Origin of the sequence: Bacillus cereus group sp. BfR-BA-01522 (assembly GCF_022662635.1) — a bacterium.
In the GTDB taxonomy this organism is placed as follows: domain Bacteria; phylum Bacillota; class Bacilli; order Bacillales; family Bacillaceae_G; genus Bacillus_A; species Bacillus_A cytotoxicus.
In genome coordinates this window covers 230,686-346,028 of the sequence record NZ_JAKUDY010000003.1, presented here as the reverse complement: position 1 = coordinate 346,028, position 115,343 = coordinate 230,686, and the positions used below count along the sequence as shown (strand labels likewise).

The following is a 115,343-nucleotide window of genomic DNA, read 5'->3' as shown; positions in this document are numbered from 1 at the left end:
ATCGCTGGCTGTAGCGTAGGGACAAAAGATAATGCCAGAGAAAAGCCAGAGAAAAGAAATGTATCTATGCGTAATGTGACCTATACTGATAATAATAAACCAAATGAAAAAGTGGCGGATCATCTTGCTTCTTTAGCGGCAAGTATACCAGGCGTGCGAGATGCAACGGCTGTTGTTATCGGTAAATATGCTGTTGTTGGTATTGATGTTAAGGCAAAGTTGGATCGTTCTCGCGTTGAATCCATTAAATATTCTGTCGCGGAAAGCTTAAAGCATGACCCAAAAGGTGCAAATGCGGTTGTTGTCGCAGATGTTGATACGTATGAACGACTGAAACAAATGGGAAATCAAATTAGACATGGTAAAGCGGGAGAAGGAATTCTTGATGAACTTGCCGCCATTGTCGGCCGTGTCATGCCGCAAGTGCCAAATGATATGATTGAAAATAAAGAAACAGATCCAATAAAAGATAATGATAAGCAGTTGCCGAAAAACGAAGAAAATGAGTTAAAAAAGGAACAGAAAGATCAATCGAATCATCACTTGCAAAGATAAGAAAAATCCCGCGTGTGGAAAGCGCGGGATTTTTCTTATCAAATAAATAGTGAAAATTCAGTTTGTTACTAAAGGGATATATGGTTTAATAAAAATAAGGAGAGAAAAAGGAGAGGTTTATAAAATAGAAAGAATGGGGAAATGAAAATGAGCATACATACAGAAAACATTAAACTTGTTCCTTACAAAGAGGAATATAAAGAAAAAATCGCAACATTCACTTTACCTAGCGAACAAGTTCAGTTTACAGCGAATCCAAGTGACTTACTTGAAAAAGCAAAAGAAGACATTACAAAACATGTCGTTGTGATTGTAGATCAAGATGTTCCAGTCGGTATTTTTGCACTTCAAACGGGAGAAAGAGTTACGGAATATACAAATAACCCCAATGCGTTATTATTAGTTTCTTTTTCAGTTGATTATGAAAAGCAAGGAAAAGGCTATGCGAAAAGAGGATTGCGTTTACTACAAGAATATGTCACAGCGTACTTTCCAGAAATAAATGAAGTTGTTTTAGCTGTAAACGAACGAAATATTCCAGCACAAAAAGTATATTTAAAAGTTGGTTTTGAAGATAGAGGACAAAGAAAAATGGGACCAATTGGAAGGCAACTTATTTTATACTTATCAATAAAAAAACAGGAATGAATTGCGTAAAAAATGATCTTTTTAGGAAATCCATTTAAAACTGTTAGTTAAGATATTTCATGAAAGGGTGTGCCAAATATGTCTATGAGTATTATTGCCTTAGTATCCATACTATTATGGGGGGCAGTGACACATGAACTAAGTAAACCTTCAAAAAAGCAAAATAACAGAAAGATTATAACTTTAACATCTTTAGGGTGTTTATCAACACTCGTTATCATTATTTCACTGATTCAAAATCTTTCATTTTAAAAAAGAAAAATATATCGAAGGTTTTTATCTCATATATTTGTTGGTATGCAATTAGGTGTAGTATTGGAAAAAATATGTTAATTTAAGCGATTTTATTGTTATGTATTTCGGGGAAAATGAAATCACTATTTAAAATACCGTTCTAATGATTTAGCAAAGCATAAACCAGATGATTACCATCATCATTTTGCAAGTGAAGCTATCATCTTATTTGAAGTATTATCAATTTAGTGTTGCCAGGAATCATTGCCTTCCATTTATTTGGCGATCAATTAAAAAATGCTGATATGGCTTATCCGATGTTAGTAATTAAGATTTTGCCTATCGCATTATCAGGCTTTTTTGCCGCTGTATTGTTCGGTGCTATTTTAAGTTCATTTAACGGTGCATTAAATAGTTCGATCACTTTATTCACACTGGATTTTTATAAACCCATTTTCAAGAAAGAAGCAAGCGAAAAAGAGTTGGTGAAAGTAGGACGTATTTTTGCGATTACACTCGGTCTCATTGCGGTTATCGTATCACCATTTATTTTATATGCCCCTTCTGGATTATATAACTACTTACAAGAAATGTTTGGTTTTTACAATGTACCAATTATCGCCGCTGTTGTCGTAGGATTTTTTAGTAAAAAAGTACCTGCAAGTGCTCCGAAAATTGCTTTAGTCTTTCATATTATTTTGTATGCGCTCTCAAAAGTGTTTTTAGGATCTATTAATTTCTTATATATTCTTAGTGTACTATTCCCAGCATGTGTAATTGTGATGCTAGTGATTGGAAAATTAAAACCAAGAGAAACAGACTTTGAACTTTTCGATGCTAATAAAGTTGATTTAAAGCCATGGAAATATGCAAAGGTATTTTCAATCTTCCTTATTATATTCATGCTAGGTGCCTATGTATTATTCTCGTCTGTTGGGTTAGCCGCACAGTAATAATGTTTTTTATATCAATATACTATATAAGTTTGGATAATTGACAATTCTCTAAATTATGTTATGATAACTATCAAAACTATATAGTTCTCATCTATCCACTAGGGGTGCCGATATTGGCTGAGATTAAAGTTTATCTTTGAGACCCTTAGTACCTGATCTGGTTCGTACCAGCGTAGGGAAGTGGAAATGACAAAATATGATATTTATATATCTAGGCCACTTTCTTTACCTACTAAGGAAGTGGCTTTTATTTTGTACATTTCTATTTTTTCGTTAGATGTTAGCTGAGTGTAGCATATATGAGGAGGGATATAAATGTCATTTTCACAGTTATTACGTCAAGAAGTTGCTCCGATTTGGCAAGCGAGTTTTGAGCATCCATTTATTAAAGAACTAGGTGAGGGAACACTAGATTTAGCTAGCTTTCGTTACTACGTTTTACAAGATTCCTACTATTTGAGTCACTTCGCTAGAGTACAAACATTAGGGGCAGCGAAGGCGATCGAATTGAAAACGACAGCTCGCATGGCACATCATGCACAAAATACATATAAAGCAGAATTGTCATTGCATGAAAATTTTGCGGAAAAATTAGGAATCACTGAAGAAGAAAAGGCATCCTTTATTCCAGCACCGACAGCTTATGCATATACATCCCATATGTATCGCGCTGCTTATGAAGGGCATTTAGGTGATATTATTGCAGCCATTTTACCGTGTTATTGGCTATATTATGAAATTGGCGAGCGTCTTAAAGAGTGTAAGCCAGAAGAACCGATTTACCAAGCATGGATTTCAGCATATGGTTCGGATTGGTTCCGCACATTAGTAGAAGAACAAATTATGCGATTAGATCAAATTGCGGAAACAGTAACAGAGTCGGATCGTAAACGTATGAAACAGCATTTTATCATTAGTAGTCAATATGAATATTCGTTCTGGGAGATGGCTTATACGTTAGAGAAATGGCCTGTTGAAGAAAAAATAGCAACCCGGTAGATATTCATTTTATTTCTTCATTTTTCATAATATATTATGAAAAAATTATATAATTAAAAGAGAAATAGGAAAGATAAAGAGGAGGTAGAACCCTCCTCCTTTTTTTACTGTTTTTTAACAAAAAATGGATTTTAATGATGGTATAATAAAAGTAAAAAGGGGGGGGAATCTGGATTTTGTTTCAAAGTTTAACAGTCTATTGATTTTGGATTTTATGTAAAATAACGAAAAAAGAGAGGAAGTATTCACTTTATGGAAACGATACAGTTGTTAGCCTTTAAAGATGTAATAGATCCACTTTTTGAGCAAACAGTATTTTATGTGCAGTGGCCAAAACATTGGTCAAGTTTGTTATTAGAGCACAATAGACCATACGAATTAATAAAAAAATTAAAACTTTTAAATAAAAGATTGTATATTATGTTTTCGGATATTTTATTCATTGAGCACGACCCATATAAGTTAGCAGAAGATAGCCTATGGATTATATGTTTAAAACCTCTTAGCTCTGAACAGTTAGAATATATTTGTCGTCAATGGTATGCGTATATTCATAACTGGAAACCGACCGAAATGCCTGGAGAAGTTTTATTAGAATGGCAACCTAGTGCGATTTCAAAGTTGTCGTTACTACATGATAAAAAAACATTTTATATATGGGTACCAGCATTAATTTCACATTTGTTTTGTGAACGCGCGCTGCATCTATCTATAGGAAATAAGCAATATGAAGAAGTTCCTTTTTACCCGCTTCGAGAGCAAAATAGATGTGAAGCGATGTCTGAGCCTATTCAGGATAAAAAGACAAAGGAATATTTTTCTTATATATATCGGTTTGAGCTTATCACCCGTGGAATTGAAAATATGTTTCTACTTAAAGTTTCTATTGGTAAAAGGCGTTTTTATCAAACAGCAAATCAATATGCCAATTATATGATTATGAAAAAAAGAAAAGGAACTGTACTAGTCTCTAACTGCCATAATGAAAAGGATAAGTTTGTTACACTCAAAATAGAAGACGCGCGATTTGGAGTGAATTGGTCCAAAGCTTATCGGGAATTACAGAATGTTTTTATGCTTAAGAAACAGTTAGATTTAGTTAAGATTATGCAAAGTCCAAAAAAATATATAAAAGGGAAAAGGATACGAGCACTTGTTATATATGATGAAAATATCTTTAAGGTTCCCGGTACGAAAATAAAACGTGGGATCAGTAGAAGAGAGAAGGAAGTACTCTTACAAGCATTTCATCAGCGATTTCCTCATTGTACATATATTCCACTATGTAAAAATGTAACTATAAATCAAAATGATGAGTTATTTCCGCTTTATATAAGAGAAGAAATGAAAGAGATCACACTAGAACTATGGTCTTTTCAAAGACTTACAGAAATAGAAAGAATATTATTTGAAGAAGGACTAATTTTAGAGAAGAGGGCAAACCATTCTTATATATTAAATTCTAAACCGCAAATTATACTAAACATCGTAACGTATAATCCCAAAATTATTAAACAGCACCCATATCGAATGGATTATTGTCATAAGTATAAAGAAGATCGTATCCAAAGTGTGATCCGAGCAATATCTTCTATACCAATTCAATCATTTCAAACATCGTTGTCTTTAATAGAAGTCGAAAAGTGTGATGGTCGTGAAAAAATCGATCCGAAACAAGTGATTCGAGAAGCATTTGCAAGGACAAATCGCATTTCACAATTTATCGAACGATTAGACGGAGAGGAGATAAAGAAGGAACATATAGTAAGAGCCATTTTTAGTTTATTAGAAAAGATAGGATTTCGTAAACGAAGCTGGGAGAGTATACATCCATCACATACATATGTTAGTTTATCAATAGAAGAAATCTATAACAATCAATTTGTACCTATTCTATCCAAAATAAACGAGGGAGAAATTGTATATAAATTATATGGGAGTCATGAGTGGCGAGACTTTACATCTATCCTCTTAAACGTAAGTGCACACGAAACGTTCTTACCGCAACCGTCAAAGCGAAATGATATAGGAGTTCAATTTAAAAAATATATAACGGAAGAATTAACAGCAATCGCAGAAGAAGCTAAAAAGGAAAATAAGCAAGTGTATTTTCTTATAGACGCAAGTATGAGAGAGTACTGGATTGAAAGTTTGCAAAATGAACACATGGACTTACATGATCTACCTTATATCAGTGAGGAATTCCAATTGCTTTCTAATGTAACAGCCATTCGTATTAACAATCAGTATGATGTTCCGAACTATATAGTGCCGTTAGAAAAGGAGTGCGATGAAACAGAGTTATATGTGGACCAAAGCGGACTGTATTATAGTGTAAATATCTATCCTCTAAACGATACGGGATGGAAGGAACAGCGCATATTAGAAATTGTAGTAATCGGAGCGAAGCAAGAGGAACGAGATCAGATTGCTAAAATAATCACTTATATGTGCAAAATGAGCATCATACCTGAGGAGCGTCCGTTTATACCATTTCCGATGCAAATGGTAAAACTAATAAAAAAGTATATAACAGATATTGACTTATGGCAATCAAGTGATGAATTGGATACAGATTGGCTGATAGAGAATGAATAAGGATAGGTGGTGAGAAATTATGAAGAAATGAAAGACGATTGTAATCTGTACATGGATCATAGCGATTCTTTTACTGAGTTTTACATGGCTTGAATTGGTGTTATTACAAATAGTAGGGCTACAATATGAATCGAATCAGGCTCTCATTATGTTCTTTATCGTGTATATATTCACTGATCTTCCACTTTCACTCATTGTGGACAATATACCAAAAGCTTTGAAATCTCTTGATTTGATTCAAACAAGCAAAGGATGGATTCCGTTTCTATTCGATGCAGGAAAAACATATATTCTCATTATGACAATTGATTATTTTATGGAGTCTATTACGATTTCGTGGCAAGGTGTTTTTCTATTTGCTATCATAAGGGGATCTATTGGATTAAAAATAAAGAAGGATGATCCAGAACCCCCTTCGTATTCAGAAGTAACAAAATCATTAAAAAATAGCGAATAATACTTCTAAACATATGACAAATCCCATTTGTCTCAAAAACAAGGATTTGTCATTTCTTCATAAAAGTGTAGGGAGCGATTGTCAATTCTAATTTTGTTTTTTGTATTTACTTTTCATGCAAGCAGGATTAAGATGTCTTTTAGGAATAATAGTTATGAAAACATGAAACATGCTTTTATATGGCATGGTCTGATAAAATAAGAACATTTCCTTTGCAAAATAGAAAGGAAAGAAGTTTTGAAAGGGGTGGAACATTGTGAAGAAGCTTGATGTATTGTTAATGCTGCTTAGCGGTTTGTTCCCGGTTGCGGGGATTATGAAACAAATCCCGCTACCATTATCACTCATTCTAGGTGGATTATTGTTTTTTACGAGTTTTGGTAGTTATTATACAAAACAAACGAGTTCTCGTGTTTGTAGTTGGCTAGCTTATACTATATTTATCACATTCTTAATGGGAATTTGGGATCAATACGTAACAATGAGCTCGTTACTAGCAAACGCGAAAATTGCTGCATGTATCGCTTTACTTCCAGCCATTCTTTGCTTCCGTACATATGGAATTACGTTTGGATTACTTGCGCTATGGGGAGCATTATTATGGGATGTAAAAGAAGTACAATCACTAGCTGTTTTAGGACGCATGATGAATTTACTCACAACAGAAAAAATGTATTTACTATTACTCATAGCGGGCTTTTTAGTAGGTGGTTTATTCGCAAATGGATTTCGTCGTAAAAATGATAAGTTTAAACAAGAAACACCAAATGTATTAAAACAAAAAAAGAAACGAATGAGACCTACATTTCACATTCGCATTCCACGTTTACCGAAACTGAGAATGAAAATGTTAACATTCGGAAGAACACCTACTCAATCAAAAGACAAGCGTCCATATGAATCAATGCGTGAAGAAAATATCCACGCAATACAACAAGAACCGCAACATGAACAACAAGAACCGACAACACTAGGTCAAACAAGAATGGAACGAAGACGGAATCGGTATCATGTTTGATTGAACTCACAATTCCCTCTCAATTATAAGAGAGTGGATTGTGTTTTTTTATTTGAATAAATACTATTATTACTTTAGTCAGGACTAAAAAATCTGTTATACTTTTCATAAAAAAAGAAGTGATACTCTATATTTTGAGTGGAACGGTTTCATGAAAGGAATTAACATGCAATTAATCCAATGTACAAAAAAACTAGCAGATATGATGGAATTAAAAACAGAGAAAGTAGATCAAAGGGAAAGTAACAACTTACATAGTTGGCACGCGAATTTATTTACAATCAATCGTAAGAAATGTGTAATCGTGATGAATAATGTGACGCGGTACCATTTCATCATTTATGGAGTAACGAAAAAGGATTTACGAAATTTTGAGGCGTTATTTCAAAAGAACTTAGTAACAAACTTGTTATCAGATGGAGTCGAACCAGAAGTAATTGAACATTATGTAAAGAGTAGCTCACCGATGCAATATGCAGCAACAAATAATCGCAGTATTCTTTCGCAAATGAATGATGCGGTCTTTATGGTGAACCATTACTTCTACGCTGAATTAGTAGAGAAACAGAAGCCTTTTATTAATATTGAAAAGCTCAATCAAAATTTAAATAAAACTGTAATGTTGAAAATACCGAAGTATCCTGCTGATATGATGAGAGATGCCCTTAATCAACATTTGATTATGTCAAAGAACGAATAGAGGAGAAAAGGCATGAGAGATCAGTTACGGAAAAATATTGATAACATGTCAGAAGAAGAAGTGAAATCACTGTTACGCCTTGTTTTACTGCAACTTGAGCTTGTAGCGGAACATCGGGATGAAGAAATGATTCATATGGTAGCAGAAATATCAAAACAATTAATAGAATCACAAAAGCCTACATTACACATAAAAGACAGCGAACATGTACATATTGCATTTGGTGATTCGTCGGCAGGTTGCTTAAAGCACACGTTAAAAAAGGAAGGGTTTCATCAAGATTATGTCATTTCATTATCGGATATTTTTTCAGTCGGGCCAATTTTTCACTTAGATGATCGAAAAGGACAAGTTGCTAGGCAAGAATGGTTATCTAGCAATTTAAGCACAGGTGATTTCTATTTTGAGGAAGAGTATTTACCGCGCTTTCTTTCTTCATTAGAAGAGATGCGCTCTATTTCAAAAGATACATCAGTTACAATTTGGAAAGCAGATAATGCTCATGAACATGTAGGGCTTTGCTTTGCACTTGCTATGTTAAAAGATAAGAAAAATATTAGAATAATTAACGCTTCAGAAGCGCAGAAAGAGTTATTGAATAAAGAGTATGATATATGTGGAACTGGTGAACTAGCCCCAGAAGATATAGCGGTCATTCTTGAACAATATAAAGAAAAGGAATGTTTAAAAGAAGAAGCTCGAGCAGATTTAACAAAGGAATGGAACGCTTTATCTACTAATACAGCACTCTTACGCATTTGGAAAGATGGTATAGTTCATTCTGTAGTAGAAGATTATTTTGATGAATATATAGTTCGGTGTGCAAAAGAAATAGGAGCAGACAAAGGTTTTTCTAAAGCAGCTCACGTAATTGGAGAAGTGCTTGGCCGTGTAAAACAGTTAGTCGGGGATGTTTTTCTTGAATATCGCTTACAAACATTAATAAAACAAAATATTTTTCAAGCCAAAGGTTCCTTAAAAGCAATGCGCTATTATAGTGTGAAATTAAATAGATAAAAGGATGAGAGCTTTATTTTTGAAGGATATGTTTTCAAAAGTAAGGCTTTTTTTAGTTTTAAAAAATGAATTTGGGCGGTATATAAGCTACCTTTAGGTAACCTATGGCATATGAATGTTGAAAGAAACATAGATAAAGGAGGTAACATTTCATATGTATAACTACCCGAATTATCCAGGTATAGGTTATGATCAAACTATGTATTCGCAGTACCAAGGCTATGGTGAAGAGGCTATGGAACCGAGAGAGAGTGATTATGAAGAGTACCGACCTGATGATGCGGAAGATGCGCCGACGTCACCACCTCCGTCACAAGCACCTTCCGTACCTTCGACATTCGCATCACCTGTACAAAGCAGTAATATTAGATCATGGGTGTGTAATTGTTTAGGAAGGTGGGGATACTTACGATTGCATCGTCCTGGCCCTTTTGGAAGAGATTTATGGTTTTTCCCAACTGAAGTAAGAAGAGGTGGGGTATCCGGTTATACGTGGCAAGCTGGACGTCGCCGGAAAGTAAGCTATCGATACCAACAAATTAGTAATTTTATGTGTTTTGCTTAGAAAAAATCAAAGAGGAGAATATTCTTCTCTTTGATTTTTATTTTTCAAGTTTCAAAGTAATATATTGACAAAAAAACATAATTTTCATTCTTTTGATGGGTTATAATTCATATGTTGGAGTGATTTTTATAAAACATGAGAGTGAGGGAGTGCGATGTCTGTAAAAAACAAAGTTGGCCGAAATATTAAGGATGGAATTAAGTTAGCTTCTCCTGAATTTAAAGAATATGCGTATGAAATCTATAAGGAATCACGTAAATTACAACCGATTTTGTTCGTATATAAAGGGGAGTTAGGCACAGAGTGGCTTATTACAAGATATGAAGATGCATTGTCTTTATTAAAAGATTCGCGGTTAAAGAAAAATCCAGAAAATATTTTTTCTCAAGAAAAATTAAAATCATTATTTTCGATTGAAAATAGTGATTATTTAACAAAACATATGTTAAATGCAGATCCGCCTGATCATAACCGTTTGCGAGCACTTGTTCAAAAAGCGTTTACTCCTAAAATGATTTCGCAATTACATAATCGCATTCAACATATTGCGGACACTTTATTAGATCATGTTGAACAGAAGCGTTCCTTTCATTTTATTCGTGATTTTTCATTCCCATTACCAATCATAGTCATTAGTGAAATACTCGGCATTCCAAAAGAAGATCAAGCAAAATTCCGCATATGGTCTCATGCGGTTATCGATTCACCTGAAATACCAGAAGAAAAAATAGAGAATGAAGAAAAACTTTCTGAGTTTATTACGTATTTACAATACTTAGTTGATTTAAAACGAAAAGAGCCAAAAGAAGACTTAATTAGCAGATTAATACAAGCTGAAAGTGAAGGCGGTCAATTGAGTGCGGCAGAGCTTTATTCCATGATTATGCTGCTTATTGTAGCTGGGCATGAAACAACGGTAAATTTAATGACGAATACAGTGTTAGCATTATTAGAGAATCCAGAGCAACTGCAGTTATTAAAGGAAAGACCAGAACTTATTGATTCAGCAATTGAAGAAGGCTTACGTTACTATTCTCCAGTTGAGGTTACAACAGCACGCTGGGCAGCTGAACCTTTTCACATACATGACAAAGTGATTCAAAAGGGGGATATGGTGACGATTTCTTTAGCCTCTGCAAATCGGGATGAAACCGTTTTTGTAAATCCAGATGTATTTAATATTACAAGGGAAAATAATCGCCATATTGCTTTTGGGCATGGAGGGCATTTTTGTTTAGGAGCACCATTGGCTAGATTAGAAGCAAAAATCGCAATTGCTACATTGTTAAAACGGATGCCTCGATTACGAATAAAAGGAAAGAGAGAAGACATAAAATGGGAAGGTAATTATTTAATGCGTTCTTTAAAGGAATTACCATTAACTTTCTAGAATATAGGTATGTGAGACACGCATACATCATATTTCACTTACATAGAGTATGTATGTGTAAATCAAAATTAAAACGGAAGGGTGAAGACATCCCAATGATCAACTAATTCTATTTGTTAGGAAATCTTCGTTAAAAAACGAAATCTTCTTCTGAATAGGATTAGTATGTACATTTTTGTATAAAAGGGATGTGATTCGCACTGCGAATGTACGGTCTTTTTCATATGATTTGTACTGCCTCTTATTCAGAACGAAAATAGGGGGCTTTTTTATGTCAGTAAGTGCAGAAACAAATCTAAAAGTTGGCATGTCGCAAGTATTAAAAAATCGATTTGTGCAAGGAATTCTTATCTCGGCACTATGTTTACAAATCGGGATATGGGTTCGGAATTTTGCGGTATTACTATATGTCATGGAAATGACAAAAGGAAATGCGTTTGCAATTTCTATGATTTCAGTTGCGGAGTTTGCACCTATTTTTATTTTTTCATTTATTGGAGGAACATTTGCAGATCGGTGGAAACCACGAAAAACGATGATTTGGTGCGAAGCTTTAAGCTCTTTATCTGTATTTGCAGTCCTTCTCACACTCATGTTTGGCACATGGAAAGTCGTTTTCTTCGTTACTTTAATCTCAGCGATTCTTTCGCAATTTTCTCAGCCTTCTGGTATGAAATTATTCAAGCAACATTTATCAGCAGAAGAGATACAATTAGCCATGTCGTTATATCAAACGACTTTTGCGATATTTATGATACTCGGACCTATACTTGGCACTTTTGTTTTTCAAAGCTTTGGTATTTATATTTCAATTGTCGTAACAGGAGTTGCTTTTTTACTTGCGGCTATTGTTTTATTGTTTTTGCCAAAAGATGTGGAGATGCATGCGGAAAAGAAGCAAGTGAGTTTACTGCAAGAAATGGCAGATGGTATTAAGTATGTGTTAGGTAAGAAAGCATTAACGTTACTGGGTATTTGTTTTATGGCTGCAGGATTAGGGATTGGTCTTATTCAACCATTAGGAATCTTTATCGTGACAGAGCAACTTGGTTTATCTAAGGAAAGTTTACAATGGTTATTGACGGTAAACGGAGCCGGTATGATCATTGGAGGTGCCTTAGCAATGATATTTGCCAAAAACGTTGCGCCGCAAAAGATGTTAATGATCGGGTTGCTTGCACAAGCAATCGGCATCGGGGTAATTGGATTCTCTACAAACTTATGGATTACACTTACGGCACAGTTGTTTAGTGGTCTCGCTCTTCCTTGTATTCAAATTGGCATTAATACACTTATCATTCAAAACTCTGATACAGACTTTATTGGACGTGTAAATGGAATCTTAAGTCCACTATTTACAGGATCAATGGTATTAACGATGAGTATAGCGGGTTCGTTAAAAGAAATGTTTTCACTTAGTATGCTTTATGAAGGAACAGCGGTATTATTTATCGTTGGGTTATTTGTGATTTTACCAATTTATCATTTAAAACCTGCCGTAAGGGCTGAAAATCAACCAGCGAAAGAAGGAAGTGCTATCCAACAAGAATCATAATTCTAACAAAAAGTAGAAGTATCAGACCTCATAAATTTGTTAATGATAAAAGCATAAGGAGGTGTGATACTGATGGCACAAGATGTTTTATGCGAAGTAAACAACTGTAAATATTGGGGCAACGGTAACAAATGTAATGCCGATGCAATTTATGTAGTAAGTCATAAAGGAAAGCAAGCCTCGAAAACAGAAGAAACGGATTGTAAAACTTTCACACCAGAAGCTTAATTTTTTTTCGGGTAACCATATGGCGGTTACCCTTTTCTTAATTATATTATTGATAATAAATTTCATTTTCATTCATTGTTTCTTATTTTTCTTTTCGTTCATACTACTTTTTTATTCATGAAATCATCTTCCATGAGTGCTAAAATAAAAATCCCAAAAACAAGGTCAGGAGAAACTCTCTTTGTTTTTTATGTTTCTCAATTGTAAATAAATGGTTTCTCTCGTACGATGAAAGTATAGCTAAATCAAATCGTGTAAAGGAGGATATTAATGTTAACGTGTCGAAAAAGCGAGCTCTTTCAACAGTTTATTCATAATGTAACAGCCAGCATTGAAAATAGTAAAAATGAAGAAACGATAGTTTGTACAATTGAGAAACTTTTAGAAAAACTTTTAGAGACAAAAGCATGGCTCCCGTTAGAAAAACAGAAAGCAAATAGGAATCAATATGCGCGTCATTTATTATATAAAGATCCATTAGATCGTTTTGAAGTGCTTGCGCTTGTATGGAGAGACGGACAAGCAACACCATTACATGATCATGATGGTACTTGGGGAGTAGAAGGAGTTTTTTCTGGACGAATTAAGGTGAAAAATTTTTTAAAAATTAAGCAATTAGAAGAATCAATTTTTCAATTGAAATATTTAGGTCATTTATATTTAGGGGAAGGGAAAACGGATAAAATCATTCCTCCAGCTGATTGTCATATCCTTGAAATCGAGCCGAATGAACAAGTTATTACCATCCATATTTATGGAAAGAAACTGGAGAAATTTAAAGTATTTATACCAACTGAAAGAAAAGATATATATAGGTGTAAGATGAAGTATATTCAATATAGCTCATAACAGTTGTAAGGAATTTAACCCAAAAATGAAAGCGCTATCTTTTTTTTAGGAGGGGAGATGGCGTTTTTATTTTGAATTGATATTGAAATATTTCTTGACCTGAAACGCTTTTCATAAATTATAACTGAGAGGTAGTTACTGCGTTAGATATGGAAACGATATCTCCCTATCTTTTCGCTGATTCCTAGAAAGTGGTGAAGAAATAATGAAACTTATTGCGATTGATTTAGATGGAACGCTTCTTTCGAAAAATAAAATGATTAGTAAAGAAAATGCAGAAGCGATTCGAAAATGTCAAGAAGAAGGGCATGTTGTAGCTATTTGTACCGGACGTTCTAGCGTTGACATTGAACGACTGTTACAAGAAGTAAACTTACAATGCCCAATTATCGCAGAAAATGGTGCAGTTATTTATAAAGATAAAACAATGTTGAAAAGATACGCTATACAAAATGAACACGCACTTGACATTGTAGAATATTTGGAGGAGAAAGGTATGTATTATCAATTATATACGGATAAAGGTGTATACGTACCAAAGTATGGTGAAGAAAATATACGTAAAGAAATGGAAGTGATTCGGAATCTAGATATAAACATTAGTGAAGAAGAGGTGGAAAACATTGCAGCACTTTACCTTGAACATACAGCGTTTCATAGTATAGAGAGTTGTAAGTCGATTATAAATAAAGAATTATATGTGCATAAATTTTTACCTTTCTCTTATGATCAACAGAAATTAAAAAGGTTAAAAGAAAAGTTCCAGCATAACAGCGAGTTAATTATTTCTGCTTCTTATTGGCATAATTTAGAGATTAATCACTGTGATGCTCAAAAGGGAAATGGATTATATACTTTAGCGGAATATTTTAATATTCCATTTGAAAACACAGTAGCCATTGGTGATGGACTAAATGATGTTTCCATGATGCAAAAAGCCAACGTATCCATTGCAATGGGGAATGCTGTTAATGAGTTAAAAGCAATGTGTCACTATGAAACATTAACAAATGAAGAGCACGGTGTTGCACATGCTTTATACCATTATGTAATAGCATAAAAGGATCATAATTGGAACAAAAAAGAATCCGAATTCGGATTCTTTTTTGTTTTTTATTAGGGGTAAGGTATTCTATGAGACTTATAGAATCCTTATGACAAATATTATATAGAATATTTTGGAATTGATGTATATATTTTGGGGATTATTTGTGGAAATTTTGTGAATTTTGCATTCACTTCATTAGTAGTTTGGATATTCTTATTAAAAAATAAAAATTTATTTGAATAATTACACTTCTGCTCTATACCTAAACGGCTATTATCCGTATAATGAAGAAGCATGCGTTAAAAATTGGTATTAAATTTACATATAGAGGTGAAAAAGGAATGAGTGCTCGGCTAATGGAACTCATTGATGTGAACACAATAAAAATAATGGCGGAACAGTTTTATAAATTAACAAATATGGCACACCAACTTCTTGATGCTGAAAGAGAATGTATTTTTTCATTCGGTATAGATCAAGAAATAGATTATAGATTGACTACGATTGAAATTCCCATTTTTTTAGACGAGCAATATTTAGGGGCTTTTATTGCTTGTCCTATAAAAAAGGATATGGTTTATTGTCAAAAATATTTCGAAACACTTTCCAGTCTTATTGTAAATCATGCGAGAACTCAACTTCAAAACCAAAATCAAAATTTACAATTGCTTGCAAAGGAGAAAGAGCAATTATATACCGTTTTACAAAATATGCCTGTTATGGTTGATGCTCTTGACCTTGATGGTGAATTTATTTTATGGAATCGTGAATGCGAGAGTGTAACGGGTTACACAGCAGAAGAAATGATCGGGAATCCAAAAGCTCTTGAATTATTATATCCAGATGCAAACTATCGTCGACAAATCCAAGAAAAGTTTGCCGTTTACGGAAGAGATTTTCGAGATTGGGAAATGAACTTAACTTGTAAAAATGGCGAGCAGAAAACCATTATGTGGTCTAATATATCCAATCGCTTTCCGGTTTCTGGATTTAGTTACTGGGCTGTTGGGGTCGATATTACCCATTTAAAAAAGATCGAAGCCCAGTTAAAAGAACAGACATCCGAATTGGAGCTCATTTTTCAAGCGCTACCAGATTTATGCTTTTTAACAGAAGCTGATGGAACGATTATAGATTATAAAGCCGGTTCACCTACGAAATTTTATGTACCAGCAGAAGATTTTATGGGGAAAAAGTTTTATGAAGTTTTGCCATCTCCTGTGGCACAACAGTTCCAAGAAGCTATCGATCAGGTGCAGAAAACAGAATCGATGGTTATTGTAGAGTATTCCCTTTCTTTGAAAGGAAGCATAAGCTTTTTTGAAGCTAGATGTTTTCTACTATTGAAAGATAGAATTATGATTATTGTTCGTGATATTACTGAAAGAAAAAAAACAGAAGAGTTATTAAATAAATCAGATACGCTTGCAGCAATTGGACAATTAGCTGCAGGAGTAGCACATGAGGTGCGAAATCCATTAACGGTAATTAAGGGATTTATTCAGCTCTTTCAAATAAATAAAGAAGATCAAGGGAAATACTTTGACCTTATGCTTTCAGAGATTGAACGAATTGAGTCTATTCTTCACGAATTTTTATCAATCGCTAAAACAGATATAATTCCTACAGAAAAGAAAAATCTTTATTCTATCATGAAAAATGTTGTTTCACTAATTAATACAAAAGCAATTATGACAAATATTCAAATTGAAATTATATCGGAATCAAAAGAATTAGTAATTGAGTGCTGTGAAAATCAATTAAAACAAGTATTTATTAACATTTTACAGAATTCAATCGAGGCGATGCCAGATGGTGGTAAAATCTTTATTCATATGAAAACGAATAGAATAAATGAAGTGATAATTGATTTAGTAGACGAGGGAATTGGTATACCGGAAGAACGTATTAAAAGGTTAGGAGAACCATTCTATAGTACAAAAGAAAAAGGCACTGGAATTGGTTTAATGTTAAGCTATAAAATTATTGAACAACATCAAGGAAGAATTAGTATTATGAGTAAAGTTGGCGTTGGAACATCTGTTACGATTTATTTACCAATGTTCCAACAAGAGAAATCTCTTTCTGACAATGAACGTCCCGTTACTATAGCGAATTCATAATTAACAAATGCAACAATATCAAGTTATTTTTAAAAATATATAATCACTCTAACCGTTTATGATTTTTAAGAATGGATTAGGGTGATTTTTTATTTGCTTGTCATAAAGTTCCCGAAAGCACATTGTCATGCATATGAGAGGACGATGTGATTTTTTATCATCAATGTTCCGAATTTTAGAACATGTTTTTATACAAGAAATGATATTAATTATTATTCTCTTTCTTGCTAGAATACATAATAAAGTTAGGGGGTGTTTTACATAAAAGTTATTTTTTTCTATTTATTAAAAATGATAAACAAAATAGGAGGTTTATATATTTGGAGAATCATATTTTTTTCTTTGACTAGGAAACATATCAGCACAAAATAAATAGTTGGTATATTATATCTATTTATTTTTATGTAAAGTACTAAAGTTATTTTTATAAAGGAGATGTCTATAATGAAAATACCTTGTTTTGTAATGCGTGGAGGAACATCAAAAGGATTATTTTTTTTAGATAAACACTTACCTTCAAATAAGCGATTGAGGAATGAGGTAATTTTAAAAGTGTTAGGAGCTGGAAATGCTCGCGGCGTTGATGGAATGGGGTCACTAGATCCTTTATCCAATAAAATTGCTATTATTCGTAAATCAACTGATCCAGGAATCGATATTGACTATTTATTCTTGCAGGCAGATTTAAAGAAAATGGTATTAGATGATAGTGTAAACTGCGGTAATATTATTTCAGCTGTGGCACCCTATGCAATTGAAAGTGGTGTAATAAAGGCCGAATCTGGTGAAATGACAGTTACCATTAGAAATGTAAATACAAATGCTATCGTGGAGTCGAAGATTCTTACTGAAAATGGAAATGTACTGTATAGTGGAGATGTGAAAATTGATGGTGTTCCAGGAACTGGCGCCCCAATTCGACTGAACTTTATGAATTCAGTTGGATCTGTTACAGGAAAGCTTTTTCCTACAGGATCCAAGATGGATGTGATTGAAGGCATCAATGTGTCTTGTATAGATGTTTCAGTCCCTTTAATTATTATTCAAGCGACTGAACTTGGTATTGAGGGAGATGAAAGCCCTGAATTACTGAATTCTAATACAATGTTTTTAAATAAAATTGATATGATTCGAAAAAAAGTAGCTGCACTTGCGAATTTAGGGAATGTGTCTAATAAAGTAATTCCTAAAATAGCAATTGTCTCAAGACCTAGAAAGTCCGGTACGATAACATCACGATATTTTATTCCACATCAATGTCATAGTACACATGCTGTAACAGGATCGCTGGCGCTTTCTGCGGCAATAAAGATTAATGGAACAACTGCTAATCATATTGTAAAGAAGAGTGGTTCATATAAAGTGGAAGAATCGAATCCAATAATTATTGAACATCCAGCAGGTCAAATTCAAACAGAGTCAATTGTAGTGGAATCAAATGGAAAGTATTCTATTAAACAATCTAGTATTACTCGTACTGCGCGGTTAATTTTTAAAGGAGAATTGGTATTATCATAAATGATAATCATTCCAAAACAAAAGTTTCACATAAAAATGTAGCGTTGGAAAGAAACAAACAAGCGGAAGGCTGATTTGTGAAAAGAAGAAAGAGTATGAAAGTTCATTTTATGCATCTACTCTCATGCTTTAGACACTGTCTTTGGGGTATGCCTACAAGACCGAGAAATCAAAAAGAATATTTCTCGGTCTATCTATTTACTAGATTGGAGGTTCTTTATTAGTGGACAATATGAAGAAAGCATCATTTTATATGATTCTTTCAGGTTTCAGTTTTTCGCTGTCTGGTTTTTTCGCAGAACATGCTATTTTTTCTGGAGATTTCTTTTTAACTTTAACAGCAAGATTTTTTATTCCGTTTCTTTTCTTAATTCCTTTTATTGTGAATCGGATACAAAGAAAAGCGTTTTGGTTGAATAGTTATAAGCAATTACCGCGAGCGTTTTCCATTACTCTTTCTCAAGCGTTATTTTTTCTATGTGCAGCTAATAGTTCCCTGTTTATAGCTATGGTTTTATATAATACAGGACCTATTTTTATTTGTCTCTTTACACTCTTCTCCAAAACAAAACGTGCGACAAGAATGGAAATGATAGCCTCAATTTTCGGGTTTTTAGGAGTGTTTCTTATATTGAAAACAGGTGGGATTGATTTTAAATCTCTATTTTATTTAGGAATAGGTGTACTTTCTGGAATTTCGCTAGCTTTTTCGCAAATATTCTTACATAGAAGTGCACAAACTGATGATAACCTTTCTATCATGACTTACACTTATTTATATGGTAGTATTTTATCTGCATTTTTATCAATCTGTTTTACGAAGACGAATTATGAAGAAGTATTGATATCGAGCCCAATTGTACTATTATTTTTGATTTTAATGGCAGCAGGTAGTATCGGAAATCAATGGTTCAGAGGAATAGCATATAAATTAACACCACGAATATCAAAGTTATCTACACTTTTATATTTAAATATTTTGTTTTCTTTATTTTTAGACGTATTATTTAATGATAGCATTCCATCTTTTATTCAGTTTACAGGTGCACTATTTGTTATAGCAAGTGCTGTCGTACCTATTTTGATACGTTCTGATAAGAAACAAATGGAACAAAAACAAGTAGCAAATGGGTAAATCTTTAAGTACATGAAGAATAATATTTTTATTCTTCATGTACTTATTTTAAAAACAAAAATAATTCTTCCATATGAAATGAGATGAGAAGATAGTATATTGTGAATCATTGACATGTTCCATATACGCATGAAAGATGTTACCCCGCAAATTGCACAGCAGTTTCTGCATGTAGATAAGCTGTATCAAACACGGGAATAGGGAGATCTTTTTGCGAGAGCAGTAAAGGAATTTCTGTACATCCTAATAAAATACCTTCAGCTCCGTTTCCAATTAGTGTCGTTGCAATTTGTAACAATATTTCTTTTGATTGCGGTGAAAGGATCCCTTTACTTAACTCATTTAAAATAATATGATGGATCAAGTTTCGTTCATCTTTATGAGGAATCATTGTTTCAATCCCATAATTAGCTAACCTTGCTTTATAAAAATCTTTTTCCATTGTTTGCTTTGTTCCGAGAAGACCGATGCGCTTAATCTGCTGTTTCACAATTTTTTCTGCACTTACATCACCTATATGGAGGAGAGGGATAGATACAGCTTTTTCTACTTCATCTGCAAATTGATGAACAGTATTGGAACACATGAGTATACAGTCAGCGCCGGAGCTTTCCACTTTCTTCGCTACATCAATTAATTCATGTTTCACTTCCTCATATTGATGATTTTGCAATAATGTTGTGATTTCCCCAAAATCCATGCTGTATAAAACGAGTTTTGCATTTTGATTATATTGGGTAAGTGCAAGCGTATTGATATGTTTATAATATAAAGATGTTGACTCCCAACTTAACCCACCGATTAACCCAATTGTTTTCATAATCTATTCCCCCGTTACAGTAGTTTTAATTCATTATTCCATAATTCCGATAAGAATACAATGGTTTAAAAATTCTTTTCTAAATTATAATTGGTGAGCTAGGCCAGTGGCTTTAGTAGTATGAAATTTTTGATAAGACTTGTGCAAAAAACTTACAAAATTTAGTGTTAAAACGGAACCTACGGTTGTGATAGTCGGTCTAGTTTTTTTCTGCCTATTTAAAGGAAAAGAGGGGGGGTGCCATTAGCCTAATTTAGAAGAAAGTTTTCGTTTATTTCAATGAGACACGCTCAAAACATGGATAAAAACATACTGTATAATACGAACCCGTTAAAATAATCAACTACCTATTAGTTTTGAAACCAAAAGGAGGAAAAAATATGAGTTACGGTGGTTCTTGTGGTTTTGGTGGAGGATTCGCTTTATTAGTTGTATTATTCATTTTATTGATTATTGTTGGATGCAGCTGCTGGGGCGGAGGATATTAATTTTTAATGCAATTTCACAAATATGTGTAAAAGAAAAAACTATGTAACGTATTCGTATGAGTACAAACAAAAAAGGAGCCTAGTAGCTCCTTTTTGTTATATTTTATGAAAGATTGTAACGAAATAGGGAGGTTACCATACAGAGCACCATGCTTCATAAAACGCTTTTACCGATGTATAGCGTTTATTCCTATCGCTTTCTACGGCGCGATAGGCTACATCATATAAAGGTTTTCCAGCCTCCCATTTTGCAAACGATCGATTCAAGCCACCACCTAAAAGAAAGAAGGCCATTGCCCCCATGTTAAATACATTTGTTTTCACATCAATTTGTGCGCCTAATTCAAATTCTTCAGGTGACATAAATCGTGAAGAGCCCCACATTCTTCCCATGAAATTTACATAAGGTTGTTGCGCATAAAGATCAATATCACAAATTTTAGTTGTATTGGCTGTAAAATCATATAAAATGCTTCCATCATAGAAATCAATAGCGACATAGTTTCTTTGTTCAACATGTACATGAAAATTAAAAATACAATCTATAGAAGTAAGACGCTTTTCAATCGGTAACTGCTTATAACGTTCAAAAGAAGAAGCGAGGTTAAGTTGATTTTGTAATTTGGGTCTTAGTGATTCTCCGTGAAACCATTCAAAAATAGCGACATATCCATTGTTTACTTCAAAATGATCTTTTAATGGAATGAGATGGCGATGTTTGAGCTCTTGATAAAGGGAAACAGCTTGTTTTAAACATAGAACCGCATCGTTAGGATTTCCTTCGTAATTCATCGGTTTCGCACCAGCGAATTTAACAAACGATTTCAAGCCATCTTGTTCTATACCAAAAGATAGATTTCCGGAGTCTTGCTTATCAAATACAGCAAACACTTTTCCTAGTTTTGTCAGCCACTCAAAATCTTGATGCTCTTTTAATTGAAACGTAACATGATCTAAATGAATTGTAACTGGTAGTTCTTTCATTGCTCACCTCTTATTTTATATAATCAAATTAAAATATTCGATAAGTATAATAGATTTCCTGTTTATATTTTTGGTGGATCAACAAACAATAAAATAAGAGATTCGTTCAAAATATTAAATGGATAGGTATATGATAGTACGCCACATACAATAAAACACGTCTGCAAATGGTGACGGTATAGAGTTTCAGCCTCATGGCGCCAAAAACCTTGTTTCGGAATCAATTAAATATAAATCTGTTGAATTAGAGAATTTTCATGCGAAAGCAAAAATAATAACATGACATAAATTTTTCATATGAAGAATACATCTTCTTTTTAAAGCGCTACACTTCATTAAAAATATGAAAGGACTGATCATTTTGAAAAGTACAAAGCTACTAAAAATAGGGATGTGTGTTGGAATGGTAAGTTTAAGTCTTGCAAATGAAAAACTCCTTATAGATGAACCATTGCAAGTAAAAGCAAAGGTTACAATGAATGTTTTTAAGTAATAATTAGAATTCTATATATGAAAGATGACTTATAAGACAGTTTTTAACAGTATTTTTAGAGTCTTTATTCAGTTTGATCGTTATAAGTACTGTATGAATGGCATATGATGGTGCTTTTAAGTGCATGGAGGTGTCAAATGCAAGAAACATAGGTCTGTGGTAAAATAAATAGTACTGAAGTGGGGATTGACGAAAGGATATATTTATGTGAAAAACGAAAAAAAAGTGAACTTGAAATTTACAATTTTTAAAAAAGATATTGTATTTACGATATCATTCTTATTAGCAATCGGAAGCTGTTTATTCCATGCACCAAAACTAGAATATATTAATTTTAAAGTATTAGTCAGTCTATTTAATCTTATGCTCGTAGTTAAGGCTCTGGACGATCTGAAACTATTAGATAAGTTCGCCATTGCTATATTGAGTAAATGTCATAATAGTAAAAGTGTTTCAACAATCCTAATTTTATTATGCTTTTTTAGTTCCATGCTTGTAACGAATGATGTGGCATTAATAACATTTGTACCATTAACACTTATAATCAGTAAGATGATACAAACTTCTATGTTGGATACTATTATACTAGAGACAATTGCGGCTAACATCGGGAGTAGCTTAACTCCTATGGGAAATCCTCAAAATCTTTTTATATTTACTAACTACGGAATCAGGCCTATAGAATTTTTTACAACAATCCTTCTATTAGTGGTTCTTGGAATTGTTCTGTTATTATTTCTTAATCAAAGATTGAAAAGCCAACCATTGGAAATAGAACTTCCGTCTATTTCGATAAAAAATAAAAAAGAGGCAACAGTATGGGGAATCCTATTTTGTATCATATCTGCATCCATATTAGGATTTTTAAGCTACAAACTTGCGTTTATTATCGCATTGGGAACCGCATGTATACTTGATATAAAATTATTGAAGAAAATTGATTATTTACTGCTTTTTACTTTTATATGTTTTTTTATATTTATAGGAAACGTATCGGAATTAAGAGTGGTTCAAACATTTGCAAGTGAGACTCTCAAAAGTCCCACATCTATCTTTTTCAGTTCGATTATTTTAAGCCAACTGGTAAGCAATGTACCAGCTGCAATCTTTTTATCGAAATTCTCCGTAAATTGGCAGCCTTTATTAGTAGGGGTCAATTTAGGAGGACTCGGTACAATTGTTGCGTCCCTCGCAAGTGTGATTTCATTTAAACTTTTTATTAAGAGAAATCCACAAAAAAGTAAAAAGTACCTTATAAGGTTTAGTATTTATAACTTTTCAATTTTAGCTCTTTTAACCCTTGTTTATTATATTATGATGAAAAATCATATTTTCTTTTAAAAGGTCTTTATAAACGAGAATAATAGCATTCTCGTAACAAGTGATTTCCTTCTATTAGATGATACGAAAAGAAAAGTATTTGTAACGAAATAAAGAATGAGGGCTATCAGCATCACTTCAAGATTGAGAGAGAAGAATTATATGAATACAAGCAAGAATACGAAGAAAAATTAGCAATTAAATTCTACGAAGAGAATTAACATAATACAGCAAGCCAATATTTTTATTTTAACAGTTACAGATAAGGCAAACGATTTCGAAATGCCTCTCACTTGTTAAGTGAGAGGCATTTCTTCTTTTTATTAAGTAAAGAAATTAGAAGGAAAATAGCGCATTCATAATTAGAAAAGAATGTACATTGAACAATCCTCATATACGCGTATTGTTCAGAAAAAACAGTTAATTTCACTTACCGTATTAATAGCTATAAACAAATACTCTACCGATAATAAGCATCAAGGTGACAATATATTAATTCCAAGTATCCTTCCAGTAGAATCTAAACGAATGTATACTGGATCTTTTAAAAGGTGAGCATTATATATATAATTTTTATAAGTGGATATTTCGATATACTCTTCGCCAGCTAAACATTCTAAAATGATGACCTCTCCGTATTCTCTCCAATTGATCAGTTTTGCATAAGTAATCATTGTGAAGGCCTCCTTTATAAAGTAGTTTATGAGATTTATGTATGAATGGAATGAGTAAGATGCACAGGAAAAAGAAAATGAACACTTTAAATAAAAATACATAATATATCTGTATATAGAAAAACAATAGAAAGGAGACTATCAATTGGCTTGTATAAATAAAAATTGTTTTGATATCTGTTTAGAAACAAGAACAAATCCAAATGGTGGAGTGGAGCTTGTTGTGAAATGTAATGATGATTGTTCATCTGATTTTAACGTTCTACCTTTTCAAGCTTGTTTTGATACAACTTTAAATAATGATTTCACGTATTCAACGGAATTGGTTGCTTTAATTAAGAGATAGATTCAGTCTCTATTAATTTGTTAAAAATGATTATTGTGCCGTTCCCCTAATTTTTCTAAGGCATATTGTGTTCATAGATGTTATTAGAAAGGAGGAGAGACTATGGCATGTACGACAAACAATATTTGTTTTAATGTCTGTCTTGTTATTACCATTACACCTGGTAATGGTGTAGAATCCGTTGTAAATTGTGGAAACTTATGTGGGACAAGTCCAACAATTATAGTAACACCTTGTGGATCTGTTGTGATTACATTACCACTTGTTGCATGTTTCGCAATCACATTAAATGATGACTTAGGTGTGGCTTCCCAACTTACAAGTCTTTCATTCTAAGTATGATCGTTCATACAAATAGAAGACGCTCATATGGTTGTCTTCTATTTGTATACGAAATGGAAAAACATTATTTTGGAAAAACAGCGGTTTCAATTTGGATGGGCATATAGTGAAACAGAAATCTTTCATACAAATAACGATGGATCTTATAGATGTAGGGTTTTTACCCACTTATCAAAAAAGGCATAAGAAAAAATATAACTAATTTCAAAGGACCCTACGTTAAATGCAGAGGAACCCGCCAACTAAATGACCTAAAAATCCACGCTAAGACAAACTCAATAGGAGTCCCATCCATATTTCATAGTTTTTACACGTATTTCGACTGATCTGTAGCATAAAAAGGCCATAAAAAAAGAGCGGTTGTGAACTGCCCCCCAATTGTTAGACACATAATCTAATAATTGGGGGGCAGTTTTTTTATGGACTTATATTTTTGTTTGGGGGAGAAATAAAGAGAAGCTTCTATCAGTGGCGTTTTTAATCTCCTACTTATTTTCTTCGTTTCTTACCTTTCATTTTGAATATAAAGGTGTTATATCAATCCGATAAAAAGATAAACGGCAGTTCCCCAAATAAACAAGGCAGAGCATTTATTGAATATATTGATTAAACTACCTGTACTATCTAGATTTTTTATAACCGTACCAGCGAGCGTTAATCCAAAGAACCAAATCCAAGATACTGTAATACATGCAATTGCGAAAAAAATTTGTTCTGTTCCGGCATATTTTAATGCACTTGTTCCAATAACAGCGACGGTATCTAAAATGGCATGAGGATTTAATAGAGAAACTGATAAAGCAAAAATCACTTGTTGACGAATCGATAATGCTTTGTTTGATTCATTCGTTGTTGGTTTAGACTTCCAAATAACATATCCCATGTAGAGTAAAAATAAGATTCCTACAATCATTAGACTAAGACGTAGCCATTGAAATTGCAAAACGATAACGGATAGTCCAAAGACAGCTAAAAGAATTAAAAATGTGTCACATAGTGCAGCCGTAATAGTAGCCGGAAGTGCTCGAATGAATCTTGGCTGTGTGGCTCCTTGTGAAAATACAAATATATTTTGTACTCCTAAAGGTAGAATAAGTCCGAATGCTAAAATAATTCCATGAATCATAGCTTCCATATCATCAACTCCCTTTCCATTCCTATCGTACTATGATACAACTAAAAGAAAACAACCAATTGGATGGTTTCTTATCCACCCAATTTAAGGGGGAATTATATGAAGTGGAAACCAAACCGTTATTCTCACTTGACTGTTCAAGAACAAATCGTAGATTGGATAAAATCTCATATTGAACGAGGAGATTGGACTGTTGGTACAAAGATTCCAACACAACGCCAACTAGCAATGCAATTTCATGTGAATAGAAGTACTGTGCAACTTGCACTTGATGAATTAAAGGCGGATGGTTTGCTTGAATCAAAAATGGGATCAGGGGTATTTGTGGCTAATAATTCGTGGAATGTACTTTTAAATAAATCTCAACCGAATTGGCAGCAACACATTGAATCAAGTATTCATAAGCCAAACTATCATACGATTCAACTCATCAATGAATACGAGCAAATGGATCATATTATTCGTCTTGGAACAGGCGAATTATCACCAGAATTACTCCCAACAAAACAAATTGAACAGTCATTAAAAGAAATTTCAATTGATTCAAAAGCAATTGGTTATTCATCACCACAAGGAAATAAAAAGCTGCGAGATGTTTTATGTAACCATTTAAAAAAACGTGGTATTCAAACAACGCCAGAGAACATTTTAATTGTTTCAGGTGCACTTCAAGCACTGCAATTCATTGCATTTGGATTATTAGAAGAGGGTTCCATTGTTTTTCAAGAACAATCTTCTTATTTAAATTCTGTGCATCCTTTTCAATCCGCTGGAATGCGTATGATTTCAATTTCGAGGGATGCTAGTTTAACGAACAAATTACGGACACTCAAAAGAAAAAGACAATCTTTATTTTACTGTGTACCAACATTACACAATCCAACAGGATATAATTGGTCAATGGAAGAAAAGAAACAACTATATAATGTGTGTAAAGAGCTACAAATCCCGATTATTGAGGATGATGTATATCACGAACTGTTATTTGAATCCTCTTCTCCTGCCATAAAATCGATTGATACATCAGGCCAAGTGCTTTATATCGGTAGTGTATCTAAAACACTGAGTCCTGGATTACGAATTGGTTGGGTGGTTGCACCTTCACCTGTAATTGAGCGATTGGCTGATATAAAAATGCAAACAGATTATGGTTCTAGTGCTTTTTCTCAAGAAATCGTCTCATATTGGATATCGTCAGGGTTATATGAAAAGCACCTAATTCAACTTCGTGAACAATTAAAAAGAAGGGCTACATTTGTAGAAGAAATATTAGAACAGCAATTTCAAAAAGTCGCTACGTGGAAAAATCCTGAAGGTGGTTTTTATATATGGCTCAGGTTTCATGAGCCTATTGTAAATAAGGCGTTATTTCTAAAGTTACTGAATCAAAATGTTTTAATCAATCCAGGGTATATTTATCAATCAAGTGATTTACATCATATTCGTCTTTCCTATGCCTATGCACCATTGGAAGAATTAAAAAAAGGATTGAGTATTTTGTTAGAACTCATCCAACATCATATGGATTAATGATGAATGATATTTTAAATGAAAATGTTTATTATATTTCTTTATATGTAGCAAAAGCGAAAAAGAGACGGTGAAATACCATCCCTTTTTCGCTTTTGTACATTTACATATCGTTTTACAATTAAGAAGTTTGAAATGAAAGGCTTGTCAGCTGAGAGTCAACGCTTAAATCATCATTTAAAGTAATAGAGAAACATGCGATTAACGGTAGTGTAATGATAATGGATCCAGTTGGACTAATTTCAATTGATGGGCTATTTCCGCATATCCCGTCACAATTTACTAAACTGGATATACCATTTCCAGGGGTAATTGTGATAACAAGACAGACATCAAAACAAATGTTATTTGTCGTACATGCCATAATTTTTCCTCCTTTCTAATAGCATCTATGAGTACGATATGCATGAAAATATTTGATGGAACGGCAAAAAATAAAAATAAAAGATTAGCCCAATATCTCTCTTACTTTTGTATACATAATAAATATTTCTTATAAAAAATAGACGTTTATTTTATACGCTATCGATTCCATTTGTATATAGTAATTTAGTAGCGTGTATTTTTTATAAAACAAATGCGAAGAGAGGATGGTGGAAGGGAATGAAAAAGTCATTAACGGCAATTATTGTATGCAGTAAGCACGTTTATACATTGGAGGAAGTAATTAAAAATGTGAAGCAACTAAATCCTGTTGAAATAATCATATTATGTTCTCGTTCACAGCGTGAAGTGATTGAAATTTCTAAGAAATATCATTGTTTAACTGTCTTTGAAAATACATCTGAGACGAAATATAATGATTATTCCTCTGCTTTAGAGATTGCAAAGGGGGATGTTTGTTTCGTTTTACATGGCAGCTTTCTTTTATCATCCGAACAAATGAATGATTTTTTAGTACCTATTCTTTATGATGATACGGACGCGGTTTTAAATAAACTAGATGGGATTCTTCATATAGGAAAATATCAAAACTTACACATTGTATGGCGCAAAGTATTAAATGAATTTTTAGGTCGCCCAGACTTGAAGAGTAATTCATTACTTTCTCTTCCATTTGCTCTTACAAAAGAAGTGGTGACAAGCATTGGCTATGACACTTTTAAAAACCTACTTCTATCACATATACAATTATTAGAACAAGGCTGGCGTATTCGTCATCATTGTGCTCTTCATACATTATGTGCTGAAGAACTACTAGAAGAAAGCGGTTTATATAAGGATTGTTTATCAAAAGAGGAAAGTCTTGAAGTGAAGCGGTATCTACTAGCAATTTCAAACTGGGTAAGAGGGCGTAATGTTCGAGGGGGATTTACAGATGGAGGAAAGCGAAGAGATATCATTGAACAATTGCAGCGTGATCAGTCGTTTCCTTTTTATCAAAAAGGATCTGGAATGCGATCTACCCTTTATAATAAGAACCAACTTTCTGTTATCATTCCAGCACAAAATGAAGAAAAGACAATAGAACGCGTGATTCATGAGATAAGAAAACTAGAACCATTCGAAGTGATTGTTGTTGTAAATGGTTCTAGTGATCAAACGGCAACCATTGCTTCAAGACTGGGGGCGACAGTGATTGAATATACAGAATCACTCGGGCACAATGTTGGGCGAGCAGTCGGTGCATTTGCATCCACAGGAGACATTCTTTTATTTGTAGATGCGGATTTCAGCATTCCTGCCAATGATCTATCCCCATATGTGCTAGCAGTGGCCAAAGGGACAGATGTCGCTTTAAATCATTTAACATCTAGTTTAAAGCCCCCATTTCATATTGTTGATATTTTAAAGTATATGTTAAATCTGTCTTATAATCGTCCTGATTTAAGTAATGGTTCATTAGTAGCGATTCCACATGCAATAAGCAGAAAATGTATAGAAGGGATTGGATGGGAAAGCCTAGTATGCCCGAGCTTTGCGCAAGTAAAAGCGATTTTAAAAGGTTACAAAGTGGAATGTGTTCATTATGTAGACGTTATTAAACCAAACCGCTTTCGTTTGAAAGAGCACTTTAGTAAAGGCGGGCATCCTCCTGCAGTATTAAGAATAATGGGAGACCATATCGAGGCACTTTCCTATTTAATAAAAAAACAAAACCTTTCACATGAATGATTTTTCAGTGTGTTATCAATCCTTTTTAGCATTTATAACACACTGAATCACATTATGGATCAATGTGAAGTCTTTATTCTTTTCTGAGTAATAAGATAAGAAATCCCTTCTACATGATCCCCAATAATTTGTTGCATCGCTAAAGAAATCCCCTTATTTTTAGAAAAATGCTTTTCTGGGCGAACACGATTCATTGTATCAATAGAAACAGAATGAACATTTTTTATACAGAAACCTTCTAGTATTGCTTTCACTTGACTATAGACTGGACAAACAAGTGAAAGATAACCGATTTTTTCAATACAATTACGGCTAAAAGCATGCGGAACTGCAATCGTAGATCCCATCCCTAAATCTTTGCGGGCACACGCTACATTCACAGCATATTTACAAGCTGTAACAATGGAATAAGGAAAACGATACATGTAGTAGGAATCTAAGTTGTTTAAGGCTAAATCGACGCCATTTTGTACAGCTTGCACAAATGGTAATAAATCGTACTTCGGAATGACGAAATCTCCGTCGACAAATAATAATATATCTCCTTTTGAAAAATAGGCACCAATCGCACGCCCTGTATCATTTCCGAGTGCTTCTTCATAACTGATCACAGTGGCACCGCATTTTTTCGCAATTTCTTCCGTACGATCTGTTGTTCCATTAATTACAACAATGATTTCTAACGGTTCTAATTTCTTTAATTCTTGAATAACAGCCTTTATTGTCTTTTCTTCATTTTGAACAGGAATGATAATAGAAAGCTGCTTTCCGCCATAAAGCTTAGAGAATGTTTGCTTACCTATCGTGATTTTTGGGGGATATTTTAACTGTCGAGAGATGAAATCAGCAGCAAGATCTCGCCGACGCTTTCCATCAGTATATTTAGCTCTAGAGCATTGCGAGCTATGAAGATGATTGGCGATTGCTTCTATATAATGATGGATCATTCTTTTTTCATCGAGAGAGAATTCGTTATCATGAAATTTCGTATGGAAAGGAGAATGAGAATCAACTTCCACATGATGAACGATACGAAAGTTATGATGGATTACTTTTTGTTCTGCTAGAATGGGATTTAATAATGAGTCAAGGCCGATTGTCTCAATCACAGCTCTCGTTATTCCATAAGGCAATGATAAAAAAGAATCGATATTTAAATCAGGACGATGAAAAATATGATTTACTACTTGTTGCCATATACTGATTGTATTAGGGCGCTCTTTCTTATAAAAAATCTTATTTACATTATTCAATACTACATCTGCCTCATCTTTCAATAATGGTTCAAGAAATATATAGAATACAGAAGAGGAAATGATAGATTGCGGGTCTAAAAATAATAAGACATCTCCATTTGCTTCTTCTGCACCTATTACTTGACGGTTGTTGCAATGGAGAGTTTCATCCACCTCTATGATCTTAACAAGTTTATTTTCCGTAATATGACGTGGGAGAGTAGCATTTTTATTTACGACACAAATGATTTCTAGCGGATGTAGCTGGTGACAAGATAGGAATATGTTTATTAATGAATTCGAATGATCATAGCCAGGGATTATAATAGAAATAGATTTTTCTGACATAGGAATTCTCCTTTTATAACGAGGACATAGAGGTTATTCTTTAGATTCTTCCTTATGATTGCTTGTTACGTTTAAATCTTTAGATAAACTAGCGCTGAGAAGGCTATTTAAAACATTCATATCTAGCTTAACAGGTGTCCCATTTCCCGATGCGTTGTTCGTAGTATTTTGTTTTTCATTTAACATTGTTTTTATATTTTGGATTTCTTTTTGCTGTTGTAACAAGAGAATAAATCCTCCAAGAATAAATAAAAAGGAAAGGGCAGAAAAAACAAGAAGAGCCTGTAACATCGAATCATCTCCTTTTTAGAAAAGTAATCTTTTTAACTATATGCAGCCTTTTTAGAAAAGTTACAATTGGATATTAAGCATTTTTGTAGAAATCCATTATTTTGTCATATCATCTTTCAATTCTTTCTATATTCTTTAAATATGAAAAGCTTCTGATTAGTAAATGTTAAATTCGGTGATACTAATATACATTGAACCATTACAACAAAGGATGATGCAGATGATTTTTATTTATACAGATTTTGGTGGGACACATACAACTTCGCTTGCTGCAGCGTATCACTTAAATCAGCTACCAACGGACCGAAAACTAACAAAAGAAGAAATTTTAAATGTAGAGTATTTCAACAAACTAAAAACTTCAGATATGGGGAAGATTATTTTTCGCGGGAGAGACGAGCTGGGAAATCCTGTTTACACAGTTGGTCATGGAGCATCCAAAGTAGTTGTACCTGCAATGAAGCATTTGGCGGAGATTCTTCAACAACAATACCAAAATAACGAAAAAATTATCTTTTCGAATACATCACCAACTGTACCGTTACCAATGACATTCGGGGGCTTATTTTCAAGAAGGTTACATATTGATTTTATAGGTGTCCCATTACTTGTATGGGGAGCAAAACTTTGTTGTGATAACATACAAAGGCTTGTTGCGTATACAAAAGAAGCTGGAAACATGACAAATGATTCTGTTGTTATTTTAGAAAATGAAAATTTTGGATAAATCTCTTATTTAAGGGAATTGAGTACGTAAATCGATTGATCGGCAAAGTAATACAAAACAGGCAGGGGAAACATATCGTAAATTTGAAGAATGGATTTCTAACCTTGTATCAGATCTTGCAAAATATGATAAAAGAATTCAAGATAGAATGATTGCTTTTGCTGAAGAATAGGGACGATACATAAGAGAGAGTAGCAAATGCCATAAAAGATGGATCCAGTCAAAAGCTACTTGGAAATAGAGAGGAGATAGCAAGCAACTCAAACTGTAATAGAAAAAGGACATGAGCGAATCCGTATTAATATATTTGAAAAAGCACAGGATGAATAGAAATCCTGTGCTTTTGTTATAGAAGTTCAACTTTCTTTCGAATCACAATCTTATCCATTTCATCTTCTTCATCACCGATAAACAAGCCACGTTCTTTTAAGTATGTTTCAAAATATAAATCCGCCTCTGCTCGTTCATCATAAGGTTTGATAGATAAAACAAACCCTACTTTATTTTGAGTCTCTAAATGAGATGTCGAAATATAAGCCGGAATGTTATGGCGCAAGAAGAGTTCCTTAACAGGAATAATCATGTCTTTCATAAGTTTAAATAACATGTTCATTTCAAATTCAAAATTAAAGCGATCAATACTGGATAAATCTGCAAATACAACACCAATAAAACCTGTATTAAATACTTCTTGGTATTCCACTTCTTGATCCGTTTTACCATAAAAATTCTTTTCGATTAAATAATTTTTAAAATAAGCAATACCATCGGTTTGTTCAAACGGCTTTGTAGAAAGAACGAAACCGATTTTCTTTTGTTTATGTAAATATACGCAAGATATATATGCTGCAACTTCATGCTCATGAAATAGAGAACTTGTTGCTTCAGCAAGACCATCTAATACATGATGGACAATTTGCAACTTTTTTCGGGAGAAATAATAAGATTTTTTTTGTAATTCCAATGTATCAATAAAGACAGAGCCAATAAAACCTGTATTTGAGATAGTCGGTGTATGCTTTTTTCTTCCTCTGCGCTTCTTTTGAGCCATTGTAAAAATCATCCCTTCAAGTACAAATAAAATAACAAGAACACTTGTTCGTATGTTTATATTCTACTATTTTATTGCGCTAAAGTAAAGGATTTTTCGACGAAAAACAACAAAAAAGACACCTATAAAAAGGTGTCTACATGCAATAGGGAAGGAGAATCTTCCCTATTTATGTTCAATTTATACTATGAAACAGAGACAAGTTCTTCTGCATCGTCTACATCTAAATGACAATCCATTGTACGTACATCTTGATCTTCATGACTTCCAAAATAAATAGTAATTTTCATATGTATCGCTCCTTTATTCTAGGAATACCTAAAATAATTACTAGTAATGTTACTGCTTATTATATACCACTTTTTTCATTTCGACAATCTTATCGTATTTATAAATTCATTTCATCATCTTTGAAGAAATGGAACAGTATTCGAATAGAAGTATACGGGGAACAGAAAACATTTTTTAGAAACAAGGAAATCGTATATGTGGATTTTGTATCTTTCATTTCTTTTTAAATTACAGAAAGCGTTGCTATTATGAACGGTATTTGCTAAAATTTCACAAAAGGTATTTTGTAAAATTTTAGCAAACGAAATACTTTTTCTATATATACTTATGAAAAGAGGGAACAATATGAATATATTAACTGCTATACCCCGTATTTATATTTCTAACTTGCAACCGCATCTTGATTTCTACAAATCTTTATTAAAACAAGAACAGCCTCATGAATTTCAAGTAAATGAAACAAAAGTAGTTAGATTCTCTAATGTATTATTGATTGTAGATGAAAATCACATAGCGACACGTCATATTGCAGCAACGCTCGTGACAGATACCATTCAATTTGCTAAACAATTTATTGTAAAGCATGGAGGTGATATTCTTACAGAACCTATTTCAGTTCCAACGGGAATAAAAATGATTGCGCGCCATCCTGATGGAAATATATTTGAGTATATTGAGCCGAAATAGAGATATTGAAGAAGTTTTATGAAAAAAGAGAGAAGGAAGCCAATAATGATGCTTGAAAAAAGAAAAATAGAAGTTGTCCCATATAATCCAAAATGGAAAGATGAGTTTCAAAAACAGTAGAAGGCTTAGCAGCTAAACCAATTCTTGATATTGATGTTGTTATTGAAAGCAACGATCTGTTACCAAATATTATCAATCGATTAGAAAAAGAAGGGTATAAACATCAAGGTAATTTAGGGGGAGAAGGGCGTGAAGCTTTTCAAAGAAAAGATGAAGAGAGTGGAATGAAGTACCACCTTTACGTTTGCCCACAGGACGGGAAAGGATATTTAGAACACATGGCACTGCGAGATTATTTATCTGCTAATGAACGAGCGCGAAAAGAATATGAAAAACTAAAATATCAGTTAGCTACCATCTATTGTTATAACATAGATGGTTATTGTGAAGGGAAAACGGATTTTATCAAACAAATCTTAAACGATACGATATATATAAACAAACGATAAGCTGCTTTAGCTGAGATGCAAAAGTGGATAAAAGAAACATAAAGAAATTCGATTAACTGTACATAAGGAAAATATACAGGCTGGTCAAGTTTATAACGAAGAACAAGTCTATTACTTCCATGTCTAAAATTTTGTTGCAAGAAAGTGTGAAAAAATACTTTGAGTAAATATTATATACACAAAGTAACTCCATTTATTTTTAAATTAGTTGTCAAAATAACTATGAAAAATAGGCATCTAAACAAGGTACATCACCCACTGATAGGTCATATTTTGTTGGTGTACGTATTAGTTTATAGATCAGTCCTATTGAGTCGAGAAAAAATAGAAAGCGACATAGCTAAATTTTTAATGAATAAATGGAGGGCATCAATATGAACGAGTTTCAACAAGAACTGCAATCGTTAAGTCTTAACGATTATCAACCTGGTAATGTAGTGTATTGGGATCAACAAAATCAAAATCAATATCCATATTATTATATGCAAGAGGACGCTCGTCGCTGCGGCGGGTGTGGGCGTTGTGGAGGTTGCGGTCGCTGCGGCGGACGTTGTTTCGGCTGCTTTGGTTGTTTCGGTTGTTTTAATTGCTGGAACTGGTGGTTTTTCATTTAATTTCTAATCTTCATGGAGTCATTATAGGAAAGAAAAGTGAAACATATGTAAAATACTTTTCTTTCCTTATTTTACCCATATATTATGAAATTTATCATTAGTAAGCTTAACAAAATTAGGGTATAGCTACTTATAAGGAAATATAAAGGAGTTGAATTTCATGAAGAAACAGCCAAATAAAAAGAAAAAAGAACTTGTTACAAAAGAAATAAGTACGGAACAAAACGCAGTTTATAGTGATCCAAAAGATGCAGCAAATATGCAGACAATTCCTCATCCGAAAGATTATGAGGAGATTGAATACTAAATATCCGACTTTTTCAGGAATGAAATATACATCTTAAGCCCTATAACAATTACAAAATGGTTTGATATGATATATACATAAGCATTTGAAGATGTCTTATCTTAACAAACTTTTTTCAACAACCGTATATAATCTACAAAAAGACGTTTCCTACAATGAGGCGTCTTTTTGTCTGTTTTTACACAACATTATTTCCATTTTCCTGTTCGTATCTCCCAACTAAACATGGATATACTAAATCGTGAAAAACATATCACTAAAAGAAGGGACAGTTAGCATGAAACAAACAACGATTAACCCATGGCTTATTGTCTTAGGTACAATCGTGGTACAAATTGGTCTTGGTACAATTTATACATGGAGCTTATTTAATCAACCTTTAGTAGATAAATTCGGTTGGCCACTTCATGCTGTAGCAGTTACTTTTTCTATTACCAGCTTTTCATTATCATTTTCAACCCTATTTGCAGGTAAATTACAACAAAAAATAGGACTTCGCAAATTAATTGCAGCTTCAGGAATTATTCTTGGATTAGGATTGATACTTAGTTCCCAAATCTCTTCTTTATTTTTACTCTATATATTAGCTGGTGTAGTGGTCGGTTATGCAGACGGAACAGCATACATTACATCATTATCAAATTTAATAAAATGGTTTCCCAATCGCAAAGGTCTCATCTCAGGGATCTCTGTTTCGGCTTACGGAATGGGAAGTTTAATTTTTAAATATATAAACATTAAGTTAATCGATACAGTTGGTGTATCACAAGCTTTTTTATACTGGGGCATGATCGTTTTACTTTTCATTTTAGTAGGATCTTTCTTTTTACATGAAGCACCTACGAATGAGACGATTACTCAAACTGCGAATAATAACTACACACCTAAGGAAATGTTACGTACAAATCAAGGATATCTTTTATTTTTTATGTTATTTACTTCCTGTATGAGTGGGTTATATTTAATCGGGATGGTAAAGGATATCGGTGTTCAACTTGTAGGACTTAGCGCTGCAAATGCCGCAAATGCCGTTGCTATGATTGCTATTTTTAATACAATGGGAAGAATTATTCTCGGAACGCTATCTGATAAAATCGGCAGATTAAAAATCGTTTCAGCTACGTTTGTAATCATTGGATTATCTGTTTTTGTTCTAAGTTTTATGCATTTAAATTATCCGATTTATTTTACATGTGTAGCAAGTGTAGCTTTTTGTTTCGGAGGAAATATTACTATTTTCCCAGCTATCGTAGGAGATTTTTTTGGCTTGAAACACCATAGTACAAATTATGGAATTGTTTATCAAGGGTTTGGGTTCGGGGCACTTGCTGGTTCATTTATTGGCGCTTTACTAGGCGGATTTCAGCCAACTTTTATTACAATTGGGGTTCTTTCTATTCTTTCTTTTATTATTGCTATTTTCATTCGCCCTCCAACTCAAAAGAAGAAAAAAGAGGTGCAAAAGCTTTATCGAAAACCCGCATAATCTTCTTATCAAAATAGCCCTTTTGAGCGAGGGCTATTTTAAATGGATTTTTTCATTTGAATTTCATACACTCTAAAAGCAAATGATACATTACAAACTTGTAATGTTTATGTCATCTTCTTCGATCGTATAAATAAATCATACTTTATATAATGAAATTATAATTTATAAAAAGGGGAGATACATATGAATGAAGTAATCGGTGAAGTAGTCATTGGTTTATGCGAATTTGTTGCTGAAGTTTTCGCTTATGGGAATACAGAACAAGAGAAGAAAGAAAAAGAACAACTATGATATTACATATAATTGAAATGTGGAGTGGTTATTTAAAGTTGAGGGAGGAGGGGATAATCTAAAAAATGATCCTTCAGAAAACTTGCAGTCTATCATTTTTTATTCTAAAGATACAAAGAGAAGAAAAATTTCTTCTCTTTGTATAAAACAGTAGTTATTTTGGATTAAACAACATAAGATTTTAACCACCATGATTCCCATGTGCATATTGAACAGCATCAATAGCTTTTTGCGTTTCTGCAGGGGATTGAGCCCCAAACATTAAAGTCAAAACAGTAATTATACCGACTAAACCAAAATTACCAGAAAATGAAATCGAACTTGCAATAAAAAAATCATTCGAAGATTTAGATTTTCGTTTAGAAGGAGGAGAAACTGTTAGAGAAGTGCAATATAGATCACTACCGATTATATTTAAAATTATTGAAAAGCCAACTTTTACAAATGTAGCTATAGGTACCCATGGGAATATTATGGCTTGTATAATAAATTATTTTAATAATTCGTTTGGATACGATTTTTGGAAATTTTTTTGGAAATCTACAGAAAAAACCCGATATCTATAGGTTAACATTTAATTTCTGTGACAAAAATAATATTTTAGATTCAAAGAAAGGTTTTGAGAAGAAGTCATCACAGTAGAAGTTTCTAATATTTATTTGGTGTAAATCAGTGCAAAAATCTTAAATAATATAAAGAAGAGGAAAATGAAATGTTTAAACATACAACTTGTTTGATAAAGAATAATGATAGATTTTTACTTTTAAATAGAAACAAACAACCTTCAATGGGTGTATGGAATGGTGTTGGTGGAAAAATAGAAGAAAATGAAACTCCTGAAGAATGTGTAATTAGGGAAACTTACGAAGAAACTGGGATTCATTTAGAAAATGTGACATATGTAGGAAATGTGGTATTGGAAAGCGAATATGGTTCATCGGGTATCTATGTTTTTATATCTGAAATATCTGATGGTATCCAATTAAAAACCCCTGTTAATGTTGAAGAAGGAATATTAGATTGGAAATCAATCGAATGGATTTTAGACGAAAATAACCAAGGAATAATCAGCCACTTGAAGAGATATTTACCGTTGATTTTAGAAGGGAAATATGGTTTAGAACATATCTTTTATTATAATGGCCACTCTATCTTAGATTATAAATCAATTGTAATTTCTAAAAATGAAATTCATAAGAAATATAAAATTTGAACAAAAGATTCCAAACACCATAATACGTATAACAAATTTATGTCGAAAAAGGAAGTAACGATAAAGGAGACAAATTCAATCCAACTATGGGATTTACATGAACCAATCCACGGACTAGGTCCCGTTGATAAAGAGATAGATAAAAGAAGAGACTGGTATTACCCTAAATACGGTCAAATATAAAGGTATTATTACAATAATTATAGCAATTTGGTTGGGACTTTTGTGTCATAAACCTGCGACATAAAAGTCCCAACTTGATGAACATGCGACACAAAGTTGCCAACTTAGTAGAAAATTCATGTAAGTAATGATACTGTTTGTCTAAGATATTTAAGACTTAAAAACATGCTGAACAGCACATGGAATTAACAATAGCCGCTTTTATTCTACTTTTTATGTATTTTAAGCTGAATTTCATTTCCTTATTAAAATTAAATGATTAGTCGAAATTACACGTAAGTATATTAGAATGCAATATATGTTAAGTAAATAGGGGGAGAAAAAGATGAAAACTCGATTTCACCACATTAAAGACGGAAAACTTTTAATAGCACATTTTAAAGGGCATCATTCTTTTTGCCAGGGGGACATATCGAATTAGGAGAATCGGCTGAAAAAGCACTTTTGAGAGAGTAGGAAGAAGAAATGGGAATTGTTTGTTCAATCGAAAAAATCCTTGGTGCAATTGAAAATCAATGGACAGATGGAGATACATTACATTACGAAATTAATCATATTTTTAAAGTTGAAAGTAATAAATTGAAAATTGAAACTCCTCCTAAATCTAGGGAGTCTCATCTGGATTTTTATTGGATTACACCAAGTGAAGATAATCTAAAAAGATATAACGTCATGCCAAATACCGCTGTGCAAAGCTTGATGAAAAAAATTCAAGAACACGATATTGAATCATATTGGGTTAGTACACTTTAACTTCCTAGGCATTCATAATAGAAAATAATATGCTTGATGGAAAAATGAAATTTTATCATCAAAAAGAAAACGCGATATAGTGACTATAAAAATCCAATGCAACAAGCGATTGAGAAATTAAATATACGACACCGTATGATATAAACATACAAATAGTTCGTCAGTCATGTAAAAAACCTTAGAATCAATCAAACAGATAAAGGCTAAAAATAAAAATTCATTAATGTTGGTCTTTATCTGTTCGTAAAAGTAGGGAGATTTGTGTCGTTGGACAAAAAGCAGGAGTGACTTATTTTCTTATCATTTTTCTAGTTAACATAATATATATTATAGGTAGTTATGGAAATGAAGTGTTCACTTGTCTCTAAATACAAGTAAACTATACAAAATGAGATGAAAAAGAAATATTCCGATGAGATTGTCTTTTTATGATGACTTATATATGCTTAAAGATTTTCTGTATAAATTCCGAATGGCCGAGTCTATAAACATAAGCTGGCACAAAATCAATCGCAAGAAAACATTGCAGAAATGACACGTATAATATCATTTTTATGTATAAGTTATGTGTACGATCTCAAAATTTGTATGTATTTTAGTCCGTTTATGTGTTAATCATTCAGTATGCTTGATTCATTCTTCTATATGTTAATTGTTGTAAATGTCATCCTAGTTAACATAATGTTCATTTGGTTCGTAAAAAAACTTCCGCTTTATCAGGAAGTTTTTAATATACAACTTGGATTTGATTGCAAGTAATTTTCTTTATAAAATCTTGATTAGACAGTTTGCTCTTTTGCCTTATTAAATGCATAATATCTTCATTCCGATTAAAATACATGATTTTTCGATCTTCATTGCGATATATATCAGTAAGTTTTTGTAATTTAGTTATATTTTGATGTTGGCCGTAATCTATTTGTAGTAATGTCTCATTACTCATGATGTATACATTGTAATCTTTATTTCTACCTAACAAACAAGCTTGCTCTACATATGAGAACAAATCATGATCGATACCGATAAATGTAATCGAAAATGTACCAGGTAAACGATTTAGTACGCATGCGGTCCATAGTAAAGAGATTTCTCCGCGATTTTTATCATTCTTGTTTACAAAAAAACTAATGTAGTCATCTAAAATAATATTTTCAGCGTGTTGGAATGATCTTCTAGCCTTTCGTACCGTGTCTCGTAACGGCTGTATACAAGTAAATGCTTGTTCACTTGCCCCTAAAAACTCTCGCTTTGCACCTGTAACATCAAAATCAACTTTAAGCAAATCATATAATTGCTGTTCTTCGACATATAAAATCGTTTTGAAATGCTGTAAATATTTCATATATCGCTGCTCTACATCCTCAATTAGCCGCATTTCTTTCGCGATTACATCTGTGATTAAAACAGGTGTATCTTGAACTTTCTTTAAAAATAACCTTTCATCATATCGGAAGTATGCCTTTTCATGAATCGAAATGGCAGATGTATCGTAAAGATAAACGTGCTGCTTTTCAATAATCGTATCAATAATTGTTTCTAAATCTGTTATAAAATGTGTATGTTGCTGTATGAAGCTTTTTAATGTTGGAGATGTCAATCAACTGCATCTCCTTTCATAGTATGAAAATAGCGCGTTATTTCTTCAAGAACTTGTTTATTTGCCTGTTGTGCAGCCTCTGGTAATGTATACTTTTGCATCATCATTTCGATTTTTCCGAAATGAATGACATTACTTCGTTCAATCATATATGAATCAATCCCAAGCGCTTCAAATTCTTTATGATAATCAAATTTTTGATCAAAATATTCTTTGATTGTGGCATAATCGATTAACTGTAACTCATATAAGCGAATCAATATCGCCTTAAATGGCGCTTTAAAACGGCTCATGCATAAAAAAATTTTTTGCAATGTTGTTTCTTCGTTTTTCTCAAAGCTATTATAAAAGTTTATTAATTCATGTTCATCCATTAATAGTAACGAAGCGAAATAATCAGCTTTTCTTTCAGTATGATTTGTATCTAGCCCTGCATGAACAATGTGGATTTTCTTTTCTAATTCTTGAAGTGAAATTAAATGATATAATTCATGAAGTAAACTAAAGTTTTGATAAATTCTGGGTTGATATGTATTCACATAGCAAATATATTTCTCTGTATCTGTAGAGCGAATAAAACCACCTAAAGACTGGTCTTGGATCGGTGCTTCAATCAAGAAATGTTGCATAGCAATATATTTTTTCGCACCTTCAATTATTGTCCAGCCTTTTGGATGGTAATGTTGCAAATACTTTCTCAGTAAGTTTTCTACTTCGGATTTAATGATGTTATTTTCTTCAATAATTTTAGGGAGATCCGCGAAATGAAGCTCAGGCATGTGATTCACCTCTGCTGTAAATTTCGATAAGATCACAAAGCTTTGTTAATTGATGTAACCCCTCTTCCCCGCTTTCTGATAGCATTTCCCCTGCTGAAAATAAAAAGGCATGTTCTTCTTGTTTTTCAGAAACATAATGAAAAGCATCTTCCATAAAAAATGTATGTTCATGTCCTAAGGCTTCAGCTAAGTGTGCAGCAAAATCATAAATTCCATTCATTCTTTTTCCATTTAGATAATCTGAAAAATTGGATTCAGACATTCCCAAACGTTTGGCCAAACGTTTTCTTTTTAATCCTTCACTTTCGATATACTGATTCATATTTTGAATAATGTACTGTAAATTCATGTTTCTCACTTCCTTTCTTTATGTCTATAAGTTTATTATACACTCTTCCTCTGTTTCAAATCCATTTGTAACGAATTATTTTCCTTCAAAATACATTTCTTTTAATTGAATTCGTATTTTGAAGGAAAATAATTCTCTTAAAACGAATAACAAATAATTAATGTTAACTATGTATTTCTTGTATTTATAGACAAATTCCTATATAAACAAGTTAATAATCCTGTATATTTTATGAACAAAAGCCACGCAAACGAGTTATCTGTGTGGCTTTTGTTTTACTTGGTAATGTTGTTATCAAATAATCGATGCGTAGCAATTCTATCATCATTTCTCTATCCAGTTTAATAACTGCTTATAATGCCTTTTGGCGTCTTCATATCCAAGATTATATAAATGAATCAACTTATCCTTATTTCTTTCAATTCCGCTCACAGGAAGATGAAGGCTTGGTTGAATGATAAAAAAGTTACTGTTCTGTTTAGGAGAATTCATATAAGAAATGGTATCATTATACAATTGATAATGTTCTGCTAGAAGATTTGCGACTTTCGGATAGCGTCTATATAAACATTTCACCATTTTCGAAAATGGATTGGGATGCTTTCGATATCCTGCTGGCTTTGTCATAATGACAACATTTTTTTGAAATCCATCATCTTGTGCCTTACGAACAGGAATAGGATCAATAATTCCCCCATCTAACAATTTTCTTCCTCCATACTCTACAGCAGGCGCAATAAATGGTACAGAACTTGAAGCACGAATGATTTTTAATATATCATTCCCATGCTCATGTTTATTGTAATACAGCGCTTGTCCGGATTCACAGTCTGTCGTTCCAATTACAAACTGCTCCTTTGCATTCATAAAGGCTTGAAAATCAAATGGTACAAGTTTATTTGGCACTTCATCAAAAAGAAAATCCATACCAAATAATTCCCGCTTTTTAATAAAGTTTCGATATGATATATAACGATGGTCGCATACTAATTCTATATTTACTTTTTTATTTCTCCCTTTTTGTCTTGATAAATATGTTGCTCCCATGCATGCTCCTGCAGAAACGCCTACTACATAAGGAAAAAATAAAACATTCTCCATAAAATATTCAAGCACACCTGCAGTATATAAGCCTTTCATTCCTCCGCCCTCTAATACTAAACCGATATTTTTCATTTTCCCTACCTCTATTTTCATTTCTTGTTTTTATTTTGACACAAATTTTTGGTATGAAGTGTCAACTTTTCTTTGCAAACTTGATTCGAATCTCGTTTTTCTTTGTAAGCTTCTCCTATTCTATAACATGGTACAATATACATATGGATTATAAAGAAGGAGGAATCTTACATGGGTTTATTTAGCGGTATTTTAGGAAATGCATCTGATACAAATATAGAAAAGGTAGAGCGTGATTTACAAAACATTATGCTACGTGATGAGCGCGTTGAATATGCTTATAAATTAATTCGTGATTTAATCGTCTTTACAAATCGACGAATGATTTTAATTGATAAGCAAGGTATAACGGGTAAAAAAATAGAATATCATTCTATCCTGTATAAAAGTATTACACAATTCAGTGTTGAAACTTCCGGTCATTTTGATTTAGATGCTGAACTAAAAATTTGGGTATCTAGCATGGAGGCGCCTATTATAAAAGAATTTAAAAATGATGATAGTGTTTTAAGTATTCAAAAGGCCTTAGCAGAATATACAACCCGATAAGTTGTATGTTTATGCAAAACGAAAAGTTTAACCCCGTATTTTTTGGAACAACATACATTAAAAAGTTATAAAAATACAAAAAGGATGGTTGGAACGTATTTTTAACTCTCCTTTTTGTATGAAATAAGTGATGCTTGACCATTCGTATCAATAACAAATTCAACTTCTATCACTTCCTTACCACCCTAATCGATTTTTGCAGGTAAATGTTCGATTTCTTGAATCCATTGTTTCACTTGTTCCTTAGTAATCGTTTCTCCGCAATGAAATTCCCCAATTGGATAGCGTGAATTTTTCACTATGCATTTCCCCTTTATCATGTTAAATATGCTTACCAAACATAATGAAAGAAATTTCGTTTTATACTCTATTTCTCGACTGGAATATGTACAAAATTATTCCTTTCTAAATACTCAAATATAATAAATTCTTTTTTTAATAATAGATTCCTGTTTCATTTCCTATTCCATTTCTTTTTTCCACTTGTTAACACTAATTTTTATTTTCGTTTTAGCAACTCCTATTCTCCCAAAGTCTTTCCCACTTAAAATATATTTACGGATTATGAAATTGAAATATAGATGCCTAGAACCCATACATAATACGCAAATAATTTAAGAGAATGCTTTTTTAATATTGAATCATCTAGGTGAAAATTCCGTTAATCCGTGAATAATTCCTAATATAAAAGCTTCTAACCAGTTCATGATTGCCCCCTTTCTCGTTTGCTTGTACCAGTATATATTCAGATTTACTTGTTATTAATCATTTCGATATAAAAAAACATGACCTTAATAGTGCTAGGTCATGTTTTGGTTTGCTATTTTATTTATAAAATACTTTATCAATATTATATTTCGCTTGAAGTGTGTTAATGATATACGTTTCGTAAATCTCTCTTTCCATTGGATCTTCAACAAGACATACATCAATACGGTATACTTCATCACGATGTGCTTTCATTGGAGAAACGTTGTCCTCGAAATGTTTTTTAATGCGTTGTCTAATTTTTCTTGCTTTCCCAACAAACAACAGTTCATCATGAATGTTATAAAACATAAAAATGCCACCTTTGTCTCTTGGGAATAGATGAAAATCAATAAATCCATGAATTGGAGTAATTCTTGGTTCATCGCCTTTTATAATCTGTTTTCTTTCTGTAATAGAAATATCAACTGCAGGTATATCAATTTTAATCAAATTGGTTCACGTCCTCTTTTATGATAAAAGAAAATAATAGCATAAATATATAAGAAAAGCTATTTTGTTTTAATAGTTCCTATATAAAAGCAAAAAAAGATTAGGTGTATACGCCTAATCTTTTTTGCTTTATAATGATTCAATCGCTCCCGCTACATCATAATCCCTTAAATCTAATTCTATTTCTTTCCCTAAAGCGAGTTTTGCCAGTTCGGAACCGAGATATGGTCCAGCGGTTAATCCTGAAGCACCTAAACCATTTGCAACAAGAATTCCTTCAAAATTAGGTAACGGTCCAATAACAGGTAAGAAGCCTGGTGTAAACGGTCTAAATCCAACGCGCGTTTCAATCATTGTACTATTTTCTAACCCCGGAGCAACAGATAAAGCTTTAGCAAATACTTCGTGTAAACCACCTGCAGTTACTCGGCAGTCAAACCCTGTATCGTTTTCATGTGTTGCACCGATAACAATATGGCCGTCCTCAAACGTTAGGATATATTGATCATTTGGCGGCATAACAACAGGCCAATTTTCAGTATCTGTATTTGGCATATGCAAATGAACAATTTGCCCCTTTTGGAATGTAACTAAGAAATTCACGCCTAGGGGTTTTAAAATCTCATTTGCCCATGCACCTGCAGTAATAATGACTTGATCTGCTAGCATTGTTTCCCCATTTACTGTAACACCTTTTATTTTACTCTCTTCATGAATTAACGCGGCATCTCCTTGGATAAAAGTGACACCATGTTTCTTTCCAGCGTTTATAAGAGCCTGTCGCAATGCTCTTCCGTTCACTCTTGCCGCCCCGCTTATATGTACAGCACTATATTCTTCTGATAATGGTGGAAATAATCGTTTTGTCTCTTCTTTCGATAAACGAGTAATTTCTCCAATTTCAGGAGCATCTTCACGACGTTTATATGCTCGTTCTTCCATTTGATCTAACTTTTTATCATCTGTATGAAGACTAATTGCTCCTACTCGGTTATAGCCTGTATCTGTTTCACCGTCCTCCTCTAATTGCTGAATTAAAGAAGCGTAGTATTTTGCACCGCCTTTAGCGATTTTATACCAAGCTTTATTGCGGCGCTGTGAAAGCCATGGACATACAATCCCTGCTCCCGCATCTGTAGCTCGTCCTAGATCTTGACGATCAATTAATGTAACCCGTGCTCCTGCCTTAGCAAGATGATAAGCTGCAGATGATCCTAGAATCCCAGCTCCAACTACAATATATGATTTCATTTCAAACACCTTTTCCGTTCTATTGTTTATACACAAATTCTAAATATATTTCTGCGTTGTTTAGAACTGTATTTAGTATACTATTGATAATTCTTGAATGGTATTCATTATTTACGTCTCGTTCATCATTTCGAAAAAAACATACTGAACTGTACTTTAACTTATCGTGAATCTAATAAAAAAATCATGCAATTTATGAACATTACTTACATACTAATACATTAAAACTCGTTTGATTTGTTTTGTGAAAGTGGTTTATGTATCAAAATACAAAGGAGTGAGTCATATGCCTTCCGTGATTGAAGGAGTCATTATCGAAAATTGTAACGGAACATTTAATTTAGGTGATAAGTACAATATACAACCAATAGCAATGGATAAAGGTTATCATGGTTCTGGTTCCTCAAGCGTAGGAAATACATGTACAATCTTTAATGGTGTTAGCGTAACCAATGTAAGTGACTCGGATAAAAATGATGAAAGCGTCGGCTTTACACTGTAACTTTCTATGTTTTGTTCCTCAAAAGCAACAACTTATAAACAATTAATTAAACGTTAATAACTAGATGATGACTGGAGAAGAGCATGCAACTACGAAAAATAAATACAACTACAAGTTATCTGGTGAAGGGAAAGAAACAACTTGTTTCTCCTTTATGGTAACAGAAGTTAAAATAATTCACCAGTCATCACAGTCATAAACTCCTTAAAAAACTGTTCGTAATTCATTTGCATCGCAATCCTATGTTTTGGACGATTACCGTATGTTTCTGGTTCAAATGTATTTCTAAAATCTCCTATACTTTGTCCTCGTACATTATCAAGTACATTAACTGTCACTGCCGATCGCAAGTACGTAAAAATATCATCTCGATTAATCGCAATCAAAGTGAGCGCATCATGAACCGGGCTCCCTTGTATTCCAGGGACTTTTTTTTGATAAAATTGAAAATAGTAATAATCTAAAAGAGGTTTCAAAAACTTAGTTTTCCCTTTAGAATGAATATAATTGACCATTTCTGGTGTCACGATAGCTGATTGTGTAACATTCAAAGGATAAATAGATAGATTCTTTGCATATCTCATTACTATATTAGCTGCACCAGGATCGCCATAAAAGTTTGCTTCTGCAATAGGAGTGACATTACCCGGATAAAGAAACGCTCCTCCCATAATATAATAAGAATGCACGTTTTCCATCACGTCTCCATATAGAAGGAATAAAGTTGCAAGTGAAGTTAACCTTCCAGTATTCACAATAATAAGTTCATTTTTATATTGCTTTATAAGTGTGAGAACTTCGAAAAAATTCTCAAATGATTCAAGCGCTAGCCCTGGTTGAATGGGTCCAATTCCAAACTGACCGTGAACTTCCGGATAAAAAGTTTCAGCTTCTGAAGACATGGAATGCTCTGCCCCACCAAAAACTTTTATATGTTCTTTTCCTACACTTTTAAGTAAAAACCGAACATTTCTAATAACTTCATCTTTAGGTACATTTCCATAATCTGCAACAATGCCAATAACATCAATTTTATCTGTTAAATGCGCATATATGATAGCTATTGTATCATCAATTCCAAAATCCCCAAAAAACAGTACCTTTTTCCCCATATATTGTTTCTCCTTATGTTTTTTGTTAACATACACTTTCGTTAATAGTATTAAAATTCCTGTTATATGAAAAAAATAGTATGACCTTCACTGTTCTTAATATGTTTTCTGGTGCACTACACTTATCAATTCCGTAAACATATACAAAAGTTCCCTATTATTAAGGAATCATACTCGCACTGAAAATCATACTTCTCCCATTATGCGAAATAAAATCAATAATGTCGTCATCACCGACAACAAATCCTCCTAAACTGTCAAAAGATTTACTGAATGTACCTGCGATAAGATTCAACACCAAAATGCTCACATGTACCACGACCGTTTTCCCCGAATACTCCGATACTATGGGCATCATCAACTAATAAATGTGCACCATATTTCTTTTTCAATTTTGCGAAGCTCAGTTAATAAAGGATTAATTTCTCCTTCTAACACAACAGTTTCGCCTAAATTTAATGCATTCTCTCTTAAATCAATATTCTCAAAAGAAAAAAATACAATTACTTCATCATATATACAAGCTAAATAACTTGTTCGCAGGAAAGAGTTGAAATGTTAGCAAAAACGGTACAAATCTTATATGCTAGCAATGAAAGAAAATCCCCTTTAAAACCTAATTATACAGAGGATTTAAAGGGGATGATTCTTATATACGAACATCTTATTTTTTCTTTCTGCGATATAAATCCATTGTTTTATATCCTTGCGAAAGAACTTCTGTCATCTGTTGTCGACGTTTATCACGTGTTTTTTGCTGCTTGGCAGAAAAGATATAACGCGCCCAATCTTTTTGGTAGCCAGGTGTTAAACTTTGATAAAACTGAAGCTCCTCTGGATACGCAGCTAGTAACGCTTCAACATCCTTTACATGAGTTATATAATCATCTACACATTGGCTAGAAGCAGCTGCTTTCTTTTCCTTTCTTTTTTCACGTTTTAAACCGACCACTGTAAAAACATCATCCATGCTTACCATACGTGAAAATTTCATATCACTATTGTCGACATAACCATCTTCTCCAACTTTTAATGCAGGAAATATGTCATCACGATGAATAAATGTCGGATAACGAGTATTTCCTTTTTTCGGATAAGCAAAAAATAAATACCCCTTCTCAAGTAAAAGGTCTTCATTATGGATAATAAACTTGGTTCGTTCCACCATTTCATCAAGTGTTTCTACAAAAATAAAAATCGCATCATGCGCTTTATTTACAGGTGTTGATTGATTTGGAAAAACATCGTAATCAGTTGGTTGGTTCAGAACCGCCATATTATTGTATTTATTAAGCTTTAATTTATCGATAATTGACATAGTAAACTCCTTTTTTTATTCGCAGTGATATTTATCATGCTTATATTAACATAAAAAAGACACCTTATCGTATGGAACGATTCGTTGGAAAGTTAAAATCATGTAAAGTTTCATTCTTTCACTGTAAATATATGTACATTTTTTTATTTATTAGGTATATTATGAATATCGGATGACTACGAAATAAAATGTTTCGCATATAAAACCTTGTATTTGTATATCCAGGAAAATTATAAAATTTGTCAATTGAATATGAAACGGAAGGAGGTTTGTGGGTTTATTTACCGGGATATCATAATCAGTTTGATAAAGCTGATAACAATACAGGAGGCGACATAATGTTTCGTACAATTTCAAATTTCATGAGAGTAGCTGAGATAAGGCGAAAAATCTTTTTTACACTTGCGATGCTAATTGTTTTTCGGATTGGCACGTTTATTCCAGTTCCTCATACAAACGCAGAAGTTTTAAAAATACAAGATCAAGCTAATGTACTAGGTATGCTGAATGTATTTGGCGGAGGAGCTTTGCAGCACTTTTCAATCTTTGCTGTTGGTATTACACCATATATTACAGCTTCCATCATCATTCAGTTATTGCAGATGGACATTATACCTAAATTTACAGAATGGGCAAAGCAAGGAGAAATGGGCCGTAAAAAACTAGCTCAATTCACTCGATACTTTACAATCATTCTCGCATTTATTCAAGCCATTGTCATGTCAATTGGCTTTAACAATATAGCAGGTGGACAATTAATTACAAATACAAGTTGGACGACTTATCTATTTATCGCAATCGTGCTAACTGCTGGTACTGCCTTTTTACTTTGGTTAGGGGAGCAAATTACTGCAAAAGGCGTCGGAAATGGGATTTCGATACTGATTTTTGCAGGGCTTGTTGCGGCGATTCCAAACGTTGTAAACCAGATTTATTTACAACAATTTCAAAATGCTGGCGATCAACTCTTTATGCATATTGTCAAAATAGCATTAATTGCTTTCGTTATATTAGTAATCGTTGTCGGTGTTATTTACATCCAGCAAGCAATTCGGAAAATCCCTATTCAATATGCAAAAGCAGTTTCAAACACCAATCAATATCAAGGAGCAAAAAACACGCATTTGCCTCTTAAAGTAAATAGCGCTGGCGTTATCCCAGTCATCTTTGCTTCTGCCTTTTTAATGATGCCCCAAACAATCGCGCAGCTGTTCCCAAATTTGAGTGTTTCAAAATGGATAGGTGAAAATTTTAACTCTGCCCATCCAATTGGAATGTCTCTTTACGTAGGGCTCATTATTGCATTTACATATTTCTATGCATTCGTTCAAGTTAACCCAGAACAAATGGCAGAGAACTTAAAAAAACAAAATGGATATGTCCCTGGCATTCGCCCTGGTAAAGCAACCGAACAATATGTCACAAGCATTTTATACCGCTTAACTTTCATTGGTGCAATCTTTTTAGGCGCCATCTCGATTCTACCAGTCATTTTCTCAAAAATTGCGACACTACCACCTTCCGCACAAATCGGTGGGACAAGCTTACTCATTATTGTAGGTGTTGCATTAGAAACAATGAAAACATTAGAAAGCCAGCTGGTAAAGCGTCATTATAGAGGGTTCATAAAGAAAGTGAATTAAAAAACATACTAGCATTCTTTTATTACATAAAGAAAAGGATAGATAGCAGAGAATCGTTCTGTAATATCTATCCTTTTCTTTATGTAAATAGCTGTATTTACTACTACAGCATATGATTGACAATTTGTCGAAGTACATTTTTGAATCCCTAACTTCCACTGTTTTTTCACTTATCTATTTATCGAATTCCTTAATTGGAAGAAGTATTCAAGTTTATGAGTCTTATTTAGGTTATACCATGCATGTAACGTATCGGGTGCAAATACATCTAATTTTTTCAGTACTTCGATCGTAAATTCCAGAGGTGCTAATCCTGATGCAGTAACTAAATTCTCATCAGATACCGCAGGTTGCTTCTCATAAAATGGTTCTCCTTTATAATTAGGACAAACCATTTTAAGATACTCTAAGTCATTACTTGTGTGCTTTCTAAAATCTAAATATCCCATATTCGCAAGAGCCTCAGTTGCACCACAAATCGCAGCAACAATAGTACCAAGCTTTAAAGCTTCGCCAACTTTTTTTAAGATAGGTTGATGAATTTCTTCTCTCCAAGTATTCCCCCCAGGTAAAATTAAAAGATCTTTACTCTCAAGAGTACATTCATCAAGAGGAATATCTGGTTTTATGCTCAATCCTCCCATTGTAGTGATTATTTCTTTATTAACTCCTACTGTGATTACTTTTAAAGGTGCTAAATCTTTTTTAAAACACCTTCCTGAATTTAGTTCAGCAATTAAATATCCATATTCCCAGTCTGACATTGTATGAAATACATAAAGATACACTTTCCCTGTTCGCAACTATTAACACTCCCATCACCATGTATAATCATATAATTAATAAAAATTTTATCTCCCTCCTATATTATAAAAGATTTCTGTTTTATTATCGAATACTAATAGCCTGCATCGATTTTCAACCTCTTTCTATATATGTAATAAACCATTTGTCCCATTCCTTCTTTTAACAATTTCATATGTGATCATTGATTCATTTAAAAACAAACGAAGTAGATGCTTCTTTTTATTAGGTATAACTTATCTGTTACATCACTTTACGAATGAGTTATTCGGTGTTAAACGAAAATGCTATGTTGACTGTCTCATTTTTAATGAAATTTAGAAAAGAGCACTTATTTCCGTAAGTGCTCTTTTTCAGGGATTGTGAGATGCCCTATTAACGAAAGCTGAGGTTACTAAAGTTAATGGGTATCAACAGTATATGCTTGTCCTTTTTCGAATGTTACATCGAAAAGATACCCCTGCTAGTTATAGCAATAAGACTTGTCTACTTAAGTATTTCTAACAATTATGTCGCGAGAAATTTCTTCCTAACATACTATCACAATTAGAATCATTCTCGGTGCATTTGACTCAAAAAGTTTGGATAAAAAAGGGATTAACATAAAAAAGAAGAATATCTTTATGAATAAATAAAAGCGAGGGATATAAATGCCACAATCTCATACGATGGACATAAGTAATATAAAAAAATTAGAACAGGAGCTGTCTACTTTATTAGATACTCCCATTTCTTCAGAGAAAGATCTTAGGAATTGGTTAAAAAAGCAGTCAAAATTAATATGGGAAATTGAAGAACAATTAAGAGTTCATTATATCGATTTTCAGTGTAATACTGACAATCATGAAATTAAAAATGTGTTTGAACATGACCAGCAACATGTACGCCCTCTTTTAAAACGTTATCAAAGCTTGTTTGATCAGAAATATTTAGCATCACCTTTTCGGATGCAACTTAATCCCGATACTTATGATCTACTAGATAAAAAGATTCAAAATGCACAATCCTTATTTAGCGAAAAAAACATTGAGCTAGAAGTAAAAGAAGATCAATTAGTGACGCAATACTATGAAATTACAGGAAGCCTAACTGAGATATGGGACGGGAAAGAAAAAACAATTACGGAATTGCAGTCTTATTTACAAGACCCTAATCGAACTATACGTAAAAGAGCAAAAATTCTTATTTCAGAAAAGTTTTTATCTGTCGAAAAGGAATTACAAATTATTTTTAATGGACTAATTACAATTCGGCATCAAAAAGCAAAGAATGTTCAATTAGATAATTATCGTGATTATATGTTTAAAAAATATGAACGCTTTGATTATACACCAGAGGATTGCTATAAACTTGCGGAATCTATCCGTAAATATGTTGTACCGCTTCTAGATAAAATACTTCATAAACAAAAAGCTGCCCTTGAAGTAAATGCCCTTCGCCCATGGGATATAGCAGCGGTAGCACCAAATAAAAAACCTTTAAAACCTATTAAAAATAAAGAGCAATTGATTGAAAAAAGTTCTTCTATTTTGCATGATTTAGACCCTTCTTTTTCGAATTTGTTAAAGCGAATGCATAAAAATAATTTATTAGATTTAGAAAGTCGAAAAGGAAAAGCTGCTGGTGGCTTTTGTGAGTATTTACCCGTTTCTCAATTATCTTTTATTTTTATGAATTTGAATTACACGCAATATGATGCGCTTACTTTTCTACATGAAATGGGTCATAGTATTCATAATGAATGCATGAAACATTTAGAGTTACATCAATATCAAACGATTTCAATGGAAGCTGCTGAATTAGCTAGTATGACAATGGAATTATTTTCATTGGACCATTGGGATACATTTTATACAAATAAAGATAATTTAAAGCAAGCAAAAATAGATTTCTTTGAAAATATTATTAAGTATTTACCCGCAATGGTTATCGTTGATCAATTTCAACACTGGATGTATGAAAATCCCAACCACACTATTCAAGAGAGAAATGACACGTATTTGAAATTATATAAAACTTATCAGTCAAGTGTAGTAAATATAAATGGATATGAACATTGGATCTCCACTGGATGGCTGCCTATACTACATATTTTTGAAGCGCCATTCTATTATGTCGAATATGCGATTGCACAAATTGGTGCATTAAACATGTATAAACAATATAAAGAAAATCCAAAAGAAGCCCTACAAAACTATAAAAAGGCTTTATCTTTGGGGAGTTCAAAGTCTTTGAAAGAAGTGTATGAAGCAGCTGGAATCCGCTTTGATTTTTCTGAGGACACAATAAAAAATTTGATGTTATTTGTAGAAAAAGAACTTGAATTGTTGGAAGGGCTATAAAAGTAAAAGCTATAGCCTCTACTTTTTCCATATATTTATAGGTATTACCTTTACTTATCAATCTGTAGTGCTACAATATCACTTCCTTTTAAGTGTCTTTTGGAAAAATAACAAGGGGGATCTATTTTATATTTAAGAATTACTTGTATAATTTTTCCACGCTAAATAATAGTAAATACATTGAATCATTAAAATAATAGTTGTAATGCCTGTTAATAATAGAAAGTGAGTAAATCCAAAATCTAATGAGTATATTGTTATTAAAGCAATCACTACAAGAGGTATAGAGGTTAACACATTATAAAAACGCTTTTTAAAAAAATTTTTATTTCCGTTGTTTTGCGTATCAGCCATAAATAGTCCTCCTTATCTTTCTGTTTTTCTGAATTATTCGATTATCTATACTATAACATAAAAAATGAATCCTACTTACAAGATTCTGCTTTTTATATAACTAGGCACACAAAACGCCTACGATTGAAATGAACCATTCGTAGGCATTTTGTTATGTATCATCACTTTTATATAGGTAAAATCAGTATGAATTTTTTACTTAGCAAACACATGATTTCCAATTTGCGCAACGATTTGACGTGTTGTTATCCATTTATCAGTCGCTGTTTGTGGATTATAAAAATATAACCAATCGGCATTTTCGCCTTTTGAAGTAAGTGCTTCTTCTACTGCCATTTTTGCTTCATGTGAAGCGGGTTGGTTAATTCTTCCGTCCGTAACTGGTGTAAAAGCATAACCATTTTTAATAGGTTGATAAATGACACCTGTAATTGTGTTTGGAAAATCCTTTGCATGAACACGATTTAAAACAACTTTGGCTACCGCAACTTTCCCTTTATGCGGCTCTCCCCCAGCTTCAGCATTTACTAAGCGGGCCATTAAATCGACTTCTTGTAGCGAAAGACCTGTATCAATTTTTAAGTGCTGACCTATATAAATTTTATCACTGTTTATATGATTATTTTGTTTAAGAAGTTGGATGGAAACATTGTATTGTTGCGCGATAGATGCCAATGTATCGCCTCTTTTTACTTGATAAATGACTTGGTATGTTGAATGAGACTCAGCTGCATGATATTGTGGTGTATGTTGTTTTGGCTTCGATACATTTGGAATCGTTAAACGTTCCCCAGCATAAATTTGAGAAGTTGTTTTATTGTTAGCTTGTTTCAGAGATTGAACGGATACTCCATATTGGTTACTTATATCACTTAGAGTATCATTTTTTTTGACAGTATAGGTTGAAGCATCTGCTTCTACTGGATTTGAGATTAGTGTAATCATTGCTGCAGATATTGGTAGCAGACTTTGCACCTTACGTAACTTCATTCGAAAAAAACCTCCTAAAATTGTGAAACCATGTTTTATTAGCGCATAAAACAGTAAACTAATTTAGTTACAGCATACTAAAATGTAAAATGATAATCATGAAATCTATCTATACTTTTGGTGCCTTTAATACTAATTATTATGTAGAGATAATAAAATAATCTCACTTTATTTCTAAAAATACAATACTTATTTATGAAGCAATGGAAATCAAAGCATTATTTTACTAAATAGTTCTCTAACTCTTGAATTAAATATTTTGCCCCTTCAGGACTTAAAATAATTTTACCATTTGCAAGTGAAATATTATCATTCGATACTTCCCCTGTTATTTGACAAGTGTTGTAAGGTACATATTTCTTTAAAACGATCCTTTCATTTTCTACAAATATTTCCAAAGGTGATTTAATGCCAATATCTAACATGTCTCTTAATTCTTTTGAGATAACAATTCTTCCAAGTTCATCCACTTTTCGGATAATTCCAGTTGATTTCATACATGCCTTCCCCCTAATAAATTAATTCAAACTAATTCATAGTTTTTCAAATTGTAAACTATGAATTAGTTCTTTTTCCCTATCATTATAATATTTGGTAATCAGCTCAAAGTGATTTTTAATTAAACTTTCAACATTTTGTCTTTTAATATTATTAATTACACCTTTTTATTTAAAAATGTAACACTATTTTTATGATTGTAATATTTAAGTATAGGTTTTATTAATTAATAGATAAATCTAAGACAAGCACGTAAACTATCAAGCAATTGTTGAAAAGTTGAACAAACTGGATATACTGCTTCTTTTCTACATCATCTTCTTCATGATTCCAAAATACGATTGTCAGTGACTCAGGAGCGTTCCGATAATCGAAGCATAGAAGATTGCCGAATGGAATGATATACTTTATAGGAAGTAATTATAAATTTGAGTCAGATGATTCTTTCGTTTCTCTAACTACTTTGCAAATAAACCTTCCTAATGCATGATGCATTGAAGGGAAGATTGTAAATATGACATCCATTGTTTTGCGTAGTGGCATAGGGCAGATTATAAGTTTATTTTTATGGACTCCATTGATGGCGATTTTTGCAAGTTTTTATGGGCAAAGTATGCTTACTTTAATACCAAACTCTTCCGCTTCATAATGAAGAGAGGTTGTTAAACCTACAATAGCATGTTTAGTTGTAGAGTAAGCTGAAGCTATAGGAGATGGACCAAGCCCTGCGGCAGATGCGGTGTTAATTATATGTCCAAATCCTTGCTCCTTCATAATCTTATATCCTATTTGAGTACCATAAATAACTCCCCATAAATTGATATCAATGATTTCTTTCCAGTTTTCTATCGACATATCATACAATTCACCATACATAGAGATTCCAGCATTATTAAATAGATAGTCTAACCTGCCAAATTCTTCATATATTTCTTTTATTACACGTTCCACACAATTGTAATCAGTAACATCTAAATACATAAATCTAGAAGTTAAAACATCTTGGTTAAGCTTTTCTTCAAACGCTTTTCCTTCCCTCTTATTAATATCAGTGATAACTATAAATACATTTTGAGAAGATAATTCATTACAAATAGCTCTGCCAATTCCTGATGCGCCACCTGTTACAATAGCACCCTTTTTATTTTCTTCCATTTCAATCCCCCATAAATTCATTTATTTTTGTGACTGAATGGTACTACTTTTAGCGAATAAAAGTTGATCTATCATCAATGCATATTTCTCTGCCACACATAAAGCACCCTCACTATTTAAATGAATACCATCTAAAGTCAAATGAAGTCCTCGTTTACGGGATAATCGATCGATTCGAACTGGATTTCTATAAAAAAGTACATCCTTCATCACTGTCATAACACTTGTGCTAATGTAGTCTGAACTGTGCACATTAGCCAGTCGTTCCTCAAAGACTGACTGAATATCCAGAAAACTAACATTTGAATATTGTTTCGAGATATTTTCAATAACAGAAGACAAATCCCTTAACTCGCAATTTGGTTGATTGTTTAAATTTTCTCCTACTATTGCCGGTGAGACCACAACAACATACTTAGAAAAAGGAATGACCATATTTAGCATTTTGCTGAAATAATCATTAAATTCTCGGTGATCTTCTACAATTGGTTGGGCTTGCACCTTCAATAATTTTGAATAAACATCATTAGTACCAATCCAAAGGAAAATTAAGACAAAATTTGATTCTAATTTTGTCTTCGATAATCGTGTATGCAAACTTTTAACTGTTTCCCCTGGTTTACCAAAGTTTAAAAATTTGATATTTGGATATTTTCGCTTTACTATATTAACAAAAGACACTCCTGGACGACCTTCAGTTAAACTGTCACCGATTAACCCAATCTTCATTTTCATTTCCCCCTTTCTTTATAGATTTTAAAAAGATTGTAATCGCTTGGCTAAACAGAGGTTCTAGCGCTTTCAACTCTTCTGTATTCGTAAGCTGGCATAACCCCCCAAGCCATGTTCCTAGCAATATAGTCCATTCATCTAGATTTCCATCTTCAAACTCATTTTTTTCGATTCCCTCTTGTAAAATTGCTCGATAAGTACTCATTGGTACAATTGCTAAATCGAATAATTTCTTGACCGATTCAGAACTAGATTTTGGGTTTGAAGAAAACTCTTGGCCTGATTTTAATAAAGGCGTTTGGTAATTATAAAGGACATGAATTGCCATACCGTATAGTTTTTCAGTTGCTGTTGAGTAAGTAGACTCTTTTGCTGCCCATTTTTCATACCAATTTTGCATAGTTTCTTGTGCTAAGAGAACAAATAATTGTTCTTTGTTTTTAAAATGATAATATATATGTCCTTTGCTGTAACCAGAGGCTTTTGCAATATCCCCGACTGATGTTTGATTATATCCTTTTTGAGAAAACAAAAGAGAGGCATGCTCCATAATATCCTTTTTTGTAACTTCGCTATCATAACGCCTTTTATTCAAATAAATCCCCTCCTTATCATTAGTACAATCGTTCTAATTTAAATATACGTATAAGATTTAATTCTTGTGCAGATGGTAAAAAAATTTTTTTATACTTGTAGGGGAAAATCCTAGGTGAAGCCTGAGTCATATTAGTTTATCTTGAAGGGTATGTGGTACAAGTAGGTTTATAGTAAAAAAATAACTACAAAAATAAAGGTGGATTTGAGTCAATATTTTGGACACAACAAAGTTAAATCTAAGCTACTTTTTTAGCTAGATTTTCTATTGCTTGGGGAGTTTTATAGCCAATGGCTACTATGAATTCTCTTGCGGTTATACCATCCCTCGATATAAGGTCTGATTTTATAACTCGCGAGTAAGGTTTGAAATTCCTGACTTGTATATTGCGTTCCTAAGTCAGTATGTAGAATGAGACCTTTTGGTGGTTTCCATGTATAGTAAGCGTTTTCTAACGCTTTTACCATAAGATTTGTTGTCATATTTCGTGAAAATGAATATTCAACAATTTTTTAGAATACAAATCCATCACAGATGTAAGGCAACACCAGCCTTCTTTTTGCGTATGAATATAGGTGATATCCGCCACCCACTTTTCATTAATTGTTGTTGTAGAGAAGTCCTGTTTTAATAGATTTGTCCGTTCTTCTACAGTTGATCTTGATAAATGTGGTTTGTATTTTTTAAGATAATGGAACGAATGTTTTCTTTTTTCATTCTTTTTAGATCTTTTAGTGTTATTTCGTCTTCATCAACTGATGTGATAGGAGAATATACTTTAATCCATTTATAAACGGTTACCTCTGATACGCCATACTCGCTGCTTAATTGTTTGACAGGTTGTCCCGAATGATATATCAACAATCATTTTTTAAACTCTTTATTAAATTTCTTGTTTGTCATACGGACACTTCCTCCTTGAAACCCATTGTAAGGACTGAACTCAGTTGTGTCCATATGACTGTACTAACTCTAAGAGATTTAGCAATAAAATTAGAAGGAATAACTTGCTTCCCTATATAATCTAAATTTATCACGTTTATAAATTGTTGCAAAACGCTCATCAAATCTCTATAACCCTTATAAATTCCTTAGCGTACAATTTTCTCGAAATAGTATGGTAACTCTAATATAAATTCATCTCTAAAAATGATAAATTTATCAAGAGGTTCTAAAATACAACAAGTACAGATATAATCCTTGATTTCAATCTTTTTAAATAAAAAACAAGTATCTATACTTATCTCAAAATTAGAATTAATAAGATTTTTCGTATGCTGATTTACTATATTTCTTATATCAGTACTTAAGGGATATCTTATTCCTTTACCCGTTGCTTTTACGTAAGATTCTAATACTGTCCAAAGTCTCAAAAGTATTTTTTGTTTTTCTTCACTCGTGTTCATTCTTAAATCCTTCTGTAAATAAGTAGTGAATAAACTCTCCATATACTCTTCTAAATTTCTACCACAATACATATATTCAATATCAATCCCAACACTTCTATTAGCGATCGCAATAGCAAGCATTTCATTTGAGTGAGTAATATTAAATTCCAAAGAATCTATAGTATTAGTTAGTATGTATGGTTTTCCATAATGATTATAATAAAAAACTATATCTTTCGGAAGGATATCTAAATAGTAACTTAATACTATACGTAGTATAGCTCTACCCACAATAAATCTTTCTTGGTCGCTTCGATAATAAAAAGCCTCTGATTTAGATAATTCATCTGAATTTAAAATTGCCTTCAAATTATTTATTTCCTTTTTGTATATTTCCAAATTTATTAACCAAATATGAATGTTATTATTTTCGATAACTTGTTTACATTTAAAAAAATTCAACTCTTTCATTCGGATACCTTAAATTTAATTCGCAACGCTGTACATCCATACACTAAACAACTCTGAATTGGATTAAGTTTACTATTACTAAACTTAATATCTCTTACCATTTTTAATAACGTTTGAATCGCTATCTCTGCCTCCAGTCTTGCTAAAGGCGCTCCTAAACAGAAGTGAATACTTTGACCAAAAGTAAGATGCTTAATTGATACTCGGTTGATATCAAAGGTATCTGGGTTTTTAAATTGCTTCTCATCACGATTCGCTGATGCAATCCACAATATAACCTGATCCCCTTTTTTTATTTGATGACCACGCAGATTAAAATCATTAGCAGCGAATCTACTAGTATTTAATACTGGGGGATAAAACCTTAATGTTTCTTCTATGGCGTTTTTAATAAGATGTGGATTTAACCTTAATTGATTCTCTAAATTATCATCTTCTGCTATTCTTCTAATCAAATTTGCAATTAAATTAGTAGTGGTTTCATTTCCAGCAACTAATAGTAAATGGCAAAATTCTAATATTTCTATTTGGGTTAATCCCTCACCCTCAATTCTTGCTTCTACTAATTTTGTTATTAAATCATTTTTCGGATTTTCTTTTCTACGACTTACAATCTTTGAAAAATATACATTTAATTCTTCTCTTACCTCGTTTTTTTCACGTATAACTTCTCTTAAAGCGTTAGGACTATCATCGTTGGCCCCCTTGGCAATAATATCCGACCATTTTTTAAAAAGATAATGATCTTCTGATGGTACACCCAATAAATCTGCAATAACAATAATAGCTAAAGCATAAGAAAAATCCTGAATAACTTCCATTTCTTCATTAGGTAGTGTTTCATTAATTAATATTTTAGCTATATCCTGTATCCTAGGTTCAAGGTCTTTAATTAGCCTTGGCGTAAAAGCATTTGAAATAATCCCTCTCATTTGTGTATGCCTAGGGGGATCCATACGAATAATACTGCTTACTAGAACCGGCTCTGGCCGATCTGACGAAAAATTATTATAATCTTTTAATATATTAAGAACATCATTATAGTTAAAAACATCCCAGCAACCTCTTTCTTCATCATATCTTATTGGAGTATTGTTTCTCATTTCTTTAAACCATGTAAAAGGGTCTAACTTAGCTTGTTCTAAAATTAATTCTTTTACAGGCTTCACGAGACCCAGTCCCTTATTTTTCATTTTAAAGTTTTCCATGTAAACACCTCAATTTATTTACTTAGAACTGGTTTTGATGTTATTTGTACCTCTTTCTTAATTTTTTCTTCATAAGAATTAGGTAACGAAGCATTATAGATTGGCATCGCAGCAGCTGTTGAAATGATTGCCATTAAAACTAATATGGAAAATAACTCTTGAGAAATTAAATTGTAACTAATTCCTAGATTAATAAATATTAAAAGCATTAGCCCTCTGGCATTCATAAGTCCACCAATAGCCGAAGCTTCTCTCCAACTAAATCCTATTTTTTTCATGGCTAAAGTAGCTCCTCCATATTTACCAGCAAATGAAGCTAATAAAATAATAAGACATGGTATGAAAGAGTCAATGTTCATAAGATTACTAAAATTAGTTTTCAATCCTGAATTAGTAAAGAAGATAGGTACCAAGAATACAACTGTAATATTTATTAAATTATTTGATATATATTTTTTAAAAAGTGGTGTACGTGGCATTGCTAAACCTAATATAAAGCCACCAAACACTGAATATATTCCTACATAGTCCGTATACCATGTTCCTCCCAGTATTAACATAATTACTAAAGCCAGTGTCCCTTCCCCTATCTCACCTCTCCTCTCTAACCTCATAATATACTTATTTAAAAAAGGTCTAATTATCCATAAGCAAATAAGCGTAAAAACTGCACCATATATAGCTGTTTTAATTCCACCAATAAAACTGTTAGACAGTGCTAGAGCATTAATCAATGCTAAAAGAATCCACGCACTCACATCATCAATACTTGCAGCAATAATCGTAAGAGAGCCCATCCTAGTATTTGTCAAATTTCTTTCTTGAAGTATCCTAGCTAACATTGGAAAGGCCGTTAACGAAAGAGCTCCACCCATAAATAAGGCAAAAGTTAATATAGGAACACTTTTTAGACTGAGCTGTTCATATAGCATTATTGCTGTAAGTACAGCTAAAACTAAAGGAGTAACAATCCCTGAAATAGCTAAAAATCCAGCCTTTTTTACATTATCTTTAGAAAATAATTTATAGTCTAACTCCATTCCAACTGTAAACATATAAAACGCTAGACCTAAATTACTCAGAAAAGATAATAATGTGCTAACCTGGGGAGTAAAGATAGATTGTTGCCAATCACCAAATAATAGTCCAAATAATGATGGGCCAAGTACAATTCCTGCCACCATTTCTCCTACTACACGTGGTTGTTTTATTTTTAATGCTAAAGCTCCACAAACCCTTGAAGTGAATAAGATTAAAAGTAAAGCTACTGTTCCCCGAAGAAGAAAATCCATGTTTCCCATACGTTACATTCTCCTTAGATTTATTTATTAGTAATTTATATATCCAAATAATGAGAAAGTAGTGTCTCTGATTTTTTACCTGTTCTTGGATTCTCCAATTCTGTATATTTACTATAGAATCTAGGAGTTTTATACACTAACCTCAAAGCCTCCATATGTTGCATCTCCTGATATCTCTCGGGCCACCTTTCTTTTAATACATTCCTAATTTTTTCTGCTTGTGAAGGATTTATATCAGGAAATAAATGATGCTCGATATGAAAATTATTTTGTAAATGCATTTTTTCAACAAATTTATTAGAACGTACAGTTAATGTATTAATTAAAGGATCTACTACATTATCCGTTGAAGGACTTATAAAATGATTCGTAGCTACATAACTCATCATAACGAAATTACTTATTGTTAATGGAATTAACAGTAAAAAAATCCACCCTTGATTGGTTAATAAGCTTGATACACATAACCAAACAATAAAGACACCGATAAAATACATCAATCCATATTTGCGGTTTTTTTCCAGTTTAAATGCCTTAGGATTTTTCATAATATTATAAACTGTGTGCAAAGAAAACCAGTAGAATAAAAACCCATAGCTTCGCTTCGTACCAGATCCTGGAGTTAACTTTTCCATAAACTGAACCCAACGACTTTTTTTATACATCCCTACCGGTCCAAAACAATCTGGATCATCGAACCATTTATTAGTGTGATGATGGTGCTGTTTATTATGCCATGCAATCCAAACTTGTGGAGGTAATCCCCAATGAAGCATACAAACTCCGCCCCAAAATAGCATAGCCTTCTTTCCCCTAATTACAGTTCCATGAAGTATCTCGTGCCCTAAAAAACCTAATGTACCTAAACTATTTCCAATTAATATTGAACATAATAACCGAATTAATATATTCTGTGTATAGATAATGATAGAACTCCAAAGAATGATTAATAATAAATGAAAAAATAACCATAGTAATCTTTGAGGATTATTCTTAAAAATCTCTTTAGGTAATTTTTTTCTAATCTCTCTTTGATAATAAGAAGAGGGCTTTTGTTTTAGGTTTATGTCAATTTCTTTAAACATTTTTCACCATCCTATAAAATGATTTCTTGAACTACATCAATCTTTTCATTATTTAACAATTCTCTGCACAAAAAATGTCTTTTTTTCCCACTTGTAGTTTTAGGTATTTTTGTCTTATGACTTAGTATAAGTCTATTAATTGGTAAATCTATAACTTCATTATTTTGTAAAATTTCACAAATTGATTCAATATCATGTGTAGGCTTTATTTCTATTAGAGCTATAATATTACTCTCTGCATTAAATAAATCCTCTTCAAAAACAGCTATATTAGCTTCCGGTAATCCAAGAATCGTAGATAAATAATTTTCTAGATCACTCGATAAATAGTTCTCACCATTTCTAATAATTAAATTCTTTATTCGCTCTAACACATATAGATTACCTTGATAAATAAACCCTAAATCACCAGTATTAATTTTTTTCTCAAAGCTTTCTATATCTTTCTTTTCTGCTGTAATGTACCCAATTGCTATTGAGTTTCCAAGAATTGATATTTCACCACACATTAATTCTTCATTATTAATGTTTTGTAATTCATCAATTATTTGTACTTTTAGTCCTTGTATTGCAGTACCCACTGAGAAAGATAATATTTCACTTTTCGGGTTAATGTTAGGTGGATTTAGAGGATCAAATACCCCTGAAGATTTAATAACAATATTAGTTCCTAATTTAACAGACCCTTTCTCTACGATTACATACATAGGCTTTTCTCCAACTTTTGAAAATGTTACCGCTAGTGTAGCTTCTGCTAATCCGTATACTGGTAAAATAGCATTAGGTTCAAAACCATATCTTTTGAATTTCACATAAAATTCAGATAACGTTTTAGACCGAATGGGTTCTGCTCCATTAAGCCCTGCTTTCCAACTTGATAAATCTAAATCCTCTACTCTATTTAAGTTGATATATCTAGAAGCATATTCAAAACCAAAATTAGGTGACGGAGATAATGTACATTTATTATTACTTATTGTTTCTAACCATCTTATAGGTTTACGCAAAAACTCATAAGGTGACATCAAAAATAAATCGAAACCATGATAAAAACTAAATAATTCAGCACCCACTAATCCCATATCATGATAAAGTGGTAACCAACTACATACCTTCTCAGATTGTTTACACTTTACTGCATTGTGTATACCATTTATGTTATCAATGATATTACCGTGAGATATTGCTACAGCTTTTCCATCACCAGTAGATGCACTAGTCATTTGAAAGTAAGCAATATCATTAGCGGATGGTGTATGATTAATAGGTCTTTCTTTTCTTAAATTTGAATACTCCATCTCTTCACATTTAATAACCTTTAATGGGCTGTACTGAGAAGCAATAATTTCAAAAACATTAGCTTCTTCAACTAAAATGAATGTTCTGCTTGAAAACTTATTATTGGCCCAATATCTAATTTTTTTAAGTAAAGAATCATTTCCACTTAATACCTTAGGACTTGGAATTATTAGAGGAATTGCATTAATAGATAAACAAGCATAAAAGTATAAAACCTGGTATTTTGGGTTTGAACATACAATCATACATAAATTCCTTTGCTCAACACCCCTATCTATTAGCTTAGCACCTATACTGAAAGCTTGAGAGGATAAGTCCGTATAGCTAATATAATCAAATGTTTTATCTTTACTATTAAAAAAACTCTGTCCGGTTTGAATTAAATTTCTCTCTATATATGATTCCATTACTTCAATGATGCTTTTAAATTTTGTATCAATCATTTATTATTCACCCTCAAAAAATTATATATTTCTCCCAATACTTTTTTAGGATCCTCCCAGGGAACAGCATGTCCTACATCTTTCACCTCTATTAATCTTGCATTTTTTATTGAATTTTTTAATTCTTCCGAACAAAATTTCGGGTACAAATTATCATATTCTCCACAAATTATAAGACTAGGAACACGAATTTTTTCCAATTCCATATTAGTCTTATAGTTAGTAATTAGTTCTAGTTGATTTTCATAAACTCTTTTATCCGAGCATCCTCTTATACTAGAAATAGTAAACATTCGCATGGTATGTGGATTTATTTCAAAAGTCTTAGTGTGAAAACTCCACAATGCTAGCTGTTTTAAAAAAGTTTCTAGCCCCATATGATTTAATATTTTTATCCATTCACTGGTTAAAGATTCACCTTGATTAAATACTTTTTTTGAAGAGCCAATTAGTGTTAAAGTTTTAACATTTAAATTGCTATTCATAACTAAATTTTGAGCCACATACCCCCCAAAAGAATACCCAATTAAATGTAAGGGTTTTTCATCAAGTTCATTGATTGTATTTGTGACCAATTGGGTTAATTCCTGAATACTTGATACATAATGGTATTCGGTATTTTGAAATCCTGGATAATCTATTAATATTATTTCAAAATCGTTGATCAGGGATTTCTTATATAAATCCCATACCTGAGATGTAGCCCCCAGTGGATTTAAAAAAACAACCCGTTCTGTATGTTTTTCATTTACACATTCATACTGTAGCTTATTTATCATTTATACTCTCCATTCCACTAAATCAATTACCCTGGAAACGGGTAACTGATTTTTTGAATATTACATATATGCTGGACGATAAGCTAGAGATAATCCACCATCTACTACTAGAGTTTGCCCCGTGATATGTGCTGAATCCCCTCCCAGTAGGAAATAAATAGTTTTAGCTACTTGATCAGGTTTAGCTATTTTTCCTAAAGCTGAAAATCTAGCCATTGTATTCCTTTCCGTAGAAGTTGAAAGTTTTTTCAAAAGAGGAGTGTCAACTGCCCCTGGAATGACGCAATTCACTCTTATTCCCCTCCCCCCCAATTCATGAGCCAAACTTTTTGTTAATCCAATTACTCCAGCCTTCGCTGCTGCATAAGCGACGCTGGATCCAGCAAAACCATATACGCTTGTCGATCCGACAGTTACTATGGAAGCTGTTGAAATCAAAAATGGAATGACTGAATAACAAACATTAAATACAATTTGTAAATTATCATTTACTTGAGATTTAAATTCTACTGGACTTAAATCAAAAAAAGGTGTAACATAACCGATACCTGCGATAATTGCTAATCCTTCTATTTCATAATCTTCAGTAACTAATTTTTGTACTACACCTTTTATTCTTTCTGGATCATTCAAATCAACAATAAATTCTACATAACGTTCTACTTGACCAATACTGGATTTATTCTTATCGAGATTAATAACATGAAATCCATTTTTCAATAAATTTTGCATTAATTCAAACCCTATACCAGATGCTCCACCAGCAACTACAATCGCTTTTTTTTTCATCTCATTTTCTCCTCTAAAACTACTCACACTAAAGTAGATTGAATTTTTTGTGAATTAAAATCGATTTGTGCCACCTTATTCACCACAGGAAACTTACTTGTTGTGGCTACGTAGTCTTTAAAAACATTAAAAGTCCATGTTGTAAATTTATTATGACTAACATAGTCAAATAACACCGCTACGATTAAGTCCATTTCCTCAGGCTTTTCAGCTAAACGCTTTACTAAAAAGTCTACATATTCCGTGTCATTATAATATGTATTATATGCACGTATACTATTAAAAGGATTGTTAAGATAATTACGATAGAACACTTCATACTCGTTTAATATTTTGTAACTAAAATCTTTTGATTGAATTGCTTTTTCACAGACCTCAGCTGCTTTTTTTGAAGTTAACAAGGCTACTGTAACCCCAGTTGCCCATGCCGGGTCGGCAAAGAAACCCGCGTCTCCCACACACATAAATCCATTACCCGCCATCTTAGTGTTCATATGGCCAAGCCTAGATGTAACAGCAACATCATTTAACATTTCTGCGTCCTTTACAACTTCATTTAATACTGGATGTTTTTCTATTAACTCTCTATAAGCTTTAAGTTTATCATTATACCCGTCTAATATATTTTTTGTTTTACTTCTAGCCACAAATCCAATACTAAATAAATTTTCTTCCAATGGAATAACCCAATACCAACAATCCGCATCTGGTAATATGTTTACTGTGGCAAGATCATAATCCTGTACGTCTCTTTTTAATGGTTCTAAATTTACATTTTTAAAATAACATCTAATAGCATAGTTAGCCCATTGTCCATCAAAAATATTTTCTAATGGGGCTCTCAATTTAAACTGTTTTGCTAATTGCGATGTTCTTCCTGAACAATCGATTACCAAATTGGTTTTAATCTCCACATCATTTCCATCGATATTAGTTATAACCACTCCATTAATATTTCCATTCTCATCAGTCAAAATTTTCTTCAACGACGTTCCCTCTAGGATTTCTGCTCCTAGTTCTTTAGCTTTATTAAATAGAACCATGTCAAAATCTTTACGTCTGACGTTAAATCCCCACGGTGACGAATGAACTCTATCGTTATAAATATCCTTATTAAAATCTACAGCAGCATAAGACTTATGCCCTGAAGGAGATACTAATTGCAATGAACTTTTTTTCAAAAATCCCCCTTGATTAATTTCTTCCAAAACATCCAACTCTTTTAAATATTCACAAATAACAGGAGACAAACCTTCTCCTACTACTTCCCTAGGAAAAATGGCCTTGTCTATCATTAATGGTCTAATACCCTGTTTTAATAATCTTATCGCTGTGGAACTTCCAGATACTCCAGCACCAACGATGACAACTTCTCTTTGTTTTATATCCATTATTTCACCTCAGAACCATTAGTTTTAATAAAATGAACTAAATCGCCAATAGTTTCAATATTAGCTGCATCTGTTTCAGAAAATTCAACTCCGAACTTCCTCTCAACTTGTATCACAATACGAATTTTATCCATAGATTCAATCCCTAAATTAGTAAAAGTCATATCTTCTTTTAAACTAGAAATTTCTTTTTTACTCTCTGTTTCAATAATATTTCTCAATACCTCAATAACGTCCAAACTCATATTATCAGCTCCTAATATTTATTGTAATATTTCGTAATTGAAAAAATCCAACCTAACTATTAGATTATTTTTTCATATTTTCAATAACAAAACGGATTATATAAACAATTCATACTTTTGTCAATATTTATAATATAAAGAAAATTTATTTTGTATTAATTTTCGCACTATATTTCATTAATGTATTGACATTTTTTACACAATTGTTATTATATCTATTAATAGTACCTGGTATTAATTTTTGGAATTATTCATTTTTAATCCAATTTCACTTATTTATTAAGAAATTCCAAACAGAAAGAGTGTGATAAATATGCACATGCTAGAAGACATTTTGTCAAAAGCTCGTATTACTGCATTAGGATCTTATGTACCTGAAAAGATCTTAAACAATGATGATTTAGAAAAAATGGTTGATACTAATAACGAATGGATTGTTCGACGTACAGGTATCAAAGAAAGAAGAATCGCATCCCCTACCCAATTTACTACTAACCTAGGGATAAAAGCAGTAGAAAATTTAATGAATAGATACAACAAATCAATTGAAGATGTTGATTTGATTCTAGTGGCTACATCTACTCCTGACTATGCTTTCCCCAGCGTAGCTAGCCAAATACAAGCACAATTACGTATCCCTAATTGTGGAGCTCTAGATTTAAATGCAGCCTGTGCTGGTTTTGTTTACGGTTTACAGCTAGCCAATAGTCTAATTACATCTAAAATGAACAAAAAAATATTAGTTATAGGAGCAGAAACGTTATCTAAAATAACTGATTATACAGATAGATCTAACTGTATCCTATTTGGGGATGGGGCAGGCGTCGCTTTAGTTGAATATGATGAAAATAACCCTAGTTTTTTGTCTTCTCATATGGGGTCTTATGGCGATGGAGGCATTCACTTGTATAAAGTTGGTTTATCTAAAAAGATGAGTGACATTGACTTAACTGACACTCCATATCTTGTACAAAACGGAAGAGAAATTTATAAGTGGGCTGTTAAAAATGTACCAATTGGTGTAAAGACATTAATTAATAAAGTAGGAATGGATTTACATGAAATTAATTGGTTTGTCCCACATAGCGCTAACCTTCGAATGATAGAATCTATGTGTGATAAAATGGAATATCCACTAGAAAAAACATTAACTAGCGCAGAGTATTTTGGTAACACTTCAGCCGCTTCAATACCATTAGCATTAGATTTAGCTATAAAAGAAGAGAAGCTAATTAATAATCAAAAATTAGTTTTATACGGATTTGGTGGTGGCTTAGTTCATGCAGGACTAATTATTAACTGGTATATTTAAGTTCCAGAATGTCCACAATATAATTATTACATATAATCTTATTGTTAGGGAAAAGATAAGTATATAAAAATTTTCCCTAACAATAAATCTTAATAGAACAACATACACTTGCAAGAGGTTTATTACACTTTATCCCGCATTAACGAGCAACCCGATTGGTTCAATTAATAATCAGTGGGGGATGAAGAAAATCCCCCACTGATTAAAGTGTCACTTTATGAAAAACTAGCAGGAACCCACTTGACTAAATATTTTTTTAACTCATCTACTAAATAGTTAGCTCCCTTGTCGCTTAGAGTAATCATACCATCTGCTAGAGTAACATTCTTTTTTAGAAACCTCTCCTGTAATTTGACATTCATTATAAATACAAACAATAATTTTCCTCTTTTATTTACTCTCATATATATTATTCTGCAAAATTAAAATATAAGTTGTCGTTCGATTACAAATATACCTTTTATAACAATTTAAGTTGAACAAAATCATCATCCTTATATTCAAAAAAATGTGTTTTAATCTCCTTGTTCTTGCTTTTTAATTCCTTCTTTAATTGATTATACTCTTTAACAATTGTTGCTATTGACTCAAATCCATATTAAGCAAAATAAAAACTTATTACTTAAAATAGTTTTTAAAGTAATCCCATGATAAATAGTCGACATATACCCTTCCCTTCTGAATTCGTTTACAAATCGCTATATGCTAGCAATGCCATCTTTTAATTGAGACAATACAGTTAGAAAAACTTGAAAACTAATTGGTATTAACAAGATTAATTTTCAAAAAACTTTGTTAAAGTTTTAGTTTGAATTGCTAACTTCTCTTGGTTTCTCAAAAGAAACAACATTTCCTAAATCTGCATTTTTAAAGTTATAATTGCAATACTTTTTCATTAGGAGGGCATTTTCTTGTGAAGTATATTATTATAAATTGAAGTATGAAAAGACCACAAAGTTTTCTTGAAAAAATGCTTTGAAGCCTTCTAATCTCTTGTTTTGCTTAGACAAGTGAGTGTAAAGGTAATTCCATAACAACTTGTAAACCTTTTTGATTTTCGTTGTTTGTTAGAATAAGCTGTCCTTGCTGAGCCTGCATAATTCTTGCTACCATTGGAATGTCTAGGCTGTGCCCTTCTTGAACCGTTTGTTTTCTTTTTGAAGAATAAGGTAATTCGGTAATTTCAGCTATTTTTTCATTTGGAATTCCTCGTTATCTTGTACAATAAAATGATATGTAGAGCAATCTTTTGATAAAGCGGTTCCGATAATATAGAATAAGATAGCTAAAGCTACTGTAACGATGACATTCCAAAGATTGATCGACTGGACTATGTAAGCACTTAAGGAGTCCTTGTATAAATAAGCAACCCGGCTAAGTTCCAAGTAATAAGTCCAAATAAATATACGTCTAATCGCAGTTGGAAACAACCCGGCAGTCATTCCAATAAATCCACCTAGCATGCCTAAACATAGTGCGAAAATTTGATTTTTAATAGTAAAAGAAAGCCACTGCGGAAGCGCTGTAACCGCAAGAGTCGTTAAAAAAGTTCCGAAAACAAATTGAACAAACAATGCAGAAGAAAAATTACTAGAAAATTTGTGTACGAATCCAAACATAATCATAAGTGCAACCTGTGCAAAAATACTTAAAGGGAAAAACTGTCATTATTGATGGTTATTTATACTCTCTATATAAGTTCGATTTCCTATTCGCAGCGTTCTTGTTAACTTATAGGGTATCACAAACAAACCCATGAATATAATGAAACAATTGTAACGATTATTCATTTTTTCACTGGATAACAAATTTCTGTAATCCACTTCGTAGGATCAGATTCCATCGCTGGACTCACGTGATAAATATTAAACATCGGCCCTGTAATTTTATATTTTTCAGATTCAATCCATTTTGCCGCAGCTTCGTTAACTGCTGTCATTTGTTCATAACTTCCGCTAACTGTAATAGAGGCAACAAAAGATGAATCGACTTTTTTAAATATGACTTCTTTCGTATTTTCATATTCCCCTGTCACATTTATCTGTATTTCTACATCTACATCTTTTTCTTTCTATTCATTATCATGAAATATAGCTAAGCTATGCCTTGGATTCGCTATATTTATATTTTGTCGTTTTATTTCTTGCATCAATATATTCCATAACTCTCCTTCACAATGATAAGATGGAATCACTTTTCGAACACTTGCTACTTTCCTTCTAGGTATCTCTTTCAAAGAAACATGATAGTTCATTTCAATAACATCCTCTCTCATTATTTTCATTGAGTCTTCGAGAAGTCGCAATTGTTTTTGAAGGGCTTTCATTTCTTCTCTTATTTGAGACGTACGATGAACAAAATGTTCTGTCATAATTTCTATATTATTATTTTCTAATATTTCTTTAATAGTAGTGAGACGAAATCCCATATCCTTCAAATTTTGAATTTGATTTACTTTCTATAATTGTGCTGCTGAATAATAACGATAACCAGTTTGCGCATCTATTTTTTCAGGCTGCAATAACTCCATATTATCGTAATGTCTCAACATTCGAATGCTAATTGAAGAAAGTTTTGAAAAATCCCCTATTTTAAACATTTGTTCCTCCTGTAATTTCCATTTATTTCGAAGCTCAACTCTAGCTTAAACAATGACATAGTGTGAGAGTCAACAAAGAAGATATAAGATATAAAAATCCATCCTTTTATTTTGTTTAAAATCATCTTTTATATGATAATAATTATATAATAAATAATTTATTTTCGGCTATTAATTCAACTGGTTGTATAAAAGGAGCTTGCTAAAACATATTTCTCAAATTCCATCATTAACAAATAAAAACATAAAGGATTATACCTTTATGCTTTTATAATAAAACATATATCTTATATTTTTCTTAATTTGAAATGAATGGACACTTTTGTACATATATACGATCTTTAATTTGCTTGATAACAAAAGGGGCGATATCTCCATTTTGAATTTTAATTCCTGGTACATCTACTACATTCTCTTTGATCGCTCAATACCTGTTCCTTCTACAACAAAAGGTAATCTAACAACTGTCCAATCTATATCGCTATGTTGTAGAAGGCGTAATTCTTTATATTTATTACTCATCATCTTTTGAAAAAACAACTGAAATAATACGGCTCCTATTTTGTTTAGGATACTTTTTTGATCTCCTTTTATCTAATGATCCTTCAGAAATTAAAATATACCGTTTTATTTTATATTCATTACTTTTAAAATATGACTTGTCACGGCACTGAATATGTAAGACTCTTTTTTTTAGGCTGACCTACAGCATTAATAACAGCTTGACAACCTTGAAGCAGTTCTTGTATGGCATAGCAATTACGCGCATCTCCCTTTATAATTTCCACATTTTCTCTGGATGTCGCGTTAAAATTCGTATTTGATATCCTTCCTGTAACGCTTGGTCTACAAGAAATTTTCCAGCTTTTCCATTTGCACTAATCACCGCTATTGTATCCTTTGTTCCCATATCTCGTATGAGGCTCCTTTATATGTTATTTATAGTTCTCTTGTGCATTCGTAAAAAAGAAATTAAATGTTCGCAAGATTTCTCACACGCTAATCGTTTAAAGATGTTTTTTTCTTCTTCTGCTTTATCATTTGCTTGATCAGAAGCTACTTTTAAACATAAGAATGGCTTTTTATTTGCACGGCATACATAGGCAAAAGCAGCTATTTCTTGATCAACTGCTAATGCCCCATATACAGTATGTAACAGATAGCGCATTTCTGGACTGCGAATAGGTTGGTCGCCGGATAAAATTGTTCCAAAATGAACTGGCTCATGAAAACGCATTTTCTTTATTTGTCTGACAAGCACTTTCGTTGTTTCAATTGGCGCTGTTCTCCCAGTATATAAATTAAACTGATCTTCTCCCGTTCCAGCAGCTGGCACATCATGCTGTAAAGTATGAAGAGCTACAACGATATGACCATTCTTCACTTTGTTCGATAAACTACCACAAATGCCCGTCATAAAAAGCTCTTCAGGCTGGAATTCACTAATTAATAGTTGTACACAACTTGCGCAACTAACTTTTCCTACACCAGTAACAACTGATATAATTTCTAATTCATGAATAGAATGAAAATGAAATTCCCAAGCTGCTCGTCTTTCAACATGTTCGCTTGGATAATATTGATGCAAATACGTAAGTTCTGATTCCCTTGCAGATACAATGGCAATACGTTTCATTACATGCTTCACTTCCTCCTATTTTCATTTAAACAATGTTGCTATATGATCGCACTCATAATCTGGTATCCACTTTTCATATTAGTTATATAAATGTCTTATACTTTCTTTATTCTTCGCAATCACTTCACATCCTCTATCATCATAGATAAACATGATAATGTCCTTCGTTGTATTGATAAGAAAAACGTCAGGATACGAAATATCTGCTCTTCCACCTAAACGCGGATAGAAATTAGGAAAGTCTTCATGATTCATAGCTTTTATGAGTGGTATATACTTAATATCTTCTGCCAAACACTGTAATGAAAATTGATATGTACAATATAACTCTGCGTCCTCATTATCAAAGAAATAGGGAAACGTTTCTTGCCTCAGTCGAAATTGTAATTCTTTCTTTTTCAGAAATCGGCTATATAGCCTTAGTTTCTTCTGTTTTCTTAATCTATCCTTTTTAAAGCGATAAACATTTATTACTACAAATATCATATCTTTTGTAGAAAATACATCTTGGAATAACAATATATTATATTTATATATTTGAGAAAAATACTTGTTGTTGCATGTAGCAGTGCCACACTCACATAAAAAATGTCTTTTCCAAAATCAAAATGAAGGTGGTCTCCCATTGAAAGTAAATGCTCGATTTTAAAATGACACTTGGAAATGCGCTATTCATATATCCTTTTATATTTATATGCAAGTCTCTTCTAATCCAATACCTCAATTAAATCCCAGTACGCTTCTTCTAACCAAGGATGTAATACTTTAAGCGTATCTTTCCTTTCCCATAAATAGGAGATGTATGCAAAAGCAGCTTGCTCCAATGAGATTTCTAAACTTTTCTTCACGCGGTCTATATATGGAGGAACTCCCTTTTGATCCCATTCTATTTTATCCGCTACAAATAAGACAAGATCCATCGCTGTTGCATGTTTTCGCAAAGTCGTATGGCAACCAATTGCATCTAATATTTGTTCATTTGTCACTTTGAATATTTCTTTTGCGATTTCTTTTGATAACTTTTGGTGAATAATCATTGGAAACTCTCGCTCTTCTTGCAGTATGTCTATTCCAAATGATTCAGCAGCTGCAATACGTTGTTCATTTGGAAAGACGGCGCTAATATCATGTAAATATCCTGCAATAGCTGCCTCTTCTTCGTTCACATGAAACTTTCTTGCCAGTTTACGTGCCTCATTTGCAACACGCATAGAATGCTTATATGTAAACTCTTTTTCATATTTTAATAAAAAATCTTTCATATCCTCTTCTATGTTTCCCGCTACTTGAAATGTATAGATATCATTATACTGCATAAAAAATCTCACCTCATGATTATCTTTTCCTACAACGAAAATATAAATATTCTCATTTTATTATTGTATTCGTTATGTATATGTTAAATCCTTTTTAATACGTTACATGAAATTTTATGAGGAAACGTTACTACAAAACCTCTAAATGTTTGCTATTATAGTAATGTTGAATCATTGTAGAGAAAGGAATTATATATAATGAATAAAAATATATTAATTATTGATGATGATAAAGAAATTGTAGAATTACTTGCAGTTTATTTACGCAATGAAGGCTATGATATTTATAAAGCGTATGATGGTGATGAAGCTTTACAAATGCTATCCATGTATGAAATTGATCTTATGATTTTAGATATTATGATGCCAAAACGCAATGGATTAGAAGTTTGCCAACAAGTTAGAGAGCATAATAACACAGTTCCGATTCTTATGCTAAGTGCCAAAGCAGAAGATATGGATAAAATATTAGGACTCATGACAGGTGCAGATGATTACATGATTAAACCGTTTAATCCATTAGAATTAATGGCTAGAGTCAAAGCGCTACTACGTAGATCGTCCTTTCAACAAACGATTTCTCAAGTAAATGAAGACGGTATGATTCGCATTCGTTCTATAGAAATACATAAACATAATCATACTGTGAAAGTAAACGGAGAAAATATTAAACTCACTTCCATCGAATTTGATATTCTTTATTTACTCGCTAGCAATACAGGGAGGGTATTTAGTTCAGAAGAAATATTTGAGCGTGTTTGGAATGAAGATGGGTATGGTTCTAACAAGACTGTGATGGTCCATATTAGTAACTTACGGGACAAATTGGAAACGGGGATAAATACCGAGAAAATTATTCATACTGTTTGGGGAGTAGGTTATAAAATTGAAAAATGAAACCTTCGATATTTTAAGAGTCATTCCGAAATGGAAAATTGTTCTTTGGCTTGTGTTAGCCATTCTATTGACACCCATTACTGAAATTATTATATATCGTCTCGTGACAAGTGTAATTGATAGTTCCCTCACGCTAACAGAATTAGGAAAAGAGATTGTTCGAATTGTTGGTTATGAAAAATATAGAGGATTGAAAGAATCCATTTGGTTTATGATGCTATCCTATTTATATTGGTTTTCAATCTTTTCATTCTATATTTATATATTTTATCGCCACGAAAAAAAGTTATATTATAGAGTTTGCATAAAGAGAATGATTGAAGAAATTCGCTATATTGCGAACGGGAATTTTAATCATAAAGTTTCCATTGTTCAACAGGATCATTTAGAAGAATTAGCGATTGGCGTCAACCAAATTGTTGAACAACTCAAAGTATCGATTGAAGAAGAACGACAAACAGAACAAGCGAAAAGTGAACTCATTACAAATGTATCACATGATTTACGAACTCCTCTCACATCTATAGTTGGATATGTAAATTTGATTCAGCATGATAACTATCGAGATGAAGTAGAACTACGCCATTACATACAAGTCATTTATGACAAAGTCCACCGTTTAAATACATTGATGAATGATTTATTTGAATATACACGCGTACAAAATAAAGAATTGAGTTTACGCTCTGTACCTATTGATATGATTGAATTACTAGGACAATTAACTGTCCAGTTTCGTATCCAACTTCAAGAAGCAAATATTAAATGCAGACCTTCATATCCATCTCAAAAACTAATGGTATTAGCTGATGGTGATAAACTTGTACGTGTATTTGAAAATTTAATTATCAACGCCATTACGTATGGAAGTGATGGTAAATATATTGATATTACAGCTTACGAAGAAGGAAATCTAGTCGCAATTGACGTTACAAATTATGGACAGCCCATCCCAAGTACTGACTTACCTCATATATTTGAACGCTTCTATCGCGTTGAGAAATCTCGGTCGGCATATACAGGAGGATCTGGGCTTGGATTAGCAATCGCCAAAAGTATTGTAGAACTTCACAACGGAACAATTGAAGTATACAGTGATGAAGAAAAAACAACTTTTACTGTGAAACTACTTCGATATAAATAAAATTTATCTATCTTCAAGATTCGATTTCTTAAGCGTTAAGAAATCGAATCTCCCCTATTTTTACCCACACTTTAGTAATTCTTAAAAATTCTTTAGAAATTCTTTACCTTTTCTTACCCCCTAATTAAGTATTCATTTTTACAATAGGAAATACGGAAGGATCTCGAGGGGGAATACTTATGCAATTCTTAAAAAAAGCAATGCTTATATTTCTATCTTTACTCATTACAATAGCTATCGTTTTATATTTTTACATTTATGTAAATGGTCCCGCTATTCAATCGCAGTCAGCGATTTTAATAGATGCTGATTCTGGTGAAATTGTGTATAAAAAGAATGAAACTTCGCCTTTTCCCTCAGGTGATTTATCTAAACTCATGACAGAATATATTCTTTTAGAACGAATACATAACGGTACCCTAAAATGGGAAGATGAAGTGATTATAAAGGATAATTCTTTTCACATAGGAGCGAATGATATTGGTACTACAGTTAAAAGTGATATCACAATTCGCGATTTATTCCATGCTGTTGCGTTAACGGGGAATAATCGTGCAGCACTAGCTTTAGCAGAGCACATATCAACAAATGAAGAAAATTTTATAAAACTAATGAATGAAAAAGCAAGACAGCTAGGATTATCTAAAGATACATACTTTATAAATGTAACAGGGGTTTCAAATAAACAAGAGCAATTCTCTAAAATCACCGCTTTAGATGCCTCTAAATTAGCTCGTCAATTACTTTATGATTACCCAATGATATTAAAAAGTAGCAGTATGACCTCTTATCAATTCATCTTCAAAGATATCCATGTATTTAATACAAATAGAATGCTCTATTCGCTTGATAAAAATGTAAAGCTGAAAAGCGTTGATGGTTTGCAAACAAGTTTTTCACCTACTACTGGCTACAGCTTTGTTGGAACGGCAAAAGAAAAAGATAGAAGACTGATTTCAGTTGTATTAGGTGCAAAGGGAGAAAACAGCTCCTTTATCGAATCAAAAAAATTATTTAACTATGGTTTCCATCCTACTTATTTCCCATCTTTTCAATCTTTTAAAGACTATATCTCATCATGGCTATCATCACTATCATTCAAGAACTTTTTTGTACAAAGCATTACCGTTTTATTTATTATCATGATTTCAATAATTATTCATGTGCGAAAACAAGACTCAGAGAATTTGTAAATCCAAAACCGACTTATCCTTTTTCTGTAAGTCGGTTTTTCAAAGAAATCATTTTCTACATGAATCTGGATGTAAGCAATCTTTCTTTTGAAATCTTCCTCTCCCATATTTTATGTGCATCTTTTATCAGTTTTTCTTTTTCAAATGCGATAGGCAGTACCCTCTTTATCACCTTGTCACCAACAGATTTGCCTTTCATTTGTTTATCTCTGACTAAAACCTTACCTATCCGTGCTGTTCTTTCTATTCGATTTACTCTGCCAAGGAAAATACGCCTATTACTTTACCTTTTTCTTCTGTTACCTTATAAACTAAAGGATTCGCATTTCTATGATTGGTATCCTTTACATACCTTTATAACTGTTCTTCATTCAGCGGATACATAAATGCTGACTCTTAACTTTTCTGATTCAATTTATAAGCTATTTAAAATCATTTCTTGCAAAATAAGTAGAATGTTCGCTTTCAAGTTCGATAATTCCTACCAAGCTCTTCTCCAATTGAGAAATAATATCTAAAATTATAAAATAATGGATTCCATTTTTACGGATCAATAGGATTTCCATCTTTTATGATATTTGTATGGGCATGTACATGAATAACTTCTGTTTCCACAATTGCAAAAAATGGATCATAATGAGGAAGACATCGGACTTATATTTGTTGTATCATCTTCGTTCAGCGTTGATAAGAAATACACTGGCATTCCATAGTATAAGATTTTCGGGTGTATCTCTTTGTATACATTTTTACCTATTTCTAAGTTCATATTATCACTTCTTACATTCATTCTTTCCTTATTGTAAAACATAAAAATTTCTATTATCATCGAAATATGAATATAAAAAAGGAGTGAGTAAGTGTGAATGAAAATATCGCAAAAGTCGCCTCTCTTATTAGTGATCCATCACGAGCGGCTATCTTAACACATCTTATGGATGGTCACCCTCATCCAGCCACTGAACTAGCACGGGTCGCAAAAATCAAACCTCAAACAGTAAGTTTTCACCTTCATAAACTATATACCATGCAAATTCTCGAAGTTGAAAAGCATGGTAGATATCACTATTACAAATTAGCAAATCAAGAAATGGCAGAAATATTAGGAAAACTACTCTACATCGTTCCATTTAAACCTATTCAATCCTTTAAAGAAATAAAGAAACATGAAGAAATTCAATATGCCAGAACGTGCTATGATCATCTAGCTGGAAAATTGGGTGTCGGTCTTACTAATTCTCTACTATATAAACAAGTATTACAAAAGAATGGGTCAGAATTTGAGGTCACTGAAATTGGCGCACATTTTTTTGAAGATTTTGGTATAAATTTAGACATATTACGTAACAAAAGACGTGCATTTTCAAAATGTTGCTTAGATTGGACTGAAAGACAATATCATATTGCTGGAGCCCTCGGCAATGCTATTTTAGAACGAATGCTAGAACAAAATTGGATTACTAGAACAGATGGATCACGAGCTGTTTATATTACATCACTAGGGAAGCAAAACATATTTGAAATCTTTTCTCTAGAAATGTAATGCTCATTGTTTGTGTTTTTAATGTATATATTGGAAGGAATTACGACAAAAGATTAACCACCTTTTCAAAATATACATACATTATTTATATGAGTTTAATTTATTCATATAAAAGGAGAATTTTCATGCAGAAAAAATCTATTTCAATTATACTTCCTGTTTTTAATGAAGAAAAAACTTTAGATCGTGTGTTGCAAGCGGCTCTGCAAATCCATCCTTTAGAAATTATTGTAGTTGCTAATGGTTGTACCGATCGTTCTGTAGAAATTGCTCACAAATATAAATGCCATGTGTTAAATTTCGAAGCAGCCCTTGGACATAATATTGGACGTGCTATTGGCGCACAGCAAGCAAAAGGAGATATTTTGTTGTTTATGGATGCTGATTTTCCGCTTGATAGCAATATATTACGCGAATTTCTTCAACCGTTAATGAATCATACAGCTGACGTTGTATTAAATAATTTAGACTATATTTTTTATAAAAAACAGCGTCCCCATTCCACAACGATTTGGAGACAAGTTACAAATCAATTTTTTCATCGTCCGGATTTAAAAATCGATTCCCCTATTTCTGTTCCGCACGCGATGACAAAAGAAGTCGTTCATACCATTGGAGCAGAATCGCTAGGAAACCCAACGCTCGCTCATCTCAAAATAATCCAACATAACTTCCGCATTTCTCGTCATAAACAAATTGATGTCATTTCAATCAATCGCGTAAATCCTCAGCAACATTTTGCAAAGCATAATGAACTTTCTACTTCTGAAAAGCGAATTATCGGAAATCATATCGCAGCTATGGCAGAGTGGATCGATGAGCTAAAAAATCCCCGTGCACATTATTCTGATGGTGGAAGAAGGCGAGATATTGTCGAAGGATTGAAATTAAAGCAGAGTAAGTCTTTTCCTAAAGTTCATTATACAGGCTGGGGCGTAAACACATCCAACTATGGTGGGAAGCAATTATCTATTATTATTCCTGTTCAAAATGAAGAGAAAATGATACAAGCGATTATCCAGGAATCTAGAAAATTAAATCCTTTAGAAATTATAGTTGTTGTTAATGGTACGACTGACAAAACAGCAGAAATTGCGAAAAAGCACGGAGCAACGATTGTTATGTATGAAGAAGAATTGGGAAATGATACTGGCAGAGCAATTGGTGCGTATTTTGCACGAGGCGATATACTATTATTTATTGATGGAGATTTTGTAATCCCTTCAAATGATCTACTGCCATTTGTACATGCGGTTGAAAATGGTGTTGATTTAGCACTGAATGATTTAGATCATTATCTTTCTTATCGTTTCCCGCTCTATATTGTAACAGCATGTAAATACGCTGTTAATTTAGCTTGTGATCGTAAAGATTTAGGAGTTGGTTCTATTGTCGCTGTACCGCATGCCTTTAGTAAAAAATGTATTGAAACGATCGGGTTTGATGCTCTTACTTCGCCAGTATACGGACAAGTAAAAGCAATATTAAGCGGATTACAAGTAAAAAACGTTCATCGTGTCGACGTTGATAAAATGAATCGCATTCGCCCTGATAAACATTTCTCTAAAACTGGTGGTTTAGCTCCTTCAACGACAAGAATTGTCGGTGATCATATAGAAGCTATTTCTTATTTAATTCAGCAAAAAGGCGAACGTGGATTGTTTTAAAAATGGCTATTATGTAACCGCAATATCCTATCAAAAAGAAAGCCCTATTAGCGAGGTCACTGACAAAGTCCAAAGAAGTCTAATATCTACTTGTATATAAATGCCTAATTCCTTTCCATTCTCAACATTCTGATAGAAAACAATCCCTTTTTCAGTGCCTTCGTAACAGTAAGGTTTTCTTTTTATGTAGATTCGAACTTTGTATAGAAATATTCATATAAATTAAAAAAGCTGTTCTCAATAGAACAGCTTTTAAACGAGCTAACTGTTAAACAACACGTGAAAATGACTCAATTTCACAAACAGAAACTGTTACTCGCACTCCTGCTGCCGTAATATCAGCAGTATGACAATCAACTGATTCAACAGTTCCTTCAATGACTTGACCACTGCTAGTAGTAATTTCTACAGCTACAGATGTACCTCTTAATGCTCTTAATTTACGAACAATTCCAGTTGTGCAGCAACAATCACATTTTAGATTGCTTTCTTTTTTACACTCTTCGAATTTTTTCCAACAATCATCACAATCATGTCTATCATAACCACCGTTTCTGCCTGAACACTTAGATCTTTTCTTTTCATACCAACAATCATCTCGGTAACCCATAATTTCACCCCTTTATTCTTTTACTATAAAATATGCTAACAAGAATAGAGATGATAGAGACAAAGACATAGGGATGAAGAAAACCAACACTTGTCCTATACTCTATTATATAAACAAAAAAATGAGCCTCTTATGAAAGAAGCCCATTTTTTTGTTTATATTCGACTCGATTGCAAACCTTGAATGTAAGGAACCACTTCAGGATTGACAAGTGAAGATAAATCTCCTAGTTCTTTACCTAAGTATGCTGCTTTAATAATTCGTCGCATGACTTTAGCGTTTCGCGTTTTTGGTAAATCTTCTACCATGTGAATATCTTTAGGACATAGTGCTTTTCCAATATGAGAATTCACTAAATCCATTAGTTCTTTCTTTAGTTGATCAGTAAAAGATATTCCTTCTTGTAAAACAACAAAACAATGACAAACCTCGCCCTTTACATCATCTGGCACACCAATTGCTGCCGCTTCTACAATATCAGTATGTTTCATAAGAATCGATTCATATTCCGCCGGTCCAATGCGTTTCCCTGCAATATTTAATGTATCGTCAGAGCGCCCTGTAATTATATATTGCTCTCCATCATAAATAACCCAATCGCCATGTACCCATTTATTTTTAAAGCGTGACCAGTATGTATTCACATACCGTTCATCATCTTCCCAAAAACTCTTCGTCATTCCTACCCAAGGTTTTTCTAAGCATAGTTCCCCTACTTCATCCTGAATCGGATTTCCTTGTTCATCTAATACAACAGCTGCCATTCCTGGTAACGCAGCATTAAAACTAACCGGAGCAATGGGCTTTACAAGAACATTTCCAAAAATCCCACCAGAAATTTCTGTTCCACCTGAATAATTACAAATTGGAACTTTTCCTTTCCCAACTGTTTCAAAGAGCCACATCCAAGGGTCTGGATTCCATGGTTCTCCTGTAGATGCAAAAACTTTTAAACTTTTTAATGAGTGTTGTTTTACATATTCATCACCTTTCGCCATCAATGCTCGAATTAAAGTTGGCGAAATGCCGAGATGTGTAATTTGATATTGATCTACTGTTTCCCATAATCGATCTGCTTTTGGATAATCAGGAACTCCTTCATACATAACCATTGTAGCGCCATTTATAAGAGAACCGAATAATAAAAACGGTCCCATCATCCATCCCATATCAGTTACCCATAGAACACGATTTCCTTGCTTAATATCCATCCCAAATCCGGCATCAAACGCTGCCTTTAAAGGAAATCCGGCATGCGTATGAACCGTTCCTTTCGGTTTTCCCGTTGTACCAGACGTATAAATCAGCATGAGTGGATCATCGCTCTTCATTTCTTCTGCATGCGTAAATGGCTTTTCCTTTTCAAGGATGCTCCACGAAAGGTCATAATTATGAGGTGTAAAATCATTTCCAGCATGGCGAACTATGACAACCTTTTCAACAGTTGGGCATTGTTCACACGCTTTATCCACTTCATCTTTTAAAGAAACAATTTTGCCACGACGTGAGAAGCCATCAGCTGTAATAATCATTTTCGATCCAGCTGCTTGAACTCGTGTCATCACTGCATCTGCTGCAAAACCTGAAAAAATAGGAGAAATAATGGCCCCAATTTTCATAACAGCTAGCATTGCAACGACTGTTTCAGGAATCATTGGCATATAAATCGTTACACGGTCCCCTTTCTCAATTCCTGAATGTTTCAATCCATTTGCTACTTTACTTACCCAATGATCAAGTTCTTCATATGTAAATGACTTTGACGTGCCATTCTCTCCTTCGTACATCAGTGCAGGCTGCATTCTTGTTTCTTCTTCCGCTAGCCAACGGGATAAAGCGGATTCTACAACATTGCAAGTCCCTTCTGTGTACCAATGGGCAAATGGTGTGCCATTTTCTAAATCTAGTACTTCCATATAAGGCTTCATCCATTGATAACCAACTGCTTTTTCTGCTTCGCCCCAAAACCATGCCGTTTCTTCGATTGATTTTTTATAAAACACATCATAATCTTCATAACCAAGTTTTTTCATCCATCCATATAAACGCGTTTTTTCTTTATATTCTTCTGTTGGAAACCAAACAGCTTGTTTCAATGTTTTCCCCTCCTTATGTTTTCGAACAAGAAAGCCCTAAATAGGGCTTTCTATACTGGATAAACTGGATGTTTACGATCTGTAAATATTTGATACTTACTCATGTACATATCAAAACGTTTCTTCAGTTCTTCTCGCAAATCATTCGGATGAACGATTCCATCAATCACCATTTCCGATGCCAATCGATAAATGTCAATATCTTGTTTATACTCTTCACGCTTTTCTTCAATAAATGCTGCGCGTTCCTCTTCTGGTAACGCTGCAATTTTTTTGGCATAAACTGCATTCACAGCCGCTTCTGGTCCCATTACCGCAATAGAAGCAGTTGGTAATGCTAAGCAACAATCTGGTTCAAATGCAGGTCCCGCCATCGCATATAGCCCAGCACCGTATGCTTTTCGCACAACAATTGAAATTTTTGGTACCGTAGCTTCGCTCATGGCCGAAATCATTTTCGCACCATGGCGAATAATACCAGCTCTTTCCACTTTCGTACCAATCATAAATCCAGGCACATCAGCGAGGAATAATAACGGAATATGGTAGGCATCACATAAATTAATAAATTTCGCCGCTTTATCGGCAGAGTCATGGAATAACACGCCACCTTTCATGCGCGGTTGATTTGCGATAATTCCTACAGGCTTTCCATCAATACGTGCTAAACCTGTAATTAATTCTTGTGCAAACAGTTTTTTCACTTCAAAGAAGGAACCTTCATCAACAATTCGATTAATTAAATCTTTCATATTAAATGGGGTATTTTGATTCTCTGGAATGATTTGTTCTAACGTTTTTTCGAATTCTTTTGGCTCTTGAGGTGTCGTCATAGGAGTTTTTTCTAAGTAGTTATTTGGGAAGTATGAAATATATTGTCTTGCTTGAGAAATAGCGTCTTCTTCTGTTTTACATAAAACATCGCCACATCCTGATACAGAGCAATGCATACGAGCACCGCCCATTTCTTCTAATGTTACTTTTTCACCAATTACCATTTCGGCCATGCGCGGAGACCCTAAGTACATTGACGCATTTCCTTCCACCATCATCACAACATCACAAAATGCAGGAATGTACGCACCACCAGCTGCTGATGGTCCAAATAGTAAGCAAATTTGCGGTACTTTACCTGACAACTTTACTTGATTATAAAAAATTCTTCCTGCTCCGCGGCGCCCTGGGAACATCTCAACTTGATCAGTAATGCGCGCACCAGCAGAGTCAACGAGATAAAATAAAGGAACTCGTAATTTTTCAGCTGTTTCTTGAATACGTAAAATCTTTTCGACTGTACGAGACCCCCAAGATCCAGCCTTTACTGTTGAATCATTTGCCATTACACATACCGTACGACCATGTATTTTTCCTGTTGCAGTTACAACACCATCTGCTGGTAAGTCTTTCTTTTCACAATTAGCAAATAAAGCATCTTCTACATATTCTCCATTATCAAATAATCGTGCTAGACGCTCCCTGACAAAAAGTTTTCCTTTCGCTTTATTTTGCTCGTGATATTTTGGTGCGCCACCTTGTGTAATTGTTTCAATACGGTCTTCTAATGAATGCAACTGTTGTTTTTGATCTAGCACATTTATTCCCCCTTATAGATTGGTTTACGTTTTTCTTTAAATGCTTGTAACCCTTCTAATCTATCTTTCGTTTGAATAACACCTTCATATGCTTGCTTTTCCATTTGCAATCCGGTATGTAAATCTACTTGAATCCCATTTGAAATCGCTTGTTTTGCTAATCGGACCGCAATCGGGCCGTTGCTAGCAATTCGCTCAGCCATTTCAATCGCTTTCTCTTCAAGAGAATGTTTCGGTACAACAAATTCTACTAAACCATATTCCTTTGCTTCCTGAGCTGAAATACGTCTTCCGGTATATATTAATTCTTTTGCTCTACCGATTCCAATTAATCTTGGTAAACGCTGCGTCCCGCCGGCTCCTGGAATAATTGCAAGGGATGTTTCCGTAAGACCAAGACTTGCTGAATCCGCTGCAATTCTGAAATCACATGCTAAACTTAATTCCGTTCCGCCGCCAAGTGCTATGCCATTTATCGCAGCAATTACAGGTTGCGTTAACTGCTCAACCATATTCATTGTCGAGCGAATCATTCCAACAGCATGACGTACTTGCTCTTCATTCATATTGGCGCGCTCTTTTAAATCTGCACCAGCACAAAATGCTTTTTCTCCAGCACCTGTTATCATAACAACCCGAACGTTTGCTTCTTCATGAATATGAGTTAATATCGACTGCAATTCTTCTAATAACGCTAAAGATAGAGCATTTGCTTGCTTTTCACGATTTAATGTCAACTTTACGATGTGTGGGGTTACATAATCAACAGAAATGTTTTGTAATTGTAGCATATTCTCACCTACTTATCGTTTTATGTTGAAGCGCTTTATACACATGACTAGGTAATTGAATATTTAGTTTATTTTGAATGAATTGACTAGCTTTCCATAACTTTTCTTCATTTATATTTGTTTGTACACCTAACTTATGAAGCATATGCACGAGGTCATCTGTTGCAACATTTCCTGAAGCTCCTGGTGCATAAGGGCAGCCACCTAAACCACCGCACGAACTATCAAAGGTTGTAATTCCGTATTCTAAAGATTTCACAACATTTGCAAGTGCCATTCCATACGTATTATGAAAATGCATAGCAAACTGAGAAGCATCATACTTTTTTAATAAATGCTCTAATACTTGTTCTACTTGAAGGGGATTCGCTACACCGATTGTATCTCCTAGTGAGATTTCATAAATACCATATGAAAAGAGTTGGTTGCATAATTCATCTATTTCTTCTATACTTACATTTCCTTCATATGGACAACCAAATACAGTAGACACATACCCTCTCACTTTTTTACCAGCAAACTCAGCTTTTTTCGTAATATCTTTTATGACTGCTACTGCTTCTTTCATAGATTTATTAATATTACTTTTATTATGAGATTCACTTGCTGATAAAAAGACATTCACCTCATCAACATCTTGCAAAAGAGCTCGTTCCAAACCATTTTGATTTGGAACAAGCGCAGCATATGTCACATTTGATTCCCTCTTTAGCTCTCTAAATACATCACTTGCATCAGCTAAAGCAGGAACCCACTTTGGGTGAACAAAAGAGGAAACTTCAATGTATGATAATCCTGCTTCTGTTAGTAATTGAATCCATGTTACTTTATCTTTTGTGCCAATGATCTTTTTTTCATTTTGTAGGCCATCTCTTGGCCCAACTTCCTTAATGACAGCAAAATTAGGTAATTTCAATCCATTTCACCCCCCATTTTCACTATTCAATTTCTACTAACACATCTCCCTCATTAACAAAATCACCTTCTTGAACATGTATTTTCATAACTGTTCCAGCTTCTTCTGAAACGATTGGAATTTCCATTTTCATAGATTCTAAAATGACGACATCTTGTTCTTCCTCTACCGGATCTCCTACTCCCACTACAATTTTCCAAACATTACCTGCCATCGATGCATATACTTTTGTCATCATTTTTCCCCCTTTAATAGTGATACATCTTATTTTTTCACAAGTTGTTTTGCTACAAATCCAGTTGTATATACTCCGCTTTGAAATACTTCATCTTCTAACACTTGGAGTAACATCGGTGTATTCGTTTTAATCCCTTCTACTTTCAATTCTTGCAGCGCATTTTGTAATTTTACAATTGCTTCATCACGCGTCTCACCATGTGCAATGATTTTCGCAATCATCGGATCATAAAAAGGTGTAATTGTTACATTATTTTCTAAAAAGTGATCGATGCGCACATGAGTTGGTAACGTTACATTCGTAATTGTTCCTGGTGATGGGAAGAACGTCTTTGGATCTTCTGCATAAATACGCGCTTCAATAGCATGACCATTGCGATTTATTTCTTCCTGCGTAAAGGATAGTTTCTCGCCATAGGCAATGCGAATCTGTTCTTCAACGAGATCTAATCCTGTAATCTCCTCCGTTACTGGGTGTTCTACTTGCAATCTCGTATTCATTTCCAAGAAATAAAAGTTCTTTTGATCATCGACAAGAAATTCAACTGTACCAGCGTTTGTATAACCGAGCGCTTTCGCTGCTTGTACAGCAACTTCTCCCATTTTTTTGCGCGTTTTTTCATCTAAAAACGGAGAAGGTGCCTCCTCTATTACTTTTTGATTTCGGCGCTGGACAGAACATTCACGCTCCCATAAATACACTGTATTCCCATGTGTATCGGCAAGAATTTGAATCTCAATATGATGTGCATCTGCAATATAGCGCTCTAAATACATTTCACCGTTTCCAAAGAAATTTTGAGCCCTTGTTTTATTACTTTCAAACGCCTTGGTGAGCGTTTGCTCAGTTTCCATCAACTGCATTCCAATGCCTCCGCCTCCAGCGGATGCCTTCAGCATTAACGGATAACCGATTTGTTTTGCAATCTCAAGTGCTTCTTCAGCCGTTTCGATATTTGTTGTAATCCCAGGTACAACTGGAACATTTGCTTCTTGCATTGCCAAACGAGATTCGATTTTACTTCCCATCTTGGCAATGATTTCGTCAGAAGGTCCGATAAATGCAATTCCTTCTTCTTTACACCGAATAGCTAAGGATGGGTTTTCTGATAATAATCCATACCCTGGATGAATGGCTTCAGTATTTGTTTTCTTGGCGATCTCTATAATCTTTTCTAAGTTTAAGTAGCTTTCTTGAACACGTGGCCCACCTACTACGTACGCTTCATCTGCTAATTTGACATGAAGTGCATTTTCATCTGCTTCTGAATAAATCGCAACGGTTTGAATACCAAGTTTTTGACATGTTTTTATAATACGGACTGCAATTTCTCCACGATTTGCAATTAATATTTTTTGAAACATAGTGAGTCCTCCTTTTATCTGCATCCTAAATGTCTAGCAATTACAAGACGTTGAACTTCAGAAGTCCCTTCACCAATTTCCAATAGCTTTGCATCACGTATATGTCGTTCTACCTCATATTCACGCATATATCCATATCCACCATGAATTTGTACTGCTTGATTTGAAATACGACTTGCCGCTTCAGATGCGAACAATTTGGCCATAGCCGCTTCTTTGCCGAAAGGTTTATCATGATCTTTTAACCAAGCTGCTTTATGTACTAAATTTCGCGCTAACTCTATTTCAGTCGCCATATCAGCTAGCTTAAATTGAATCGCTTGAAAATTCGAAATTGTTTTCCCGAATTGCTTACGCTCTTTTGCATATTGAAGTGCACGTTCAAATGCAGACTGTGCAATCCCTACAGCTAATGCTGCTATCGAGATACGACCTCCATCAAGTGTATATAAGAATTGTTTAAAGCCTTTATTCACATCACCGAGTATATTTTCCCTCGGTACACGTACGTCCTCTAATACAATTTCACAAGTGTTAGATGCGCGAACCCCCATCTTATCGTAAGGGCTTGAAATAGTTAGTCCTTCACTAATCGTTGGCACAATGAATGCAGAAATACGTTTTCTACCGTTCTCATCAACACCGTTGACAGCGGTTACAATAATTGTGTTTGCGTATTCCGCGTTTGTAATCCAACATTTCTCACCGTTAATCACATATTCATCGCCATCTAAAATCGCTTTTGTTTGTGTTCCACCTGCATCTGATCCCGCATTCGGTTCCGTTAATCCAAAAGCACCCAATGTTTTCCCTGATGCCATCGGAACTAAATATTTTTGCTTTTGTTCTTCCGTACCGAAGTAATAAATCGGCGAAGCACCTAACGAAATTGTTGCAGCATAACTTAAACCTGTACCACCACAAGCTCGGCCAATTTCTTCAACGGCTAATACGTATGATAATGTATCACCACCAGAACCACCATACTCCTCTGGGAATGGGATGCCTAGCAAACCTAGTTCGCCCATTTTTTGAAATGTTTCATATGGAAATTCTGCTGTCTTATCATGGTAAACAGCCTTCGGAGCAATTTCCTTTTCAGCAAAATCACGTACCATTTCTTTAATCATTTGTTTTTCGCGAGTTAGAGTAAATTCCATTCCGCTACACACCCCTTATCGAATATTGAGTTTCGACAGCGTGCGAGTTTGTACTACAACCATTGCCTTTCAAAAGATACAGAATAGTAGTTAGATAATTGTTATAATTCTGTCATAATTTAATTTTAAAACAGAATCTGTACTTATGCACAAAAAAATTCCTACATTGTTCTACAACAACACAGGAATTTTTTTGTCGAATTATGTGGTTTTCGATACTCTCTTTCTCACAGTCCTTCTGCCAGTACTTCAAAAGAAAGCGTTCCATCATACATGAGCCTTGTCAAGGTTAGATTGTCCATGATGTTAAAATCATCGCAAATTACTCAATGAAATTTCATTCTATATATTCATACAACAATCTCATTTTTTCTTTCCCTTATACTTTAAAATACTTAAAAATGCACTCCCATACGTTTGTATTCAATGTATAGCGCGTAATACGAATAGGCAAAAAAATCATTTTCTTCTAATCGATCCTCATCTGTTTCCGTTCTTTCTCTTTTTATTGACTATATAATTATAAATAATGATACATAATCTGACTAAAATGGCATACAATCTTTCAATTTGCTTCTTCCGTAAAGTTTTCTATTCAAGTGTAATAAAATTCGACAAGCAATCTCCGGCTCAGTTATAATATGCGAAAAATTTTTTGAGTACAACCTTATTAAACAAGTTAGCCCTGTCCTTTTCTTCTGTATAATGGTGTACATCTCTAATTTTATAGCTCGGAACATGAATATTTTAGTACATTTGCAGACAGTTAGACAAACTTGTTTACAACAAAATCATTCTAAACTGTGCTCACCTAACAATATTCATCTCATACTATTTCATATTCATTCGTAAATTATAAACTACGTTTCTAAATTTAAATACCTTCTAATTCTAGCAAGATCACAGGAATACTCAATTACTAAATGTTGAATGGATAAAATGATTTTTTCAGGGTATAAGTGTGCATGTTTTAACGTTTCGGTATATTTTTCAAGCCTTTTTTCTAAATACCTTATAATTTGTTCAGGATGATTTACCAACAAACATTGACAATAATAATGAATTTGCTCTTCAATCTCTGTATATTCTTCAATTTCAAATTCTTTATGCATAAGTACACTCCTCTAAACCATTTTTAATATCAACTAAGCCATATCCCCTTAAATAAAACTGATTTTTTTAAATTATTTATACTATATCAAAAAAAACCCTCAAAATTTGTTAGTTTATGTAGCGTATCATAAATTTAACAAAATTGTAATGGATACTTGTACTACAAAAGCGTACAGATTTTCGTCAAAATTTTTGGATTGCAATATAATTATATTAAGTTTGATCTTGTATGTTTTTTACACTTTATCCTTTAGCCTTCAGCCTTTATTATTCCATTTTATTCCAATTTACACTCTGCTGTTTCTAAACAATTATCGTTCCAGAGGGATATAATATCTTGCATGTACCTTTTATCATCAATTACATGCATGAATTGTTTGCATAGTATAGTCATTTTTCCCCTCCATGAATGAAAATGTCATCATAACGTATGGCATTACGAAATAGCAAACGAACTCCAAATTTTGAACATTCAAAAAGTGGCTCCGGCATTGTACCGGAACCATCTTATCATTTATTTTTTATCCCGCTATTTTAGAGTAACTCGATTGGTGATGTCTCATAATGAATCGGGGATGAAACCCCACTGATGCAAGTTTCACTTTATTTCACTAGCTCTTTTGTTTCTCTTAGCACGTCAATAAAGTAACCCCAGTTATTTATAACAGATGAAATGCTAATATGTTCGTCTGGTGTATGAACATTAAAAATATCAGGGCCAAATGAAATCGCATCTAGTTCCGGCATTTTTTGCACAAATACACTGCACTCAATACCAGCATGCACTGCATAAATTTCAACATCTTCGTTATATTTTTCTTTATGCACTTTTTCAAACAGATTGCGAATTGGAGAGTTTGGATTGTATGGCCATTCTGGATATTCAGATTCTTTCTCGAATTGTGCACCAACTAACTCTGCAATGTGCTTAATCTCATTTGTAATATGCTGTTTTAAAGTCCCTACAGAACTTCTCACTTCATTTTTTAATTTAATTTCATTCTGTAATGTTTCAATCACTCCTAGGTTTGTCGAGCTTTCAACAAGTCCTTTAATATCCATACTCATGCTTTGAATACCATTTGGGATTAAGAATAAAGAAGAAATAAGTTGTTTTTGCGTTTCCTTTGCAAATACTTGATTTGCTTTTTCTTCCACTTTTGTTAGGGAAACATGTACATCTGGGTCTACAGCGCGTAGCTCTTCTTGTAGAATACGCGTCCACTCTTCTACTTTCCCTTCTACTGTTTCTATATCGCTTTTAGCGAATAAAATTGTTGCCGCACTTTCACGCGGAATGGCATTTGTTTTTAATCCACCGCGAATATCACTTATATAAAATGACACTTCATTCGATAAATCATAAAGAACTCGTCCTAATACTTTATTCGCATTCCCACGTTGCTTATCAATTTCCATACCAGAATGGCCACCTTTTAGCCCTCCTACATATAGACGGTATGTCTCTAATTCTGCTGGTGCTTCATCCCAAATAATAGAGATTGTTTCAACCGCTTTTGCTCCGCCAGCACTGCTTACTAATAGTTTGTGATCCTCTTCAGAATCAATATTAATAAATATCTTTCCATCAAAATGTTTTGGATCAACAGCAAAAGCACCGCCCATTGTTGTTTCTTCCTCTGTTGTAATAACAACTTCAAGGGCAGGATGAGCAATATCTGTTGAATCTAATAATGCTAATGCATATGCAACGGCAATGCCATTATCTGCACCTAAAGTCGTTTCCTTTGCATATAGCATATCACCAACAATTCTAAGCTCAATCGGATCTTTTTCAAAATCATGAACAGTTGCTTCATTCTTTTCACATACCATGTCCATATGCCCTTGTATGATAATAGTCGGCACATTTTTATATCCAGGAGTTGCTGGTTTTTTTATAATGACATTTAACGCTTCATCTTGCACAACCTCTAAATTACGATCTTGTGCAAATTTCACTAAGTAATCACTAATTTCTTTTTCATTTCCAGACCCTCTTGGAATCTTTGAAATTTCTGCAAAATGATAAAATACAGGATGCTTCGTTAATTGTTCTAAAGTAGAATACATGTATAAGCTCCTCTCCTAAATCTATAAATAGAAGTATTTTCCTTACCATTATATCACGTTTCGTTCTTCCGCTTCCTTTTTCATTCTTTTTGACACTATTTAGTTATCAATATTTTATAATATGACGACTTATTTTACAAAATATTGCTATAATTTAAAAATAGAAAGTCTTTCTTTTAGAACAGTAAAAATGAGGTGGAGTGTAATGAGAAGTGAAAAGGAAATGTTCGATTTAATTATAGGATTCGCTCAGCGAGATGAACGAATTCGAGCAGTTTATATGAATGGTTCTAGAACAAACTCCAATATTCCAAAAGATATTTTTCAAGATTATGATATCGTTTATGTCGTGACAGATACAGCCTCTTTTATAGAGGATCAAAGATGGATTACAATGTTTGGCGAGTTACTTATGATGCAAGAGCCAGATAAAAATGATCAATTAAAGAACCCAACAATCGACTTCAAAAATTCCTATGGATATTTAATGCTCTTTACAGATGGAAATCGTATAGATCTTCACATTGAAACAAAATCTGCCATGCTTAAAGACTATGGAAAAGATAAGCTGACAGTCCCATTACTAGATAAAGACAACATTCTACCAACTATCCCTACTCCGACAGATGTTGATTATCACGTCAAAAAAGCAACAGAACTTATGTATATAAGTTGTTGCAATGATTTTTGGTGGTGTTTACAAAACGTTGCAAAGGGCATTTGGCGCGATGAATTACCATACGCGAAACAAATGTTCGAATGTGTTATAAGGGCTAGACTAGACGAAATGGTTTCATGGTGGATTGGTATGAAATATGATTTTCAAATTTCTACAGGGAAAATGGGGAAATACTTTAAAGAATACCTTCCAAAGTCTTATTGGAAAATGTATGAGGAAACATATTCAGATTATCGTTATGAAAACTTTTGGCATTCTATCTTTGTTGCTTGCGAATTATTTAGAATATTAGCAACAAATGTTGCAGATGTCCTATCCTTTACATATCCTACTCGTGACGATCAAAACATGACTACATACTTGAAACAAGTACAAAATTTATCTTCTCATGCCAATACAATCTTTTAAATCTATTTTTACTAACATACCACATGATAAGGAGGACAAAATGAAAATCAATGTACGCGAATTTCACGTAAAAGGACAAACATATAGGATTCGCTCTGCCATACATGCAGATGCTGAAGAATTATCAAAAGTAAGATTACAAATTGACGGTGAAACAGAAAATCTTGACAGAGAACAAGGCGAAGCATTTATAGATACACAAGGATTTGAAAAGTTAATTAAAACAGATACGGAAAGTTCCAAAAATCTATTCTTAGTTGCTATCGTCCAAAATAAAATTGTGGGATTTTCAAGGTGCGAAGGAAGTAACTTAAAACGACTTTCTCATAAAGTCGAATTTGGCGTCTGTGTTTTAAAAGACTATTGGGGCTATCGTATTGGGAAAAACTTATTAAAAGAATCCATCGATTGGGCGGATGCAAATAACATCAAAAAGATCATATTAACTGTTCTTGAAACAAATAAAAAAGCAATCCATCTTTATAAAACATTCGGCTTTCAAACAGAGGGAATTCTTCGAAATGACAAACTCCTTTCTGACGGTCAGTTTTATCATACTGTTATCATGGGAAGATGGAATGGATAAAATATTTTTATCCCGCTATTTTAGGGCAGTAACAGCTTGATTGGTGAGGGCTCATAATCAGCGGGGATGAAGCCCCCCACTGATTAAAGTTTCACTTTATTTTCTAGTAACTTTTTCTAAATGAGCGCATTAAAATAAAAAACTGAAAGAAATTGTCCTTATACGTTTTCTTTCAGTTTTTTTCCATGGATATATTTTGATGGTTCACGATACATCAGTTTTTCTAACCGATTGATATTTTCTGTTAATGCACCTTTCACAAGAGAGAAATCAATGTTTGTTGCTTCTTTCTGTTCCTTAAAAAATGAAAGATTGTTTTGTTTTGTGTCTTTCATTTCTCCTGCCCCCTTTAATAAAAGACATCATCTCTATCTACCTTTATTATATCTTAAATAGAATTGGAATGCACCGTTATCCTCTTCTTTTCAATTCTTCTTCTAATTCTTCCACTTGCTGCATTGTATCTCCTTTTATTAAAGAAAAATCTGTTGTATCCTCAGCTTCGTCTTTAAAGAAATCATTGCTATATTCTTTTAACACTATAATCACCTCTATGTGATAGTGTAGGAATGTTTCGTTCATTTTATTCAATGTTTGTCCAATTTTATCGAATGTTCGTTAAAAATATGTATAGGAGAAAAGGGCAGAAAATCATCTCTGCCCTTACTTACAAAAGTAACTATGATGTATTGTTAAATTATATACATTTTCAAAGTCACGATCTTGCAAATTATTTTTTTGTCCATCCATAATAATATAAACGTCTTTTATTATTTTCGCTGGTATAATTCCAACATTTTCAATTTGAACTGCTTTTTGCTCATTCAGTTGTTCAATAGATTCGGGTGATACTGTAATACTAAATTGAGATCGAACACCTCGGAAGTTTGTATTTAATTCCTCTTCTGTGACAAATACTACAATTTTCGCACCTATTTTTTCAGCATACGTATCAAGAAAAGCATTTAAACTGCGTGCATACTCAGCATCTGTTTCCCATTCCATCGTACCAAATGCAGCTGGATTTACATTTTGAATAAGTGTTGTATATATTTCTCCTCTTGCTTTTGAAGCAATAAGCGATCGTTTAATCGATTGAACTGTCTTACCAATATCACTAAACTTTGCGCCCCAGATTTCCGAAATATTTGGCGTTAAAATAAATGCAATATCAACAAATACAACCATCGCAACAACCATTAAAATATGTTTCCAGAGGGTTAAATCAATTCCTTTCATCATGAAATACATTGTGACTGATGTAATAAATAAACCATACCACGTCTTTCGAATAAGTTGTTTTCTTTCCTCGTATCGTTCTTCATTTCTCCAATAAAAGAAAATAAGAAATAAAAAAAAGATTACAAGAAAAAACAAGCCAATTCGAACGCTAGTGACAGTCAATCACATCCCCCTCCATTCAAAAACTTCACACGATATCATTACATGCTTCTTTTGTCTTGATTATGACAAAAGACATGGACAACCTTCTAAAACAATTGCTCGCGCATATACTAAGAAGGAAGCCACGTCTTTTAGAGAATGAATCTACATTTTATATGTAGACAAGCCTGTATTTCAACTTTTTCAAAATATTTTTAAAAAGAAATGTGTTTTGGAATAACACCTTCTTGTACTTCACCATCCATATTTAAATAGTAGTGACGGATTGGATGTAAATGCTCATCTAATTCATAAACAAGCGGAATACCAGTAGGAATATTTAATGAAACCACTCCATCATCGGAAAGATGGTCTAAATACTTCACGAGAGAGCGAATCGTATTACCGTGCGATGATATAATGACTTTTTGATTTGAGCGTAGCATAGGTGCAATTTCTTTATGCCAAAATTCTAGTACTCTTTTTTCCGTATCCTCTAAGCACTCTGTCAGTGGAAACTCACCTTTTTTTAATCGCTTATATCTTGGATCAGTGACTTCATATCTTGGGTCATCTTCGGCAAGAGCTGGCGGTCTTACATTTGTACTTCGTCTCCAAATATGAACCTGCTCCTCTCCATATTTTTTAGCTGTTTCATCCTTATTTAATCCTTGTAATGCTCCGTAATGTCTTTCATTTAATTTCCATGATTTATGTACAGGAACCCAAGCAAGGTCCATCTCATGAAGAATGATCCATAATGTCCGAATAGCCCTTTTTAATACCGATGTGTATGCAACATCAAATGTATAGCCATTCTTTTTTAATATCGCACCAGCTGTTCGCGCTTCATGTAATCCATTTTCGGATAAATCTACATCTGTCCATCCTGTAAACCGATTTTCTAAATTCCATAAACTTTGTCCGTGTCGAATAAGTACAAGTTTTATCATATTCATTCCCCTTTCGGAAATTGCGATTTAAATTTTGTAAATACGTACACGTCTAAAGGATTTGGTAATGTTTATTTGTATTCATGTACTCTATGATTCACACATAGTTGCCAAAATACACAGATCAATGATCTCATTTATTTTTCATTTACTGGCTCTTTACGTTTGGATGACCATGTATGAAAACCAAGGCGATTCTTGGCTAGTTCATTCATAACTTGGTGCCAATTTTCTTCACATTTCTCACCAAACGTTGTGAAAATATGTCCCATTTGTTCTCTTTGCACATCGCTTAGTTTTTTCTCTAACTCTGCTCCTGCTTGCGTTAGAACAAGTTGTTTTACACGGCGATCATGTTCAGCTTCATTGCTTTCAATCAGTCCCTTCTCAAGAAGTTGACGAAGCGGTCCATGAAGAGCTTGTTTACTAATTTCAAGCAAAGACAACAATTCATTTATACTAAGCTCAGGAAAACGAGCAATAAAAAATAAAATTCGATGATGCACACGCTGAATGCCATACTCTTTTATAATTTCATCTGGTTTTTCAGTAAATGTTTTATATGCAAAATAAAACAATGCCAGTGCCTGATTCATCAGTTCTTCTTTATGGTCTGTCATCTAATTTCCCCCTATATGTAAATTATACCACAATTTTCTTTTTCATAACCGAATCAACTTTTTTGATTTAATATCCACATCTTATGACGATACATGGAGAGGTTGTCCCAAAAGAGTACTTTCTATCAAACGAAATACCATATATAGGTTCATTACATTATCGCACAAGTATATACAGTACAAAAAAGGCGTCCCATAATTTTAGGGACACCCTCATATTTAACGACTGCGTCTTTTTTGTCCTTGCTTTGTTCCTCTCTTCTTTTGCTTTACTTTATAAGAAGAACTTTGATTTGTTTTTTTCATCCCGTCTCGTTTACCTTTTGAACGATATTGTCCTGCTTTCTGTGGCTTTTTGATCTGTTTCTTTTTGTCATTTGTATTATTTGTTTGCTTAGCAGGTTGTTCAATTTCTTGTCTTTGTAAAGTACTACCGATATACTTTTCGATTTCTTTTAAATACATCTTATCTTTCGGAGCGACAAATGTAATCGCAAGACCGGTTCCTCCAGCACGACCTGTTCGACCAATTCGGTGTATATAGCTCTCTACATCTTCTGGAATATCATAGTTAAATACGTGCGTTACGCCTTCTACATCTAATCCACGAGCCGCAACATCTGTTGCAATTAAATATTGAATTTTTGCTTCGCGGAAGTTTTTCATTACTCTTTCACGTTTCGCCTGCGATAAATCTCCATGCAATTCATCACAATTGTAACCGTACCCTTTTAAAGCAGTAAATAATTTCGTTACGCGGCGCTTTGTCCGGCAAAAAATAACAGCTAGAAATGGCTGGTCACGCTCCATGACATAACGAAGTGCGTCTTGTTTTGCGCGATCTGTCGTTTCAATTACACGCTGCTTTATATTTTCTACAGTGACTTCTGCACTTTGGATTTGAATCACCTGTGGCTCTTTCATATATCGCTTCGCAAGTTTTTTAATATCTTTTGGCATCGTTGCTGAGAATAACATCGTTTGTTTATTCTCAGGTGTTTCTTCTAAAATATGTTCAATATCATATAAGAAACCAAAATGCAGCATTTGATCCGCTTCATCTAATACCACCATAGAAACGTTTGATAACACAATTGTCTCGCGGCGTAAATGATCTAACAAACGCCCCGGTGTTGCTACAACAATATGCGTATTTCCTTTTAATTTTTTCATTTGCTGTTCCACATCTTGTCCACCATATATCGCCAAAACATGAATATCCTGTTTATGGACCAGCATTTTTTTAATTTCAGTTGTAATTTGTAATGCTAGTTCTCTCGTTGGCGCTACGATTAAAGCTTGTATATCACTTGCATTTGGATCAATATTCTCTAAAATCGGTAAAACGAATGCAAGCGTTTTTCCTGTCCCTGTTTTTGCTTGTCCAATTACATCTTTCCCATCCATAATAACAGGAATTGCCTTTTCCTGAATGGGTGTTGCTTCAGCAATTCCATTTTCTCGTAATGTATGTTGAAATGTTTCACTCATTCCAAGTTCTAAAAATTTTTTCAAATCGATCACTTCTTTTCCTTATTTTTCACATTAAGTTTCCATTGTACCATTTGTTTCTCTAAATATGAAAAAAACTTTATCTTCTTTCTGCTTCGCCTTTACGAAATCGAAATAAAAAAATAATCCTAATGGTTATTTTTCTCGTTGTTTAGCCATCCTTTAAAAAAACATATTTTTTATATACATATATAAGGAGCGTTTACATGAAGCAACAAAAGCGATGGAGAAAGTTAAAAACAGGTTCTACAAAGTTAGAGAAATCTGCTGTGTATGAAAGTATTATTTTATATTGCACTTTAAAGAAACAAAATCTACTACTGAAGGAAAAAATAGTTATATTCATGGGATGATCCTATTACATATGGTCACTCCATTTCATTCCTGATTTAGCTGCTATTATCAGCATCAGTCTTTTAGATGATGCAATCGTAATTGCTTTGGCATACAAATATATTATGGTTCATAGAGATGCAGAAATTCGGCAAAAAGGAAAATTGCAAATGGAATCTTTTTTAGACATGCACATTCATAAGGGGATTATCATAACGGTCTTCCCTACCATATATCTTCTTTTTCGGCCATTAACATATACACCCCTTTTGCAGAGGAAACATCATTTTGAATGAAATGTATTTTCTCTTGTATGTTCTTTTCACAATTTGTTTTAAACTGAGCATATATTTCTGGTACGGAATTTAAAATTCCGCCTTTGACTGCAATCGAAATTGGCTCTTCAAACAGCATTCTCTTATACATATAATTCGTAATGTTAGCTAATTCTTCGCCTGCTCTTATTATAATCTGAAACGCATCCGTATTTCCTTGCTTAGCTGCCTCTACCACGATTGGAGCGATAGAAGCTACGTGATCTTTCGGTTTTGAATATATAAGCTGTTTTATATCTTCTGGTGTAACAATATGACATTTTTCTTGAATCACTTTACCCAGTTTACAATAGGAGATTCCTTTATCATATGCACGTGTCATTCTTTTTAAAGCTTGTAAAGCAATCCAATACCCGCTTCCTTCATCTCCTAAAATATGTCCCCATCCACCGCTATACTCATATCTTTCCCCTTTCTTCCCTAGGCAAACAGCACCTGTGCCTGCTATCGTTAAAATACCATCGTTCCCTTCTAATAAAGCAGCATGCGCAATGATCGCATCATTATAGATTTCAATTTCCGTTTGATATTTTGTTATAAAACGTTCCTTTAATGTATGAATATCGATACTGTTTACACCTGCTAATCCTATCCCTATACAAGCACATTCTGTTTTACATAACCTTTGAAAACATTGATCGATTGCTTCACAAATATGCGATATAGCTCGCTCATAATCCAATAAAACATTGCCAAAGCGACTCATTCCTCTGGCAATTTCTTTCCCATTTTTATCAAATGCTATTGCTTCTGTCTTCGTTCCACCACCGTCTACACCAATTATATATTTCACATTCTCACCTATCCTTCCATATGAGATAAAACAACATCTATCCCCTCTAAAGTTGCACCTTGCATGCAGTCAACAATATACATGACATCTCCTCTGTACTTTACTAAAAATTGTGATATACGTAAGCAACGTACAACCTATCAAAAACATAGTAAATCTGTGCAATCGCTACCATTTTGATGAATATGTCCCAACAACTGTCCGGATAATACGCGCTGACATACTTGTCACAATCCAAAAGCTATGCATTTGTGATACATATAGCATTTTTAAAACAATAGATTTGAACAAACGACAACGAATAGAAATCCCTTATAGCTAAATTTCATATTCATCCGTTCCACCTTCTCCTTTGTTTATGCTTAAAAAAGTGAGATCATCGAAATGACCCCACTTCTTCGTTACACCTTTACCGCATTTTCATTATCATTATTTTCTACTTCAAGCATATTTTTATCATACATTTTAAAGAATGGTAGATAAATAAAGAACGAAATTGCAATATTAATAAAGACGAGCACGATTGCCCTCCAATCTCCACCTGTTGCTAAATAGGCACCAATTGGAGCTGGCAATGTCCACGGAGGCATAATATAAGTTGGTGTAACAAGTCCGATTGCCGTTGCAGTATAAGCAACCGTCGCTGTTATTAATGGCGTAATAATAAAAGGAATAATTAATACGGGGTTTAATACAATTGGAAGTCCAAATATAACCGGTTCATTAATATTAAAAATACCTGGTACAATACAAGATCTTGATAATGCCTTGGAATATTTTGATTTACCAAATATAATCATCGCTAATACAAGCCCGAGCGTCGCTCCCGAACCACCAATCCAAATAAACCATTGATATAACGGCTCTGGTGCGATAAAAGGTATGCTGCTTGCACCATCAGCAACTGCTGCCGAGTTTTTCCCGAGATATACTTCCCATAAAGGACGAGCCACTGTTCCGACAACAGACACACCGTGTATACCAAACGACCAGAAAAATGTAATTAAAAATACAGGCAAAATAACACCGAAATAACTATCACCAGCTTTTACGAGTGGTGCAGCTAACTGGTCCACTACATGGTGTAAGTCGATACGAAAAACAACGGTAATAATACTTATAATAATAATGACAAAAGCAGCGGGTATAAGTGCTTCAAACGAACGAGAGACAGATGGTGGGACTTGCTCTGGCATCTTAATCATTACATTTTTTGACTTACAAAATCTTAAAATCTCAACTGATAAAATGGAAACGATCATTGTTACAAATAATCCGTGCCCTCCAAGGTTTGTCATCGGGAGCATAAAACCTTTCTGATCGATTAACTCCGGTGTTAAAGTTAGAAGTAATGAACAAACTGCAAGCTGCGCTCCGGATAAAGAATCTAACTTATAACTTTTCGCTAAATTATAGCCAATACCAAAAGCAATATAAAGCGACATAATAAACATCGTTAAACGATACGGTATTAAAATACTCGTCTGATGTTTAGCTGCCCATACCGAAATAAAACTATCCTTTGGAAGCGGTGGAAAGGCCACGATGAGAAAAAAACTTCCTACAATGATAAATGGTAATGCTGAAATGACGCCATCTCGAATGGCTTGTAAATGCCTTTGCTCAGAAAGCCTTGCCATCGGACTTGACAAGTTATTCTCAAGAAATGAGATGAATTTATTCATCATACTCCCCCTAACCAATCAATTCATTTACAGCCTTTAATAACGTCGGTCCACCAAGTGGTGTATAAGCTTGCGGCGGAATAATGCCGCACGGAATAGATGCTGCATGTGCCACTTTTTTAATCGAATCATATCTATGCCTTACTTGCGGAGCAACCATGACAACATCCCAACCATTCTTTACTTCTTCTTCTATTTCACTCGTACCAATTGCGTGTACCACCACACTACTTCCCTGTTTCTCAGCTTCTTTTTTTAAAGCGTTTACAACAATAGAGCTAGACATCCCTCCGGAACATACAAATAGAACTTTCATTTCATAATCCTCCTATACACTTTAAGTAATCTTGATCCTTTTATAAGGACTGCAAAACCACCAACGAAAAGAAGTTTTACGTTATTACAAATCATATGAAGTATGAAGACAAATTAGTGCTTATGAAATGAAGTTTCAGTAAAAATATTTTTTACGAAAAAATAAGATTAAATATTCTGTTTTCTCAATTGTGAATCTTACATTCACATGATACAGTAGTTTCAATAATAGAATATATAAGGAGGCATACAATGATTTCTAAAAAAAGATTCATAAGTTGTTGTAGCGCTTTTTTATTGATTCCTTTCCTATTCTTCAATACCACACGCACTGAAGCATCCACCTACTCTCCAAAACATGAATTACGCGCTGCATGGGTCGCATCTGTCCTTAACATTGATTGGCCCTCTCAAACTGGCTTGTCTATCGAAAAACAAAAACAAGAGTTTATGAAACTACTAGATGATGTGAAAGGTGCTGGCATGAATGCAGTTGTTGTGCAAATCAAACCAACCGCAGACGCTTTTTATCCTTCAAAATATGGACCTTGGTCTGAATATCTTACTGGGACACAAGGGAAAGACCCTGGCTATGACCCACTTGCATTTATGATTGAAGAATCCCACAAACGAAACCTTGAATTTCACGCTTGGATTAATCCTTATCGCATAACAATGAATCATACTGACTTAAATCGCTTAGCGGAAAATCACCCTGCAAGACAACATCCTGATTGGGTTGTATCTTATGGCGGCAAACTATACTATAATCCTGGCATTCCTGACGTACAAAACTTTATTACAGAAGGCGCGTTAGAAATTGTTCAAAATTACGATATTGATAGCCTCCATATGGATGATTATTTTTATCCTTACAAAGTAGCTGGTGAGGAATTTCCTGATCAAAACACATATGAAACTTATAATAACGGGAAATTTTCGAATATTGAAGACTGGCGCCGCCATAATGTAAATGAATTGGTTAAAAAATTAAATATAGCGATTAAATCTGAAAAGGCATATGTTAAATTCGGAATTAGTCCATTTGGTGTATGGAGAAATATTGCTGATGATCCAACAGGTTCTCATACAACTGCTGGTCAAAGAAACTATGATGATTTATACGCGGATACAAGAGAATGGATTCAAAAAGGATATATTGATTATATTACACCGCAAATTTATTGGAATATCGGTTTTGCTCCTGCTGCTTATGATATCCTTCTTGATTGGTGGGTAAAAGAAATTAAAAATAGACCGATTCACCTATATATTGGACAAGCTGCCTATAAAATAAATAATAATTCCGTTCCAGCTTGGTCTGACCCAGAAGAATATCCAAAACAAATTGCACTAAACCGTCAATATACAGATATAAAAGGCAGTATGCACTTTAGTTTAAAAGATATTAATAACAATCCATTAGGGATGAAAGATCGACTACAACATGATATATATAAACATCCAGCCTTAATTCCACCTATGCCTTGGCTTGATAACGATCCACCAAAACAACCTACTTTAAAAGGAGCAATCGCTAGAGATGAAGGAATTGCTTTAGGGATCATCGATGACAGAGACAATGACTCTGCCTACTATGCGATTTACCGCGTAAACGGGAAAAATGACGTTGATATTCAAAACCCGAAAAACTTAATTACAACTGTACGAAAAACAAGACTTGGAGAAATTTATGTTGATAAAACAGCTATACAAGGAGAAACGTATACGTATGCTGTAACTGCATTGGATCGCTTGCATAATGAAAGTGTTCCTTCTAGTAAAACGACTGTGAAAGCGAAATAATCAAAATAAAATCCCCCGCTTCATTGGCGGAGGATTTTATTTTACACCTTGTTTTTTACTTATTTTTAAATTTCTCCGTCGCCGCTCTCATCTTCACATTTAAATCATAGTCGATGGAATCGCGAATATCACGCTCTACTGCTTCCATTTCTTTTTGGAAGTTTTGCAAATACATTTTCAGCTCTTCTTCTTTTTCTAGACGTTGTGATGGTGGCAGCTGAGCCACTAGCGACAGCATATCAATTAAGTCTTTCATTAAGAAAGTTTCCAGTTTATGTTGTTGCTCAAACATGCGTTGTTCTTGATAGTAAGGAAGTGCCTGTAAAACTGAAATTGTTATTTCATCAACCGTTCTTTGTAATGAAGGGGTAATAGATCGTTTATAGGCTTGAATTGTCTTTAACGCATCTGGATAACAATCATAAAAATACAATTGATAAAACGACAAATCTGTTGGTTTTATGGATTGCTGCGCTTCTTGTCTGAGGAACTCTTTTACCTTCATGACAGCTATGCCCATGTCCTCGTTCGTAATCTTTTTCGTTGATTTTGCCATACTATGCACTTTTTTTTGTCTATCTTTTGGTAGCATCGAGAAAACTTGTTCTCTTGTCCGTTGATTTGCTACACAAAAAAGCGTATTAAAAGCTTTCTGTTCCTTTTTCCCTTCCGTACGAATCCAGCGATAAAAGAGTGGATGCTGCGTAAATTCTTGCAAAAACGGTGTCGATTTATTGGAAAGCTTCTCAATGGATTCATGCGCTCGCTTATACGGCTTTGCCCATGATAAATATAGTTTCCGTCCAAAATACACAAGAAGAACAACGATTGTAAAACCAATGAGTAGTAACGTTCCAATGAGTAGTAAAACCATTTTTATGAAACCCATCTTTTCACCTCCTCTAATACATCTTTATTTTTTAGGACGCTGCATGAGCTTTTGTTTCATTTCCTCATTAAATGTATCCAGCTCTATCACAAACTTTTTGCTTGATTCAATAATGCGTTCTGAAGATTTCTCAGATGCTTCAATTGCCGCAAATACATTTTGGAATGATTCGCGCAATTTCTCCATACTGATTGCTGGATTTTCAAGCAACTGCGTCGTTTCTTCTGTATTTTGTTTTAAAGCTTGTGAGTTACTTAATACCATCGATTCTATCGCTTCATTTGTCGCGTTCACTGCATCAATCGTCTTACGCTGATTTGTTAAAGCGAGTTGAATCGCTGCTGAAACCGTTACTACGTTTTGCGTCATTGTAATGGCGTTCCGAATTGCTTCTGTTAATTTTTCATTATTTTTCTTAATAATATCTACAGAGGCAATCGATTGTAATAACACACTTTTCGCTTGCTGCATGTTTCTTGTTCGCACAAGAATTTTTTCTAATGCATCATTGATTAATGGAATATCTTTTTGACGCTCTGGATTTTGTTTTTCCGCTTCCAGCATGCTCGCCAATTTTTTTCCTAAATACACTTGTTTATCAAGTGCATGAATCTTATCATAAGACTGCTCCTTTAACATTTCTAAGCCAACTGTATCTTCTTGTAGATTATCTCGGCCAATTAATAATGAGCGAATAATTTCCTCAATTTGTTTATCTATGGATTGATATTTATAAACGTATGTTTCAAGCGGATTTTTCTTAAATACTTTAAACATCAATTTCTTCATGCCCGATGCTTTTAATGAATTCGGATCAAGTTCTGAGACTACTTTACGTAATTCTAAAAGTGTATTTGGAATTTCCTCGTTTTTTCCATTCATCATCGCAGTCACAGGACGTTTTAGCGCGGATAATGTCTGTCCTGCTGCTTGTTGTTCTTTATCACCTAGATCTCCAAGTTGCGATAAAACTTTTGAAAGATCCGTATTGTGTTCACTATTTAATTTCTGTACATAAAGATCAGCTTCTTTATTCAGTTCAACAAGTTCTTCTTCTTTAATAACTGTATCCACAACTTCTATATGATCTTTTACCATCGATACAGATTCTTTTTTCTCTAATTCTGTCAACAAAATCGCTCCTTTTATTTATATGTGCAAAATGATTTGCACTATATTTATACACGAATTTTCCATTTATTTTTACAAGACCCTGCTTATGCAGTCATTTCTATTTCTTACTGTAAGTATACCTTTTTTCTACTTTATTTTCCTCAGACTTAAGACCTAGAAAGTTACGTGCTGAAGGCGTATTCTTCTTTATATTTCACTGCTCATCATAATGTAAAAAATGCCCTTTATTTTATCCCACCATTTTAGGGCAGTAACAGCCCGATTGGTAAGGGCTCATAATCAGTGAGGGATGAAGAGTCCTCCACTGATTTGATTAAAGTTTCACTTTATTTGTGCTTTCGGTAACTGAAACAACACAGCATCTATATATCTCCATCTTTGACACTATTCCTTTTCAATATCCCGAAATTGAATCACTTTATATCTTTAACGAAACATGGTCTCATATCACACTGCATCATTTGACACATAAGCTTTTTTCATGTCATAATCCAATTGGAAATAATTTACATTTTTAGTTTCCAACTTTATCTTATTCAATTCTATGACTTCATTTTTTTCTTGCTACAAACGCTCCTTTTTGAAAAGTTAGCAACGCCGTTTCAAATGCATCATCCTCTTCTATCATGTGCATAAATGTAGTTAGTTCATTTGCATGTGAAGTGGCATTATCAATAACGAGAAACCCTTTTGGCTGTAATATGCGCTTTATATGTTCCCACCACCACATATATTGAGTACGCTCTGAATCTAGAAATATAAAATCAAATGAATCGTCAACTTGCGCATCTAAAAATGCTCCTGCCTCTTGATTATGAATATCGATTCTGTGCATGAGAATTGCTTTTTCAAAGTTTACAAGCGCCTCCGCAACTCGTTCTGAAGAAAGTTCAACTGTCGTAACTTTTCCGTCTGTTTCCTCACATGCACTTGCTAACCATAATGTTGAATATCCATTTGAAGTACCAATTTCTAAAACTTTTTTTGCTTGACATCCTTTGATGAAAAGTGATAAAAATTGTCCCATTTCGCGCGAAATATTTCTTAATTTTTCCTCCCGCTTATCTGTTTTACTGTCATGTTCTTCTCCATATCGCTCAAGTTCAAACAATAACGATTCTAAAGAGCGCACATTATTCATCGCCTTTCCAACAAATTTAATAATAAAAAAATTGATGAGAAAGTTGATTCTGTTTGTCTATCTTTCATTATATGCGAAATGCTTTCCTTTTTCCTGTTATAAGACAAAAAAATGAATTTTTTATGGCAAATTGTTTCATTTTTTGATACAGTTAATTTCTACGTGCATTTATACCATTCATAATATTTTCTATTTAAAATCCAATTCACTTTAATCGGTATTTCAAGTGTAAAAAGCGCCGTTTTGGACGTATTTTCTTCTAGTAACTATTCATAAGAAAGGATGCTTTAAATATGAACGTGATTAATTTAGATATGGCTAGAAAACGAAAGCAACATAAAAAGCAAATGATAACTATACCGATTATTAAACGAATTTATGAAGAGGACGGAGAGATTAAATTTGAAGTATTAGGCGAAAAAGACGTTCCTCTTGAGCTCTTGGAAAAATAAATCAAACATCTAGTAGAACTCCTCCTCTATGTAATTCTGAGATGAGGAGTTCTTATTTTGATTCTTATTAATAAAAATAAAACGCTATCTAAATTACGGATATAGCGTGGAACTTTAATCAATAACTCTTTTTCACTTCGCATCGAATTCGTACTCATTGGGTAAAAATATAAACTAGAGAATTACATTCTATCTATTTTATACATATCCCTTCACTCTAAATCATTCATTCCATGAAAAAAAGGGTTTTTCATGGAATGAATGATTAAAAATATAAGGGATGGATATATATGAATAAAATATTATTAGAAAAAGCCTCTTATTTATCTTCCGAGGAACAACATCACTTGAGAAGAGCTATATTATTTTCTAAGCAAGCGCATGATGGTCAATATCGCCAAACTGGAGAACCATATATTAATCATCCTTTTGCGGTAACAGAAATATTATTAAATTATAAGGCAGATATAGTAACGTTAATTGCTGCATTGCTACATGACGTCGTCGAAGATACTCCCTATTCACTTAAGCAAGTTCAATCTCTTTTCGGTCATACTGTCAGTTATATTATAGATGGATTAACGAAAGAAGAAAAACAGCACGGGCAAGAAAAAGAACTATATGACGCTATGAACTTAAAAAAATTTTTACTCGCTTCACAAAAAGATATTCGCGTCGTAATGATTAAAGTAATAGATCGCCTTCATAATATGCACACATTAAGTGTTAAAAAGCCTGCTAAACAAGTTGCTTATGCTAATGAAACATTAAAGCTGTTTGCGCCCTTGGCAAAAAAGTTAGGCTTATCTCATATTCAACATGAATTAGAAAATATATCTTTTCAATACCTTCATAGAGAAAAACATTGGATTTTTGTTTTACACAGCTGTCCATATTCTTACATATCGCTCTCTCTTTCTTATGTCACTTTTAATAGACTTCAAACATATAATATTTATATATTAAATTGGAGGTGATGAAATCATGAACTATCGTAACAGTTCCTCTAACAATAAAACGAATCGTCCTTCATCCTCTCAACCTTCCAATTCTTCTGAGCGGCAAAGCAAATTACAACAGCAAGGATATAAAAAGAAAAAAGGCTGTAATTGCAATAAAAAATAGCTAAACAACTCATGTAACAAAAGGAGCATTCTTAAAGATTGCTCCTTTTGTTCGTAATGAAACCTTTCCTTACCTTTCGCTTGTCAATTGAAAAAACGATTTCTCATTTGAAGAGAAATCGCTTTTTATCAACATTTTGATTTAAATTTTAAATTGACTTGTATACATACCATAATAAACCCCTTCCTTTTCCATTAGTAATGTATGGTCACCTCTTTCAATAATTTTCCCATCTTGAATAACAAGAATTTGATCAGCTTCTTCAATTGTCTTTAAGCGATGAGCAATGACAAAACTTGTTTTCCCCTTCATTAAACGATGTAATCCAGCTTGAATTTGCAATTCCGTTCTTGTATCAATATTTGATGTCGCTTCATCTAAAATTAAAATATCTGCATCAGCTAAAATCGCTCTTGCAATTGCAAGTAATTGTTTTTGTCCTTGACTTAAATTGGCTCCTTCTGATGCTATTTTTGTTTCATATCGATTTGGTAAATGCTTAATAAAAGAATGCGCCGAAGCAGCTTTAGCTGCAGCAATGACTTCTTCATCACTTGCATCCAATCGTCCATAGCGAATATTGTCCATAATTGTTCCAGCAAATAAATACGTATCTTGTAAAACTACACCGATTTTGCTTCGCAATGAAGAAATATCATACTCTTTTATATTCGTTCCATCGATTTTAATTTGCCCTTTATGAATATCATAAAACCGTGTTAACAAGTTAATAATCGTTGTTTTTCCAGATCCAGTCGTCCCTACAAGCGCGATCGTTTCACCTGGGCTTGCTTGCAAGCTAACGTCTTTTAAAATCTCTTTTTCTTTCTCATATCCAAATGAAACATGATCAAATATCACATTACCTTCTAATTTCTGAACAACAATTGGATTTTTTTTATTTTGAATTTCTGGCACTTCATCCATGATTTCAAAAACACGCTCTCCTCCAGCAACTGCTGCTTGAATGGTATTCATAAGTGTAGCAAATTGACTCAGCGGCCTTGAAAATTGACGAGAATAGTTAATAAATGAAGCAATAATTCCTACTGTTGTCATTCCAGTTAAAACCATAATTGATCCTGTTCCAATAACAAGCCCCATCCCTAAATTGTTAATGAAATTCATACTCGGAAAAATGAATGCCGAAAAGGTATCTGCCTTTGTCGCAGAGACTCTCAGTTTTTCATTAATCGTATTAAATTTATGAACGGTTTCTTTTTCTTTTCCGTATAATGTGATTACATCTGCTCCTGTAATCGCTTCTTCAATAAAGCCATTTAATTCTCCTAAATCTTGTTGACGCTTCGCAAAATTTTTCCCGCTATAGGCAACTAATCTTTTTGTCACAAAAAACATAATCGGGACCGTAATAAGAGTTACAATTGCTAAAATCCAATCTAGTGCAAACATAGCAATCGTTACACCAACAAATGTTAAAGCAGATGAGATAATTTGGACGACGCTCTGCGTTAAAGCTTGATTTAAATTGTCAATATCATTTGTTACGCGACTCATTAAATCCCCTTGAGAACGCGTATCAAAAAATCGAAGAGACAATGTCTGGATTTTTTCAAAAAGATCTTGGCGTATTTTTTGAATTGTTTTTAATGCAACATTCACCATCATAAAGGTTTGCAGCCAAGTTAAAAATACGGTTACACTATAAATGGCCGTAAGGAGTATACACATTTTAACTGTCCCATGTAAGTCTCTTGGTATAATATATTCATCAATAATAACTCCTATATAATACGGTCCTAGTAAACCTAATAACGTGGTCGCAATTACAAGCATAACAACGAAAATAAGAGCCACTTTTTGATACCCCATATAGGTCCAAATTCTCATTATTGTGCCTTTTGTATTTTTTGGCTTTCCACCTTTTACGTTGTTACGCCCATTTTTATTTGCAAACTGCCCTTGGAAATTACGCATTTTCTTTCCCTCCTTCTTCATATAAACTACCACCTTGGGAAAGATAAATTTCTTGATATACTTTACATGACCTTATTAAATTTTCATGTGTTCCATTTCCAACTAACTTGCCATTATCCAAGACAAGTATTTGATCCGCATCGATAATCGATGAAATTTTTGATGCAATGAAAAATGTTGTTGTTCCTGTATATGTATCCTTTAATGCTTCTTGTATGATTTTTTCTGATTTTGCATCTACTGCCGAAGTAGAATCATCGAGCACAAGTATAGCAGGTTGCCGTACAAGCGCTCTTGCAATAGATAAACGTTGCTTTTGACCACCAGATAAGTTTGTTGCTCCTTGTGTTAACTGATAGCGGTATGTATCTTCTAACTTATAAATAAACTCCGTCGCACAAGCTGCTGCCGCTGCTACTTCTAATTCTTCTGCCGTTGCATTTTCCTTTCCATACTTTAAATTCTCCTCAATCGTTCCTGAAAATAACAATGCCTTTTGAGGTACAACTCCGATAGAAGCACGCAATGTTTGTAAATCATATAATTTCACATTCACACCATCAATGTAAATGTCACCTTGGTCAACATCATACAAACGCGGAAGTAATTTCATTAAAGTAGACTTACCACTTCCCGTAGATCCGATCACTCCTACCTTCTCACCTTTTTGGACTTTAAACGAAATATTTTTCAAAACGTACTCATCGTTTTTACTGTAACTGTAACTTACATTTTTAAACTCAATATTCCCACTTATTTTCTTAGGCTTATACACGTCTGCTTCATTCGTAATATCCACTTTCGTGTCAAGCACTTGTTGTACACGATCAGCAGATGGAAATGCACGTGAAATTTGAATAAATACCATACTAATAGACATAAGCGACATCAAAATAATATTTAAATAGTTAATAAATGCTAAGATCGCTCCGACTTGGAGAGTGCCATGAAATACTTTTTCCCCACCCATCCATAATGTAGCTACAATACCTCCATTTACAACAAGCATAATAATTGGCATCATAAGTGAAATCATTTGCACTGCATACGTACTAACTCCTGTTAAATGCTTATTCACTTTCTTAAATTGAGAAATTTCATATTTTTGTCTTACATATGCTTTGACGACACGAACACCGGATAAATTTTCTTGCAGTTTTGTATTTACTTTATCTAAAGCTTCTTGTACGCGCTTAAACGAACCGCTAGCTCGCCCAGCTATAAAAACAATCGCAACAAATAAAATTGGTACAACGACAAGTAAAATAGAAAATAAATCTCTTGCTGTAACGAAAACGATAATAATACTTCCTATAAATAATAAAGGTCCACGGACAAGAACACGCAATGTCATCGTCATTGCTGCTTGAATAGATGTAATATCATTTGTTACAATTGTAAGCAATTTACCTGTTCCAAATGAATCACGATTTTTACTAGAAAATGTCTCAATTTTTGTAAAAACATCTTTTCTAATATCTGTTGCAAAATTCACCGCAGCTTTCGTAGAATACAGCATACAACCTAAACCACCAATTAATCCCATCCCTGCTGCACCGATCATAAGAAGTCCCATCTTCATGACATAATGAAAATCTTGCTGCGCAATACCAATATCGATAATGTGCTGCATAATCGTCGGTTGAATTAAGTCCATCGCTACTTCAAGTACCATGAATAACGGTCCAATCATCGCAAAGAACATGTATGGTTTTAAATATTGCAATAATTTCCGGAATGATTTCATACACTTTCTCCTTTTTCTATTAAATTGACATTTTATAATTGATATATCTCCTCCTTCTACTCTTCTATATATCGGCTTCCCCTCTACTACTATTATATTCTACAGGTTAATATTTAACATTATTAATTGATAAAATATTAACCTTTTATTCGTCAATGTATTCTTATTTTCATCCCATAAGGAAACCGCACTCTTTTGCAAGAATGCGGTTTTCCTCGGATTCAATTGAAAACTCAAGTAATTCGTTTTCGAATCCTTTATTTATGCACATTAAAACTCAGTTAAAATTGGAAACTTACATCGATTGAACTGGATGTTATGATTACTTCGAACCATTAAATACTTACCGGAGTGAAATTCTTGATATGTTACGTCTTCAATCCCTAGTTCATCTGGATGAAAATAAAATTCAATTTCTGTAAATCTTTCAGGAATTTCACTACATATTTCATCTAAAATTGGGAAAACTGGTGCAAACACACCGAATAGTTTTAATGTTTTCTTCTCTACTTCATACACGATTATCGCGTCTAATTTTTCTGAATAGTAGAGCTTATCGTTCCATTTAGCCTCATACATATTGAAATAAAAAGAAGATTTATAGTTTAAGGTTGAAAACATATTAGAAAGCGTCTGACTCTCCTCTATCTTTTCTTTTATGAACTGAATATCTTCTTCATGATAAAAATTCAATTTTCGGAGTGATGAATCTGTCTTCTCACCACTTTCATATGATAATGTCATTAGATATTCTTTTAAAACTTGAAACCCAAAATACTCATAGAATTCCGGATTCTCTGTGAATAAGATTGCACAGTCGTACTGTCTATCAATTTGTTCTAATACTGTAGAAAAAAGTTGCTTCATCAAACCTCTCTGCCGGTACTCAGGATGCGTCATAACCGACTGAATCCCCACTGCATTCACAACATTTCCATTCACAAGTAATGGAAGTGTAAAACTAGAAACATTCGCAATTACTTTTTCTTCATGAACAAACGAAACTGGTTTATATGTATGATCCCAAAATCCTCTCGCATCGAAATCTTGCAACATTTTCTCAGAAACACCA

At 33.3% G+C, this 115,343-nt stretch carries 107 protein-coding genes, 13 pseudogenes and 1 riboswitch (2 of these 121 only partly in view); of the genes and pseudogenes, 50 read left to right on the top strand and 70 right to left on the bottom strand.

Going from position 1 to position 115,343, the window contains the following annotated elements; translation table 11 throughout:
- The 18 genes and pseudogenes from MR059_RS06800 to MR059_RS06715 all read left to right on the top strand — a co-directional run.
- A protein-coding gene (locus MR059_RS06800) for a YhcN/YlaJ family sporulation lipoprotein (protein ID WP_012094376.1) crosses the window boundary here: on the top strand, positions 1-555 show its 3' portion. Its footprint begins 39 nt before the window's first position; only the last 555 of its 594 coding nucleotides appear in the window; its start codon lies beyond the left edge, outside the window; the stop codon is at positions 553-555.
- Positions 556-702: 147 nt separating this feature from the next.
- Positions 703-1,203: a GNAT family N-acetyltransferase gene (locus MR059_RS06795; RefSeq protein ID WP_012094375.1), complete on the top strand. Its 501-nt coding sequence runs from the start codon at positions 703-705 to the stop codon at positions 1,201-1,203.
- A gap of 470 nt (positions 1,204-1,673) precedes the next feature.
- A pseudogene (locus tag MR059_RS06790) lies at positions 1,674-2,390 on the top strand (sodium:solute symporter family transporter); the annotation flags it as partial.
- A 93-nt stretch (positions 2,391-2,483) separates the two neighbouring features.
- Positions 2,484-2,589, top strand: a riboswitch (TPP riboswitch).
- Positions 2,590-2,708: 119 nt separating this feature from the next.
- Positions 2,709-3,392: a thiaminase II gene (tenA, locus tag MR059_RS06785; protein ID WP_242161670.1), complete on the top strand. Its 684-nt coding sequence runs from the start codon at positions 2,709-2,711 to the stop codon at positions 3,390-3,392.
- A gap of 252 nt (positions 3,393-3,644) precedes the next feature.
- Complete coding sequence (locus MR059_RS06780) at positions 3,645-5,990, top strand: pPIWI_RE module domain-containing protein (RefSeq protein WP_242161669.1); 2,346 nt, start codon at positions 3,645-3,647, stop codon at positions 5,988-5,990.
- Positions 5,991-6,027: 37 nt separating this feature from the next.
- Positions 6,028-6,447: a YrvL family regulatory protein gene (locus MR059_RS06775; protein WP_313932396.1), complete on the top strand. Its 420-nt coding sequence runs from the start codon at positions 6,028-6,030 to the stop codon at positions 6,445-6,447.
- A gap of 256 nt (positions 6,448-6,703) precedes the next feature.
- Positions 6,704-7,465, top strand: coding sequence for a DUF3959 family protein (locus MR059_RS06770; protein ID WP_012094370.1), 762 nt, complete (start codon positions 6,704-6,706; stop codon positions 7,463-7,465).
- Positions 7,466-7,616: 151 nt separating this feature from the next.
- Positions 7,617-8,165, top strand: a complete 549-nt coding sequence (locus MR059_RS06765; RefSeq protein WP_242161667.1) for a DUF6933 domain-containing protein — start codon at positions 7,617-7,619, stop codon at positions 8,163-8,165.
- Between the two features lie 12 nt (positions 8,166-8,177).
- Positions 8,178-9,182, top strand: a complete 1,005-nt coding sequence (locus tag MR059_RS06760) for a DUF1835 domain-containing protein (RefSeq protein WP_242161666.1) — start codon at positions 8,178-8,180, stop codon at positions 9,180-9,182.
- Between the two features lie 154 nt (positions 9,183-9,336).
- A complete protein-coding gene (locus MR059_RS06755; RefSeq protein ID WP_012094367.1) occupies positions 9,337-9,747 on the top strand; it encodes a hypothetical protein in 411 nt (136 codons plus the stop codon).
- Between the two features lie 154 nt (positions 9,748-9,901).
- Complete coding sequence (locus MR059_RS06750; RefSeq protein ID WP_242161665.1) at positions 9,902-11,137, top strand: cytochrome P450 family protein; 1,236 nt, start codon at positions 9,902-9,904, stop codon at positions 11,135-11,137.
- 271 nt (positions 11,138-11,408) lie between these two features.
- Positions 11,409-12,692: an MFS transporter gene (locus tag MR059_RS06745; RefSeq protein WP_242161664.1), complete on the top strand. Its 1,284-nt coding sequence runs from the start codon at positions 11,409-11,411 to the stop codon at positions 12,690-12,692.
- Between the two features lie 72 nt (positions 12,693-12,764).
- A complete protein-coding gene (locus tag MR059_RS06740) occupies positions 12,765-12,920 on the top strand; it encodes a DUF1540 domain-containing protein (RefSeq protein ID WP_012094364.1) in 156 nt (51 codons plus the stop codon).
- 270 nt (positions 12,921-13,190) lie between these two features.
- Positions 13,191-13,769, top strand: a complete 579-nt coding sequence (locus MR059_RS06735) for a cysteine dioxygenase family protein (protein WP_012094363.1) — start codon at positions 13,191-13,193, stop codon at positions 13,767-13,769.
- A gap of 205 nt (positions 13,770-13,974) precedes the next feature.
- Entirely contained in the window at positions 13,975-14,829 is an 855-nt protein-coding gene (locus MR059_RS06730; RefSeq protein ID WP_242161663.1) for a Cof-type HAD-IIB family hydrolase, read from the top strand.
- Positions 14,830-15,158: 329 nt separating this feature from the next.
- The gene (locus MR059_RS06725) at positions 15,159-16,940 is read left to right on the top strand and encodes a PAS domain-containing sensor histidine kinase (protein WP_242161662.1); all 1,782 of its coding nucleotides are present in this window, start codon (positions 15,159-15,161) and stop codon (positions 16,938-16,940) included.
- A 444-nt stretch (positions 16,941-17,384) separates the two neighbouring features.
- The gene (locus tag MR059_RS06720) at positions 17,385-18,458 is read left to right on the top strand and encodes a 2-methylaconitate cis-trans isomerase PrpF family protein (protein WP_087094962.1); all 1,074 of its coding nucleotides are present in this window, start codon (positions 17,385-17,387) and stop codon (positions 18,456-18,458) included.
- Positions 18,459-18,690: 232 nt separating this feature from the next.
- The gene (locus MR059_RS06715) at positions 18,691-19,593 is read left to right on the top strand and encodes a DMT family transporter (protein ID WP_242161686.1); all 903 of its coding nucleotides are present in this window, start codon (positions 18,691-18,693) and stop codon (positions 19,591-19,593) included.
- A 139-nt stretch (positions 19,594-19,732) separates the two neighbouring features.
- Here MR059_RS06715 and MR059_RS06710 read toward each other — a convergent pair whose 3' ends face one another.
- A complete protein-coding gene (locus MR059_RS06710) occupies positions 19,733-20,413 on the bottom strand; it encodes an aspartate/glutamate racemase family protein (RefSeq protein WP_012094358.1) in 681 nt (226 codons plus the stop codon).
- A gap of 380 nt (positions 20,414-20,793) precedes the next feature.
- On the opposite strand from MR059_RS06710, the gene MR059_RS06705 reads away from it, so the two are divergent.
- Complete coding sequence (locus MR059_RS06705) at positions 20,794-20,901, top strand: YjcZ family sporulation protein (RefSeq protein WP_000120182.1); 108 nt, start codon at positions 20,794-20,796, stop codon at positions 20,899-20,901.
- 132 nt (positions 20,902-21,033) lie between these two features.
- Here the strand turns inward: MR059_RS06705 and MR059_RS06700 are convergent, their stop codons facing one another.
- Positions 21,034-21,885: a protein kinase family protein gene (locus MR059_RS06700; RefSeq protein ID WP_242161661.1), complete on the bottom strand. Its 852-nt coding sequence runs from the start codon at positions 21,883-21,885 to the stop codon at positions 21,034-21,036.
- A gap of 700 nt (positions 21,886-22,585) precedes the next feature.
- Here MR059_RS06700 and MR059_RS06695 point away from each other — a divergent pair.
- Positions 22,586-23,719 carry an SLC13 family permease gene (locus MR059_RS06695; RefSeq protein WP_375364807.1) on the top strand — a complete coding sequence of 378 codons (1,134 nt, stop codon included), beginning with the start codon at positions 22,586-22,588 and terminating at the stop codon, positions 23,717-23,719.
- Between the two features lie 455 nt (positions 23,720-24,174).
- Here the strand turns inward: MR059_RS06695 and MR059_RS06685 are convergent, their stop codons facing one another.
- Positions 24,175-24,372: a hypothetical protein gene (locus MR059_RS06685; protein ID WP_012094354.1), complete on the bottom strand. Its 198-nt coding sequence runs from the start codon at positions 24,370-24,372 to the stop codon at positions 24,175-24,177.
- A 145-nt stretch (positions 24,373-24,517) separates the two neighbouring features.
- On the opposite strand from MR059_RS06685, the gene MR059_RS06680 reads away from it, so the two are divergent.
- Positions 24,518-24,718 carry a hypothetical protein gene (locus tag MR059_RS06680; RefSeq protein WP_041809739.1) on the top strand — a complete coding sequence of 67 codons (201 nt, stop codon included), beginning with the start codon at positions 24,518-24,520 and terminating at the stop codon, positions 24,716-24,718.
- Between the two features lie 102 nt (positions 24,719-24,820).
- A complete protein-coding gene (locus MR059_RS06675; protein ID WP_087094958.1) occupies positions 24,821-25,054 on the top strand; it encodes a hypothetical protein in 234 nt (77 codons plus the stop codon).
- A 538-nt stretch (positions 25,055-25,592) separates the two neighbouring features.
- On the opposite strand, the gene MR059_RS06670 is transcribed toward MR059_RS06675, so the two are convergent.
- Positions 25,593-26,195 (bottom strand): LysE/ArgO family amino acid transporter, encoded by a 603-nt coding sequence (locus tag MR059_RS06670; RefSeq protein WP_012094352.1) that lies wholly within the window; start codon positions 26,193-26,195, stop codon positions 25,593-25,595.
- A gap of 99 nt (positions 26,196-26,294) precedes the next feature.
- On the opposite strand from MR059_RS06670, the gene MR059_RS06665 reads away from it, so the two are divergent.
- Entirely contained in the window at positions 26,295-27,725 is a 1,431-nt protein-coding gene (locus MR059_RS06665; protein WP_242161660.1) for an aminotransferase-like domain-containing protein, read from the top strand.
- A 121-nt stretch (positions 27,726-27,846) separates the two neighbouring features.
- Here MR059_RS06665 and MR059_RS06660 read toward each other — a convergent pair whose 3' ends face one another.
- Positions 27,847-28,089 (bottom strand): hypothetical protein, encoded by a 243-nt coding sequence (locus MR059_RS06660; RefSeq protein WP_012094350.1) that lies wholly within the window; start codon positions 28,087-28,089, stop codon positions 27,847-27,849.
- Positions 28,090-28,328: 239 nt separating this feature from the next.
- On the opposite strand from MR059_RS06660, the gene MR059_RS06655 reads away from it, so the two are divergent.
- Complete coding sequence (locus tag MR059_RS06655; protein WP_242161659.1) at positions 28,329-29,840, top strand: glycosyltransferase family 2 protein; 1,512 nt, start codon at positions 28,329-28,331, stop codon at positions 29,838-29,840.
- Positions 29,841-29,899: 59 nt separating this feature from the next.
- Here MR059_RS06655 and MR059_RS06650 read toward each other — a convergent pair whose 3' ends face one another.
- Together MR059_RS06650 and MR059_RS06645 are read right to left on the bottom strand one after the other, a co-directional pair.
- Positions 29,900-31,423: a glycosyltransferase gene (locus tag MR059_RS06650; protein WP_242161658.1), complete on the bottom strand. Its 1,524-nt coding sequence runs from the start codon at positions 31,421-31,423 to the stop codon at positions 29,900-29,902.
- A 33-nt stretch (positions 31,424-31,456) separates the two neighbouring features.
- Complete coding sequence (locus tag MR059_RS06645; protein ID WP_087094955.1) at positions 31,457-31,714, bottom strand: hypothetical protein; 258 nt, start codon at positions 31,712-31,714, stop codon at positions 31,457-31,459.
- Positions 31,715-31,934: 220 nt separating this feature from the next.
- Here MR059_RS06645 and MR059_RS06640 point away from each other — a divergent pair, with 220 nt between their 5' ends.
- Positions 31,935-32,441, top strand: a complete 507-nt coding sequence (locus MR059_RS06640) for a DUF3189 family protein (RefSeq protein ID WP_012094346.1) — start codon at positions 31,935-31,937, stop codon at positions 32,439-32,441.
- A gap of 22 nt (positions 32,442-32,463) precedes the next feature.
- Positions 32,464-32,771: pseudogene (locus MR059_RS22235) on the top strand (hypothetical protein); the annotation flags it as partial.
- 16 nt (positions 32,772-32,787) lie between these two features.
- On the opposite strand, the gene MR059_RS06635 reads toward MR059_RS22235, so the two are convergent.
- On the bottom strand, positions 32,788-33,492 hold the full coding sequence (locus tag MR059_RS06635) for a hypothetical protein (protein ID WP_242161657.1): 705 nt from the start codon (positions 33,490-33,492) through the stop codon (positions 32,788-32,790).
- Between the two features lie 636 nt (positions 33,493-34,128).
- Here MR059_RS06635 and MR059_RS06630 point away from each other — a divergent pair.
- From MR059_RS06630 to MR059_RS06600, 8 genes and pseudogenes are all read left to right on the top strand, one after another.
- On the top strand, positions 34,129-34,470 hold the full coding sequence (locus MR059_RS06630) for a VOC family protein (RefSeq protein ID WP_012094343.1): 342 nt from the start codon (positions 34,129-34,131) through the stop codon (positions 34,468-34,470).
- A gap of 140 nt (positions 34,471-34,610) precedes the next feature.
- Entirely contained in the window at positions 34,611-34,979 is a 369-nt protein-coding gene (locus tag MR059_RS06625) for a GrpB family protein (protein ID WP_313932395.1), read from the top strand.
- Between the two features lie 359 nt (positions 34,980-35,338).
- Positions 35,339-35,593, top strand: a complete 255-nt coding sequence (locus tag MR059_RS06620; RefSeq protein ID WP_242161656.1) for a heterocycloanthracin/sonorensin family bacteriocin — start codon at positions 35,339-35,341, stop codon at positions 35,591-35,593.
- Positions 35,594-35,753: 160 nt separating this feature from the next.
- The gene (locus MR059_RS06615; RefSeq protein ID WP_087094953.1) at positions 35,754-35,900 is read left to right on the top strand and encodes a hypothetical protein; all 147 of its coding nucleotides are present in this window, start codon (positions 35,754-35,756) and stop codon (positions 35,898-35,900) included.
- A 277-nt stretch (positions 35,901-36,177) separates the two neighbouring features.
- Positions 36,178-37,386 (top strand): L-lactate MFS transporter, encoded by a 1,209-nt coding sequence (locus tag MR059_RS06610; RefSeq protein WP_012094340.1) that lies wholly within the window; start codon positions 36,178-36,180, stop codon positions 37,384-37,386.
- A gap of 554 nt (positions 37,387-37,940) precedes the next feature.
- On the top strand, positions 37,941-38,246 hold the full coding sequence (locus MR059_RS22230; protein WP_396021792.1) for a histidine phosphatase family protein: 306 nt from the start codon (positions 37,941-37,943) through the stop codon (positions 38,244-38,246).
- A gap of 146 nt (positions 38,247-38,392) precedes the next feature.
- Positions 38,393-38,893, top strand: coding sequence for an NUDIX hydrolase (locus MR059_RS06605; protein ID WP_242161655.1), 501 nt, complete (start codon positions 38,393-38,395; stop codon positions 38,891-38,893).
- A 508-nt stretch (positions 38,894-39,401) separates the two neighbouring features.
- Positions 39,402-39,829 (top strand): annotated as a pseudogene (locus MR059_RS06600) (NUDIX domain-containing protein).
- Between the two features lie 727 nt (positions 39,830-40,556).
- Here the strand turns inward: MR059_RS06600 and MR059_RS06595 are convergent.
- The 4 genes from MR059_RS06595 to MR059_RS06580 all read right to left on the bottom strand — a co-directional run bounded on the left by MR059_RS06595 (position 40,557) and on the right by MR059_RS06580 (position 43,730).
- Complete coding sequence (locus tag MR059_RS06595; RefSeq protein WP_242161654.1) at positions 40,557-41,426, bottom strand: hypothetical protein; 870 nt, start codon at positions 41,424-41,426, stop codon at positions 40,557-40,559.
- Positions 41,423-42,205 carry an ImmA/IrrE family metallo-endopeptidase gene (locus MR059_RS06590; RefSeq protein WP_012094336.1) on the bottom strand — a complete coding sequence of 261 codons (783 nt, stop codon included), beginning with the start codon at positions 42,203-42,205 and terminating at the stop codon, positions 41,423-41,425. The genes MR059_RS06595 and MR059_RS06590 overlap by 4 nt, the downstream gene beginning before the upstream one ends.
- Positions 42,198-42,554 (bottom strand): transcriptional regulator, encoded by a 357-nt coding sequence (locus MR059_RS06585; protein WP_012094334.1) that lies wholly within the window; start codon positions 42,552-42,554, stop codon positions 42,198-42,200. The genes MR059_RS06590 and MR059_RS06585 overlap by 8 nt, the downstream gene beginning before the upstream one ends.
- A gap of 324 nt (positions 42,555-42,878) precedes the next feature.
- Positions 42,879-43,730 carry a patatin-like phospholipase family protein gene (locus tag MR059_RS06580; RefSeq protein ID WP_242161653.1) on the bottom strand — a complete coding sequence of 284 codons (852 nt, stop codon included), beginning with the start codon at positions 43,728-43,730 and terminating at the stop codon, positions 42,879-42,881.
- 171 nt (positions 43,731-43,901) lie between these two features.
- Here MR059_RS06580 and MR059_RS06575 point away from each other — a divergent pair, with 171 nt between their 5' ends.
- Complete coding sequence (locus MR059_RS06575) at positions 43,902-44,279, top strand: PH domain-containing protein (protein WP_048722987.1); 378 nt, start codon at positions 43,902-43,904, stop codon at positions 44,277-44,279.
- An 825-nt stretch (positions 44,280-45,104) separates the two neighbouring features.
- Here MR059_RS06575 and MR059_RS06570 read toward each other — a convergent pair.
- Complete coding sequence (locus tag MR059_RS06570) at positions 45,105-45,479, bottom strand: nucleotide excision repair endonuclease (RefSeq protein ID WP_012094330.1); 375 nt, start codon at positions 45,477-45,479, stop codon at positions 45,105-45,107.
- 129 nt (positions 45,480-45,608) lie between these two features.
- Positions 45,609-46,730 carry an NAD(P)/FAD-dependent oxidoreductase gene (locus MR059_RS06565; protein WP_012094329.1) on the bottom strand — a complete coding sequence of 374 codons (1,122 nt, stop codon included), beginning with the start codon at positions 46,728-46,730 and terminating at the stop codon, positions 45,609-45,611.
- 286 nt (positions 46,731-47,016) lie between these two features.
- On the opposite strand from MR059_RS06565, the gene MR059_RS06560 reads away from it, so the two are divergent.
- The gene (locus MR059_RS06560) at positions 47,017-47,232 is read left to right on the top strand and encodes a spore germination protein (RefSeq protein WP_012094328.1); all 216 of its coding nucleotides are present in this window, start codon (positions 47,017-47,019) and stop codon (positions 47,230-47,232) included.
- 167 nt (positions 47,233-47,399) lie between these two features.
- Here MR059_RS06560 and MR059_RS06555 read toward each other — a convergent pair whose 3' ends face one another.
- From MR059_RS06555 to MR059_RS06545, 4 genes and pseudogenes are all read right to left on the bottom strand, one after another.
- Positions 47,400-48,344, bottom strand: coding sequence for a nucleoside hydrolase (locus MR059_RS06555; protein ID WP_012094327.1), 945 nt, complete (start codon positions 48,342-48,344; stop codon positions 47,400-47,402).
- Between the two features lie 160 nt (positions 48,345-48,504).
- A complete protein-coding gene (locus MR059_RS06550) occupies positions 48,505-48,663 on the bottom strand; it encodes an aminotransferase class I/II-fold pyridoxal phosphate-dependent enzyme (protein ID WP_242161652.1) in 159 nt (52 codons plus the stop codon).
- Between the two features lie 74 nt (positions 48,664-48,737).
- Positions 48,738-48,842 (bottom strand): annotated as a pseudogene (locus tag MR059_RS22460) (DUF1259 domain-containing protein); the annotation flags it as partial.
- Between the two features lie 166 nt (positions 48,843-49,008).
- Complete coding sequence (locus tag MR059_RS06545) at positions 49,009-49,662, bottom strand: YdeI/OmpD-associated family protein (RefSeq protein ID WP_242161651.1); 654 nt, start codon at positions 49,660-49,662, stop codon at positions 49,009-49,011.
- 338 nt (positions 49,663-50,000) lie between these two features.
- Between MR059_RS06545 and secY the strand changes: the two genes are divergently transcribed.
- Positions 50,001-51,305: a preprotein translocase subunit SecY gene (secY, locus tag MR059_RS06540; RefSeq protein WP_087094944.1), complete on the top strand. Its 1,305-nt coding sequence runs from the start codon at positions 50,001-50,003 to the stop codon at positions 51,303-51,305.
- Between the two features lie 170 nt (positions 51,306-51,475).
- On the opposite strand, the gene MR059_RS06535 is transcribed toward secY, so the two are convergent.
- Positions 51,476-52,108: a type 1 glutamine amidotransferase family protein gene (locus tag MR059_RS06535; protein ID WP_012094324.1), complete on the bottom strand. Its 633-nt coding sequence runs from the start codon at positions 52,106-52,108 to the stop codon at positions 51,476-51,478.
- A 651-nt stretch (positions 52,109-52,759) separates the two neighbouring features.
- Between MR059_RS06535 and MR059_RS06530 the strand changes: the two genes are divergently transcribed.
- Positions 52,760-54,451 carry a M3 family oligoendopeptidase gene (locus MR059_RS06530; protein ID WP_242161650.1) on the top strand — a complete coding sequence of 564 codons (1,692 nt, stop codon included), beginning with the start codon at positions 52,760-52,762 and terminating at the stop codon, positions 54,449-54,451.
- 132 nt (positions 54,452-54,583) lie between these two features.
- Here the strand turns inward: MR059_RS06530 and MR059_RS06525 are convergent, their stop codons facing one another.
- The 16 genes and pseudogenes from MR059_RS06525 to MR059_RS06445 form a co-directional block, all read right to left on the bottom strand.
- Entirely contained in the window at positions 54,584-54,805 is a 222-nt protein-coding gene (locus MR059_RS06525; RefSeq protein WP_242161649.1) for a hypothetical protein, read from the bottom strand.
- A 195-nt stretch (positions 54,806-55,000) separates the two neighbouring features.
- Positions 55,001-55,795: a LysM peptidoglycan-binding domain-containing protein gene (locus tag MR059_RS06520; protein WP_242161648.1), complete on the bottom strand. Its 795-nt coding sequence runs from the start codon at positions 55,793-55,795 to the stop codon at positions 55,001-55,003.
- 218 nt (positions 55,796-56,013) lie between these two features.
- Positions 56,014-56,292 carry an AbrB/MazE/SpoVT family DNA-binding domain-containing protein gene (locus MR059_RS06515; RefSeq protein WP_242161647.1) on the bottom strand — a complete coding sequence of 93 codons (279 nt, stop codon included), beginning with the start codon at positions 56,290-56,292 and terminating at the stop codon, positions 56,014-56,016.
- A 421-nt stretch (positions 56,293-56,713) separates the two neighbouring features.
- Positions 56,714-57,448: pseudogene (locus MR059_RS06505) on the bottom strand (SDR family oxidoreductase).
- 21 nt (positions 57,449-57,469) lie between these two features.
- Positions 57,470-58,177: an SGNH/GDSL hydrolase family protein gene (locus tag MR059_RS06500; protein ID WP_179196701.1), complete on the bottom strand. Its 708-nt coding sequence runs from the start codon at positions 58,175-58,177 to the stop codon at positions 57,470-57,472.
- On the bottom strand, positions 58,155-58,775 hold the full coding sequence (locus tag MR059_RS06495; protein WP_012094317.1) for a TetR/AcrR family transcriptional regulator: 621 nt from the start codon (positions 58,773-58,775) through the stop codon (positions 58,155-58,157). The genes MR059_RS06500 and MR059_RS06495 overlap by 23 nt, the downstream gene beginning before the upstream one ends.
- Before the next feature lie 238 nt (positions 58,776-59,013).
- Positions 59,014-59,639, bottom strand: a pseudogene (locus tag MR059_RS06490) (DDE-type integrase/transposase/recombinase).
- A 227-nt stretch (positions 59,640-59,866) separates the two neighbouring features.
- Positions 59,867-60,634 (bottom strand): 4'-phosphopantetheinyl transferase family protein, encoded by a 768-nt coding sequence (locus MR059_RS06485; protein ID WP_012094315.1) that lies wholly within the window; start codon positions 60,632-60,634, stop codon positions 59,867-59,869.
- On the bottom strand, positions 60,631-61,842 hold the full coding sequence (locus MR059_RS06480; protein WP_012094314.1) for a cytochrome P450: 1,212 nt from the start codon (positions 61,840-61,842) through the stop codon (positions 60,631-60,633). Before MR059_RS06480 ends, MR059_RS06485 begins: the two co-directional genes overlap by 4 nt.
- A gap of 14 nt (positions 61,843-61,856) precedes the next feature.
- Positions 61,857-63,143 (bottom strand): cation:proton antiporter, encoded by a 1,287-nt coding sequence (locus tag MR059_RS06475; protein WP_242161646.1) that lies wholly within the window; start codon positions 63,141-63,143, stop codon positions 61,857-61,859.
- Positions 63,144-63,178: 35 nt separating this feature from the next.
- A complete protein-coding gene (locus MR059_RS06470; RefSeq protein ID WP_012094313.1) occupies positions 63,179-64,228 on the bottom strand; it encodes a fatty acid desaturase family protein in 1,050 nt (349 codons plus the stop codon).
- Between the two features lie 11 nt (positions 64,229-64,239).
- Positions 64,240-65,970, bottom strand: coding sequence for an AMP-binding protein (locus MR059_RS06465; RefSeq protein ID WP_242161645.1), 1,731 nt, complete (start codon positions 65,968-65,970; stop codon positions 64,240-64,242).
- Positions 65,967-66,749, bottom strand: coding sequence for an alpha/beta fold hydrolase (locus MR059_RS06460; RefSeq protein WP_242161644.1), 783 nt, complete (start codon positions 66,747-66,749; stop codon positions 65,967-65,969). Before MR059_RS06460 ends, MR059_RS06465 begins: the two co-directional genes overlap by 4 nt.
- Positions 66,750-66,809: 60 nt before the next feature.
- Positions 66,810-67,538: an SDR family NAD(P)-dependent oxidoreductase gene (locus MR059_RS06455; protein WP_087094934.1), complete on the bottom strand. Its 729-nt coding sequence runs from the start codon at positions 67,536-67,538 to the stop codon at positions 66,810-66,812.
- A 23-nt stretch (positions 67,539-67,561) separates the two neighbouring features.
- Positions 67,562-68,929, bottom strand: coding sequence for an NAD(P)/FAD-dependent oxidoreductase (locus MR059_RS06450; protein WP_012094309.1), 1,368 nt, complete (start codon positions 68,927-68,929; stop codon positions 67,562-67,564).
- Positions 68,929-69,174 (bottom strand): acyl carrier protein, encoded by a 246-nt coding sequence (locus MR059_RS06445; RefSeq protein ID WP_012094308.1) that lies wholly within the window; start codon positions 69,172-69,174, stop codon positions 68,929-68,931. Before MR059_RS06445 ends, MR059_RS06450 begins: the two co-directional genes overlap by 1 nt.
- A 331-nt stretch (positions 69,175-69,505) precedes the next feature.
- On the opposite strand from MR059_RS06445, the gene MR059_RS06440 reads away from it, so the two are divergent.
- Positions 69,506-70,486 carry a ketoacyl-ACP synthase III gene (locus MR059_RS06440; RefSeq protein ID WP_041810362.1) on the top strand — a complete coding sequence of 327 codons (981 nt, stop codon included), beginning with the start codon at positions 69,506-69,508 and terminating at the stop codon, positions 70,484-70,486.
- Between the two features lie 215 nt (positions 70,487-70,701).
- On the opposite strand, the gene MR059_RS22225 is transcribed toward MR059_RS06440, so the two are convergent.
- The 9 genes and pseudogenes from MR059_RS22225 to yqeK all read right to left on the bottom strand — a co-directional run bounded on the left by MR059_RS22225 (position 70,702) and on the right by yqeK (position 76,040).
- Positions 70,702-70,791: a hypothetical protein gene (locus MR059_RS22225; protein ID WP_373367231.1), complete on the bottom strand. Its 90-nt coding sequence runs from the start codon at positions 70,789-70,791 to the stop codon at positions 70,702-70,704.
- A 291-nt stretch (positions 70,792-71,082) separates the two neighbouring features.
- A pseudogene (locus MR059_RS22220) lies at positions 71,083-71,184 on the bottom strand (ABC transporter permease); the annotation flags it as partial.
- Between the two features lie 304 nt (positions 71,185-71,488).
- Positions 71,489-71,668 (bottom strand): hypothetical protein, encoded by a 180-nt coding sequence (locus tag MR059_RS22215; protein ID WP_396021791.1) that lies wholly within the window; start codon positions 71,666-71,668, stop codon positions 71,489-71,491.
- A gap of 5 nt (positions 71,669-71,673) precedes the next feature.
- Positions 71,674-72,105, bottom strand: a complete 432-nt coding sequence (locus MR059_RS06425; protein WP_239431023.1) for an ABC transporter permease — start codon at positions 72,103-72,105, stop codon at positions 71,674-71,676.
- A 167-nt stretch (positions 72,106-72,272) separates the two neighbouring features.
- A pseudogene (locus MR059_RS06420) lies at positions 72,273-73,085 on the bottom strand (MerR family transcriptional regulator).
- A 298-nt stretch (positions 73,086-73,383) separates the two neighbouring features.
- A pseudogene (locus tag MR059_RS06415) lies at positions 73,384-73,995 on the bottom strand (NAD(P)H-binding protein).
- Between the two features lie 18 nt (positions 73,996-74,013).
- Complete coding sequence (locus tag MR059_RS06410; protein ID WP_242161683.1) at positions 74,014-74,721, bottom strand: phosphorylase family protein; 708 nt, start codon at positions 74,719-74,721, stop codon at positions 74,014-74,016.
- An 81-nt stretch (positions 74,722-74,802) separates the two neighbouring features.
- Positions 74,803-75,418, bottom strand: a pseudogene (locus tag MR059_RS06405) (DUF3885 domain-containing protein).
- A gap of 13 nt (positions 75,419-75,431) precedes the next feature.
- Positions 75,432-76,040 (bottom strand): bis(5'-nucleosyl)-tetraphosphatase (symmetrical) YqeK, encoded by a 609-nt coding sequence (gene yqeK, locus MR059_RS06400; RefSeq protein WP_242161643.1) that lies wholly within the window; start codon positions 76,038-76,040, stop codon positions 75,432-75,434.
- A gap of 198 nt (positions 76,041-76,238) precedes the next feature.
- On the opposite strand from yqeK, the gene MR059_RS06395 reads away from it, so the two are divergent.
- From MR059_RS06395 to MR059_RS06385, 3 genes are all read left to right on the top strand, one after another.
- Positions 76,239-76,937, top strand: a complete 699-nt coding sequence (locus MR059_RS06395) for a response regulator transcription factor (protein WP_012094303.1) — start codon at positions 76,239-76,241, stop codon at positions 76,935-76,937.
- Positions 76,927-78,081, top strand: a complete 1,155-nt coding sequence (locus MR059_RS06390; protein ID WP_242161642.1) for a sensor histidine kinase — start codon at positions 76,927-76,929, stop codon at positions 78,079-78,081. The genes MR059_RS06395 and MR059_RS06390 overlap by 11 nt, the downstream gene beginning before the upstream one ends.
- A gap of 179 nt (positions 78,082-78,260) precedes the next feature.
- Positions 78,261-79,274, top strand: a complete 1,014-nt coding sequence (locus MR059_RS06385; RefSeq protein WP_242161641.1) for a D-alanyl-D-alanine carboxypeptidase family protein — start codon at positions 78,261-78,263, stop codon at positions 79,272-79,274.
- 465 nt (positions 79,275-79,739) lie between these two features.
- Here MR059_RS06385 and MR059_RS06380 read toward each other — a convergent pair.
- A pseudogene (locus MR059_RS06380) lies at positions 79,740-80,043 on the bottom strand (hypothetical protein).
- A gap of 93 nt (positions 80,044-80,136) precedes the next feature.
- On the opposite strand from MR059_RS06380, the gene MR059_RS06375 reads away from it, so the two are divergent.
- Together MR059_RS06375 and MR059_RS06370 are read left to right on the top strand one after the other, a co-directional pair.
- Complete coding sequence (locus tag MR059_RS06375) at positions 80,137-80,817, top strand: ArsR/SmtB family transcription factor (protein ID WP_242161640.1); 681 nt, start codon at positions 80,137-80,139, stop codon at positions 80,815-80,817.
- A 125-nt stretch (positions 80,818-80,942) separates the two neighbouring features.
- A complete protein-coding gene (locus tag MR059_RS06370) occupies positions 80,943-82,484 on the top strand; it encodes a glycosyltransferase family 2 protein (protein ID WP_012094299.1) in 1,542 nt (513 codons plus the stop codon).
- Between the two features lie 268 nt (positions 82,485-82,752).
- Here MR059_RS06370 and MR059_RS06365 read toward each other — a convergent pair whose 3' ends face one another.
- From MR059_RS06365 to MR059_RS06320, 10 genes are all read right to left on the bottom strand, one after another.
- Positions 82,753-83,094 carry a hypothetical protein gene (locus MR059_RS06365; RefSeq protein ID WP_012094298.1) on the bottom strand — a complete coding sequence of 114 codons (342 nt, stop codon included), beginning with the start codon at positions 83,092-83,094 and terminating at the stop codon, positions 82,753-82,755.
- 155 nt (positions 83,095-83,249) lie between these two features.
- Positions 83,250-85,190, bottom strand: coding sequence for an AMP-binding protein (locus MR059_RS06360; protein ID WP_012094297.1), 1,941 nt, complete (start codon positions 85,188-85,190; stop codon positions 83,250-83,252).
- A gap of 50 nt (positions 85,191-85,240) precedes the next feature.
- A complete protein-coding gene (locus MR059_RS06355) occupies positions 85,241-86,782 on the bottom strand; it encodes an acyl-CoA carboxylase subunit beta (protein WP_012094296.1) in 1,542 nt (513 codons plus the stop codon).
- Between the two features lie 2 nt (positions 86,783-86,784).
- Positions 86,785-87,573 carry an enoyl-CoA hydratase gene (locus MR059_RS06350; protein ID WP_012094295.1) on the bottom strand — a complete coding sequence of 263 codons (789 nt, stop codon included), beginning with the start codon at positions 87,571-87,573 and terminating at the stop codon, positions 86,785-86,787.
- Between the two features lie 4 nt (positions 87,574-87,577).
- A complete protein-coding gene (locus MR059_RS06345; RefSeq protein WP_242161639.1) occupies positions 87,578-88,489 on the bottom strand; it encodes a hydroxymethylglutaryl-CoA lyase in 912 nt (303 codons plus the stop codon).
- A 22-nt stretch (positions 88,490-88,511) separates the two neighbouring features.
- On the bottom strand, positions 88,512-88,727 hold the full coding sequence (locus MR059_RS06340; RefSeq protein WP_012094293.1) for an acetyl-CoA carboxylase biotin carboxyl carrier protein subunit: 216 nt from the start codon (positions 88,725-88,727) through the stop codon (positions 88,512-88,514).
- A gap of 26 nt (positions 88,728-88,753) precedes the next feature.
- Positions 88,754-90,091, bottom strand: coding sequence for an acetyl-CoA carboxylase biotin carboxylase subunit (locus MR059_RS06335; protein ID WP_012094292.1), 1,338 nt, complete (start codon positions 90,089-90,091; stop codon positions 88,754-88,756).
- 14 nt (positions 90,092-90,105) lie between these two features.
- Complete coding sequence (locus MR059_RS06330; RefSeq protein ID WP_242161638.1) at positions 90,106-91,251, bottom strand: acyl-CoA dehydrogenase; 1,146 nt, start codon at positions 91,249-91,251, stop codon at positions 90,106-90,108.
- Between the two features lie 860 nt (positions 91,252-92,111).
- Positions 92,112-92,363, bottom strand: a complete 252-nt coding sequence (locus MR059_RS06325; protein ID WP_012094290.1) for a hypothetical protein — start codon at positions 92,361-92,363, stop codon at positions 92,112-92,114.
- A 604-nt stretch (positions 92,364-92,967) separates the two neighbouring features.
- On the bottom strand, positions 92,968-94,437 hold the full coding sequence (locus MR059_RS06320; RefSeq protein ID WP_242161637.1) for an aminoacyl-histidine dipeptidase: 1,470 nt from the start codon (positions 94,435-94,437) through the stop codon (positions 92,968-92,970).
- Positions 94,438-94,642: 205 nt separating this feature from the next.
- Between MR059_RS06320 and MR059_RS06315 the strand changes: the two genes are divergently transcribed.
- Together MR059_RS06315 and MR059_RS06310 are read left to right on the top strand one after the other, a co-directional pair.
- Complete coding sequence (locus MR059_RS06315) at positions 94,643-95,524, top strand: aminoglycoside 6-adenylyltransferase (RefSeq protein ID WP_012094288.1); 882 nt, start codon at positions 94,643-94,645, stop codon at positions 95,522-95,524.
- A 40-nt stretch (positions 95,525-95,564) separates the two neighbouring features.
- Entirely contained in the window at positions 95,565-96,110 is a 546-nt protein-coding gene (locus tag MR059_RS06310) for a GNAT family N-acetyltransferase (protein WP_012094287.1), read from the top strand.
- Between the two features lie 158 nt (positions 96,111-96,268).
- Here the strand turns inward: MR059_RS06310 and spoIISB are convergent, their stop codons facing one another.
- The 6 genes from spoIISB to MR059_RS06280 form a co-directional block, all read right to left on the bottom strand.
- Entirely contained in the window at positions 96,269-96,445 is a 177-nt protein-coding gene (spoIISB, locus tag MR059_RS06305; RefSeq protein ID WP_242161636.1) for a stage II sporulation protein SB, read from the bottom strand.
- A 76-nt stretch (positions 96,446-96,521) separates the two neighbouring features.
- Entirely contained in the window at positions 96,522-96,650 is a 129-nt protein-coding gene (locus MR059_RS06300) for a hypothetical protein (protein ID WP_012094285.1), read from the bottom strand.
- 123 nt (positions 96,651-96,773) lie between these two features.
- A complete protein-coding gene (locus tag MR059_RS06295; protein ID WP_012094283.1) occupies positions 96,774-97,514 on the bottom strand; it encodes a type II toxin-antitoxin system SpoIISA family toxin in 741 nt (246 codons plus the stop codon).
- Between the two features lie 194 nt (positions 97,515-97,708).
- Entirely contained in the window at positions 97,709-98,446 is a 738-nt protein-coding gene (gene gpmA, locus MR059_RS06290) for a 2,3-diphosphoglycerate-dependent phosphoglycerate mutase (protein ID WP_242161635.1), read from the bottom strand.
- A 137-nt stretch (positions 98,447-98,583) separates the two neighbouring features.
- A complete protein-coding gene (locus tag MR059_RS06285) occupies positions 98,584-99,066 on the bottom strand; it encodes a MarR family winged helix-turn-helix transcriptional regulator (RefSeq protein WP_012094281.1) in 483 nt (160 codons plus the stop codon).
- A 219-nt stretch (positions 99,067-99,285) separates the two neighbouring features.
- A complete protein-coding gene (locus MR059_RS06280; protein ID WP_242161634.1) occupies positions 99,286-100,590 on the bottom strand; it encodes a DEAD/DEAH box helicase in 1,305 nt (434 codons plus the stop codon).
- 194 nt (positions 100,591-100,784) lie between these two features.
- On the opposite strand from MR059_RS06280, the pseudogene MR059_RS06275 reads away from it, so the two are divergent.
- A pseudogene (locus tag MR059_RS06275) lies at positions 100,785-101,090 on the top strand (YkvA family protein); the annotation flags it as partial.
- 46 nt (positions 101,091-101,136) lie between these two features.
- On the opposite strand, the gene MR059_RS06270 reads toward MR059_RS06275, so the two are convergent.
- From MR059_RS06270 to MR059_RS06255, 3 genes are all read right to left on the bottom strand, one after another.
- Positions 101,137-102,039 carry a BadF/BadG/BcrA/BcrD ATPase family protein gene (locus MR059_RS06270; RefSeq protein WP_242161633.1) on the bottom strand — a complete coding sequence of 301 codons (903 nt, stop codon included), beginning with the start codon at positions 102,037-102,039 and terminating at the stop codon, positions 101,137-101,139.
- Between the two features lie 401 nt (positions 102,040-102,440).
- Positions 102,441-103,724, bottom strand: a complete 1,284-nt coding sequence (locus MR059_RS06260) for a PTS sugar transporter subunit IIC (RefSeq protein ID WP_242161632.1) — start codon at positions 103,722-103,724, stop codon at positions 102,441-102,443.
- Positions 103,725-103,734: 10 nt separating this feature from the next.
- Entirely contained in the window at positions 103,735-104,040 is a 306-nt protein-coding gene (locus tag MR059_RS06255) for a PTS sugar transporter subunit IIB (protein WP_242161631.1), read from the bottom strand.
- A 251-nt stretch (positions 104,041-104,291) separates the two neighbouring features.
- Between MR059_RS06255 and MR059_RS06250 the strand changes: the two genes are divergently transcribed.
- Entirely contained in the window at positions 104,292-105,845 is a 1,554-nt protein-coding gene (locus tag MR059_RS06250; protein ID WP_242161630.1) for a glycoside hydrolase family 10-like protein, read from the top strand.
- 55 nt (positions 105,846-105,900) lie between these two features.
- On the opposite strand, the gene MR059_RS06245 is transcribed toward MR059_RS06250, so the two are convergent.
- From MR059_RS06245 to MR059_RS06235, 3 genes are all read right to left on the bottom strand, one after another.
- A complete protein-coding gene (locus tag MR059_RS06245; protein ID WP_242161629.1) occupies positions 105,901-106,734 on the bottom strand; it encodes a DUF3974 domain-containing protein in 834 nt (277 codons plus the stop codon).
- Positions 106,735-106,758: 24 nt separating this feature from the next.
- The gene (locus MR059_RS06240) at positions 106,759-107,865 is read right to left on the bottom strand and encodes a toxic anion resistance protein (protein ID WP_041809726.1); all 1,107 of its coding nucleotides are present in this window, start codon (positions 107,863-107,865) and stop codon (positions 106,759-106,761) included.
- Between the two features lie 553 nt (positions 107,866-108,418).
- Positions 108,419-109,009, bottom strand: a complete 591-nt coding sequence (locus MR059_RS06235) for an O-methyltransferase (protein WP_012094272.1) — start codon at positions 109,007-109,009, stop codon at positions 108,419-108,421.
- A gap of 293 nt (positions 109,010-109,302) precedes the next feature.
- On the opposite strand from MR059_RS06235, the gene MR059_RS06230 reads away from it, so the two are divergent.
- Positions 109,303-109,461, top strand: a complete 159-nt coding sequence (locus tag MR059_RS06230) for a hypothetical protein (protein ID WP_012094271.1) — start codon at positions 109,303-109,305, stop codon at positions 109,459-109,461.
- 290 nt (positions 109,462-109,751) lie between these two features.
- Positions 109,752-110,327, top strand: a pseudogene (locus MR059_RS06225) (HD domain-containing protein); the annotation flags it as partial.
- 400 nt (positions 110,328-110,727) lie between these two features.
- On the opposite strand, the gene MR059_RS06220 reads toward MR059_RS06225, so the two are convergent.
- The 3 genes from MR059_RS06220 to MR059_RS06210 form a co-directional block, all read right to left on the bottom strand.
- Complete coding sequence (locus MR059_RS06220) at positions 110,728-112,524, bottom strand: ABC transporter ATP-binding protein (protein ID WP_242161628.1); 1,797 nt, start codon at positions 112,522-112,524, stop codon at positions 110,728-110,730.
- The gene (locus tag MR059_RS06215) at positions 112,517-114,271 is read right to left on the bottom strand and encodes an ABC transporter ATP-binding protein (RefSeq protein ID WP_242161627.1); all 1,755 of its coding nucleotides are present in this window, start codon (positions 114,269-114,271) and stop codon (positions 112,517-112,519) included. Before MR059_RS06215 ends, MR059_RS06220 begins: the two co-directional genes overlap by 8 nt.
- A 270-nt stretch (positions 114,272-114,541) precedes the next feature.
- A protein-coding gene (locus tag MR059_RS06210; RefSeq protein WP_242161626.1) for a GNAT family N-acetyltransferase crosses the window boundary here: on the bottom strand, positions 114,542-115,343 show its 3' portion. Its footprint extends 83 nt past the window's final position; the window shows 802 of its 885 coding nt (coding positions 84-885); its start codon lies beyond the right edge, outside the window — the gene reads right to left on this strand; its stop codon occupies positions 114,542-114,544.

Bases quoted from the DNA above. Each gene is read 5' to 3' on its own strand.
- MR059_RS06740 (WP_012094364.1), top strand. From the start codon at position 12,765: ATGGCACAAGATGTTTTATGCGAAGTAAACAACTGTAAATATTGGGGC.
- MR059_RS06465 (WP_242161645.1), bottom strand. From the start codon at position 65,970: ATGATTGATACAAAATTTAAAAGCATCATTGAAGTAATGGAATCATAT.
- MR059_RS06660 (WP_012094350.1), bottom strand. From the start codon at position 28,089: ATGGCATGTACGACAAATAACATTTGTTTTGATGTCTGTCTTGTTATC.
- MR059_RS06410 (WP_242161683.1), bottom strand. From the start codon at position 74,721: ATGAAACGTATTGCCATTGTATCTGCAAGGGAATCAGAACTTACGTAT.
- MR059_RS22225 (WP_373367231.1), bottom strand. From the start codon at position 70,791: ATGATTACTCTAAGCGACAAGGGAGCTAACTATTTAGTAGATGAGTTA.
- MR059_RS06530 (WP_242161650.1), top strand. From the start codon at position 52,760: ATGCCACAATCTCATACGATGGACATAAGTAATATAAAAAAATTAGAA.
- MR059_RS06560 (WP_012094328.1), top strand. From the start codon at position 47,017: ATGCCTTCCGTGATTGAAGGAGTCATTATCGAAAATTGTAACGGAACA.
- MR059_RS06515 (WP_242161647.1), bottom strand. From the start codon at position 56,292: ATGAAATCAACTGGAATTATCCGAAAAGTGGATGAACTTGGAAGAATT.
- MR059_RS06485 (WP_012094315.1), bottom strand. From the start codon at position 60,634: ATGAAAGAGTTGAATTTTTTTAAATGTAAACAAGTTATCGAAAATAAT.
- MR059_RS06315 (WP_012094288.1), top strand. From the start codon at position 94,643: ATGAGAAGTGAAAAGGAAATGTTCGATTTAATTATAGGATTCGCTCAG.
- MR059_RS06460 (WP_242161644.1), bottom strand. From the start codon at position 66,749: ATGATAAATAAGCTACAGTATGAATGTGTAAATGAAAAACATACAGAA.
- MR059_RS06590 (WP_012094336.1), bottom strand. From the start codon at position 42,205: ATGCCTGAGCTTCATTTCGCGGATCTCCCTAAAATTATTGAAGAAAAT.
- tenA (WP_242161670.1), top strand. From the start codon at position 2,709: ATGTCATTTTCACAGTTATTACGTCAAGAAGTTGCTCCGATTTGGCAA.
- MR059_RS06635 (WP_242161657.1), bottom strand. From the start codon at position 33,492: ATGGCTCAAAAGAAGCGCAGAGGAAGAAAAAAGCATACACCGACTATC.
- MR059_RS06385 (WP_242161641.1), top strand. From the start codon at position 78,261: ATGCAATTCTTAAAAAAAGCAATGCTTATATTTCTATCTTTACTCATT.
- MR059_RS06325 (WP_012094290.1), bottom strand. From the start codon at position 92,363: ATGCATAAAGAATTTGAAATTGAAGAATATACAGAGATTGAAGAGCAA.
- MR059_RS06450 (WP_012094309.1), bottom strand. From the start codon at position 68,929: ATGGATATAAAACAAAGAGAAGTTGTCATCGTTGGTGCTGGAGTATCT.
- MR059_RS06545 (WP_242161651.1), bottom strand. From the start codon at position 49,662: ATGTCAATTATCGATAAATTAAAGCTTAATAAATACAATAATATGGCG.
- MR059_RS06615 (WP_087094953.1), top strand. From the start codon at position 35,754: ATGAAGAAACAGCCAAATAAAAAGAAAAAAGAACTTGTTACAAAAGAA.
- MR059_RS06565 (WP_012094329.1), bottom strand. From the start codon at position 46,730: ATGAAATCATATATTGTAGTTGGAGCTGGGATTCTAGGATCATCTGCA.
- MR059_RS06575 (WP_048722987.1), top strand. From the start codon at position 43,902: ATGGGTTTATTTAGCGGTATTTTAGGAAATGCATCTGATACAAATATA.
- MR059_RS06640 (WP_012094346.1), top strand. From the start codon at position 31,935: ATGATTTTTATTTATACAGATTTTGGTGGGACACATACAACTTCGCTT.
- MR059_RS06765 (WP_242161667.1), top strand. From the start codon at position 7,617: ATGAAAGGAATTAACATGCAATTAATCCAATGTACAAAAAAACTAGCA.
- MR059_RS06715 (WP_242161686.1), top strand. From the start codon at position 18,691: ATGAAGAAAGCATCATTTTATATGATTCTTTCAGGTTTCAGTTTTTCG.
- MR059_RS06235 (WP_012094272.1), bottom strand. From the start codon at position 109,009: ATGAATAATGTGCGCTCTTTAGAATCGTTATTGTTTGAACTTGAGCGA.
- MR059_RS06755 (WP_012094367.1), top strand. From the start codon at position 9,337: ATGTATAACTACCCGAATTATCCAGGTATAGGTTATGATCAAACTATG.
- MR059_RS06455 (WP_087094934.1), bottom strand. From the start codon at position 67,538: ATGAAAAAAAAAGCGATTGTAGTTGCTGGTGGAGCATCTGGTATAGGG.
- gpmA (WP_242161635.1), bottom strand. From the start codon at position 98,446: ATGATAAAACTTGTACTTATTCGACACGGACAAAGTTTATGGAATTTA.
- MR059_RS06230 (WP_012094271.1), top strand. From the start codon at position 109,303: ATGAACGTGATTAATTTAGATATGGCTAGAAAACGAAAGCAACATAAA.
- MR059_RS06250 (WP_242161630.1), top strand. From the start codon at position 104,292: ATGATTTCTAAAAAAAGATTCATAAGTTGTTGTAGCGCTTTTTTATTG.
- MR059_RS06780 (WP_242161669.1), top strand. From the start codon at position 3,645: ATGGAAACGATACAGTTGTTAGCCTTTAAAGATGTAATAGATCCACTT.
- MR059_RS06310 (WP_012094287.1), top strand. From the start codon at position 95,565: ATGAAAATCAATGTACGCGAATTTCACGTAAAAGGACAAACATATAGG.
- MR059_RS06245 (WP_242161629.1), bottom strand. From the start codon at position 106,734: ATGGGTTTCATAAAAATGGTTTTACTACTCATTGGAACGTTACTACTC.
- MR059_RS06630 (WP_012094343.1), top strand. From the start codon at position 34,129: ATGAATATATTAACTGCTATACCCCGTATTTATATTTCTAACTTGCAA.
- MR059_RS06365 (WP_012094298.1), bottom strand. From the start codon at position 83,094: ATGGGTTACCGAGATGATTGTTGGTATGAAAAGAAAAGATCTAAGTGT.
- MR059_RS06480 (WP_012094314.1), bottom strand. From the start codon at position 61,842: ATGGAAAACTTTAAAATGAAAAATAAGGGACTGGGTCTCGTGAAGCCT.
- MR059_RS06735 (WP_012094363.1), top strand. From the start codon at position 13,191: ATGTTAACGTGTCGAAAAAGCGAGCTCTTTCAACAGTTTATTCATAAT.
- MR059_RS06705 (WP_000120182.1), top strand. From the start codon at position 20,794: ATGAGTTACGGTGGTTCTTGTGGTTTTGGTGGAGGATTCGCTTTATTA.
- MR059_RS06795 (WP_012094375.1), top strand. From the start codon at position 703: ATGAGCATACATACAGAAAACATTAAACTTGTTCCTTACAAAGAGGAA.
- MR059_RS06475 (WP_242161646.1), bottom strand. From the start codon at position 63,143: ATGGGAAACATGGATTTTCTTCTTCGGGGAACAGTAGCTTTACTTTTA.
- MR059_RS06395 (WP_012094303.1), top strand. From the start codon at position 76,239: ATGAATAAAAATATATTAATTATTGATGATGATAAAGAAATTGTAGAA.
- MR059_RS06645 (WP_087094955.1), bottom strand. From the start codon at position 31,714: ATGTTACAGGCTCTTCTTGTTTTTTCTGCCCTTTCCTTTTTATTTATT.
- MR059_RS06650 (WP_242161658.1), bottom strand. From the start codon at position 31,423: ATGTCAGAAAAATCTATTTCTATTATAATCCCTGGCTATGATCATTCG.
- yqeK (WP_242161643.1), bottom strand. From the start codon at position 76,040: ATGCAGTATAATGATATCTATACATTTCAAGTAGCGGGAAACATAGAA.
- MR059_RS06350 (WP_012094295.1), bottom strand. From the start codon at position 87,573: ATGCTACAATTACAAAACATTTCTGTTGATTATGTAACCCCACACATC.
- MR059_RS06445 (WP_012094308.1), bottom strand. From the start codon at position 69,174: ATGAGTTTGGACGTTATTGAGGTATTGAGAAATATTATTGAAACAGAG.
- MR059_RS06745 (WP_242161664.1), top strand. From the start codon at position 11,409: ATGTCAGTAAGTGCAGAAACAAATCTAAAAGTTGGCATGTCGCAAGTA.
- MR059_RS06730 (WP_242161663.1), top strand. From the start codon at position 13,975: ATGAAACTTATTGCGATTGATTTAGATGGAACGCTTCTTTCGAAAAAT.
- MR059_RS06520 (WP_242161648.1), bottom strand. From the start codon at position 55,795: ATGAAGTTACGTAAGGTGCAAAGTCTGCTACCAATATCTGCAGCAATG.
- MR059_RS06260 (WP_242161632.1), bottom strand. From the start codon at position 103,724: ATGAATAAATTCATCTCATTTCTTGAGAATAACTTGTCAAGTCCGATG.
- MR059_RS06685 (WP_012094354.1), bottom strand. From the start codon at position 24,372: ATGATTACTTATGCAAAACTGATCAATTGGAGAGAATACGGAGAGGTC.
- MR059_RS06720 (WP_087094962.1), top strand. From the start codon at position 17,385: ATGAAAATACCTTGTTTTGTAATGCGTGGAGGAACATCAAAAGGATTA.
- MR059_RS06340 (WP_012094293.1), bottom strand. From the start codon at position 88,727: ATGATGACAAAAGTATATGCATCGATGGCAGGTAATGTTTGGAAAATT.
- MR059_RS06620 (WP_242161656.1), top strand. From the start codon at position 35,339: ATGGAGGGCATCAATATGAACGAGTTTCAACAAGAACTGCAATCGTTA.
- MR059_RS06700 (WP_242161661.1), bottom strand. From the start codon at position 21,885: ATGAAAGAACTACCAGTTACAATTCATTTAGATCATGTTACGTTTCAA.
- MR059_RS06255 (WP_242161631.1), bottom strand. From the start codon at position 104,040: ATGAAAGTTCTATTTGTATGTTCCGGAGGGATGTCTAGCTCTATTGTT.
- MR059_RS06220 (WP_242161628.1), bottom strand. From the start codon at position 112,524: ATGCGTAATTTCCAAGGGCAGTTTGCAAATAAAAATGGGCGTAACAAC.
- MR059_RS06725 (WP_242161662.1), top strand. From the start codon at position 15,159: ATGAGTGCTCGGCTAATGGAACTCATTGATGTGAACACAATAAAAATA.
- MR059_RS06500 (WP_179196701.1), bottom strand. From the start codon at position 58,177: ATGAAGATTGGGTTAATCGGTGACAGTTTAACTGAAGGTCGTCCAGGA.
- MR059_RS06675 (WP_087094958.1), top strand. From the start codon at position 24,821: ATGGCATGTACGACAAACAATATTTGTTTTAATGTCTGTCTTGTTATT.
- MR059_RS06525 (WP_242161649.1), bottom strand. From the start codon at position 54,805: ATGGCTGATACGCAAAACAACGGAAATAAAAATTTTTTTAAAAAGCGT.
- MR059_RS06330 (WP_242161638.1), bottom strand. From the start codon at position 91,251: ATGGAATTTACTCTAACTCGCGAAAAACAAATGATTAAAGAAATGGTA.
- MR059_RS06215 (WP_242161627.1), bottom strand. From the start codon at position 114,271: ATGAAATCATTCCGGAAATTATTGCAATATTTAAAACCATACATGTTC.
- MR059_RS06425 (WP_239431023.1), bottom strand. From the start codon at position 72,105: ATGTTTGGATTCGTACACAAATTTTCTAGTAATTTTTCTTCTGCATTG.
- secY (WP_087094944.1), top strand. From the start codon at position 50,001: ATGTTTCGTACAATTTCAAATTTCATGAGAGTAGCTGAGATAAGGCGA.
- MR059_RS06670 (WP_012094352.1), bottom strand. From the start codon at position 26,195: ATGGAAGCTATGATTCATGGAATTATTTTAGCATTCGGACTTATTCTA.
- MR059_RS06335 (WP_012094292.1), bottom strand. From the start codon at position 90,091: ATGTTTCAAAAAATATTAATTGCAAATCGTGGAGAAATTGCAGTCCGT.
- MR059_RS06655 (WP_242161659.1), top strand. From the start codon at position 28,329: ATGAAAAAGTCATTAACGGCAATTATTGTATGCAGTAAGCACGTTTAT.
- MR059_RS06585 (WP_012094334.1), bottom strand. From the start codon at position 42,554: ATGAATTTACAGTACATTATTCAAAATATGAATCAGTATATCGAAAGT.
- MR059_RS06605 (WP_242161655.1), top strand. From the start codon at position 38,393: ATGTTTAAACATACAACTTGTTTGATAAAGAATAATGATAGATTTTTA.
- MR059_RS06710 (WP_012094358.1), bottom strand. From the start codon at position 20,413: ATGAAAACAATTGGGTTAATCGGTGGGTTAAGTTGGGAGTCAACATCT.
- MR059_RS06470 (WP_012094313.1), bottom strand. From the start codon at position 64,228: ATGTTTAAAGAAATTGACATAAACCTAAAACAAAAGCCCTCTTCTTAT.
- MR059_RS06370 (WP_012094299.1), top strand. From the start codon at position 80,943: ATGCAGAAAAAATCTATTTCAATTATACTTCCTGTTTTTAATGAAGAA.
- MR059_RS06610 (WP_012094340.1), top strand. From the start codon at position 36,178: ATGAAACAAACAACGATTAACCCATGGCTTATTGTCTTAGGTACAATC.
- MR059_RS06750 (WP_242161665.1), top strand. From the start codon at position 9,902: ATGTCTGTAAAAAACAAAGTTGGCCGAAATATTAAGGATGGAATTAAG.
- MR059_RS06665 (WP_242161660.1), top strand. From the start codon at position 26,295: ATGAAGTGGAAACCAAACCGTTATTCTCACTTGACTGTTCAAGAACAA.
- MR059_RS06320 (WP_242161637.1), bottom strand. From the start codon at position 94,437: ATGTATTCTACTTTAGAACAATTAACGAAGCATCCTGTATTTTATCAT.
- MR059_RS06580 (WP_242161653.1), bottom strand. From the start codon at position 43,730: ATGAAAAATATCGGTTTAGTATTAGAGGGCGGAGGAATGAAAGGCTTA.
- MR059_RS06285 (WP_012094281.1), bottom strand. From the start codon at position 99,066: ATGACAGACCATAAAGAAGAACTGATGAATCAGGCACTGGCATTGTTT.
- MR059_RS06760 (WP_242161666.1), top strand. From the start codon at position 8,178: ATGAGAGATCAGTTACGGAAAAATATTGATAACATGTCAGAAGAAGAA.
- spoIISB (WP_242161636.1), bottom strand. From the start codon at position 96,445: ATGAAAGACACAAAACAAAACAATCTTTCATTTTTTAAGGAACAGAAA.
- MR059_RS06555 (WP_012094327.1), bottom strand. From the start codon at position 48,344: ATGGGGAAAAAGGTACTGTTTTTTGGGGATTTTGGAATTGATGATACA.